This is a genomic window from Pseudomonas sp. H1_A03, assembly GCF_054685145.1.
This window is the reverse complement of the sequence record NZ_CP162829.1, coordinates 3,781,363-3,893,330: the sequence shown is the minus strand read 5'-3', so window position 1 is coordinate 3,893,330 and position 111,968 is coordinate 3,781,363. Positions and strand designations below refer to the sequence as shown.

The window sequence follows — 111,968 nt, the reverse complement described above, 5'->3', positions numbered from 1 at the left end:
CGTCCACCGGCAAGCCGTTGGGCAGGCCCTTGTCGCCGCCACCGGCCATGGAGAACCAGGCATCGGTGAAGCGCCAGCCCAGGGACGGGTCCTTCTTGCCGTAGTCCATATGCCCATAAATGCGCTTGCCGTCGATTTCCTTGACGTCTTCGCTGAAGAATTTGGCGATGTCTTCATAGGCCGACCAGTTCACCGGCACACCGAGGTCGTAGCCGTATTTTTCCTTGAACTTGGCTTTCAGCTCGGGGCGCTCGAACCAGTCGGCGCGGAACCAGTAGAGGTTGGCAAACTGTTGGTCGGGCAATTGGTAGATCTTGCCGTCCGGCGCGGTGGTGAAGGAGATGCCGATGAAGTCCTTGATATCCAGGGTCGGCGAGGTGAAGTTCTTGCCTTCATTGGCCATCAGGTCGGTGATCGATTCGGTCTTGCCATAGCGAAAGTGCGTACCGATCAGGTCGGAGTCGTTGACCCAGCCGTCATAGATGTTTTTGTCGGACTGCATCTGGGTTTGCAGCTTCTCCACCACGTCGCCTTCCTGCAGCAGGTCGTGGGTCAGCTTGATCCCGGTGATCTCGGTGAAGGCCTTGGCCAGCACCTTGGACTCGTACTCGTGGGTGGTGAGGGTTTCCGACACCACGTTGATCTTCATCCCACGGAAGGGTTCGGCGGCTTTGATGAACCACTTCAACTCTTCGAGCTGTTGGGCTTCGGTGAGCGTCGACGGCTTGAACTCGCTGCCGATCCATTTTTTTGCGGCATCTTCATACGCATCGGCCCAGGCCGAGGCGCTCAAACCGCTGAGGGCCAGTACGGCGGCCAATGAAATGCTATGTCGCAGCTTATTGTTTTTATTCAACATAGAGACCTCCAGGTGGTTTATTCACAAGGGCATCAGCCCCAACGCATCACACTCAACAGCCATACCAGGGAGAGCGCGGACGCCACCCAGATGCTCCAGTCGGTAACGCCGATAACCAGCAAATGCAGGTAGGCGCTACCGAGAAGACCGATAAACAAGCGATCACCACGGGTGGTGCTGATCGGCAGAAAACCGCGCCGGGGGATACTCGGCGAGCGCAGTTCCCAAGTGGTCATGCCCGCCAGGATCAGGGCTATGCCGCCAAAAAACAGCGCCGTGGGGGTGGTCCAGGCCATCCATTCCATCATCGACTCCTCAGACCCGGCCCAGGGCAAAGCCCTTGGCCACGTGGTTGCGAACAAACCAGATCACCAGCATGCCGGGAAGGATAGTCAACACCCCCGCCGCCGCCAGTACGCCCCAATCGATACCCGACGCCGAGACCGTGCGCGTCATCACCGCCGCAATAGGCTTGGCGTTGACCGAGGTCAGGGTGCGCGCCAGCAGCAGTTCGACCCAGGAAAACATGAAGCAGAAAAACGCGGTCACACCAATGCCGGAGCCAATCAACGGGATAAAAATCTTCACGAAAAACTTAGGAAACGAGTAGCCGTCGATGTAGGCGGTTTCGTCGATTTCCTTAGGCACGCCGGACATGAAGCCTTCGAGGATCCACACCGCCAACGGCACGTTGAACAGGCAGTGCGCCAAGGCGACGGCGATGTGCGTGTCAAACAGACCGATCGACGAATACAGCTGGAAGAACGGCAGCAAAAACACCGCCGGCGGTGCCATACGGTTGGTCAGCAGCCAGAAGAACAGGTGCTTGTCACCGAGGAAACGGTAGCGCGAAAACGCATAGGCCGCCGGCAGCGCCACGCTCAAGGAGATCACCGTGTTCAGGCTCACGTAGTACAGCGAGTTGAGGTAGCCGGTGTACCAACTCGGGTCGGTGAAGATCACCTTGTAATTGGCCAGGGTGAAGTCCTGCGGAAACAACGTCAGCCCACCGAGGATTTCGGTGTTGCTCTTGAAGGACATGTTCAGCAGCCAGTAGATCGGCACCAGCAGGAACAGGATGTAGATCAGCAATGGAATCAGCTTGCGCTTGCTCATGTTGGCGGCCTCAGCGGTTGGCGTCGGAGTGGGTCATGGCGGTGTAGAACAGCCAGGACACCAACAGGATGATCAGGAAATACACCAGCGAGAATGCCGCCGCCGGGCCCAAGTCGAATTGGCCTACAGCCATCTGGGTCAGTGTCTGACTGAGGAAGGTGGTGGCGTTACCCGGTCCGCCGCCCGTGAGGACGAAGGGTTCGGTGTAGATCATGAAGCTGTCCATAAACCGCAGCATCACCGCGATCAGCAGCACGCTCTTCATCTTCGGCAACTGGATATGTCGGAAAACTGCCCAGGCGGATGCCCGATCAATCCGCGCAGCCTGGTAGTACACATCCGGAATGGCCCGCAGCCCGGAATAACAGAGCAGCGCTACCAGTGAAGTCCAGTGCCACACATCCATCACCAGCACGGTGACCCAGGCGTCCGCCGTGTTGGCCGCGTAGTTGTAGCTGATGCCCAGGGCATTGAGGCTGTAACCCAGCAGGCCGATGTCGGCGCGGCCGAAAATCTGCCAGATGGTGCCCACCACGTTCCATGGAATCAGCAGCGGAATAGCGAGGATGATCAACACCAGCGACGACCAGCGCCCCTTGGTCGGCATGGTCAGGGCGATGGCGATGCCCAGCGGGATTTCGATCAGCAGCACGCAGGCCGAGTAGATGAACTGGCGCAGCAATGAGTCATGCAGACGCGGATCGAGCAGCACCTGCTTGTACCAATCGGCACCGACGAAGTAGCGGCTGGACTGGTCAAAGATGTCCTGCACCGAATAGTTGACCACGGTCATCATCGGGATCACCGCACTGAACGCCACCAGCAGGAACACCGGCAACACCAGCCACCAGGCCTTGTTGTTCTGCACCTTGTTCATGGCAGCACCTCCAGCAGGTAATCGTCGGCATACACCATCAGCCATTGCGCCGGGAAACTGATGGAGGCCTTGCCTTCGGGTACCGGTTTGTCTTCGGCCAGGCGCACTTTGAGCGTGGCGCCTTCGAGGTTGAGGGTCACGATCTTGTAGGTACCGAGGTCTTCAAGGTGTGTGACATCAGCCTGCAAGGCGTCAGGATTGTGCTCGTCCCACACGTGGATAAATTCCGGGCGGATACCCACCTGCAATTTCTTGTAATCGGCGCTGGCAATACGTTGCTGCATGGCCTCGGACAATGGCAGGTGCATGCCGGCAAACCGTACTCCGCCCGCTTCGGCCTGCACCTCGATCAGATTCATCCCAGGGCTGCCGATGAAATAGCCGACAAAGGTGTGGCTCGGCCGTTCGAACAAGTCACGGGGCGTGCCGAACTGCACGATCTGGCCGCCGTACATCACCGCGATTTTGTCGGCGAAGGTCGAGGCCTCCAACTGGTCGTGGGTCACGTAGACCATGGTGATGTTGAATTGCTCGTGGATCTGCTTGAGCTTGCGCCGCAGTTTCCACTTGAGGTGCGGGTCGATCACCGTCAGCGGTTCGTCAAACAGGATCGCCGACACGTCGTCGCGCACCAGGCCACGGCCCATGGAGACTTTCTGCTTTTCGTCGGCGGTGAGGTTGCGGGCTTTTTTGCTCAGCAGGCTTTGCAGGTCAAGGACTTCAGCAATTTCCTGCACCTTGCTGTGAATTTTCGCTTCGGCCATGCCCTGGTTGCGCAGGGGAAATGCCAGGTTATCGAACACCGTCATGGTGTCGTACACCACCGGGAACTGGAACACCTGGGCGATGTTGCGTTTTTCCGGGGTGAGGTCGTTAACCACCTTGCTGTCGAACAGCACCTGGCCTTCAGACGGGCTGAGCAGGCCGGAGATGATATTGAGCAACGTCGACTTGCCGCAGCCCGACGGCCCGAGCAAGGCGTAGGCTCCCCCCTGCTCCCACACGTGGTTCATTTCCCTAATCGCGTAGTCCTCAGGACCACTCGGCGTAGGGCTGTAGCTATGCGCCAGGTTCTGCAAGTGGATCTCGGCCATCAGGCAACCCTCGCGACACGGCGTCCGGGGGCCTGGACCAAACGGCCCTGGCCATCGAACACAAACAGTTTATGGGTGGGGATGTACACACGAATCGGCGCGTCGACGTCGTATTCGTGCACCCCCGACAGGTGCAGCACCAACAGGAAATGCTCGCTGCGTACGTGCAGGAAGGTTTCCGAGCCGCTGATCTCCGCGACTTCCACGGTCACCGCCAGCTCCAGGTCGTCGTCGTTGCTCGGTACCAGGCTGATATGGCTGGGGCGTACGCCAAACCGGAACTCGCCTTCACCGATGGGGCGCAGGTCGACGTTCAGCGGGAAGTGCACGAAATTGGCGAAGCTCACTTCGTTGCCGCTGATACGCCCTGGCATCAGGTTGATCGGCGGTTCGGAAAACAGCTCAGCGGCCAGCACGGTCTGCGGCTGGTGATACACCTCGGCGGCTTTACCGCTCTGGACCACCCGGCCTTCGTGAAGAATGGTGGTGGTGCCACCGAGGGCCAACGCTTCATTGGGCTCGGTGGTGGCGTAGATGGCGATGGTGTGACGTGCCGCGAACAGTTCGCGCATTTCCTGACGCAGCTCTTCGCGCAGTTTGTAGTCCAGGTTCACCAAGGGCTCATCGAACAGGATCAATTCGGCGTCCTTGACCAACGCGCGGGCCATGGCCGTGCGTTGCTGCTGGCCACCGGAGAGTTCAAGCGGGTGGCGCTGGAGGAATTTCTCGATGCGCAGCATCTTCGCGGTTTCCAGCACCTTGCCCTGGATCACCTCGTCGGACACACCGGCCTGGCGCAACGGTGAGGCGATGTTCTCGAACACGGTCATGGTCGGGTAGTTGATGAACTGCTGATACACCATCGACACGTTGCGCAGGCGCACCGGCTTTTGCGTGACATCCACACCGTTCATCAGGATGCGGCCACTGCTGGGCTTGTCCAAGCCGGCCATCAGGCGCATCAGGCTGGTCTTGCCTGACAGGGTGCGACCGAGCAGGACGTTAAAGGAACCGGCTTCGAAACGCAGGTTGGCGTCGTCGATCCAGGTTTGGCCTTCGACAACACGGGAGACATTTTCCAGGGTCAATGACATGACACGACCTTTTTATTATTGGAATGAATCTGGCCAGATGTGACAGCGAGTTTCGTGCCAAAACGGCAAGTGCTTGATGCGCAAGGAAATGGCTTAAATGGGATGTTCAGGAGTGAACAGAAATGAACAACGCAGGCTGAACAACTGAACACTCAGGGCCTTGACAATGAACAGTTCTGAACAACACTCTCATCACCAACACAGGACAAATGTGGGAGCGGGCTTGCTCGTGAATGCGGTGTGTCAGTCAATACATAGGTCGACTGGTCCACCGCTTTCGCGAGCAAGCCCGCTCCCACATTTTGATCCGGTTTCTTCAGGTAGATTGTGCAAGCCCAATAACAATAAAAACGAAGGTCGCCCCCATGGCCGAACCCTTGGCTCACGACACCCTTATCCAGGAATCCTGGCGCCGTTGCCGCGCCTTCGGCCTGGACCACCAGAGCACGCCCAGCTTCGACCAACTGCCCGCCGAGGGCATCAGCCAATTGCTCGAAAGCCAGCACTCGCTGGTGCAAACCACCCATCAGGAAGTGCTGCCCTACTACGAGAACATCCTCAGCAACTCCAATTGCCTGATCATGTTGGCTGACAACCAGGGCCAGGTGCTGACCAGCTGGGGCACCCAGCGTTTTATCGAGCCCAAGCTGGCTCGGGGCTTCAACCCCGGCGCCAGTTGGATGGAGCGTTCCAGCGGCACCAACGCTATCGGCACCGCGCTGGCCTGTGCCCAGGCGGTGCATATCGAACACGATGAGCACTTTCTCAAGGCCAACCGCTTCATGACGGGCTCAGCGGCGCCGATCTTTGATGCCCAGCGCGAGATCATCGCGGTGCTGGATGTGTCCAGCGACAGCTACCTGCCGCCCTCCCACACCCTGGGCATGGTCAAGATGATGAGCCAGACCGTGGAGAACCGGCTCATCCTCAACCTGTTTCGCGGTGAACATTTCCAACTGACCTTTAACACTGGCTTGAGCAATCTGGATAGCCAGTGGGCCGGTCTGCTGATTTTTGATGAGAGCGGCCAAGTGCTGTCGGCCAACCGTCGCGCCGACAACCTGTTGGGCATCAGTTTGTCGCGGGTGATGATCGACAGTTTGTTCAAGGTGTCGTTGCTGGAGTTGTTGAACCAGCCGGAGGGGTTGCCCTTCTCGCTGCAAGCGGCGGGACGCAACCGGTTCCAGTGCGTGTTGAAGCGGCCTCAGCAGATGCCGGTGCAGGCCCGCGTATTCACGGAGCCGGTGCCGGCCAAACCCACGTCGATTGGCCTCAAGACCCTGCATTTTGGCGATGTGCGCGTGGAGAAAGCCGTGCGTCAGGCCGAGCGCTTACTGGAGAAGGACATCCCCCTGCTGATCCACGGTGAAACCGGCGTGGGCAAGGAAGTGTTCGTCAAAGCCCTGCACCAGGCGAGCTCACGCAGCCAGAAAGCGTTTATTGCGGTGAACTGTGCCGCGATTCCGGCAGAGCTGGTGGAGTCGGAACTGTTCGGCTACGAAAAAGGCGCGTTCACCGGCGCCAATCAAAAAGGCAGCATCGGCCTGATCCGCAAGGCCGACAAGGGCACGCTGTTCCTGGATGAAATCGGTGATATGCCGCTGCCGACACAGGCCCGCCTGCTGCGGGTATTGCAGGAGCGTTGCGTGCAGCCGGTGGGCAGCAGCGAGTTGTTCCCGGTGGATTTACGCATCATTTCGGCCACCAACCGCACGTTACGCGAGCTGGTGCAGGCCGGGCGGTTTCGTGAGGATTTGTACTACCGTATCGGCGGCCTGACGCTGGAGCTGCCGCCGTTGCGCGAGCGTACGGACAAGCAGGCGCTGTTCCAGCAACTGTGGCAGCAACACCGCGAGCCGACCCAATGGGCGGGCCTGAGCGCCGAAGTGCTGGCGCTGTTCGATCAGCACCCTTGGCCGGGGAACTTGCGCCAGGTCAGCAGCGTGTTGCAGGTGGCGCTAGCCATGGCCGAGGAGCAGCCGATCCGCCCGGAACACCTGCCGGATGATTTTTTTGTGGATTTGGACATGGCGGCGCCGCGGCCCGCCAGTGACGAGCTGGACGACAGCATCGACCTGAACCAGCGCTTGAAGGCTGCCGGCGGGAATATTTCCCACCTGGCGCGCGAGCTGGGCGTGAGCCGCAATACCTTGTACAAGCGCCTGCGCCAGAACGAAGGCTAGCGCGGCTTGACCACCACCAGCAGGTCGGTGAAGTACTCCACTTGGATCGGCAGGTTATCCGCCAGTGACGACAGCGCCGCCGCCGTGTCATCCAGCTTGAAGACCCCCGATACCCGCAGGTTCTGCAGGGCCTGAGGGTCGAAGCGCAGCATCCCGTGGCGATAGCTGGCGAGGGTTTGCAGCACCTCGCTCAGGGGTTGGTCGTTGACTTTGAGCAGGCCGCGGGTCCAAGCGTCCGGGTCGGCATCGGCGATGGCTTGCGGCGGCTGGGCGCGGCCGTGGTCAAGGACCGAACGCTGGCCGGCCGTGACCTTGACCCCCTCGCTGGCTTCACCTTTGACCGCTACGCTGGACTCGATCACCGTGACGACCGTGGTGCCGTCTGCCGCCCGCTTGACCAGATAACGTGTACCCAATGCGGTGGCCGTGCCTTGGTCGGTGCGCACCACAAAAGGCCGTTGCGCATCCTTGGCCACTTCGACCCAGAGTTCACCTTGCAACAGCTCTATCACGCGTTGATGCCCGTCGAATTTCACGTCGACTGCCGAGTTGCTGTTGAGCTGCAACTGGCTGCCGTCTTCGAGGGCAATCTGCCGGCGCTCGCCGACGGCGGTGCGCTGGTCGGCCATCCAGACCGGCACGTGTTGCAAGCCCAGCCAGCTGCACAAGACCACGCCGAGCAAGCCCGCCACCTGCGCACCACGCGGACGTTGCGGGGTAAACGCGCGGTTCAGGGCAACACGGGCGGGCTTGGCGGGCAAGGTGTCGAGGCTGCCCCACAAGGCGCGCATGCGTTCAATGGCCACGGCGTGACGCGGGTCGGCCTGGCACCAGGCATTAAACGCGTGACGGTCGGCGTCGCTGACGTCCTCGTCGTGCAGGCGGGTCAGCCACTGCGCCGCTTGCTGGATGATCTGCTCGGTGCTCATACCAGCGGGTCTGTCGGGTGCAGGCTGTGGTAGCAATGCACCAGGGCGCTGGAGATGTAGTTTTTGACGGTGCTGGAAGAGACGTCCAGGCGCGTGGCGATTTCGCTGTAGGTCAGCCCATCCAGGCGACTCAACAGGAAGGCTTCGCGGACTTTGGCAGGCAGGCCAGTGAGCATCTCGGCGATGCGTTCCAGGGCTTGCAGCGCCACATGAATCGCGGCTGGGTCGGGCATGCCGGCGTCTTCGCACTGGATCACCAACGCCTCCATGTAGGCTTTTTCGATACGGCGACGACGAGCGCCGTCGATCAACAACCGCCCTGCCGTGGTGGCCAGGAAGGCGCGGGGTTCCTTGATAGTTTGCGGTTCGGCCAGCATCAGTACGCGGATGAACGCGTCATGCGCCAGGTCGGCGGCATGCTGGGAGCACCCAAGTTTCTTGCGCAGCCAGCCGTGCAACCAGCCGTGGTGCTCGCTGTACATCGCCGTGAGAGTCTGCTGCCGGACGGAGTCGCCCAGCGCGGCGGGAATGTCATGCATGCGCAAAAAGATCTCAAATGGGAAGTGTTACCAATTGCGCAAACAATGCCAGTAAATCGGTGTAGGAGCAAGGGCCTGTCCCTCTCTGAAAGTAGCCCCGATCAAATGTGGGAGCTGGCTTGCCTGTCAGCGCCAGCTCCAGGAGACGCCGGTGTAGATGCCGCGGCCATCCGCTGGCGTCGAACGCGCTACATCCTGGCCCTTGTCGTCATAGCCCGGCGTGACCGTATTGGCGTAACGGCGGTTGGTGAGGTTGCGCAGGTCGACCCAGGCTTGCCAGTCTTGCTTTGGCGCGTCGTAGCCAAAGGTGGCGCCGAGGATGGTGTAGGACGCAGCGTAATAGGAGTTGGCGTAGTCGACCGCCACGCGCGAGGAATATTCGCTATTGAGGCTGGTAAAGAAACCCGTCGGGTGGCTGTAGCGCACTTGCGCCTGGTAGTAGTGCTTGGGGATGCCGGGCAAGGTGTTGTCGCCGAAACGGTCGTCGTCGCGGTAGTGGAAGTCGCTGAAGGTATAGGCCTGGCGCAGGGAGAGCTGGCCGTTGCGGCCGCCGTCCCACAAGGGGCTGAGCAGGCTCACTTCCAGGCCTTGGTGCACAGTGGGGCTGGCATTGGCTTCCGCGATAATGGCATTGCTGGTGGACGTTTGCGCCTGGGTTTCCACGGTGAGCAGTTCGTGGCGCACTTCAGAGCGGTACAGCGCCAGGTCCCATTGGCCGAGCCACGCTTCGCCACGCCCGCCGATTTCCAGGGTGGTGGCGGTCTGGTTTTCCAGGCTCACGCCTTCGCGCGCCAAACCTTTGGCCGGCCCACTCGTGAAGTATTTGTTGGAGCCCCAGATCATCGACCACGCGTGCGGCGGCTCGACCGAGCGGCTCAGGTTGCCGTACACCTGCAGTTGCGGATTGAAGTCATAACGCAGGCCGATGCGCGGCGCATAGTCCCAGTCGTGCTGGCTGAGCGGCGCCTGGCCTTCGGGGTAGGTGACCTGGGTTTCGCGCCGGGTGTAGATCGCGGCCAGGCCGGTCGTCAGCCACAGGTCAGGGACCAGCTCCAGGTCGTTGCCGATATGCAGCACGGTGTCGGAACCCAGATAGCTGTAGTCGCGGGTCTTGGTGCCCGGGGCGTAGCCAGCGGTATTGACGGCGGGCGTGCGCACATATTCCGCAGCGCCGTTGTTAGGCATCGCTTGGGTAGTGCGCAGGCCCAGCGTGGTTTTGCTGTCGTGGCCGAACAGCGTGTCCTGGCGGATGTAGTTGAGGGTGCCGCTGACATCGGTGTAGGCGACTTTAAGGCGGTTGGTGCCTTCGCGCAGGTCCATCGGGTAGTCGTGGTAGGCCAGCCCGACTTCGACCCGGGAATTGTCGTCCAACTGCAAGGTGGTCTTGTTGGCGATCCAGGTGGAGCCCGGTTGCAGGCGCTTGGAGTCGCGGGCGGCGTTGAGGCTGTTGGCCGCCCGCGGGTCATGGCTGATTTGCGCGCGCGTGAGCTTGCCGGGGGTGTCGTTGGTGGTTTCGCGGTAGCGGAAATAAAAGCGGGTTTCCAGGTCCGGGTTGAAGCGGTAGCCGAAGTTAGCGGCCACGCCCTTGCCGGTGGCGGCGCTCTGGTGCTGGTAGCCGTCAGACGCGGAGTCGGTGAGGCTGATGTAATAGTCGGCATCTCCCAAGACCTGGCCGGAACTGATCTCGCGCTGGGCGTAACCCTTGCTGCCCGCCTCGTATCGCACCTGCAACTTAGGCGCATCGTAGCCCGTGCGGGTCACGTAGTTGACCGCGCCACCGAGGGCCAGGGCGCCCTGGTCAAAACCATTGGCGCCGCGCAGCACTTCGACGCGGCTTTGCCACAAGGGGTCTTTCAGCTCATAGGGGGTGCCACCAGGCCCGGTCAGTGGCAGACCGTCGAACATTTCATACAAGCCGGAGGCATGGGAACCGGGGCTGCGGTTCAGGCCAGAACCGCGAATCGAGAGTTTCACCCCTTCATTGTTCGCTGCCTTGGCGTACACCCCGGCCTGGTACTTGAACACGTCTTCGTTGGTGCTCACCCGCCCCTGCTGCACGCTGTTCATGTCGATGTAGTTAGTGCCGCCGGGGACGTTTCTGAGCTGCGCCTGCGCCATTTCACCGGCGCTGGCTTCGCTGCCGGTGACTTCGACCGGGGCCAATTGCAGGTCTTCGGCGTGCACCAGTGAGCTTAACGTCAGGGCGGCAAACAGGAACGGAGGGTGGCGCAACAGCATCGGGCAAGTCCTTGGAATTCGGGGGCACGTGGTGGGAAGACTGAGACGCCCGCCAGGTCACTCCCTATTAACGCACCAGCCCCTTCACAAAACAGCATCAACTGTAGCTGGTTCGCAGATACTGTCATTTCGGACGCAAAGAACTCAGCCGCCAGGTTCGCCTAACGTCCGCATCAATTCCTCTGCTTCTGATCCTGGAGCAAACCTGAACCCAACCATTTCATCAGTGTCGAGAATTTCGCCCAACGTTCTCAATACCTGCGCCTCAGTGGGCGATTCACGCAGTAATTTGTGCGCTGGCAGCAACAACTCGGAGGAAACACCCTGAGCGCTTGCCGCGTCGATTACCGCGAAGAGGATAAAGCGCAGGCGTATTTCGCGTTCAGTCGGCCAAACCGTTTTTCTCTTACCCATCGTGAAGGCTTCACTTTCAGAAAAATCCGAGGCTATTGCCGGCAGACAGGTGTTTCAAGCCACGGGGTGCAAGATAGGCCGCCTCCTACATGCAAAAGTGAAACCCCCTACTGGCAGATAGGGCCGGCCATCCGGTTTTCTCTAAGGCCTTGCATAACCGGCAATCACTCCGTGGAAACCTCTGGGTCAGGCAGGAGGTCTACCGCCTGAATCCGCCCGCTAATTAAAGGAAGCAATCTCATGTCTCAAACTTATCAGGGCACTGCCAGTGTGTTGTTGGCTTCTCGCCACTTGGGCGTGGAGCCAGACGAGTGCTTGAACGAAAATGTGACCGTGCGCCTTTCGGAAAGCGGCACGCCGACCATCGCACGCCTGGAAGTCGATCAGCCCGTACAGTGGCCAGGACACGCTAACCACGTGGAAGTCAGGCTGCCTGATGGCAGCGTTGTGAAGGGTGTGATCGTGGAAATCAACCGTCAGGCTGAACACGCCGCATGGTTGACGTTCAGCCTGGACGATTGACGGGATGGCGTCGTCAAGGCGCCGCTTTCAAGCGCGTCGTAAGCCGCAAGATAATGCTGGGACGAGGTGCGCTATTGCTCCGAGCGGTGTCGACGAGGCAAGCGCCCGCTTCCACCGCCGGCACAAGGCTGCAACCCTGCACAATGATTTGCTATTGTCTTGATAGATAAATAGGTAATCCGGTAGGACACCGTAGCTGATAGGTTTCAGGCAAGTCTACGTATACGCAGGGGTCAACATGGACGAAGCAACTCCGACTTCAGACTATGAAGTACAACGCTTGCAGCGCGTCGCAGCCTTGTGCGCTCGCGATGCCGAACACGACGACGCCTTCGAAAAACTGGTCGCGATGACCTCGAACTATTTCGGTGCGCCCATCGCGCTGATTTCAATCATCGATGAGCATCAGCAGTGGTTCAAAGCACGCATCGGCATTGAAGAAGAGCAAACCGCGCGCGAAATTTCATTTTGCGCCTATTCGCTGTTCGACCGGGTACCGCTTGAGATTCTCGACTCGCACAACGACGAGCGCTTTATAAACAATCCGATGGTCACCGGCACGCCCTACATTCGGTATTACGCCAGTGCGCCACTGATGACGGCTGACGGCTTCTCGCTGGGCAGTCTGTGTATCATCGACACCGTGCCCCGCGAGCCAATGAGCGAGCGTGATTTTTCCATGCTGGTGTATTTCGCTGAGCTGGTGATGATGCACATCACTGGCGCGCGTGCTCGCATTTACATCGACCAGCCTACCGGGCTGTTCAACCGCCTGCGGTTTGAGGAAGACATCCGCCAGGCAGCGGCGACGTCCGAGCATTTTCACGTTTTTGCCGTTGATATTGTCTCCCCGGCCTTCTTGAACAACGTGGTCAAAGCGCTCGGCTACAACTTCGTCCAGGACCTGATCCTGGCGATCAAAGCACGTTTGCACGCGCTGCTGCCCAGCCAATGCCTGTTATATAAAATCAGCCCGACGCGCTTCGGCTTTTTGTCAAAAGGCAGCGTGCCTCTGGAGGATGTGTGCGCCGGGATTCTTGAAGATTTTCATACCCCCGTCGAGTGCCACGGGATCCCGATTCTCATGCATGCCGGTATTGGTGTCCTGGCAGTCACCAGTGGCGAGCCGCAGGATTGGATCAGGCTCGTCGTTGCCGCAGCGGACGACGCCAGGGACAGAAACCTGGGGTGGTCGCTTTATCAACCGCACATCGATGCGGCGCAGCAGCGTGCTTTTATGCTCTTGAGTTCGTTGCCGGACGCTATGCGTGCCCGTCATCAATTAAGCCTGGTATTCCAGCCGAAGATCCAACTGCCGCAGGGTGAATGCAGCAGTGTCGAGGCATTGCTGCGTTGGGAGCATCCGCTATTCGGCGCGATCTCCCCTTCGGAATTTATTCCCTTGGCGGAAACAACCGCGCTGATGCATTCGATCAGTTTTTGGGTACTCGACGCAGTCCTCCATCAGGCACTGTCCTGGAAACAGCAAGGGCTGGTGATTCGCATCGCCATGAACGTCACCGCGGGCGACCTGGAAACACCGCGATTTATCGACAAGATGATCGATGACATCCACAGGCTCCAACTCGACCCTGCCACGTTCGAGCTGGAGTTTACCGAAAGCGCGTTGATGACTGATGCAGACACGGTCAGCCGGCAACTTGAACGAGCCCGCGGATACGGCATAGGCGTTGCTATTGATGACTTCGGCACGGGCTATAGCAATTGGACGTACTTGCGCCAATTGCCCATTGATTCGGTCAAGCTGGACCAGTCATTGATCAGCAACATAAAAACCCATGAAAAAGATGCGCGTCTGGTCAAAACCCTGATCGAATTGGCAAGGGGGCTCAGCTACAAGGTAGTCGCAGAGGGCGTGGAAAACGCGGATACCCTCGAATTGATCACTCAATGGGGATGCTCGGAGGCCCAGGGTTTCTTGATCTCCAAGCCAATGGGGGCAGACGCCCTCGCCGATTGGTTTCAGGCAGGCGGCTACCGCACGATTACTGCACCGGCAGAAAATTCATCAGCAACAAGCTCTGCGCGTAGTTGACACCTATGCGCCGGTAGCGCTCATCGAGCATCTGGGTCAGCAGATCGAGGCGAGCGACAATCTTGCCGAACTCCACCGCGAAACTCAGGTTGCTGCCCTCCTCCGATATCTCGTTGGAAAACAGCAGCAACACCCCATTCGCATCCTGGCGCTTGCTCAGCAGCCAGGTGGCCTTCTCGATATTGCGCGCAGCATTGCTGACGAATTCAGGGTTGATCGCATCGGTGATGTAAAACTCCGTGCGCCCACCGTGAGCAGTCACGATCATGCTGCCGATGGCATAGATAAAAGCGCCGACGCGGTCGCCTTTGAATTCCGGGCTCAAGGAATAGCTCAGCGCCGCCAAGTCACGGCGCTCCCCCAGCGCTGGAAGGGATCGGCGTTGCTCGATGGCCTGGCGAATCTCCCGCGCAGCGGTCACCGCATCCGGGTAACCCGACTGACGCCACTGGCTGGGATTACGCAGATAGAGCTTGTTCATGAGCAAATACAGGCTTTGCAAATTGTCGCGCATGCCCAGTGTTGCCATGCGATCGACACTGGTCTGGAAGAATTCATCAGGTTTGCCATTGCTGAACTGCTTGGCGATATCCCGACCCTGTTGCTGGCTGCAACCGCTGGCGCAGAGCATCAGCACGGCAGCCAGCAGCATGGGCTGGCGTAGCCGTCGAATATTGAAACGAGGAAACGTGCGATCCATCGGCACCCGATCTGGCTCATCTGCCCACGCGGGAATCGGCGGGGCTGGGACAAGGATAGAGCTAAGAAATCAAAAAAAGTGCAATGGCCGTGGCTAGATAGTTGTAAGCAGATACCGTCCGGCCGGTGAACGGGCTCAAACGTGAAGAATTTTTTTAGGCTCTATACTGTTTGCAACAGCTGCGTGTGTTGTTGGCGATCCAGGGTGGCATTTCAACCTTTGAACGGCTTGGCGCGTTTTTCTATATCGCCCCGGCATACTCACCAGCAGCTGTACATGAGGGAGACGGCAATGAAACATCCAATTCGCGCTCAAATGGTTGTTCAGGTGATTTGCCTGCTTTCGGTGGCTCAGCTTTTTTGTTGAGCGGCGTGTGACTGCCTTCACATTCAGCTGCAGTTGCGGCAGTGAGAGGTATTGCCAGCTATAAGCCATCATCTGGCCCGACAGTCGATTGCCGGGCCAGAGCGTGCAGCTATAGCAAGATCGTGGACAACATACCTAAGGCGCCCAGGCAAAACCCGATCAATGCGCCTCGACCGGGGAACTCCTGAAACAGCGCCCAGATTACGATAGGCTCCAGCAGCAATAAGGAGGTAACGGACACAACCGTCACCACCCAAATGTCACCGACCGCAAGATACCCCAGCCAATAAGCCCCCAGCAGACAAAGCCCGGCAAAGCACATCAACACAACAGGCATGATGAAAGCGTGCCATGAGCCGTCGCCCGCTTGAGCCAACTTGGCGGTCACCACCTCACTGTAGATTGCACAAAACTCACCGATGATCATCAACCCTAGAGCAGAAACTCCGAGTAGTTCTTTGGACATATCAAAAACTCCTTCGTATTCAACGCAATATTCTTCAACTCCCAGTGGGCAATGCCGCTGCCCAGAGTTTCGTTGCAGTGAGACGAAGCAGCCTTGAACAGGCCTGAATTACCGAAGTGCTTTTCCATGCTCATGTCCTTTATAGAAGGTGAGGCTTTAGCGACCAGATGAGGCGCTCGGCCTGATCATACGTTTCGGCGGGCATCAGTAACAACCTTGGCCGTGGAACCGCCGCAACGGCCTGTTTATTTCTCGGTGTTTGTATAAGCTTGCCGTTCGTTTTTTCGGGACCAGGAAAGGTAAATGAGTGACGACAATGGAAAGCGCTTGCTGATTAACCAGAAGCACATTTGCATGGCTGCAATCTCGCTGGTTTTCTCCTGCACCTGTGTTGCCGCAGACACTTACTCGGAGCTGAGCACGCCTGATAAATCGGGATTCATGTGGGGGCAGGTCTACCAGCATACAAAAGCCGCATGTGGCACTCTCCCGCAAGACCTTGAAGACGATTACGCGAAGGCGATCCGATTCCTTTCAGAGGCCAGCCCAGAATTTGGACCGACCTTTAAGGACGGCCTGAAGCCCAGCCTTAAGAAGGCGCCTCCAAAATCAGCCGAGGAACTGGAGGACGTATGTGTCAAAGGTCAGACAGGCCTCAGAAACCAAGTGAAGCTCGCCAGATACTGGTTTACCGAAAAATGGTGAGTGTGGAATAGCGAGACGGCGAGAGTTGCTATCAGGCGCTACTTCCAGTGCCTTCCACCGTCTATGCTCGTGAGGTCGGCATCTGCGTTTCAATGTCAGATTTAATTTCGCGAGTCGGGGGCCAGCATGCTTGCCATATGCCGCCCGCGCAGAACTTCGAGCTTTTGTTTTAATCCCAGGCGTGCTTTAAAGATTAACGCCTGCTGACAGCCCATAGAGGTTCACAAAATGAAAATGACACTACCCGCCCTGGTGTTGGGTGTTCTGATATCGCAAGGAGCGATAGCCGCCGGTGATGGTACAGCCGCTCTTGGAGGTGGCGTTGGTGGTGCACTTGGCAATATCGTCGGCCAACAGCTTGGCGGCTCAACGGGTGCAGCGGTAGGCGCAGGCTTAGGGGGGGCCGCCGGTGGAGCAGTCGGTGCCCAGAAGGGTAAGAGGACAGAAGCTGCGATAGGCGGCGGAGTTGGCTCTGCGGGTGGGTCACTTATAGGCAATCGTCTGGGCGGCACAACTGGTTCGACTATCGGAGCGGGTCTCGGTGGCGCTGCAGGTGGCGCGCTCGGCAACAACCTGGCGGATGATGAGAGCAATCATCGATCTGACGGGAAAAAGCACAAAGGCAACAATAAGCACAAGCATAAGAACAAGCGCCATTGATGAGCCATGGCTCGTGCTTGCAGTAGGCGCCAATAAATGCAGACGCCGTTTGGCGGGTCAGCTTAGCGAACAAGTGAGGCGCTGGGCCTGATCATATGTGTGAGCACCTGTTTTGAATAACCGGGGTTCGACGAGTATGAACGGTATTAAAAACTCGCAGGACTCCCCGCCGCCGCCCGTCATGATCGGGCTATGATCAGGCCATCTGAACCGGACGCCCAATGCCCCATGCCCGTTGACCTACAAGCGCTCTATCCAAAACTGATCCACTTGATGCTGGATACGGTATTCGTCGTCGACAGCGACAACCAGATTGTCTTCGTGAGCGACGCCTGTGAGTCACTGCTCGGCTACCGCGCCGAAGAGCTGATCGGCACCCTGATCATCCACTACATGCACCCTGAAGACCTCGCGCGCACCCGCGCTTCAATAGTTCGGGTCATGAATGGCCAAGCCCACGTCGACTTCCGCAACCGTTATCTGCGCAAGGATGGCAGCGTCGTACACATTTTGTGGGCGGCCTTCTGGTCCAAAGAAGTCGGTGCGCGGATCGGTGTCGCGCGGGACGTAACGGCGCTCACCCAGGCCGAGGAAGAGTTACGCTTCCTCGCCCATCATGACCCGCTGACGGCCCTCACCAACCGATCGCTGTTCAACGATCGGCTCGACAGTGCGCTGCAAAGTGCACAGAGCCATGACCGGAGCTTGGCGTTGCTGTTTCTGGACATCAACGACTTCAAGTGCATCAACGATGTGCATGGTCATGCCATGGGCGATCGCGTGCTCTGTGTGATTGCACGACGGCTAGAGCGCTGTGCGCGCGAAGGAGATCTAGTGGCCCGGATGGGCGGTGATGAATTCACGGTACTGATCACGGATATCCAGTCGCCGGATGCGGTTGCCGGGAAGGTGGCGCAGATACTTGCGGTCATGGCTGAGCCACTGGGAGCCGAGTTTGGCGGAGTGAAAATGCCGTCTTGCAGCGTCGGCGTGGCGTTTTATCCGGAGGATGGAGAGGATGCGGATACGCTGTTGAGTCATGCGGATGGGGAGATGTATCGGGTGAAGAGGCTGCGGGTTGCGAGTGAGTGAAGATATGAAGTACACCGTAGCGTAGGGTCTCGCAACCCGCGTCGGTAAAGAGCCAATGCCCCGACGAGTCGGGGCATTGGCTTTTATGGTCTTGGATAAATCAAAGGGCTTTTCAGCCTTACGGGTGAAGAACCGCTTGCTGACCATCATGCACGAGGCTATTTGGCTTGGCGAAGCACAAGTTCCGATAGACGGGTCTTAACGCGGAAGCAGAACTCACGAATTTGAAATTGATAAGCGGGCATAACCATGTAGTTCAAGTCAGGACCTAATGAGTCTTTGATTTCCATATATTTAGCGGTCTTGGCAGCAATGGCTTGGTACTCCGCCTCGTATTTAACGTAAGACGCTTTGTTGTAAACCTTCAAAACGTCCAGTTCTTTACGGCATTGCTCTGCGCGATTTTGATTTAAGTCTGTTTCTGATTCTGACTGAGCAGCTTCCGCAGAGGCAGGGACGTGGGAGTCAGCACTGGCGCCCGCAGGTGCAGCCTCATATCGCACAGTCCAATTAGGTGGTGTCGAAGGCGCGACTTCAGGGGGGGCTTCCTGGACGACGGCAGGAGGTGGAGTCACGTTAGATTTTTCTGGCGTTTTCGTAGCGCATCCAGAGAGGGCAAGTCCTACCACTACAGCGATGCCACACAGTTTATACATCGGTTTCACCAAGACGTAATTATGGTTGGCTGAGTCGTTAGGTTCTGGGTAAAAGTAATAACTCACTCGATGATCGAGTATAAATTTTCTACCAGACTCAAGGCGCTCAGCCTCTCTTCCTTGAGTGCGCAGGTGAGTGATAATAGTAAAAAAACAAAGAGATGACGAGTAAAAGCTCGTCAGAAAAGCCACAGATTTAACGGGACAATTGCGGTGGGTCCAAGCTGAGCATGCACCCTCATTGTGCCGTGTTCGGATCGCAGGGCAAGATGAGGCGACTCATGCAATAGGTGCAATCGCCAAGCCTTTCAAATAGGCAACGTTTCGGAACGCCTACGAAAAACCGTGTTCCGCCACCAAACCCCAGAAACACAAAAGCCCCGCTTTCGCGAGGCTTTCGTTTGAATCTTGGCGGGAAACCAGGGATTCGAACCCTGGAGACGCTATTAACATCCGCCAGTTTTCAAGACCGATAGGCAAATTCAAGCGGGCCGACGCCCTGAAGGCCGTCGGCGTTCCATTACTCATGGCAACCGGTCAGTCTACAGACCGCATTCTGCAGGGGGGCGTTTTGAGTTTGGGAACCGTTTTTGCCCTCCCAAGCATCCTGTCGAATGAAGGCAAGCCACAGCATTGCCCAACGATTTACGAAATACATCGTGACTGTTTTGGGCCAGAAGCGGACCCGCACCGAACACCCCTCACGCTTGGCGCTTATACGTCAGGTAATCATGGGCACCGGTACCGGTGCATAAAAACCCCGCCTTCTCGTACATCCTCTTCGCGGGGTTATCAGGTCGCACACTCAACCGCAACTGCGTAAATCCGTGCCGTGCCGCGTCCAGTGCATAGGCTTCCAAGAGGGCAAGTCCCACCCCGCTACGCCGATGTTCTGGACTTACATGGATAGTGCAAAGTTCTGCGTAACTCTGCTCAGGTATTCCAGAGCGAGTAACCTGCGAAGGCATTACCCATGAACGCGACGTTCAGACGTTCAAAATTCTCTACCCAACGCGTCAGGTGCCGTTCCAGTTGGGCTCGCCACGATGCTTCATGCTCGGGCTCCCAACAGCGGATATAGCTCTCCTCGCCTCTGTAGATGGCCGGAAGATCGGTAACACGTGCTTGTCTGAGTTGTAGTGCCATTCCATTAGCCTTTGATGACGTGAAGGTATGGTATGGCTTGCCTGACATTTCGCAAAGCCGGACGATGGGTCGCGATCCGGGTGCAGCGCGAGGTTACAGGTGGCTAACAGCCGATCATGAAAGGCTGCTTCTGGCCGATTTCTGCCAGTTAGGGCCACCCAGTGTACTGGTCAAACCCGATGCAAATGACTGGTCAAGTCGAATGCAAATGTGTGGTCAGGTGGAGTGCAATTACCCACGTGCTTCGTTCATTTGTCCAGATTCAGTAGTTCATGCATCCGTTCGCCAATTATTCCTCGCAACCACGCCGAATGAAATTCGATTTCTTCCAGAGAAGTACCCTCAGCAAATCGGTATTCGAACACTTTGTCCTTCGGCCCCTTATACACAACGCTAAAATGGCCATCGCGATCAAACATGGCGAGCTGGTAGGGGCAGATATAAAGGATGTCGCTAAACGGCACGCGCAATTCGGAGGGTTTACGGCCGCGACGGGTGACCGTGAGGGTAAGCAGTTGCTGACCTTCGTCAAACGTGAAGGCTTGCACGCTAGGCGCAGAGAAAAACCACCCGAAGACCAGCCCCATGAGCACAACAAAACCAAGCAGGAACAGGATGAGCGACGACGTCGTAAAACTCGACTCATCGCTGGACGGCACATCCTGCATCGCGCCAAGTCCGAGAAGAAGCAATATCGCCAGGCCAAAAGCCGGCAACAACATAAGCAGCGCAAAGCAGAAACCCAAAATGCCCGAACCCGTGCTGCCAATGATCGGTAAATCCGGACCACTATGCCAAATAGGTGGGTGGACGACAGGGGCTTGAGTGCCTGGCGCGACTTGAGTCGTTGCGACATGGCGAGGTGGGCTTTGAGGATTCATCCAGCAGGCTCCAGGGGTGCAGCGTAGGTATTACCAATGACGCACACCCTCGATGCTGACTCAAGGAAGCGCCAGCCATCCACTCGCTATGATTACTGGGCGCTAACGCTTTGAACCCATAAAGTGCACGAAGTCGCAGCTTGGGCAATGAGCCAATCATGCTCACGCTTCGCGAAGGGCCGAGGCATCCCGTAAGAAATCCGGAGAGCAAAGTTGTAGGCACCCCTGACTTCATTTCCAGTGGGTGTAGCTTCTTTCAACGTTGTGTTGGTTTTGAGCCCTTCTACCGCTCCATGTAGCGCCAGCGCCTGCTTGGAGGTGTCCGCGCTTTCCTCCAGGATCTGTACCGCGATAAAGGCCGCATTCGAGCAGCGATCCATCTTTTCCCACTGCTTCATTTGGGCTTCATCGCCGAGCGCTACAGCAGAGGTGAGCAACATCAATGAGCCAATCAAAAAACGCATTGCTTTGATCCTTCAAATTAGTTTGCGTAGTAATACATCAACCTATACCCAATCGCTACCACGGTATTCGTCCGATAACAGCCAGCAAAATTCTGGGTTTGCACGGAGCCAGTCGCTTACTGCGGCATACCGACAGCCGACCACCGGGCTAGTGAGCAAAGCGAGTGCCGTTACTCTTCAATCCTTGGCCAATTGAACTTGTAATTCAGCGGAGGCAGCTCGTAATGTTCAGCCAGATACAACGCCAGCATTTCCCCTTCCTTCGCGTACGCAGCCGCTTTATCAGAAGTCGGATACCAACTCACCCAAAGCGTTTCTAGAGGGAAGACTTTCTCAAACGCCGCATAGTTGAAACGCCAGCCAGCCATATGCCCGGCTGCTCCAGGATTTTTTGCGCATCGAACAAATGCAGAGAGGCGGCGCCTAAGATTATCTGACTCTCCAATGGTCAATATTCCGTTCTCATCCACGCCTATCGCGCGATTGAGCGCCCTGTCTGCGCAAATAATATATGCCCCGGGGACAACAGGTGCGCTCTTATAGTGTTCCGTGAGCTTTAACCACTCAGGCTCCCATCCCTGCCAGTTTTTGACGTTCATCTGCTGCCTCCACCAATAGAGGCAAAACGATATCACGCCCCATAGCGACTCTAGTAGTTTGGGTTGTCAGGGACGCTCTCTAAAGCCTGAAAAAGTGGCACATTGCCGGTGTTGGTGAGCAAATTTTTACTCGCAAGGAAGCCCACCCTCATGTCCTTTGCTCTTGTTCGCGCTGCTGCAACCTGCCTACTGACTGCGGTAACTCTCTTCGGATGCGCGTGTCCCCCGACAGAGGGTGGTGAGCGCGAAAATCACCTGACGTTGTTCTGTTCTCGCGCATCGCTTGCTTCCTTATTAACTTGAGCCTGACGGCGCTGTTCTTCTTTCCGGGCCACATTGCCAGCCTCGATGATAGCAAGCGCTTGGGCCTCGCCAATGCCAGCCAGCTTTTCCCTATAACGCCAATCCTGTACGCGCCAAGTTCCACCAGCGCTGACCACCATCGCCAGCAGGATCGACGCCAGGCAATTCACGGGCGTCATGGCAGCACCTTCAGAGCTCTTTCGTACAGTGCTTGGCGATCCTGCGCACCGTTCGGCACACGCCCACGTCGACCTGTATTGATGAGTGTTGGCAACCAGCATTCGAAAGTTCCAGTTCCGCGACATCCGCCCCAAGGCCGCAAGCGAGATCCTCGACCTAGGAGATGCAAGCCGGCTCCTGGGACACACAGATAAGCGGATAACCGAGACCGTATATCGACGCGTTGGGGAGATCGTGAAGCCGACTCGCTGACCGCAATTTGCAACGAGTTGCGGAAACCGCCTGAAAGGATGCGGAAACTATCAGCCTGTACGCTGATAGCTTTACCAAACCCCAGAAACACAAAAGCCCCGCTTTCGCGAGGCTTTCGTGTGAATCTTGGCGGGAAACCAGGGATTCGAACCCTGGAGACGCTATTAACGTCCGCCGGTTTTCAAGACCGGTGCATTCAACCACTCTGCCAATTTCCCTTGTGCATCACAGGATTATAGTAGCCCATCCTGTCTCAGCGGGCGCCATAATACCCGAATGAAACACACTGTCAAACTCTCGGCATCGCTTGTTACAGAGCGTCTGTTATGATCTTTGCGACTGAACGTTTCAAAACCGAAGGAGTGTCGCCATGCGCGAACAGAATTACGCAGTGAATGGCAACGCGCAGGCTGAGCAGCTTGAAGTCAGCCGCGTGTTGCGCAACACCTATGGCTTGCTCGCCCTTACCCTCGCATTCAGCGGCGTAATGGCGTTTGTGGCTCAGCAGATGCGCGTCGGCTACCCGAACATCTTTGTCGTGCTGATCGGCTTCTACGGGCTGTTCTTCCTGACCAACAAGCTGCGCGACTCGGCCTGGGGCTTGGTGTCGGCGTTTGCCTTGACCGGTTTCATGGGCTTTATCCTCGGCCCGATCCTCAACCGTTACCTCGGCATGGCCGGCGGTGCGGAAGTGGTCAGCTCGGCGTTTGCCATGACGGCCCTGGTGTTTGGTGGTCTGTCGGCCTACGTGCTGATCACCCGCAAGGACATGAGCTTCCTGGGTGGCTTCATCACCGCAGGCTTCTTTGTGCTGCTGGCGGCTGTGGTTGCAGGTATGTTCTTCCAGATCAGTGGCCTGCAACTGGCGATCAGCGCGGGTTTTGTGCTGTTCTCCTCGGTGTGCATCCTGTTCCAGACCAGCGCCATCATCCACGGCGGTGAGCGTAACTACATCATGGCGACCGTGAGCCTGTATGTGTCGATCTACAACCTGTTTATCAGCCTGTTGCAGATCTTCGGCATCATGAGCCGCGACGATTGATTAGTTAACGCAATAAAAATGCCCCGTATCGAAAGATACGGGGCATTTTTGTTTTTAGGCTGTTAAGAGCCGGTTTCAGTATTTGTTGGGTTCCATCTCCAGATCAACCTTGAAACGCTGCGCAATATCCTGCTGGATCCGCTGAGCCAGGTTGGCAATATCGTGCCCCGAGGCACCGCCATAGTTGACCAACACCAGCGCCTGCAGTTTGTGCACACCTGCATCCCCCTCACGAAAGCCTTTCCAGCCAGCCTTGTCGATCAGCCAACCGGCCGCGAGCTTCATCTGCCCATCGGGCTGCGGATAAGCCACCAGGTCCGGGTACAGCGCCTGCAGCTCAGCTGCCAACACCTGGGACACCAATGGGTTCTTGAAGAAGCTTCCCGCATTGCCAAGCTCTGCCGGGTCCGGCAGTTTTTCGCGGCGGATGCTGCAGATCGCACGGCTGACGTCACTCGGCGTCGCTTCAGTGATCCCCTGCCCCGCCAGGCGCTGCTGCACCGGGCCGTAGTCAAGTTTCAGGTGGCTGGTGCGGCTCAGGGCGAAGCGCACCCGCAGGATCAGCCAGCGGCCGGTTTCGTGCTTGAACAGGCTGTCACGGTAGGCAAAGTTGCATTCTTCCAGGCTGAATTCGCGCAGTTCGCCGGTGTGGCGATCCAGGGCGGTCAGCCCGGCGAATACGTCCTTGATCTCCACGCCGTAGGCGCCGATGTTCTGCATCGGTGCTGCGCCAACAGTACCGGGGATGAGGCTGAGATTTTCCAGGCCGCAGAAACCCTGTTCCAGGGTCCATAGCACGAAGGGGTGCCAGGCTTCGCCCGCTTGCGCCTCGACCACCACCTGCGTGCCGTCATCGTGGACCACGCGGATGCCTTGGGTCGCCATGCGCAAGACCAGCGCAGGAATGTCCTGGGTCAGCAGCAAGTTGCTGCCACCACCGATCACCAGCAGTGGCACCGCATGTGCGGCTGAATAAGCCAGGGCCTCGCGGACGTCATCGTCGCCGTGAGCCTCGGCGAACAACTGGGCGCGTACGTCGATGCCAAAGCTATTGAAGGGCTTGAGCGATACCTGTGAGAGCACCTGCAAGGTCATAACCGCCCCTTCAATTCGATCACCAATAAATCACAGGCGCGTTCGATCAGGTCCAGGACCCGCTCGAAGCCTTGTTCACCTTCGTAATAAGGGTCTGGCACTTCGTCCACTTCGCCGTCGTAGCGGCGCAGGAACAGGTCCAGCTCCGCTGTGCCCTGGCCCGGCTGCATGGCCTTGAGGTTGCGCAGGTTGCTGTGGTCCATGGCCAGGATCAGGTCATAGCGCGCAAAGTCGGCGCGGGAGACCTGCTGGGCCCGCTGGGCCGACAAGTCATAGCCGCGCACCAGCGCCGCACGTTGGCTGCGCTTATCCGGTGGGTTGCCAATATGCCATTCACCCGTACCGGCGGACGCGACCTCGACCTGCCCTGCCAAACCCGCTTCGCGCAATTTATGGCGCAGCACGCCTTCTGCGGTGGGCGAGCGACAGATATTGCCCAGGCAGACAAACAAGACCTCCATCAGGCCCCCCAGCAGGCGACGGACGCGCTCAAGGTCTTCCGGAGTGTCGACACCCGCCGGCGGCGCTTCCAGCGCATCGCCCACATGAATGCGCACGCCGTGCCACAAGGCACGCAGCTGCTCCAGCGATTCGGTGTTTTCCAGCCAGCACGGGCCCCAACTGACGAAGTCATGCAGGAAACCGGCACGGTAGGCATAGATGCCGATATGACGGCGATACGGCACGCCTTCCGGCAATACGTCGGGGTGCTTGGCGAAAGCATCGCGCGCCCACGGCAAGGTCGAACGGCTGAACGTCAGCGCCAGGCCATTGATGTCGCTGACCACTTTCACCACGTTCGGATTGAACAAGGTGTCGATGTCTTCAATCGGTTCGGCCAGGGTCGCCATGCGCGCCTCGCCATGGGCGGCCAGGTTGGCGGCCACTTGGTCGATCACGCTCGGCGGAATCAACGGCTCGTCACCTTGCACGTTGACCACGATGGCATCAGGTGCCAGGCCGAGTTTAGTGGCCACTTCGGCCAGGCGGTCGGTGCCGGAGTTATGGTCTTCGCGAGTCAGCACGGCCTCAGCGCCGAAGCCTTTGCAGGCTTCGATGATGCGTGGATCATCGGTGGCCACCACCACGCGCTCAGCGCTGCTTTTGCAGGCCTGTTCCCACACCAACTGGATCATCGGCTTGTCGCCGATCAGTTGCAGCGGCTTGCCCGGCAAGCGGGTCGACGCGTAGCGGGAGGGAATGACAACGGTAAAGGCTGTGGTCATTTATCCAAGCGCTCATCGGTGGTCAGGGTGCGGGCTTCGCTTTCCAGCATTACCGGGATGCCATCACGGATCGGGTAAGCCAGGCCGGCGCCTTTGCTGATCAGCTCGGTTTTGTCGGCGCTGAGCTTGAGCGGGCCTTTGCAGATCGGGCAAGCGAGGATATCGAGCAGTTTGGTGTCCATGAGTGTTTCCTGGAAAGAAGCGATTTAAGGCAAGAGACGGGCAGGCAACAGGCGCATCAGCTGCGTGTCGAACCAGGCGACAAACGCCGGCGACGGCAGCGCATCCACCGCAAGGTACCACCAGTCGGGCTGGGCAAAGGCGCGGCACTTCACCGCGTCCTTTTCGGTCATGACCAGCGGCAATGACGGTGAAAAATTCAGGACTTCGGCGCTGTACGGCGCGTGGTCGGCAAACGCATGGGGTATCGGCTGCCAGTGTAGCGTTTCGAGGGTGTTGAAGAAACGCTGCGGGTTGCCGATACCGGCGACCGCATGCACCTGCTGGCCCGCCGCAAAGTGATCGACCGGCTGGCGCTCGCCGGTCTTCAGATTGACCAGTGCGGAAGGCTGTAAGCGAAAGGCAAAACCATCGTCTCGGTCGCTTGCGGCGCCGTTATACAACAGCGCATCGACACTCTGCAGCCGCTCCACGGGTTCGCGCAACGGCCCCGCCGGCAGGCAACGGCGGTTGCCCAGGCCACGGGCGGCGTCGATCAGCACCAATTCAAGGTCGCGGGCCAGGCGGTAATGCTGCAGGCCATCGTCGGAGAGGATCAGGTCCAGGGTTTCACTGGCCAGCAGCGCCTTGACCGCACGGCTGCGATCGGGGTCGATCACTAACGGTACGCCGCAGCGCTGCACGATCAATAAGGGTTCGTCACCCGCCACTTCGGCACTGTGGTTGGATTCAACCCGCCACGGCAACTGCGGCGGCTTGGCCCCATACCCCCGACTGACCACCCCCACGCGCAAGCCGCTGCGTCGGCAGTGCTCTATCAACCACAGGATCAACGGGGTCTTGCCGGTGCCACCCACGGTGATATTACCGACCACCACCACGGGCACCGGCGACTGATAGATCTCGCCCTCACCCGCGAGGAAACGTGCGCGCTTGCGCTGCACCACTCGGCGGTACAAGGATTCCAGCGGCCGCAGCAACGTGAGCGCCGGATGGCCCTCGTACCAGGCCTTAAGCAAACGATCGGACATGGCCATCAGGGTTGGCTCGCTGCCTCGACGGTGGTCATGCGCAGGTGGCTGAAACCGAGCTTGCCGGCGGCATCCATGGCAGTGATCACGGCCTGGTGCTGGGTCTTGCCATCGGCACTGATCGACAGCGGCAGCTTGGTATCGCCGCCGGACTCTTTCTGCAAGGCCTCCATCAGGCTGTTGAGATCGTTCTTTTCGAGCAACTGGTTATTCACTGAAAACACCCCGTCGGCGCTGATGGCGATGTCCAGTTGCTTGACCTCCTGGTCTTCGGCCGGCGAACCGCTCACGGCTTCCGGCAGGTCAACGCGCAGCTCGGTTTGCCGGGTAAAGGTGGTGGTGACGACAAAAAACAGCAGCAGGATAAACACCACGTCGATCAGCGACGCGAGGTTGATATCGACATTTTCCCGTTGCTTGCGGCGAAATTTCACGCTTTGTCCCCAACCAGATCAACGTCACGGTCACCCTGCACGACTTCCACCAGCTTGATGGCTTCCTGCTCCATGCCGACCACCAGCTCATCGATGCGCCGTTGCAGGAAACGGTGGAAGAATACCGAAGGAATACCGACCATCAGGCCCGCTGCCGTGGTGATCAGCGCCTTGGAGATACCACCGGCCAATACGGCCGCGTTGGTGGTCATGCCGGAGCCCATGAACGAGCTGAAAATATCGATCATGCCCAGCACCGTCCCCAGCAAACCGAGCAACGGCGCCATGGCAGCGATGGTGCCGAGGGCATTGATGTAGCGCTCCAGTTCATGAATGACACGGGCGGCAGCCTCCTCGATGCACTCTTTCATGATCTCGCGACCATGCTTGGAGTTGGCCAGGCCGGCGGCAAGGATTTCACCCAACGGGGAGTTGGCGCGCAGTTCCTTGAGTTTTTCCTTGTCCAGTTGCTTGTTCTTGATCCAGGCCCAGACCTGCCCCAATAGGTGCTCGGGGGTGACGCGACTGGCGCGCAGGGTCCACAGGCGTTCGGCGACGATGCCGAGTGCGGCGATAGAACTCATGATGATCGGCAACATCATCCAGCCGCCGGATTTGACCAATTCCCACACAGTGAATGTCCCCTCGAAAAAGTGCGCCACTTTACCATATAGGTTCGTCGACCACAGACCCCATCGGCTGCGGCCACAAGCGCCTAAGGTAACCGTTCACGCCAGAACCTGCGTTGACTGCGCGCAACAACCGGTGGTGCAAATGCCCCCAGTTGCAGGCGCACGGCGCCCTGCTCGGCGCTGTCATAGACCTGGCTGCCCAACCGCTGGTAGCGTGCCATCACCTGCGGATGCGGATGGCCGAACGCATTGCTGCGCCCTCGTGAAATGAGCACCGAACGAGGGGCAAGGTGTTCCACAAACGCCCAGGACGAAGAACTGCGACTGCCATGGTGTGGCGCCTGCAACCAATCGGTGGGCACTGCCAGAGGTGAGGCGAGCATTGCCTGTTCCGCCGCGCGGTCGATATCGCCGGTCAACAGTAAGCGCTCACCATTGGCCTGCACCTGCAACACGCAGGACTTCGGGTTGCCACTGATAGCGTCCGGCCACTGCCACAGCTCGAACGTCACACCGTCCCAGGTCCATCGCTCGCCACTGTTGCACGACTGCGTACCGAGAAACGCCGGCAGGCCCTCGGTTTCCCCGCCCACCACGCGTTTGATTGGCATCCCCTTGGCAATCGCCCCCGCGCCGCCGGCATGATCCGCATCGGCATGGCTGATCAACATCATGTCTAACGCCTTTACCCCGAGTTTTTGCAGCGACGGCAATACCACCCGCGCACCCAGGTCAAAGGTTCCGGAGCGCGGGCCGGCGTCGTAGAGCAAGGTGTGATGGCGAGTACGCAAGATCAGCGACTGCCCCTGGCCGACGTCCAACTGCACCACCTCCACTTGCCCATGGGGCACCAGTTCACGCGGGGGAAACACCGCCAGCAACAGCATCGGCAAGCCCAGCACACGAAATGGCACGCCCTTGGGTAATAGCAATAGCAGCGCACCGAGCAGGCTCAGCAGCCAATACCGCTGCGGTACCTCGGCCGGAATCCAGGCAGGCAGTTGTCCGGCAAGCCATGCCAAGCCCTTGAACAACCCATCCAACGCACCGCCCGCCAGCCATAGCACTCCCTCCCCTATAAACGGCAGCGGCAGCAACGCTGTCCCCAGCAACGCCAGCGGTAACACCACCAGGCTGATCCAGGGCACGGCAACCAGATTGGCCAGCGGCGCACTCAGGCTGATGGGCAACCCCAGCACCAGCAAGACAGGTAACAATCCAACGGCAATCAACCACTGGGGGCGGGTCCACGCCTGCCACACGCTCCACGCCCCCAGCCGCCCACCAAACGCCAGGATCAGCACTGCCACCGCCGCAAACGACAACCAGAACCCCGACTGTAAACTGGCCAACGGCTCCAGGACCAACACCCCATCGAGTGCCAACAGCAACGGCCACCACAGCCCCAGGTGCCGGAAGCGCAGCCGCCATAACAACACCAGCCCCACCATCACACAGGCGCGCTGCACCGGCACGCCAAACCCGGCCAGCAAGCCGTAACTCAGCGCGGCCGTGAACGCCAGGCCACACGCCCACGGCAGCCACGGCCAGGTTCGGGGCCAAAGCCCATAACGTGCCAACCCGGCGATCAACCCGTAGATCAAGCCCGCCAGCATGCCGATGTGCTGGCCGGATATAACCAGCAGATGCACAGTGCCGGTGTCCTGTAGCACCTGCCAATCAGCGGCGGCCAATCCAGAGCCGTCTCCCAGCACCAGGGCGATCAGGCCTGCTTCCCGACCAAAGGCATCCACCGCCATCAAGCGCTGGCGCACGCCATCCCGCCAGGCGCTGCGCGCCGCAGCCAGACGTTCGCCGTCCTTCACCGTGCCCGTGGCACCAATACGTTGGGCGAGCAGCCAGGCTTCCTGGTCAAATCCGTGAAAATTCAGCAGACCGGCCGGCCGCTTCAGGGTGATTGCCAGGCGCCAGCGCTCACCGCTGTGCACAGGCGGCCCGCCACGCCAGGACACTCGGATGCGTTTGGGCAACCGGGCATTTCGCGACCGGCTGTCGGCCAATTCGAAACGCACCCCTTCGCCCGTCTGCTGCGGCAGCCCAATGACTCGCCCCTCCACCCAACGTGTCTGGCCGTCCAGGGTCGGCTTGAGGCGATCATCCAGCGCCCACTGCGCACTGATGCATGCCCAGCTCAGCCCCAGCAGGAAAAACGCCAGTGGGTAAGTGCGAAACGGCAACAGCATCAACGCCAGCACCAGCAAGGCGATCAGCCATCCCGCAGGCGGCAATGCCGGTAAAAAACGCAGGGCCAGTAACCCCAGCGCCAACGCGAACATCCCTGTCCTCATGAATCATCCCTTTCAAGTGATCCACTCAGTCTTAGCCGGGCGTCCGACATTGCCTATGATGTTTTGTCACAAAGTCTGAATTTTCTGTTTATAGAATGCGGGCATACTTGCCCCTCGAACTGACCTGGACCCCTTATGCCACGGCGCTTATTCAAACGGTACATGCCTGACCCCAGCAGTATCAGGGAACACAAGTCATTACAGTTTCTCGGCACATTGCTGCATGACCCGAACCTCTGGCACCTCAACCGGCACTCGGTCGCGCGCGCGATGGCCGTAGGTTTGTTCGCGGCCTTTATCCCGATTCCCTTGCAGATGCTGCTGGCGGCCGTCCTGGCGATTACCGTGCGCGGCAACATGCCCATCGCGGTCAGCCTGGTGTGGCTGACCAACCCGATCACCATGCCGGTGGTGTTTATCTGCACCTACATGACCGGCGCCTGGCTGATGAACGTGCCACCCCGCAGCCTGCCCGATGACCTGACCTGGGAATGGATCAGCGGGCAACTGAGTACGTTGTGGCAGCCGTTCCTGCTCGGTTCAGTGGTATTGGGACTGGTGCTGGGCGCCCTCGCCTACTGCCTGACCATGGGCTATTGGCGCTGGTGGGTTGCCCATCAGTGGAAAAAGCGCAAACAACGCCGCGCTTAGCAAGCCCGCAAGCGCAAATGCACGCGCAGCCCTTGCCCGGTGTTTTCCGCCCACAGGCTGCCGTCCTGGCGTTGCACGGCGTTGCGGGCAATGCTCAAGCCCAGGCCGAAGCCACCATCGCCGGGGCGTGAACCGTCCAGGCGGGTAAAGGGCGCGAAGATCCGTTCCAGGTCCCCGTCATCGATCCCGCCGCCCTGATCCTCCAGCCACACATGCCAATAATCCCCTTCACGCCGGCTATCCAGGCTGACCACGCCGCCCACAGGCGAATGGCGAATAGCGTTGCGCAGGATGTTTTCCAGGGCCTGGGCCAACGCATTCAGGTTGCCCCGTACCGAGCACTCCGTGCCTAGCAGGCAAGGCAGGCGCGACGCCGGCCAATCGCTTTCAAAACACGCGTTTTCGCGCAACATGTCCCATAACGCCTGAAGCTGGATATCCTCCTGGGGCAGCGGCGCGCGCTCGGTGTCCAGCCAGGCCAGTTGCAGGCTGTCTTCGACTAGGCGCTGCATGGCGTCGATCTCACGCCCCAACCGCTCGCGCAGTTGCGCCAGGTCTTGCTCACTGTCCCGCGCCATCTGCAGGCCCTGCTGGCCGTTCTGGCACCAGGTCACCTGGAACCCACAGCGCCCCAGGTGCTCATGGACATAGGCGCCCAGCACGGGGGTCATCTTCGATGGTCAGGATACTGGGCAGGCCGATTGATGCGGGATTCATTAGTATCTGCAAGTCATTCTCAATGGCCGATTATTCAAGATTGCCTTGCCGCAGGCAATCGCCACCGGGCGCCAAATGACTTCAAGATTGCCGTATGTCATTAATTTGCAAGATTCCACGCCGCGCAAATGGCTACACTGCGCAGGTGGCGCGGGCCGGATGCCCGTGCCGATCATAGATATCAATGTGGTAGCAGGAGAGTAGCGTGCTGACAAGAATGGGGATAAAAGGCCGCGTACTGTTGCTGACCTTATTACCGACCAGCCTGATGGCCTCGTTGCTGGGGGGCTACTTCACCTGGATGCAGCTCTCGGAACTGCAGACCCAATTGCTGCAACGCGGCGAAATGATCGCCGAGCAATTGGCTCCGCTGGTGGCGCCGGCCCTGAGCGCCCGCAACACCGACCTGCTGGAGCGCATCGCCACTCAATCCCTGGAGCAGCCGGACGTGCGCACCGTGGCGTTCCTCAGTCCGGACCGCATCTCCCTGGCCCATGCGGGCCCGACCATGCTCAACCAGGCGCCCATCGGCAACAGTTCCCATTTGTTGCAGCGCACCGGCAATGACGCCACCCGCTACCTGCTGCCGGTGTTTGGTCGTCATCGCAACCTTGCGGGCGACCTGATCCCGGATGAAGCCGACCGCCTGCTGGGCTGGGTCGAGGTGGAACTCTCCCACAACGGCATGTTGCTGCGCGGCTACCGCAGCCTGTTCGCCAGCCTGCTGCTGATCGCCATCGGCTTGATCTGCACCGCGGCATTGGCTTTGCGCATCAGCCGCACGATCAACTCGCCAATCGGCCAGATCAAGCAGGCGGTGGCCCAACTCAAGGACGGCAACCTGCAAACCCGCTTGCCTGCGTTGGGCAGCCAGGAGCTGGACCAGCTCGCGTCGGGCATCAACCGCATGGCCGAGACCCTGCAGAACGCCCAGGAAGAACTGCAACACAGCATCGACCAGGCCACCGAAGACGTGCGCCAGAACCTGGAAACCATCGAGATCCAGAACATCGAGCTGGACCTGGCGCGCAAGGAAGCCCTGGAGGCCAGCCGCATCAAGTCGGAGTTCCTGGCCAACATGAGCCATGAGATCCGCACGCCGCTCAACGGTATCCTCGGCTTTACTCACCTGCTGCAAAAAAGCGAACTGACCCCACGCCAGCTCGATTACCTGGGCACCATCGAAAAGTCTGCCGACAACCTGCTGGGCATCATCAACGAGATCCTCGATTTTTCGAAAATCGAAGCCGGCAAGCTGGTGCTCGACAGCATCCCGTTCAACCTGCGCGACTTGCTGCAGGACACCCTGACCATCCTCGCTCCCGCCGCCCATGCCAAACAGCTGGAGCTGGTCAGCCTCGTCTACCGCGACACGCCGCTGGCGCTGGTCGGGGACCCGCTGCGCCTGAAGCAGATCCTGACCAACCTGATCAGCAACGCGATCAAGTTCACCCGTGAAGGCACCATCGTGGCCAGGGCGATGATCGAGGACGAGCAGGAAGACAGCGTGCAACTGCGCATCAGCGTGCAGGACACCGGCATCGGCCTGTCCAGCCAAGACGTGCGCGCGTTGTTCCAGGCGTTCAGCCAGGCCGATAACTCACTGTCGCGCCAGCCCGGCGGCACCGGGTTGGGCCTGGTGATTTCCAAGCGCCTGATCGAGCAGATGGGCGGTGAAATCGGCGTCGACAGTACGCCGGGCGAAGGTTCGGAGTTCTGGATCAGCCTGAACCTGCCCAAGACCCGTGACGATGTCGAGGATTTGCCTTGCGCGCCGCTGCTCGGCCGTCGCGTGGCGGTGCTGGAAAACCATGAACTGGCGCGCCAGGCGCTGCAACATCAGTTGGAAGACTGCGGCCTGGAAGTTACCCCGTTCAACAGTCTGGAAAGCCTGACCAACGGCATCACCAGTGCCCATCAGACCGATCAGGCGATTGACCTGGCGGTACTTGGCGTAACCGCCAATGACATCCCGCCCGAGCGCCTCAACCAGCATCTATGGGACCTTGAGCACCTGGGCTGCAAGGTGCTGGTGCTGTGCCCCACCACTGAACAGATGCTGTTCAACCAGTCCGTACCCAACCCCAATAGCCAATTGCAGGCCAAGCCGGCGTGTACGCGCAAGCTGCGCCGCGCGCTGTCCGACCTGATCAGCCCGCGACCATCGCGCAGCGAACCGGGCGAGCCGCTGTCCAGCCGGGCGCCGCGCGTATTGTGCGTGGATGACAACCCGGCGAACCTGCTGCTGGTCCAAACCCTGCTGGAAGACATGGGCGCGCGGGTGCGTGCAGTGGAAAGCGGGTATGCGGCCGTCGACGCCGTGAAACAGGACACTTTCGACCTGGTGCTGATGGACGTGCAAATGCCTGGCATGGACGGCCGCCAAAGCACCGAGGCGATCCGCCAGTGGGAAAGCGAGCGCAGCGGCACGCCATTGCCGGTGGTCGCCCTCACCGCCCACGCCATGGCCAACGAAAAGCGCGCCTTGCTGCAAAGCGGCATGGACGACTACCTGACCAAACCCATCAGCGAACGGCAACTGGCCCAAGTGGTGTTGAAATGGACCGGCCTGGCCCTGCGTAACCAAGGCCCGGAACGCCCAACGGACGGCCTCGGCCCTGGCGTGAAATTGCCGGTGCTCGACCATGAAGAGGGCCTGCGCCTGGCCGCCGGCAAGGCTGACCTGGCGGCGGACATGCTCGCCATGTTGCTGGCCTCCCTGGAAGCCGACCGCCTGGCCATCACCATCGCCCGCGAAGCCAATGACAACAACGCCCTGATCGAACGTGTGCACCGCCTGCACGGCGCAACCCGTTACTGCGGCGTACCGCAACTGCGTGCCGCCTGCCACCGCGCCGAGACCCTGCTCAAACAGGACGACGCCAAGGCCCTGCACGCGCTGGACGAACTGGACATGGCGATTGCCCGGCTGGCGAGTGAAGCAAGGGTCAATGCCTAATGCTCCGCTTTGGATCTGCTTTTGATCTTAATCTCAGGCGCCCCGTCAACCACGCTGGCCGCTTACTTTTGGGTCTTTCCAAACCCCCGTCGCCTGACAGGCCGTAATCGCAGGCAAGCCAGCTCCCACAGGGTTTATGTATTTATTCAGTCAGTCAGTTAGTGCAGGGAGCATTCCAATGCGCGTCATTCTTTTCAGTAGCCAGACCTACGACCGCGACAGTTTTCTCGGCGAACCGCTGCCACCCGGCCTGGAGCTGCAATTCCAGCCTGCACGGCTCAACCTCGACACCGTGGCCCTGGCCGAGCATCACGAAGTGGTGTGCGCCTTCATCAATGACGACCTCAGCGCCGCGGTGCTGGAGCACTTGGCCAAGGGCGGTACGCGGTTGATCGCCCTGCGCTCGGCGGGCTACAACCATGTGGACCTGGCCGCCGCCAAGCGCCTGGGCCTGACCATCGTGCGCGTGCCGGCCTACTCGCCCCACGCGGTGGCCGAACATGCGGTCGCACTGATCCTCGCCCTCAACCGCCGCCTGCATCGCGCCTACAATCGCACCCGCGACGGCGACTTCAGCCTGCATGGCCTCACCGGTTTCGACCTGGTGGGCAAGACCGTCGGCGTGGTCGGCACCGGGCAGATCGGCGCGACGTTCGCCAAGATAATGGCCGGTTTCGGTTGCCAACTGCTCGCCTACGACCCCTTCCCAAACCCGCAGGTCCTGGCCTTGGGGGCGCGCTACGTGAGCCTGCCTGAGTTGCTGGCCCAAGCGCAGATCATCAGCCTGCACTGCCCGCTGACCGCCGACAGTAAACACTTGATCAACGCCTGCTCGCTGGCACAGATGCAGCCGGGTGCGATGCTGATCAACACCGGTCGCGGGGGGTTGGTCGACACCCCGGCGCTGATCGAGGCACTCAAGGAGGGCCAACTCGGCTACCTCGGGCTGGATGTGTATGAGGAGGAAGCGCAGCTGTTTTTCGAGGACCGCTCCGACCTGCCCCTGCAAGACGACGTACTCGCGCGTCTGCTGACCTTTCCCAATGTGATCATCACCGCGCACCAGGCATTTCTTACCCGCGAAGCCCTGGCGGCCATCGCCGGCACCACCTTGGCCAACATTGCCGCATGGGCCGATGGCCGGGCGCAGAACCTTGTCGAAGGATGATCAGCGGTCACATACCAGGCTCATGATAGGCCAGCACCCGTGATAGGATGCCGCGCCTATTTGGAGGATCCATGGCCGAACACGATTTCCGCTTCAGCTTGCTGAGCCCGCAACACACCCTGATCGAATGCCGCGCCCTGGTGCCGGGCCGTTACCAGGTGACTGGCAACGGTGGTTCGATCAAGCATGGCGACGTGCTGATCGTCACCCTGCGTGGCAGTAAAACCCTGTCGATGCGCCTTACCGTCGAAGGTGACGCACGCTACTCCATCCGCCCGGCCGGCCAATGGGTCGCCATGGCCCAGGGGCCGAAATTCGGCGAGTTGGAGATTCACACCTGGAAGGTCAACTGCGACAGCTGCGATGCGGTGCTGGAGTTCGAGTTTGCGGTGGAAACCAAGCTGACCAAAGAACCCCTGCAACCGGCCGCCAACGCGCGCATTGCCGAGTTGGGCTGGGCCAGCGAAGGCGACAAGCACCGCTGCCCGAAATGCCAAAAGGCCGCGCAATGAGAGGCCTGCTCTTGCTCGCCGCCCTCGGGGCGGCCCTGACGGGTTGCGCCGGGGACGCGGTCAAGCTCAAGCGGGATCATAGCTACGTGGTGGAATGGATTGGTGAGCGGCCGTTGATGGATTACGCGCACCTGACCGTCACCCTCGGCACCGATGGCCGCGCCTACGGCAATGGCGGTTGCAACCACTGGTTTGCGCCGTACACCGTCGAAGGCGACAAGATCAGCTTCGGCAAGATCGGCAGCACCCGCAAGCTGTGCGCCGAAGCCTTGATGGAGCAGGAACACCGCTTCTTCCAGGCCCTGCAGGGGGTGCAGCGCTGGGATATCTCACCGATTGACCAAACGCGCTTCTGGCCGGCCGAGGGCAAGCCGATTCGCCTGTGGCTGGACGAAGGCTGATTTCACTGCGGATTGGCTTTTCTGTGGGAGCTGGCTTGCCTGCGATCACATCGACTCGGTACCACAGACACATTGAGTCGCCTGTATCGCAGGCAAGCCAGCGCCTACCAAATCAGCCGCGTAAAGCCTTGAGCTTAGCCAACACCCCTTCCGCCGTCTGCTCACCCATCAGCTGCTCGCGCACCTTGCCCTTGTCATCAATGATGTAGGTCACCGGCAACGCTTCGCTGCGCGGGATATCAAAAATCCCCTCCGGGTTCTGCGCCAGCACGGTGAACTTGATGCCCAGTTTGTCACTGGCGGCTTTCAGCTCTTCACCCTGCACGTTGTCGAAATTGACCCCGAACACCCCTACGTTCTGCGCCTTCAGCTGTTCGGCCAAGGCATTGAGCTCAGGAATTTCCGTGCGGCACGGGCCACACCATTCGGCCCAGTAATTGACCACCAGCCACTGTTTGTCCAAGCGTTCGGCCGCCACTTTCTGGCCATACTGGTCAACGCCGTAGTCATTACCGCAGCCGCTGAGCAGCAGGGTTGTGATGATCGCCAATGCACCGATCAGTCGCCTAGTCATGGGGTAATCCTTCGCAAAAATGAACGTTGACTGCGACCTATCGCCTCTTACGGTTTAAGGACGGGCCGCAGCGCGGGTAGAATACCCGCCACCTTACGCAAGATGCGACCCGCACATGACCGATCTGACGCTTTATCACAACCCGCGCTGCTCGAAATCCCGCGGTGCGCTGGAATTGCTCGAAGCCCGCGGCCTCACCCCGACCGTGGTGCGCTATCTGGAAACCCCGCTGAACGCCGCGCAGCTGAAAGCACTGCTCGGCAAGCTGGGCATCAGCGCGCGCCAACTGCTGCGCACCGGTGAAGACGAATACAAGACCCTCAACCTGGCCGACGCCAGCCTCAGCGAAGCGCAATTGATCGCCGCCATCGCCGAGCATCCAAAGTTGATGGAACGCCCGATCCTCGAAACCACCGATAAAGCCATCATTGGCCGTCCGCCAGAGAACGTGCTGGAGATCCTGCCGTGAGTGCCCCGTATGTGCTGGTCTTGTACTACAGCCGTAACGGCTCGGTCAGCGAAATGGCCCGGCACATTGCCCGGGGCATCGAACAAGGCGCAATGGAGGCCCGACTGCGCACCGTGCCGGCGATCTCCACCGAGTGCGAAGCCGTCGCGCCGAGCATTCCGGACGAAGGCGCACTGTATGCCAGCCTCGATGACCTGAAAAACTGCTCGGGCCTGGCCCTGGGCAGCCCAACCCGCTTCGGCAACATGGCCGCGCCGCTCAAGTACTTTATCGACGGCACCAGCAACCTGTGGCTCACCGGCGCCCTCGTCGGCAAGCCGGCCGGGGTGTTTACCTCCACCGCCAGCCTGCATGGCGGCCAGGAAACCACCCTGATGTCGATGCTGTTGCCGCTGTTGCACCACGGTATGTTGATCACCGGCCTGCCCTACAGCGAACAGGCATTGCTCGACACCCAAGGCGGCGGCACGCCTTATGGCGCCAGCCACCATGCCGGGCCTGACGGCAAGCGCATGCTCGATCAACACGAAATCACCCTGTGCCGCGCCTTGGGCCTGCGCCTGGCTAAAACCGCTAGGTTGCTGGAGAACGGCCGTGGCCAGGAAGCCTAAGGTCCTGCCCTCCGAGGCGTGGCTGGCGCCACGGGTCAAGGTGGCGCGCACGCTGAGCCTGCTAGCGTTTTTTGGCTTGGTGGGGCTGCTCTGCGTTTACTACCTGTTCGTCGCCGACCTGCACGGCGCGCGGCCGTGGGTGATCCTGCTGATCGAACTGGTGCCGCTGCTGGTGCTGGCGCCCGGCATGCTGCAAGGCAGCGCGCGCGGGCATTCGTGGATGTGTTTTGTGGTGAACCTGTATTTCATCAAAGGCGCGCTGGCGGCGTACGACCCGAACCGGCAGTGGTTCGGGGTGTTGGAGATGCTGGCGAGTCTGGCGGTGTTTTGTACGGCGTTGCTTTATGTGCGGTGGCGGCATCAGTTGAATCGCCGCCTGGCAGCAGGTCCTTTGCCAGCCTGACGTCCGCTATCGCAGGCAAGCCAGCTCCCACATTTGGAATGCATTCCCCTGTGGGAGCTGGCTTGCCTGCGATGGCCTCACCTCGGTCTCAATGATTCACCGTATAGGCCAACATCATCGACAACTGGCACATCGGACGCCCGCTCTCGGCATGCCACTGGTTGAACGCCCCCTGCACCGCCGCCAGGTCGCGCAGGCTGGTCGGCGCCTTGTCGACGATTTTCTGCGCGTTCAACGCCGCGACCACGTCATAACTCGGCACAAACGTGTCCTTGCCCACCATGCGCAAAAAGCGCGGCGCTGACAGCCCGCCCAGTTGGTGGCCGTGCTTGCTCAGGTACTTCCACAGCCCAACGATATCGGTCACCGGCCAATCGGCGACAAACGCACCAAAGCTGCCTTTCTCCTGCTCAATGTCGAGGATCATCTGCGCATTGCGCGGCACGCTCTTGAGCTTGCCCAGGTGGCGGATGATCCGCGTGTCCTGCATCAACCGCTCCAGGTGTTCGGCGCCCATCAGCACGACTTTTTCCGGATCGAAGCCGAAGAACACTTGCTCGAACGCCGGCCACTTGGCGTCTACCACGCTGTGCTTCAAACCCGCGCGAAATACCCGCAGCGCCAATGTCGACAGGTAGCGGTCATCACTGATCTTGCGTAACTGCGCCGGGGTCTTGGGTACAGGCAGGTGGGCTTCCAGCTCGGCCGCCGAACCGAAGCGGTTCAGACAATATTCGTGCAGCCACTTGTAATCGCGCATGCCCTCTCCTGGGATTCGAATTGAAAACGGCGCCCGCGAGCGCCGTGTGTCAGAGCATTGAACAGGCTCAGAGGTTCACAACATTAACGAAGCGCGAAGCGGCGCTCTCATCAATTTTCAGGCTGGTGAAGTCGAACAGGCTGCGGTCGGCCAACTGCGACGGCTGCACGTTCTGCAGGCTGCGGAAGATACTTTCGGTGCGACCGGGCGTCTTGCGCTCCCAGTCCAGCAGCATCTCCTTGACCACCTGGCGCTGCAGGTTTTCCTGGGAGCCACACAGGTTGCACGGGATGATCGGGAATTGCTTGAGGTCGGAGTAGGCCTGGATGTCCTTCTCGTTGCAATACGCCAGCGGGCGGATTACCACGTTGCGCCCGTCATCGGCGCGCAGCTTGGGTGGCATGGCTTTGAGCGAGCCATTGAAGAACATATTGAGGAAGAAGGTTTCGACGATGTCATCGCGATGATGACCCAGGGCCATCTTGGTCGCGCCGATCTCATCGGCGAAGGTGTACAGCGTGCCACGGCGCAGGCGCGAGCACAGCGAGCAGGTGGTCTTGCCTTCCGGGATCAGTTCCTTGACCACCGAATAGGTGTCTTTTTCGACGATGTGGTAATCGACGCCCAACGCCTTGAGGTAGGCCGGCAGCACATGCTCGGGGAAGCCCGGTTGTTTCTGGTCCATGTTGACGGCAACGATCTCAAACGTGATCGGCGCGACCTTTTGCAGGTGCAGCAGCACATCAAGCAAGGTGTAGCTGTCTTTGCCGCCGGAGAGGCAGACCATGACCTTGTCGCCGTCCTCGATCATGTTGAAATCGGCGACCGCTTCACCGGCCAGGCGACGCAGGCGTTTTTGCAGTTTGTTCTGGTTGACCGTAAGAGTGCCCATGGCGCTTGGATCCGCTGGAGGTGTGTGACGAAAAGCCGGGTATTTTACCGTTATGAGCGACCGAGTTCCAATGTGGGAGCTGGCTTGCCTGCGATAGCGGTGGGCCAGTTAACGTATCGGTTTCTGACAGGTCGCCATCGCAGGCAAGCCAGCTCCCACAGTCGACCGAGTGGCGCCTGACAGACCTCACCGCGATTAAGCCCAATGTTTACAGCGCAATTTGCTCTAAAGGCCCTACAGTTATTCCGGGCATCTCTTCCTATACTGCGACTAGAGGTCGCACAGCTATCCGGGACCTTTGAGGCCATTTGGCCCGTGGGCGCTCCGATGGGGGGGCGATGGCAATAACGACAGGAGTGACCGGCATGATCCATCACGTCGTGGGGCTTTTTACCCATCCCGACCAGGAATGGCGGGAAATTCGTGGCGATAAAGAAGAAAGCATCAGCCACATGTACCTCACTCACACACTGATTCTCGCGGCGATCCCCGCCGTATCAGCCTTTATCGGTACCACCCAGGTTGGCTGGGTCATCGGCAACCGCTCGCCAGTGATGCTGACCCAGGAAAGCGCCCTGTGGATGACGCTCATGTCCTACGCCGCCATGCTTGGCGGTGTGGCGGTGATGGGCGCGTTCATCCACTGGATGGCGCGTACCTACGACGCCAACCCCAGCATGGCGCGCTGCGTGGCGTTTGCCACCTACACCGCCACGCCGCTGTTTATCGGCGGGCTGGCGGCGCTCTACCCACATATGTGGCTGGGCATGGTCGTGGGCACGGCGGCGATTTGCTACACGGTGTACCTGCTGTACGTGGGGCTGCCGACCTTCATGAACATCGACCCGGATGAGGGTTTCCTGTTTTCCAGCTCGGTGCTGGCCGTAGGCCTAGTGGTACTGGTGGCGATCATGGCGTTTACCGTGATTGTCTGGGGCCTCGGCGTAGGGCCGATCTATACCAACTGATCCGATTAAACCGTAGGAAAGGCCACCGCAAGGTGGCTTTGTGCGTTATGCATGACCATTCGGCGCCTGACAGATTCGGAAACACTCAGCTTTGCGGCATACTGGGGGTCTCTGGAGATATGTACAGCATGCCCGAGCAACTCAATACCCGCGTCGAAGATTGTTTCCAACAAGCCGAATCCTTTTTCAAACGAAGCTTCAAACGCCCCCAGGTCAGCCTCAAGCTGCGGGGCCAGAAGGCCGGTGTCGCGCATTTGCACGAGAACCTGCTGCGCTTCAACCCACAGTTGTACCGTGAAAACAGCCAGCATTTCCTGAAACAGACCGTGGCCCACGAAGTGGCGCACCTGATCGCCCACCAATTGTTCGGCGAGCGCATTCAGCCCCATGGCGAGGAATGGCAATTGATCATGCGCGGGGTTTACGAACTGCCGCCTGACCGTTGCCACACGTATGAGGTGAAGCGTCGCCAGGTGACTCGCTATATTTACCGATGCCCGTGTGCCGATAGCGACTTTCCGTTTTCGTCGCAGCGACATGGTATGGTGGCGCAGGGGCGGCGGTATTTGTGTCGGCGGTGTCGGCAGACGTTGGTGTTTACCGGGGAAACTCGGGTGGAGTGAGGGCCTCATCGCAGGCAAGCCAGCTCCCACACTTTGACCGCGCCGCCTATCAAATGTGGGCGCTGGCTTGCCTGCGATAGCGTCAGCTCAGGCTACCCAACCACCTTAGCCCGTCGCAGCTCGCTTATCCGCTGAGCACTAAGCCCCAACTCCGCCAATACCTCATCACTGTGCGCCCCCACTGCAGCTCCGATATGCCGAGGCGCTGGCACCCCCTCGGAAAACTTCAACGGGCAGGCCAGTTGCGCCTGGGTCGAACCGTCACCCCGAGGCACCTGGCTGATCAGTTCGCGCGCTTTTAACTGCGGATGCTCCACTGCCTCGCTCAGGCTGAGCACCGGTTCGACACAGGCGTCGACCCCAGCAAACAACTCACACAACTCTTCGAAGCTACGCTTTTCAAACTCGACTTTCAGCGCCTGCTTAAGGGCTTTTTGCTGCTCCGGCCTGGGCGACAAGCCTTGTGCCGCCAACTCCGGCCGTCCCAGCGTTTCACAGAGTTGTTGCATGAACCCTGGCTCCAAACTGCCCACCGCCATCCAGCGCCCCTCCCGCGAGCGGTAATAGTCGTAGAAACTCCCGCCGTTAAGCACATGGCTCTCCCACTCCGGCTCCACCCCACACGCCAGGTAACCCGCGCCGGCCATGGCATTCAGGCTGAACGAGCAGTCGGTCATGCTCACATCCAGGTATTGGCCGACCCCGCTCTGCTGTCGGGCGATAACAGCCGCTAACAACCCCACCACCGCATGCAGCGACCCTCCTCCCACGTCCGCCAGTTGCACGCCCAACGGCAGCGGCCCGCTGTCGGCACGACCGGTGTAGCTGGCCACGCCGGCCAGTGCCAGGTAATTGATATCGTGCCCGGCGCGGTCCTTATAGGGCCCGGTCTGGCCGTAACCGGTGATAGACACGTAAATCAGCTTTGGGTTGATCGCCTTCAACGCCTCATACCCCAAGCCCAGGCGTTCCATCACCCCTGGCCGGAACTGTTCGAGCACGATGTCGTACGCCTTGACCAACGCCCGCACGATCTCCAGCGCTTCAGGCTGCTTGAGGTCAAGCGCCAGGCTGCGCTTATTGCGATTGAGGTAGGCATGGCTCGCCGAATCACCCTGATCATGGGGCGGTAATACCCGCAGCAGGTCCGGGCGCGTGGGCGATTCGATACGCAGCACCTCGGCGCCCATGTCCGCCAGCATCAACGATGCAAACGGGCCCGGCAGCAAGGTGGAAAAATCCAACACTTTGAGGGACGCCAAGGGACCTGACATGGGCACTCCATTTTTGTTTTGAATGCACACAGACTAGGCAGCCTTGCGCTTACCGGCAATCGCCGGAACGGTCACCAACAGTGACCGTTTTGATCACGGCGGGCTTTTTCGTGGCAGCGGCTTTATCATTGCCCCACGTTTGCTTGCAGAGTGTTCCATGAAGTTCGCGATTGCACTGTTTTCCGCCGCCCACGCGCCCTCTTCGCGCCGTGCCCTGCTGTTCGCCCAAGCGGCGTTGGCCGGCGGGCATGAGATTGTGCGGCTGTTTTTCTACCAGGACGGCGTGTATAGCGCGTCCAATAACATCGTTGCGCCCCAGGATGAGCAAGACATTGCCCGCCAATGGCGTGAGTTTGTCAGCCAGCACCAACTCGACGGTGTGGTGTGCATCGCTGCCGCCTTGCGCCGTGGCGTGCTTAACCAAGAGGAAGCCGCGCGCTATCAACGCAGCGCGGTGAATCTGGATGCGCCGTGGGCGCTGTCGGGCCTGGGTCAGTTGCATGACGCCGCCCAGGCCGCTGACCGCCTGATCTGCTTTGGAGGGCCGTGACATGTCCAAATCCTTGTTGGTGATCAGCCGTCAGGCGCCATGGTCCGGGCCGAGTGCCCGGGAAGCCTTGGATATCGTCCTGGCCGGTGGCGCCTTCGATCTACCGATTGGCCTGCTGTTCCTTGATGACGGCGTGTTCCAACTGGCGCCGCACCAGGATGCCAAGGCCGTGCAGCAAAAAGACCTCAGCGCCAACTTGCAGGCATTGGGCCTTTTTGGCATCGATGACGTATTTGCCTGCCGCCACAGCCTGGCCGAGCGCGGCCTCGCGCCGCCCGCCAGCGCCCAGCCGCTGGACAGCGAAGCGATCTCCCAGTTGATTGACCGTTACGACCAGGTGATGACCCTCTGATGTCGACTCTGCATGTGGTTTCCCACTCCCCGTTTACCGATAGCCGCCTCGACAGCTGCCTGCGCATCTGTGGCACCAAGGACGCCATCCTGCTCTGCGGCGATGGCGCCTACGCGCTGCACAACCCGGCGCTGCAAACCAAGGGCGTGAAGGTCTTTGTGCTGGCCGAAGACATGCAGGCGCGCCATTTGCCTCTGCCGGACTGGGCCGACAGCGTGGACTACCCAGGTTTCGTGCAGTTGTCGATCGACTACGACAAGGTCAACACCTGGCTATGAACACCCTGACCGTCGGCGCACGCACCCTGGAACTGGACAAGGACGGCTACCTCGTTGACCTGAACGAGTGGTCCGATGAGGTGGCAATCGCCCTGGCCGCCACTGAGACGCTGGAGCTTACCCCGGACCATTGGGAAATCCTCCAGCTGCTGCGCCAGTTCTACGCCGAATTCCAGCTGTCGCCCGCCACCCGCCCGCTGATCAAGTACACCGCCTTGAAGCTGGGCCCGGAAAAGGGCAACAGCCTGCACCTCAACAAACTGTTCAACGGCACTCCCGCCAAACTCGCCGCCAAGCTGGCGGGCCTGCCCAGGCCGACGAATTGCTTATGACCGACTTTGCCCCGCTGACCCTTGAAACCCCTGCCGAGCACCCGTTTGCGCCGTTCGTGCGCATCCTGGGCAAAGGCAAGCGCGGCGCGCGCAACCTCACCCGCGAGGAAGCCCGCGAAGCCATGGGCATGCTGCTCGACGAAAAAGTCGAAGACACCCAGCTCGGCGCCTTCTTGATGCTGTTGCGCCACAAGGAAGAAAGCCCGGAAGAACTCGCCGGCTTCACCGAAGCCGTGCGCGAACGCCTCAACGCCCCGGCGCTGAACGTGGATGTCGACTGGCCCACCTACGCCGGCAAGAAGCGTCACCTGCCGTGGTACCTGCTTGCCGCCAAGTGCCTGGCACAAAATGGCGTGCGCATCCTGATGCACGGCGGCGGCGCGCATACGGCGGGGCGGCTGTACACCGAGCAATTAGTGGAAGCGTTGCAGATTCCGCTGTGCCGTAACTGGCAGCAGGTGGAGACCGCCTATGAGCGAGGCAACCTGGCATTTATCCCACTGGGCGATTGGGCGCCGCAGTTGCAGCGCATGATCGACCTGCGCAACACCCTGGGCCTGCGCTCACCGATCCATTCCCTGGCGCGCCTGCTCAACCCGCTGAATGCGCGGCTTGGCCTGCAAAGCATTTTCCACCCCGGCTACCAGGGCGTGCACCGCGATGCCAGCGGCCTGCTCGGCGACAATGTGATTGTCGTGAAGGGCGATGGCGGCGAAATCGAGATCAACCCCGACTCGGCCAGCCATTTGTACGGCACCGCCGGTGGCGAAAGCTGGGACGAGGAATGGCCCGCCCTCTCCGCCCAACGCCACGTCAAACCTGCCACGTTGGAACCCGAACACCTGAAGGCCGTGTGGCGCGGGGGTGTCGAAGACAGCTACCCACAACTGGCCCTGATCGCCACCATGGCCCTGGCCTTGCGCGGCTTGGGTCACTCACGTGAACAGGCGTTCGTGGTGGCCCAGCAATACTGGGACGCGCGGGATAAATCGATTTAATCGATCATTCACCTGCAGTCTTTGCGCTTTTAAATCGAACTCAGCCCTTTAGACTGGCCTCCAACGCTTAATAGCAGAGGAGCCAGTCATGGGTTTGCTGATTGAAGGACGCTGGAAAGACCAGTGGTACGAAAGTAGCGCAGACGGCGCATTCCAACGGGAACAGGCGCAACGCCGCAACTGGGTGACCGCCGACGGTTCGCCAGGCCCGAGCGGCGAAGGCGGCTTCAAAGCCGAGGCCGGTCGCTACCACCTCTACGTGTCCCTCGCCTGCCCGTGGGCCCATCGCACCCTGATCCTGCGCAAGCTCAAGGGCCTCGAACGCTTGATCGACGTGTCCGTGGTCAGTTGGTTGATGCTGGAAAACGGCTGGACGTTCGACAAGGCCCACGGCTCGACCGGCGACGCGCTCGACGATTTCGCCTTCATGCACCAACGCTACACGGCCGACACCGCCGACTACAGCGGGCGCGTCACCGTGCCGGTGCTGTGGGACAAAAAGCTGAAGCGCATCGTGAGCAATGAATCGGCGGAAATCATCCGCATGTTCAACAGCGCGTTCAACGGGCTGACCGGCAACACCCTGGATTTTTACCCCGAAGCGCTGCTCCCTACCATTGACGCGCTGAACGAGCGCATTTATCCCACCGTGAACAACGGCGTGTACCGCGCAGGCTTTGCCACTTCGCAGCAGGCGTATGAAAGTGCGTTTGATGATGTGTTTGCCGAACTGGATCACCTGGAACAGCATCTAGGCGATCATCGCTACCTGGCCGGTGAGCCCCTGACCGAAGCCGATGTGCGCCTGTTCACCACGCTGATTCGCTTTGATGCGGTGTATTACAGCCACTTCAAATGCAATTTGCGGCGGATTGCGGACTACCCGAATCTGTCGAATTGGCTGAGGGAGATGTATCAGTGGCCAGGTGTGGCTGAGACGGTGGATTTTGAGCATATCAAGGGGCATTACTACGCCAGCCATCGCACGATCAATCCGACGGGGATTGTGCCGAAGGGGCCGTTGCAGGTGTTTGATGCGCAGCATGATCGGCTGCGTTTGAGCGGCAAAGGTGTCCGGAACTGATCCGAATTATGAGCTGGCTTTGAAGCACCATCGCGGGCAAGCCCGCTCCCACATTGGAATGCAATCCCCTGTGGGAGCGGGCTTGCCCGTGATGCTTTTAAGGCTTAAACCTGTGCCTGGGCGCCTTCAAACCACTTCAGCTTCTCACGCAACATCACCACTTCACCGACGATCACCAGTGTCGGCGCATGCACTTCATGCTCCGCCACCATGCGCGGCAAGTCGGCCAGCGTGCCAGTAAACACACGCTGGTTAGATGTGGTGCCCTGCTGGATCAATGCTGCCGGGGTATCCGCTGCCCGCCCATGCTTGATCAGCTGTTCGCAGATGATCGGCAAACCAATCAAGCCCATGTAGAACACCAGGGTTTGCGATGGCCCGACCAGATCCTGCCAAGGCAGGTCAGACGTCCCGTTCTTCAAATGCCCGGTGATAAATCGCACTGACTGCGCATAGTCGCGGTGGGTCAGCGGAATGCCCGCATACGCTGCGCAACCGCTGGCCGCCGTGATTCCCGGCACCACTTGGAACGGGATGCCGTGGGCTGCCAGTTCCTCAATCTCTTCACCACCTCGCCCAAAGATGAATGGATCGCCACCTTTGAGGCGCAGCACGCGTTTGCCTTGCTTGGCCAGGTCAACCAGTTGCTGGTTGATCTGATCTTGCGGCACAGCATGGTCGGCGCGACGCTTGCCGACGTACACGCGCTCGGCATCACGGCGGCACAGCTCGAGAATTGCCGGCGCTACCAGGCGGTCGTACAGCACCACGTCGGCTTGCTGCATCAGGCGCAGGGCGCGGAAGGTCAGCAGGTCAGGATCACCCGGTCCTGCGCCCACCAGGTAAACCTCACCCGGCGCATAAGGCGGCGCTCCGTTGACCTTTTCGATCAGTAAACGCTCGGCTTCAGCCCCCTGCCCGGCCAGCTGGCGATCGGCAATCGGGCCTTGAAACACCTCTTCCCAGAACGCGCGACGTTGCTGCACATCCGGGTACAAACCTTTGACCTGGGCACGAAAACGCGCCGCCAACCCGGCCAACTGACCGTAGGTGGAAGGAATCCAGGTTTCCAGCTTGGCGCGGATCAGGCGCGCCAGCACCGGCGCATCGCCGCCGCTGGACACCGCGATCACCAAAGGCGAACGGTCGACAATCGCCGGGAATATCACGCTGCACAAGGCCGGCGCATCCACCACATTGACCGGCACGCAACGACGCTTGGCATCGCTGGACACTTGCGCGTTCAGCGGCTCGTCGTCCGTTGCCGCGATGATCAGGGTGCAACCGTCGAGGTCGGCCTCCTGATAACCGCGCAACATCAGTTCCCCGCCACTGCCCTGCACCAGCTCACGCAACTGGTCTTCGATCTGGGGAGCAACCACCCGCAACACCGCACCGGCGTCGGCCAGCAGCCGGGATTTGCGCAAGGCAATCTCCCCACCACCGACGACCAACACACGACTGCCGCGCAGGTTATGAAACAGCGGCAGAAATTCCATTTAGCGGATGACCTCGACGCCAGCCATGTAAGGCTTGAGCACTTCAGGCACGCGGATCGAACCGTCAGCCTGTTGGTAGTTTTCCAGCACCGCCACCAGCGTACGGCCTACGGCCAGGCCCGAACCGTTGAGGGTGTGGACCAGCTCCGGCTTGCCGGTTTCCGGGTTACGGAAACGCGCTTGCATACGACGCGCCTGGAAATCACCGCAGTTGGAGCACGACGAAATCTCGCGGTATTTATCCTGGCTCGGCACCCACACTTCGAGGTCGTAGGTCTTCACGGCGCTGAAACCCATGTCGCCCGTGCACAGCGCCAGCACGCGATACGGCAGCTCCAGCAGTTGCAGGACGCGTTCGGCGTTGGCGGTCAGGCCTTCCAGGGCTTCCATGGACGTCGACGGCTCGACGACCTGCACCATCTCGACCTTGTCGAACTGGTGCTGGCGGATCATGCCGCGAGTGTCACGACCCGATGCACCGGCTTCGCTGCGGAAGCACGGGCTGTGAGCCACGAACTTCAACGGCAGTTGCTTGGCGTCGAGGATCTCGCCCGCCACGATGTTGGTCAGCGACACTTCGGCGGTCGGGATCAGGTACAGATCGGCGTCACCGTCGCGGCTGATCTTGAACAGCTCTTCCTCGAACTTCGGCAGCTGGCTGGTGCCCATCAGCGCCGGCGCCTGCACCAGGTAAGGGGTGTAGGCTTCTTCGTAACCATGCTCGGCGGTGTGCAGGTTGATCATGAACTGCGCCAGGGCACGGTGCATGCGCGCGATCGGGCCGCGCAGCAAGGCAAAGCGTGCGCCGGACATCTTGGCGGCAGTTTCAAAATCCAGGCCGCCGGTCAACTCGCCCAGGGCAACGTGGTCCTTGATCTCGAAATCAAAGGCTTTTGGCGTGCCCCAACGGCGCACTTCGACGTTGCCGTCTTCGTCTTCGCCAATCGGCACAGACTCATGCGGCACGTTAGGGATGCCCAGCAGGATCGAATCCAGCTCGGCCTGAATCTTGTCCAGCTCGACTTTGCCGTCGGACAGCTCGGTGCCCATGCGCTCGACATCCGCCATCAGCGGCGCGATCTCTTCGCCGCGCTGCTTGGCCTGACCGATGGATTTGGAACGCGCATTACGCTCAGCCTGCAGTGCTTCGGTGCGGGTCTGGACGGTCTTGCGCTGTTCTTCCAGCGCTTCGATGCGCGCGACATCCAAGGCAAAGCCACGGGATGCCAGGCGGTCCGCTACGTCCTGAAGGTTGCTACGTAACAGTTTGGAATCGAGCATGTCGGTCTCTCGTTTATCAAAGTTTGGTCAAGGACAGGCCAGCCCAGGTGGCGAGCAGCCCGCCGAACACGCTGATGCCCAGGTACCCGAAGGCGACCAGGGCCTGCCCGCTTTCCAGCAGGCGCAGCGTATCCAGTGAAAAGGATGAAAAGGTCGTCAGACCGCCTACAAAGCCGACAATCAAGCCAGCCCGAATTTCAATCGGTACTTCCGGGCGCAGCAGGAACCAGCCGTACAACAGCCCGATGATCAAACAGCCCACCAGGTTGACCGCCAGGGTCGCCGCATAAAAATGCTTCGGCCAGTTGGCGCTGACCCAGGTGCTAGTGGCGAAACGCAATAATGTACCAGCGATGCCGGCTGCGGACACGGCAAGAATCGTCTTGAGCACTACTTTCTCCGCTGTTTTGGGCTGAGTCGATCGAGTTGGGCGAGGTGATTGAGCTTTTCACCGATCTTCAGCTCCAGGCCACGGGGCACCGGCTGGTAGAACGGTTGTGGCTCAAGGTCGTCGGGGAAGTAATCTTCACCGGCAGCATAGGCGTCCGGTTCATCGTGGGCATAACGGTATTCATCGCCGTAACCCAGTTGTTTCATCAGCTTGGTCGGCGCGTTGCGCAGGTGCAGCGGCACTTCCAGGGAGCCGTGTTCAGCAGCGGCGCGCAGCGCGGACTTGAAGCCCATGTACACCGCGTTGCTTTTAGGTGCGCAGGCCAAATAGGTAATGGCCTGGGCCACTGCCAATTCGCCTTCCGGGCTGCCCAGGCGCTCCTGAACTTCCCACGCCGCCAGGCACAGGCTCAGCGCACGCGGGTCGGCGTTGCCGATGTCTTCGCTGGCCATGCGCACCACGCGGCGGGCAAGGTAAAGCGGGTCGCAGCCGCCGTCGATCATGCGCGCGAACCAGTACAGCGCGCCGTCCGGGTTGGAACCGCGTACGGATTTGTGCAGCGCCGATATCTGGTCGTAGAAGGCTTCGCCGCCCTTGTCGAAGCGCCGACGCGTATCGCCGAGCAGGCTTTGCAGGAGGTCGACGCCAATTTCATTGCCGTCTTCGGCGAGGTCCGAGGCGTTTTCCAGCAGGTTGAGAAAGCGGCGCCCGTCACCGTCGGCGGCGCTCATCAGTATCTTGAAGCCTTCATCGCTGAGACTCAGCTGGCGCTTGCCCAGGCCCTTGTCTTCGCTTAACGCACGCTGCAACAGCTTTCGCATCGCCGCCTCGTCCAGGCTTTTCAGCACATAGACGCGCGCCCGCGAGAGCAAGGCGTTGTTCAATTCAAAAGAAGGGTTCTCGGTGGTGGCACCGATAAAGATCAGCGTGCCGTCTTCCACATAGGGCAGGAACGCATCCTGCTGCGATTTGTTGAAGCGATGCACTTCATCGACAAACAGGATGGTGCGCTTGCCGTATTGCCCGGCCTGCTGCTTGGCGACTTCCACCGCCTGGCGGATCTCCTTGACCCCGGCGAGCACCGCCGAGACCGTTTCGAAGTGTGCATCCGAGACCTTCGCCAGCAGCCGCGCCAGGGTGGTTTTACCCACGCCCGGCGGCCCCCAGAAGATCATCGAATGCAGTGCGCCCTGCTCCAAGGCTTCGCGCAGGGGCTTGCCGCGCGCGAGCAGGTGTTCCTGACCGACGTACTCATCCAGATTGGTCGAGCGCAAGCGCGCGGCCAGGGGCTGGGCAATCGGGTCACTTCGAAACAGGTCCATGGGCAGCGTTTGAAACCTCTGGGGGATTTATTCCTGGATCACATCGGCACCCTTGGGGATGTCGAACTTGAACTTGGACGCCGGCACCGGCTGGTTGGCCTTGACCCCGGAGAACAGGATATCGGTGCGTTGGCCGACGCTGTCGACCAGGCGCATGTTATTGATCACGCCGTTGCCAAACGACAGGGACAGTGTGTCAAACAGGGTGTCCTTGGATTTCGGCTTGAGGGTGAACTCAATGACGTTGCTGGTTTGCTTGGACGTGATGTCGAAGCTGTCGTTGATTTTCGACACATCGCCCGACAGCAACAGCGCCGGGGTCTGGTTCAGGCGCGGGTCGAGCTTCTTGATGGTCGCCTGTTCCAGGTCCGGGTCCCACAGGGTGACCTTCTGGCCATCGGACACGATGGTCTGCTCAGCCTTGCCTTCCGTATGCCAGTAGAACAGGCCCGGGCGCTGCACAGCCATTTCGCCTGCAGTTTCCTGCAACTGGGTGCCGCCGGCATCCAGGGTCAGCTGGGAAAAGCGCGCAGTCAGCGTTTGGGATTTGTCCAACAGGTTCTTCAGGCTGGCGACGGAAGCCGGGTCAGCGTGAGCCGAAACAGCGGTCAGGGCCAGTGCCGGCAACAACAGCATGCGGATAAGACGCATGGGAGTCCTCATTGAGTAGTCAGGGCGCGCCGCGTGCTGCCACGCGGCACGGGGTCAGTCGCGCATCTGCCCGGGGGCAATGACTTCGCGCGAGCCGTTGGTGTTCATTGCGGTGACGACGCCGGCATTTTCCATGGATTCGATCATGCGGGCGGCGCGGTTGTAGCCAATCTTGAGTTTGCGTTGCACGGCAGAAATCGACGCGCGACGGCTTTCCAGCACGAAGGCCACGGCTTCGTCGTACAGCGCGTCGGTCTCGGCATCATCGTCGCCACTGCTGCCGCCGTCGAAGCCACTGCCGGCTTCTTCAACGCCTGCGAGGATGTCGTCGTTGTATTCCGGCGCGCCGCGCAGTTTCCAGGCTTCCACCACGCGGTGTACTTCATCGTCGGAAACAAACGCGCCGTGCACCCGGATCGGCAGGCTGGTGCCTGGCGGCATGTAGAGCATGTCACCGTGGCCCAGCAGTTGCTCGGCACCGCCCTGGTCGATGATGGTCCGCGAGTCGATCTTGCTCGACACCTGGAACGCCATGCGCGTCGGGATGTTGGCCTTGATCAGGCCGGTGATCACGTCCACCGACGGACGCTGGGTCGCGAGGATCAAGTGGATACCGGCCGCCCGAGCTTTCTGGGCGATACGTGCGATGAGTTCTTCGACCTTCTTGCCGACGATCATCATCATGTCGGCAAATTCGTCGACCACCACCACGATGGTCGGCAGCTTGGTCAGCAGCGGCGCTTCGTCGTGGATGCTTTCGCGCTTGTACAGCGGGTCGGCCAGCGGTGTGCCGGCGTCCTGGGCTTCCTTGACCTTGGCGTTGAAGCCCGACAGGTTACGTACGCCCATCTTCGCCATCAACTTGTAGCGGCGCTCCATCTCGGCAACGCTCCAACGCAGGGCGTTGGCGGCGTCCTTCATGTCGGTGACGACTGGACACAGCAGGTGCGGGATGCCTTCGTAGATCGACAATTCCAACATCTTCGGGTCGATCATGATCAGCTTGGCGTCATCCGGGCCGGACTTGAACAGGATCGACAGGATCATCGCGTTCACACCCACCGACTTACCGGAACCGGTGGTACCCGCGACCAGCAGGTGAGGCATTTTCGCCAGGTCAGTGATCACCGGCTTGCCGCCGATGTCGTGACCCAGGGCCAGGGTGACCGGCGATTTGAAGTTATCGTATTCCGGCGTCGACAGGACTTCGGAGAAGCGCACGATCTGGCGGTCTTCGTTGGGGATTTCGATACCCACGGTGGTTTTGCCGGGGATCACTTCCACCACGCGCACGCTGGTTACGGCCAGGGAACGCGCCAAGTCTTTCGCCAGGTTGGAAATACGGCTGACCTTGACGCCCGCAGCCGGCTGGATCTCGTAACGGGTAATCACCGGGCCGGGGTGGATCGAGTCCACCGTCACTTCGACGCCGAACTCCTTGAGCTTGATTTCCAGCAGGTGGCCGACGGCCGCCAGCGACTCTGGGGAATAATTGAGTTGTTTCTTTTCGGCCGGGTCGAGAATCGAGATCGGCGGCAAGGTACCTTCGACGGCGCTGTCGACGAACAACGGCGCCTGTTTCTCTTTTTGCACGCGAGCGCTGGGCTCGGGGGCCTTGGGCGGTGCCGGGGCAATCACTGGCGGCACCTGCTTCTCGCGGTCCGACATGTGCTTGCTCAGGGCTTGCTCGCGTTCGATCAGGCGTTCCTTGACCTTGGCCTGTTCGCGTCGGTCCGGCGTGCTTGGGGCCACCACCTCGTTGACGCGGGTGTCCACCTCACGCAGTTGGGTCACCATGCGTTTGCGGTCCACACGGGCCGACCACCAGCGATTGGCCGCGCCCTGGAACAGCTCCAGCAGGTCGAGGGTGATCTTGCCTGTCACGTCCATCACCTTGAACCACGACAGGTCGGTGAACACGGTGAGGCCGAACAGGAACAGCGCAATAAACATCAGGGTGCTGCCCTGGATATTCAGGCTCTTGCGCGCCAGGTCGCCGAGGCTTTCGCCCAGCGCGCCGCCCGCACCCGCTGGCAGGCCGGTGGGTGCATGAAAATGGATATGGGCCAGGGCCGCGCCGGACAGCACCAGGAACACCAGGCCGATCAGGCGCCACGAAAACAGCCAACCGCTCCACTGCCAGGGTTCGTGACGCTGGCGGAAGATCTGCCAGGTCTTTATCGCCAGCAGCAACGGGAAGATATACGCGAAGTAACCCAGCACCATAAACAGGATATCGGCGCTGTAGGAACCGGCGGGGCCGCCGAAGTTCTGCACGTCTTCGATCTTGCTGTTATGGCTCCAGCCAGGATCGTCCTTGCCATACGTGAGCAAGGCCATCATCAGGAACAGGCACAGCGCGCCGATAGCGATCAGCGCACCTTCCTTGAGGCGATAATGCAGGTGCTGGCGCCAGGCCGGCACGACTGCTGCTTTAGGTGTTGCGGCGGATTTCTTCAAAACGGGTCTTTTCCTGCGCCTTTAGCGCGTCCATCTGTTGAATGACTGCAAATACTGCCCAATCCGAGCAGCTGAAAAATGAACGAGTGTCGTTGAATCTACTTTTTACCATTGGGCGATTGCTGGATGAAATGAGGAAAGCGCCACAATGCCCGCATTGTACGGGTTTGTGACTGCGATGCCACGCCCTGGCCCTTCACCCGGCAGCCTAGCCAATCGCGTCTCACAACATGTTCAATTTGAGCATGCATTGTCTTTGCTGACAAAGGCTTATGAGCTGTTTTTATCAATCCAGGCCAGCTTGGCAAATGGCCTGCATCGAACCGACCCGATTACGACCGCGTCCCCGACACAGAGTTGCAGAAACACCTGCTCACGCTAATACGCCTGAAAGGCCGATTCGGGCTGGCCCGATGGCGCCAGGTCGACAATAATCAGCACTGCGCAAGCAGGTGTCACACCTGTCACTCCCCTCCCCTTCCGTAAGCCTGGATGCCATGCTGACCTGGTTACAACGCGATTCACTGACCTTCCCCCCGCTGGCCAAGGCCATGCGCGAGCCCAATGGCCTGCTCGCGGCCGGTGGCGACCTCTCGGCCGAACGGCTGGTGCAAGCCTACCGTCATGGCTGCTTCCCTTGGTTCTCGGAGGGCCAGCCGATCCTCTGGTGGTCGCCTGACCCACGCACCGTCATATTCCCCGACGAACTGCATGTGTCTCGCAGCCTGGGCAAACTGTTGCGCCAGCAGCGCTACAGTGTCACCTTCGACCAGGACTTCGCTGCGGTCATCCAGGCCTGCGCCGCACCGCGCGTCTATGCCGATGGCACCTGGATCACTGAAAGCATACAGAGCGCCTACCTGGAACTGCACCAGCGCGGCTACGCCCATTCGGTAGAGGTCTGGGACGACGGGGAACTGGTGGGCGGCCTGTATGGCCTGGCAATGGGCCAATTGTTTTTCGGCGAATCGATGTTCAGCCGCGCCGACAACGCTTCGAAATTCGGCTTCGCCACGTTGACCCGCCAATTGCAGGCCTGGGGTTTCGTGCTGATCGACTGCCAGATGCCCAACGACCACCTGCACAGCCTGGGTGCCCGCGCCCTATCCCGCAGCGACTTCGCAGGTTTCCTGCGCGACCATCTGGACCAGCCCAACGCCGGACCGTGGGTTTCTTAAGCGACTTGCGCACTCCTGGCTTACACTTATTTCAAAGCTTATCCGAGGGTTGATCATGACCGAGTTGGCGCGTTTGAAGTTTTATGCCACTCAACCCCACTCTTGCAGCTACCTGCCCGACGAGCAGGCCACCACACTGTTCCTCGACCCCAGCCAGCCGATGGACGTGCATGTGTATGCCGATCTCTCGGAAATGGGCTTTCGGCGCAGTGGCGATCATTTGTACCGGCCGCATTGCCAGAACTGTAATGCCTGCGTGCCGGCACGTATCCCTGTGGCGCAGTTTCTGCCGGACCGTAACCAGAAACGCATCCTCAAGCGCAACGCCGACCTGACGGTGATGCCTGCCAAGCCGCGCTTTACCGAAGAATACTTCGACCTGTACCAGCGTTATATCGAGCAACGCCACGCCGACGGCGATATGTTCCCGCCCAGTCGCGACCAGTTTTCCACGTTCCTGGTGCGCGACCTGCCCTTCTCACGCTTCTACGAGTTTCGTGCGGACGGCCGCCTGGTGGCCGTCGCCGTGACCGATTTGCTGCCAAACGGGCTTTCAGCGGTCTATACCTTTTATGAGCCTGCGGAAGAACGCCGTAGCCTGGGACGCTTCGCGATCCTCTGGCAAATTGGCGAAGCGCTGCGCCAGGAACTGGAGGCGGTGTACCTCGGCTACTGGATCAAGAACTGCAAAAAGATGAATTACAAGACCCAATATCGACCGATTGAACTGCTGATTAATCAAAGATGGGTCACACTTAACTAGAACCCCTTGGCTTAAACACCCTTTTTCGGGCACAATGCACGCCGCTTTTGCCTGGCGCAGTTGCACCGGGCCATTCACTGGATACCGAGGGCTTTACTGCATGTCGAAAGAAGACAGCTTCGAAATGGAAGGCACTGTCGTCGACACCCTGCCCAACACCATGTTTCGTGTGGAGTTGGAAAATGGGCACGTCGTAACCGCGCATATCTCCGGCAAGATGCGCAAGAACTACATTCGTATTCTTACCGGCGACAAAGTGCGCGTCGAGCTGACGCCCTATGACTTGAGCAAAGGGCGCATCACTTACCGCGCTCGCTAAGCAAGTCAATACAAAACGCCCGGTTATGCCGGGCGTTTTTGTGTGTGTGCGATTTAACAGATACTGGTTAAGCCAGCTCCCACATTTGGTCTTTATTGACCTGAAGACTGCATTGCACAATCAGAGACAGCAAAAAGGCGCCTTTCGGCGCCTTTTGCTTTGTTGCAGTCAGCTATCAGGCCATTTCAGCCGTGGTTTCGAAGTCAAAGGTCAGCTCGCCGTCCTTCAGATCGATGTGCACCACGCCACCATGGTCGGAAAGCTCGCCAAACAGGATCTCTTCGGCCAGCGGCCGCTTGATCTTGTCCTGGATCAGACGCGCCATCGGGCGTGCGCCCATTGCCGCATCGTAGCCGCCTTCGGCGATCCAGCTGCGCGCCGCTTCCGAAACCTCCAGTTGCACGCGCTTGTCTTCCAACTGCGCCTGGAGCTCGGTGAGGAACTTGTCCACCACACTTTTGATGACCTCATGGCTGAGGCGACCAAATTGGATAATGGTATCCAGGCGGTTGCGGAACTCAGGCGTAAAGCTCTTCTTGATCACTTCCATGGCATCAGAAGAGTGATCTTGATGACTGAAGCCAATCGAAGCGCGCGCGGCCGTTTCGGCACCGGCGTTGGTGGTCATGATCACGATCACGTTGCGGAAGTCCGCTTTGCGCCCGTTGTTGTCGGTCAGGGTCCCGTGGTCCATCACCTGCAACAGCAGGTTGAAGACTTCCGGGTGGGCCTTCTCGATTTCATCGAGCAGCAACACGCAATGCGGCTGCTTGGTGATCGCCTCGGTCAACAGGCCGCCCTGGTCGAAACCGACATAGCCAGGAGGCGCACCGATCAGGCGCGACACGGTGTGCCGCTCCATGTATTCGGACATGTCGAAGCGCACCAGCTCGATCCCCATGGCCTTGGCCAACTGCCGCGCCGCTTCGGTCTTGCCGACGCCGGTCGGGCCTGCGAACAGGAACGAACCGACAGGCTTGTCCGGCGACTTGAGGCCCGCACGCGACAGCTTGATCGCAGTGGACAGCGCGTCGATGGCCGCGTCCTGGCCAAATACGGTGAGCTTGAGGTCGCGCTCCAGGTTACGCAGCAGTTCCTTATCAGAACTGTTGACGTGTTTAGGTGGAATCCGCGCAATCTTCGCCACGATATCCTCGACTTGAGGCACGTCAATGCGTTTTACGCGTTTCTCGACCGGCTGCAGGCGCTGGTAAGCACCCGCCTCGTCAATCACATCGATGGCCTTGTCAGGCATGTGCCGGTCATTGATGTAGCGCGACGCCAGCTCAGCCGCCGCACGTAAGGCTTCATCGGTGTACTCGATACCGTGGTGCGCTTCGAAGCGCCCCTTGAGCCCGCGCAGGATGCCGATGGTGTCTTCCACTGAAGGCTCGGACACATCGACTTTCTGGAAGCGACGCGCCAAGGCACGGTCTTTCTCGAAGATGCCGCGAAATTCCTGGAACGTGGTCGAGCCGATGCAACGGATATCACCCGAGGACAACAACGGCTTGAGCAGGTTGGAGGCGTCCATCACCCCACCGGAGGCCGCACCGGCACCAATGATCGTGTGGATCTCGTCGATGAACAGGATGGCCTGCGGGCGTTTTTTCAGCTCGCCGAGCAACGCCTTGAAGCGCTTCTCGAAATCGCCCCGGTACTTGGTCCCGGCGAGCAAAGCGCCGAGATCAAGGGAGTAGACGACGCTGTTGGCCAGCAGGTCCGGCACCTGGTTATCCACGATGCGCTTGGCCAGGCCTTCGGCGATCGCGGTTTTACCCACGCCCGCCTCCCCTACCAGCAACGGGTTGTTCTTGCGACGACGCGCAAGGATCTGCGCGACGCGCTCAACTTCAAGCTCACGCCCCACCAGCGGATCGATCCGCCCCTGGCGCGCCAGTTCATTGAGGTTGCTGGCATAGGCATCCAGTGGATTGCCCGAAGAAGAAGACTCACCCCCCTCGTCGTCCTGCATCTCCTGCTCACCCTCGGAATGATCGCCGTGCCCAGGCACCTTGGAGATACCGTGGGCGATGTAGTTGACGACATCGATACGGGCAACGCTCTGCTGTTTCAGCAGGAACACTGCCTGGCTTTCCTGCTCGCTGAAAATGGCCACAAGCACATTGGCGCCCGTGACTTCACGCTTACCGGAGCTCTGCACGTGGAAAACAGCACGCTGAAGCACCCGCTGGAAGCCCAGGGTTGGCTGGGTTTCACGGTCTTCATCGTGGACGGGAATAAGTGGCGTCGTGGAGTCGATAAACTCCTGCAGGTCATGCTTGAGTTTGTCGAGGTTAGCGCCGCACGCACGCAGAACGGTGGCGGCAGCTTCGTTATCCAAAAGTGCCAGCAGCAGGTGCTCGACGGTCATGAATTCATGACGCTTCGAACGGGCCTCCTTGAAGGCAAGATTGAGGGTGACTTCGAGCTCGCGGTTTAACATAGCTTCACCTCATACCCAAGTGGTCGGCGTTAACCGTCCTTCTCGATTTCACAGAGTAGCGGATGCTGGCTTTCCCTGGCGTACTGGTTGACCTGCATGGCCTTTGTCTCGGCGATGTCGCGGGTAAACACTCCACATACTGCCCGTCCTTCTGTGTGAACGGCCAGCATTACCTTGGTCGCCAACTCGCGGTTCAGGTTAAAAAACACCTCGAGCACTTCGACGACGAAATCCATCGGTGTGTAGTCATCATTGAACAAAACCACCTTGTACATCGGCGGCGCCTGTAAAGCAGGCTTGGCCTCTTGAACAGCAATGCCTGCAGAACCGTCGTCATCATGTTCCTGATCCGGTCGATCCTGATTGAATGTTAGTCGAATCTGGCTGTTTGCATGCATGGAAAGAAAGGTTCGTCAGTGGTTCAAATACAGTGGTGGGGGCGACCTGTCAGAATTTCAACTCTGACCAACGGGTCGCCTTGACTATCGGCAAATCGGTGTTACAACCAATAGAACCCACAGTGGGTAAAAAAGGTCCGCGCAGTCAACCTTATTTATTCGGGTTAGGACGGATAAACTGGATGATACTCCAGTGATGGAGTCTGGTGCAGAGGGATATGGGTATGGCAACTGGTAAGGTCAAGTGGTTCAACAATGCCAAGGGGTTCGGCTTCATCATTGAAGAAGGCAAGGATGAAGACCTTTTTGCGCATTACTCAGCGATCGACATGGAAGGATACAAAACCCTGAAAGCGGGCCAGGGCGTCGATTTTGAGATTATTCAAGGCCCCAAAGGCAAGCACGCTGTGAAAATCAAAGCATCAATCTGCATCGGCACCGTTAAAACAGAACCAGCTCAAAAACCAAAAACGCAACTGGCCTGATCAGCCACTGAGCAAACTTCCATAAAAAAGCCAGCCACTCCGATTCACGAGGGTGGCTGGCTTTTTGTGTTTCTGTCTTACATATGCGAAATCAACGCATCGCCGAAGGCCGACGAAGACAGCAACTTGGCGCCCTCCATCAAGCGATGGAAGTCATAAGTCACGGTCTTGGCCGAAATCGCACCGTTGGTGCCCTTGATGATCAAATCCGCCGCCTCGGTCCAGCCCATGTGGCGCAACATCATCTCTGCCGACAGAATCAACGAACCTGGGTTGACCTGGTCCTTGCCTGCATATTTAGGCGCAGTACCATGGGTTGCCTCGAACATCGCCACAGTGTCGGACAAGTTGGCCCCCGGCGCGATACCGATACCGCCCACTTCCGCGGCCAGGGCATCAGACAGGTAGTCACCGTTCAGGTTGAGGGTGGCGATCACGTCATACTCAGCCGGACGAAGCAGGATTTGCTGGAGCATCGCGTCGGCAATCGCATCCTTGACCACTACATTCTTGCCGGTCTTCGGGCTCTTGAACTGCATCCACGGCCCACCATCGAGCAGCGTCGCGCCGAACTCTTCCGCCGCCACTTCGTAGGCCCACTCCTTGAAGGCCCCTTCGGTGAACTTCATGATGTTGCCTTTGTGCACGATAGTCAGCGAATCGCGGTCATTATCCACCACATATTGCAGGGCCTTGCGCGCCAGGCGCTTGGTGCCCTCCAGCGACACCGGCTTGATGCCAATCCCGCAATCCTGGTCGAAACGGATCTTGGTCACACCCATTTCTTCCTTCAGGAACTTGATCACCTTGATCGCTTCGGGCGAACCGGCCTTCCATTCGATCCCGGCGTAAATGTCTTCGGAGTTTTCACGGAAGATGGTCATGTCCACATCGCCTGGCTTCTTGACCGGGCTGGGCACGCCTTCGAACCAGCGCACCGGGCGCAGGCACACGTAAAGGTCGAGCTGCTGACGCAGGGCCACGTTCAGCGAACGGATGCCGCCACCCACCGGCGTGGTCAGCGGCCCCTTGATGGACACCACGTAATCCTTGACCGCATCCAGGGTTTCCTGGGGTAGCCAGGTATCCTGATCGTAGACCTGGGTCGCCTTCTCACCGGCGTAAACCTCCATCCACGAGATCTTGCGCTTGCCGCCGTAAGCCTTTTCAACAGCTGCGTCGACCACCTTGATCATCACCGGGCTGATGTCGACGCCGATACCGTCACCCTCGATGTAAGGGATGATCGGTTGGTCAGGAACATTGAGAGAATGGTCTGCATTGACGGTGATTTTGTCGCCGACTGCCGGAACCTGAATCTTCTTGTATCCCATGCTGAACTCCATCTATGGATTGAACATCTGGCTGCGTTCGAGCCTACTCCAGATAAATGGCGACTGAAACCTCGCGCCATGCTCATTTGTCCCGAAAACAGCATAAATTGTCGCCTACAAGCCTGAAAGCAAAGGGAAAAGCGCCAATCTTGAGCACATCGTGCGACTTTAGGCGTAACCCGACACCTGCGACCTTTAGACCAATGGACGACACACCTTTTGTATGAAGGCTCGGCGTAAGCATAGCGACCTATGTATAATGCCGCCGCTGACCAAAGAGTCACGATAGCCGACCGCTCTAGAACAGATGCCCTCGGCTCGCAAAGCAGGACTATTACAATAGTCCACCCGCTTGACGCTCGACTGATGCAACCCAACATCACCGCGAAGAAACCTCGACATTTCGCTCATGGATGACTTTGAACGAACGCGCTCCACCCGGCGCATCTCGAAGTTTCTGCGCACGCTTTCAGCAAAGAAGAGAGTTAATCCGAATATGCCCACCCGCTCGAAGATCATCTATACCTTCACCGACGAAGCCCCGGCACTCGCCACCTATTCACTGCTGCCTATCGTAGAGGCCTTCACCGCTTCCGCTGATATTGCCGTGGAAACCCGCGACATCTCCCTCGCCGCGCGTATCCTCGCAAGCTTCCCCGAGCAACTGGGCGCAAAGGCTATCCCGGACCACCTCGCCGAACTGGGCGACCTGGCCGTTACGCCTGAAGCCAACATCATCAAGCTGCCTAACATCAGCGCCTCGACCCCGCAGCTGCAAGCCGCGATCAAGGAACTGCAAGCCCAGGGCTACGCCCTGCCGGACTACCCGGAAACCGTAACTACCGACGCGGAAAAAGAAACCCGCGCACGTTACGACAAGGTCAAGGGCAGCGCCGTGAACCCGGTACTGCGCGAAGGCAACTCCGACCGCCGCGCACCGCTGTCGGTCAAGAACTATGCACGCAAGCACCCGCACAAAATGGGCGCCTGGGCTGCCGACTCCAAGTCGCACATTGCGCACATGAACAGTGGCGACTTCTACGGCAGCGAAAAAGCCGTACAGATCGAAGGCGCTGATGCCGTCAAGATCGAGCTGATCGCTCAAGACGGCACTGCGACCGTCCTGAAGGAAAAAACCTCGGTACAGGCTGGCGAAATCATCGACACCGCCGTACTGAGCAAAAAAGCCCTGCGTTCGTTCATCGCCGCTGAAATCGAGGACGCCAAGAAACAAGGCGTGCTGCTGTCGGTTCACCTGAAAGCCACCATGATGAAGGTCTCCGACCCGATCATGTTCGGCCAGATCGTTGCCGAGTTCTATAAAGACGCCCTGGCCAAGCACGCGACCGTGCTGGAGCAGATCGGCTTCAACCTGAACAACGGCATCGGCGACCTGTACGCACGCATCAAGGCCCTGCCGGCTGACCAGCAAGCGCAGATCGAAGCTGACATCCAGACGGTCTACGCCGCTCGCCCTGCCCTGGCGATGGTCAACTCCGACAAAGGCATCACCAACCTGCACGTGCCGAGCGACGTCATCGTCGACGCCTCGATGCCTGCCATGATCCGTGACTCCGGCAAAATGTGGGGCACCGACGGCCAGCTGCACGACACCAAGGCTGTGATTCCGGATCGCTGCTACGCCACCATTTACCAAGCCGTCATCGAAGACTGCAAGGCCAATGGCGCGTTCGACCCAACCACCATGGGCAGCGTGCCAAACGTTGGCCTGATGGCCAAGAAAGCCGAAGAGTACGGCTCCCACGACAAGACGTTCCAGATCAAGGCTGACGGCGTAGTCCGCGTCACCGACAGCAAGGGCAGCCTGCTGATGGAACAGAAAGTCGAAGCCGGCGACATCTTCCGCATGTGCCAGACCAAAGACGCGCCGATCCAGGACTGGGTCAAACTGGCCGTCAACCGTGCCCGCGCCAGCAACACCCCGGCCATTTTCTGGCTGGACCCACAGCGTGCACACGATGGTGTCGTGGTCGAGAAAGTTCAGGCTTACCTGAAAGACCACAACACCGAAGGCCTGGACATCCGCATCATGTCGCCCGTCGACGCGATGAAGTTCACCCTGGAGCGCACCCGCAAGGGCCTGGACACCATCTCGGTGACGGGTAACGTGCTGCGTGACTACCTGACCGACCTGTTCCCGATCATGGAACTGGGCACCAGCGCCAAGATGCTGTCCATCGTGCCGCTGATGAACGGCGGTGGCCTGTTCGAAACCGGCGCTGGCGGTTCGGCTCCGAAACACGTGCAGCAACTGGTCGAAGAGAACTTCCTGCGTTGGGACTCCCTGGGCGAGTTCCTGGCCCTGGCCGCCTCCCTTGAGCATTTGGGTGTGACGTACAACAACCCGAAAGCCCTGGTACTGTCCAAGACCCTGGACCAGGCCACCGGCCAGTTCCTCGACAACAACAAGTCGCCATCGCGCAAAGTCGGCAACATCGACAACCGCGGCAGCCACTTCTACCTGGCGCTGTACTGGGCTCAAGCCCTGGCCGCTCAGACCGAAGACACTGCACTGCAAGCGCAGTTTGGCGAATTGGCAAAAACCCTGACCGCGAACGAAGCAACCATCGTTGCCGAACTCAACGCCGTACAGGGCAAGCCAGTGGACATCGGCGGCTACTACGCGCCGAGCCCAGAGCTGACCAGCAAGGCCATGCGTCCGAGCAACACGCTCAATGCGGCGATTGCTGCGCTGGTGTGATGCTTCACGGTGTCGCTGATGTGACGATTGCGGGCTGATCTTCACACAGCAGGAAAATCCGGAACCCGAAAGGGTCCCGGATTTTTTTTGCGTTTTTTTTGGAGAATGGGCGCAGGACTTGCTTTGGGTTTTGGCTCAAGCCATTCAGAAAACCATACATAGGGAAGTTTCCATGCAAAGAGCTCACTTCCAAGCGCTGGCCTGGGCTTCAGCGATCGCACTGCTGACCGCCTGCGCAACCCATTCGCCGCCCTATCCCCACGCACAGGAGCCGATTGGCGACGTGCAGACGATGTACGACGGCAAACTAAGCCCCGACGCAGCTGTCAGCACCTTTCGCAACATCGACCGCTTATTCCCGGTGCGCACCATTCCAGCCGGCGGCCACCCGCTTCCACTGCCGCGCAGCAGCCAACCACTGGGCCCGGTCACATTCGACTACGAAGGCAAACGCTACAGCCTCGATGACTATGTCACCCTGAACCGGGTAACAGGCCTGCTAGTGATCAAGGACGGTCAAGTCGTTACTGAACGCTACGAAAAAGGCAACACACCGGCTACCCGCTGGATGTCGATGTCAGTGGCCAAATCGATTACCTCGACCCTCGTCGGCGCTGCACTGCAGGATGGCTCGATCAAAAGCCTTGATGACAAAGTGACCCGCTACCTGCCCGCACTGGCTGGCAGCGGTTATGACCAGGCCACGGTACGTCAGGTCCTGGCGATGCGCTCCGGGGTCAAATGGAGCGAAAAGTATGCTGACCCCACATCAGACCGCCGCATGATGCTCAAGCTGCAAACCGAGCAAGTACCCGGCTCCGCGCTCAAATTCATGGCCAGCCTGCCCAGCGCCGCGCCTCCTGGGACCCGAACCAACTACAGCACCGGCGAAACCCAAGTCTTGGGACAACTGGTCAGCGCCGCAGTGGGCAAGCCGCTGGCGCAGTACCTGAGTGAGAAGATCTGGGCGCCGTACGGCATGCAAACCGACGCCAACTGGTGGCTCGATGGCCCTAACGGCAATGAAGTGGGCGGTAGCGGCATCAGCGCAACGCTGGAAGATTACGGGCGGTTCGGACAATTCGTACTCAGCGGCGGCAAGGCCGGCGACAAGCAAGTGTTGCCCAAGGACTGGATGAGCTTTGCCAGCGCCACCACCGGCACCGACCCCGCGTACGGTGATTTTGCCTCCATGTGGTGGCCCGCATGGACCGACGCCTCCAAGGCCGACAAAGCCTTCACGGCTGCAGGCATTTTCGGCCAGTTCATCTACATCAACCCTAGCAAAAAAGTGGTGATCGTCGTGTGGCAAGCGCAAACCAAAGCCACCGGCGGTGAAGTCATTGACGACATGGTCGCCTTCGACGCCATCACCAAGGCCGCGAAGTAAACGACAGGGGCGCTCGGCGGGCGCCCCTGTATGATGCGCGTTTGCCCCTCTGATTCATCGAGAACTCCCATGACCTGGCAACCCCACATCACCGTCGCTACCCTCGTCGAAGACAACGGCCGCTTCCTGATGGTCGAAGAACTCAAGGGCGGCCGCGCCGTACTCAACCAACCCGCCGGCCACCTCGACCCGCATGAAACCCTGATCGAGGCCGCCGTACGCGAAACCCTTGAAGAAACCGGCTGGGACGTCGAAGCCACCAGCCTCGTCGGCATCTACCTGTACACCGCCCCCAGCAATGGCGTGACCTACCAGCGAGTCTGCTTTACCGCCAAAGCCCTGAAACACCACCCGGACTATCAACTCGACGAAGGCATCATCCGCGCCCGCTGGCTGACCCGTGACGAGCTGATGGCCCTGCGCGACAGCTGGCGCAGCGAGCTGATCATCCGCTGTATCGACGATTATCTGGCCGGCCAGCGCCACAGTCTCGAATTGATCCGCCCTTCTCTTTAGCCTTGAAGGCTCGGGCCTGATAGAATCGCGTCCTTTTTCAAGACACCCGTTGAAACCTATGCGTGATCCAGCCCCTTCTGACACCCAAAAGAAGCGCGTCATCGTCGGCATGTCCGGCGGCGTGGATTCTTCCGTTTCCGCCGTTCTGCTCATGGAGCAGGGTTATGAGGTGGAAGGCCTGTTCATGAAGAACTGGGAAGAAGACGATGGAACGGAATATTGCACCGCCATGGACGACCTGGCGGACGCCCAGGCCGTGTGCGACAAGATCGGTATCAAGCTGCACACCGCCAACTTTGCCGCCGAATACTGGGACAACGTGTTCGAGCACTTCCTGGCCGAATACAAGGCCGGCCGCACGCCGAACCCAGACATCCTGTGTAACCGTGAAATCAAGTTCAAGGCGTTCCTCGACTACGCGATGACGCTCGACGCCGATCTGATCGCCACTGGCCACTACGTGCGCCGCCGCGACATCGAGGGCCGCACCGAACTGCTCAAGGGCCTGGACCCGAACAAGGACCAGAGCTACTTCCTGCACGCCGTTGGCGGTGAACAGATCGCCAAGACCCTGTTCCCGGTGGGTGAGCTGGAAAAGCCCGAAGTACGCAGGATCGCCGAGAAACACGGCCTGGCCACCGCCAAAAAGAAGGATTCGACCGGGATCTGCTTTATCGGCGAGCGCCGCTTCAGCGACTTCCTCAAGCAATACCTGCCGGCGCAACCGGGTGAAATCAAAACCACCGAAGGCGACGTCATCGGCCGTCACCATGGCCTGATGTACCACACCATCGGCCAGCGCCAGGGCTTGGGCATTGGCGGCTTGAAAGACGCCGGTGAAGAGCCGTGGTACGTGCTGGTCAAGGACCTGGAACACAACGTGCTGATTGTTGGCCAGGGCAACGAACATCCATTGCTGTTCTCCGGCGCCCTGCTGGCTTCCGAGATCTATTGGGTCAACCCGATCGACCTGAGCAGCCCGCGTCGCCTGACCGCCAAAGTGCGCTATCGCCAGGGCGATCAGCCCTGCACCCTGGAAAAAACCGCCACCGGCTATCGTGCGACGTTCGATGACCCGCAGCGCGCAGTCACCCCTGGCCAGTCCGTGGTGTTCTATGACGGCGAAATCTGCCTGGGCGGCGGCGTGATTGAAGTGGCCGAAGCCTGGAGCAACCCCGCATGAGCCCGACCCAGGAGCAATTGACCGCGCTGGGCGGGGTTTTCCTTGCTGCGGTGTTGGTGGACAAGATCGCCAAGACCGGCCAGGTCACCGAAGCCGGACTGACCTGCATGCTTGGCAGCCTGCTGATCCGCGACCCCAAGGACACCCTGGAAGTCTACGGGGGTGACGATATCGCGCTGCGTGAAGGTTACCGCGCGCTGATCGGCGCCCTTGAGCGCGACCCCAGCACCTTGCAGCGCGAGCCGTTGCGCTACGCGCTGTCGATGCTCGGCCTTGAGCGTCAACTGGCCAAGCGCGAGGACATGCTCGAGGTCATCGGCAAGCGCCTGCCGCAAATCCAATCCCAAGTGGAACACTTCGGCCCGGCCCACGAAAACGTGGTTGCCGCCTGCGGTGCGCTGTACCAGGACACCTTGAGCACCTTGCGCCAACGAATCCAGGTACACGGCGACATGCGCAACCTGCAACAGCCAAACAACGCCTCGAAAATCCGCGCCCTGCTTCTGGCCGGTATTCGCTCGGCGCGCTTGTGGCGCCAGTTGGGCGGACATCGTTGGCAGTTGGTCATCAGCCGTCGCAAATTGCTCAAAGAACTTTACCCGTTGATGCGCAACGAATAAGTCGCACCAGCCGCTCATTTTCAAGCCGTTACGCGTAATACGCCGGTCAGTTGGCAACGGACCGGCGGATTTTTTCATGTATGATACGCGCCCCATTTCGTTGCCCGACTGTCCGAGAACACCCCATGCAGCTTTCTTCGCTCACTGCGGTTTCCCCTGTTGACGGCCGCTACGCCGGCAAAACCCAGGCCCTGCGCCCTATTTTCAGCGAATACGGCCTGATCCGTGCTCGCGTACTGGTTGAAGTGCGCTGGCTCCAGCGCCTGGCCGCTCACCCCGCCATCAGCGAAGTGCCGGCGTTTTCCGCGCAAGCCAACGCTGTGCTCAACACCTTGGCGGAAAACTTCTCCCTGGAGCACGCCGAGCGTGTGAAAGAGATCGAGCGCACCACCAACCACGACGTCAAAGCCATCGAATACTTGCTGAAAGAGCAAGCGGCCAAGCTGCCGGAATTGGCCCAGGTCAGCGAGTTCATCCACTTTGCCTGCACCAGCGAGGACATCAACAACCTGTCCCACGCCCTGATGCTGCGCGAAGGCCGTGATGACGTCATGCTGCCGCTGATGCGCCAGACCGCTGAAGCCATCCGCGAACTGGCTATCCGTTTCGCCGATGTGCCGATGCTGTCGCGCACCCACGGCCAGCCGGCATCGCCAACGACCTTGGGCAAAGAACTGGCCAACGTGGTGTACCGCCTGGAGCGCCAGATCGCTCAGGTCGCAGCCGTGCCACTGCTGGGCAAGATCAATGGCGCCGTAGGCAACTACAACGCCCACTTGTCCGCCTACCCTGAGATCGACTGGGAAGCCAACGCCCGCGCCTTCATCGAAGACGAGCTGGGCCTGGGCTTCAACCCGTACACCACGCAGATCGAACCGCACGACTACATTGCCGAGCTGTTCGACGCCATTGCGCGCTTCAACACCATCCTGATCGACTTCGATCGCGATATCTGGGGCTACATCTCCCTGGGCTACTTCAAGCAGCGCACCATTGCCGGTGAAATCGGTTCGTCGACCATGCCGCACAAGGTCAACCCGATCGACTTCGAAAACTCCGAAGGCAACCTCGGCATCGCCAACGCCCTGTTCCAGCACCTGGCCAGCAAGTTGCCGATCTCCCGCTGGCAGCGCGACCTGACCGACTCCACCGTACTGCGCAACCTCGGTGTGGGCTTCGCTCACAGCGTGATCGCCTACGAAGCCAGCCTCAAAGGCATCAGCAAGCTTGAGCTCAACGCGCAGAAGATCGCCGCTGACCTGGACGCGTGCTGGGAAGTCCTGGCCGAGCCAATCCAGACCGTGATGCGCCGCTACAACATCGAAAACCCTTACGAGAAGCTGAAAGAGTTGACGCGCGGCAAGGGCATCAGCCCCGAAGCACTGCAAACTTTCATCGACGGCCTGGACATGCCAGCCGCCGCCAAGGCCGAGCTGAAGCTGCTGACCCCGGCCAACTACATCGGCAACGCTGTAGAGCAAGCCAAGCGCATCTGATTACCGCAAGACCCTTGAGACGCCCGGCCGCGCCGGGCGTTTTTATTTCAGTCTGAAAAGTGCATTTTTTCAATAGGTTACACATGAATCCTGATATCCCTCTTCAACTTCTGGGCGGCATCACGGCACGGGAATTCCTGCGCGACTATTGGCAGAAAAAACCGCTGCTGATTCGTCAGGCCATTCCTGATTTCGAAAGCCCGATCGACGCCGACGAACTGGCCGGCCTGGCCCTAGAAGAAGAAGTCGAATCGCGCCTGGTGATCGAACACGGCGAGCGTCCGTGGGAACTGCGTCGCGGCCCGTTCGCTGAAGACGCCTTCAGCACCCTGCCCGAGCGTGAGTGGACCCTGCTGGTGCAGGCCGTCGACCAGTTCGTACCGGAAGTGGCCGAGCTGCTGGAGCAGTTCCGCTTTCTGCCGAGCTGGCGCATCGACGATGTGATGATCAGCTTTGCGGCCCCGGGTGGCAGCGTGGGTCCGCACTTCGACAACTACGATGTGTTCCTGCTGCAAGCCCAGGGCAAGCGCAACTGGAAGATCGGCCAGATGTGCAGCTCCGAAAGCCCGCTGCTGCAACACGCTGACCTGCGTATCCTCGCCGAATTTGAAGAAAGCGCCGAATGGGTCCTGGAACCGGGCGACATGCTCTACCTGCCGCCGCGCCTGGCGCACTTCGGCATTGCCGAAGATGACTGCATGACCTACTCGGTCGGCTTCCGCGCGCCAAGCGCTGCTGAAGTGCTGACCCACTTCACCGACTTCCTGGCCCAGTACCTGACCGACGAAGAGCGTTACACCGACGCCGACGCCCAACCCGTCAGCGACCCGCACCAGATCCAGAGCGACGCCCTCGACCGCCTCAAGAGCCTGCTGGCCGAGCACATGAGCGACGAGCGCATGCTGCTGACCTGGTTCGGCCAGTTCATGACCGAGCCACGTTACCCGGAACTGGTGGCCGGTGAAGAAGTGGGCGAAGAAGACTTCATCAGCAGCCTGCAAGACGGCGCGATCCTCGTGCGCAACCCGAGCGCGCGAATGGCCTGGTCGGAAGTGGACGACGACGTGCTGCTGTTCGCCAGCGGCCAGAGCCGTTACTTGCCAGGCAAATTGCGCGAGCTGTTGAAGCTGATCTGCGCCGCCGACGCCTTGCATGCTGAAAACCTCGGCCCATGGCTGGCGGATGAAGACGGTCGCGACCTGCTGTGCGAATTGGTCAAGCAAGGCAGCCTGGGATTTGCCGATGAATAAGATTCACGTACGTGTCGCGGACTGGCGAAAGGATATCGACGAGATTCGGCGCATTCGTGAAGCGGTGTTTATCGCTGAACAATCGGTTCCACCGGAGCTGGAGTGGGACGCGGACGACGCTGGCGCCATGCACTTTCTTGCATTTGAAGGCGACTTTCCTATCGGCACTGCTCGCCTGCTGCCCAGCGGCGAGATTGGTCGCGTGTCGGTGCTCAAGGACTGGCGCGGGCTGAAGGTCGGCGACAAGCTGATGGAAGCGGTGATTGGCGAGGCCGAGAAACGCGGCCAGACCCGGCAGTTTCTGAGTGCGCAGGTTTATGCGGCGCCGTTCTATGAGCGGTTGGGTTTCAAGATTGTCAGTGATGAGTTTCTTGAAGTCGGGATTCCGCATGTGGATATGGTGCGCGGGGACTGATCCGGGGCACTGGTTTGTAGTGAGCGGGCTTGCCCCGCGCTGGGCTGCGCAGCAGCCCTAAAACCAGACGCCGAGTTCTTCCAGAAAGAACTCGGCGTTTTTATTGGGGCTGCTGCGCAGCCCAGCGCGGGGCAAGCCCGCTCACTACACGCCAGGCCGACAAACTGGCAAACTCAAGCCCAAATGACTCGCAGAGATCACGGACATGTCCCTACGCACCCTGCTCACCGCCCTTCTCCTGACCGCCAGCGTCTCGGCCATGGCCGACACTGAAGTCGTCAACCTGAGCAACCGCACCAGCGCCGACCTACTGCCTGTGGCACAGAACTTCATTGGCAAGGACGGCACCGTCAGTGCCTACGGCAACCAACTGATCGTTAAGGCCGACCCCGCCAAGATCCAGGACTTGCGCGCCCTGCTCTCGCAACTGGACACCCCGGCCAAGCGCTTGCTGATCACCGTCGACACCAACGAAAGCAATCAGCAGAACAGCGGCGACAGCCAGACCCGCATCATCAGCTACGGCACCACCAGCCGCGACGGCGGTATCCAGCAGATCCAGGCCAGTGAAGGCGTACCCGCCTTGATCCAGGTGGGTCAAAGCGTACCGCTCACTACCACCCAGCAAGACAGCTATGGCCGTCTGCAAAACCAGACCCAGTACCGCAACGTCACCCAGGGCTTCTACGTCACAGCCAGCGTCACCGGTGAAACCGTGCACCTGGCAATCAGTACCAACCGTGACCGCATGAGCCAGGAACGTCCCGATGTAGTGAACGTGCAAAGCACCGACACAACCGTCAGCGGGCAGTTGGGCGAGTGGATTACCCTGGCTGGCATCAATCGCGAAACCCAGGCCGACAAATCCTCTACAACCCGCAGCTACTCTACTCAGGGCCGCGACGACCTAACGGTGCGGGTCAAGGTCGACACCCTGAACTGAAGCACCAAAAACTGACTGATGAGTCGTATTAGACTAAAGATGTAGTGCTCAAAAAAAAGCACTACAAACCATTTGACGATCCAAAAAAGCATGGGCATGATGGCCTCGCTCCCGCTAATCAGGGGCCCTGGCAAGGGCCTTCGGATCGCCGCTCTAAGCTACCCACCTGAGCCGATTCGTGTCTGTACCGCCCACAAGGTGTGTTTGACGAGGTTGCGACTGGAACGAAGTTGTCCCGAGGGACGGAAGCTAACCAGGTAACCCGGCTACACGCTGCTGAACACCTAAGGGCCCACGACGCCTGAAGACTGTTCCTGGTCTGCCTTTACCTGCTCCCCCCTCTCGCCAATCGTTCATCCCGTCGCATTCCCCGCCAGACCCGACATGACCGCCTAAGCTTCTGGTCAGCGAGCAGCCCTGCCCACGCATTGAATGCAGGGCTGGCAAATGGATTTTTCCACCACACGAAGACGCGACGAGGTTTACTTCCATGGCACTGACACGCGAACAGCAAATTGCAGCCCTTGAGAAAGACTGGGCTGAAAACCCACGCTGGAAAGGCGTGACCCGCGCTTATTCCGCTGCTGACGTCGTCCGCCTGCGTGGCTCGGTTCAACCTGAGCACACCTTTGCAAAACTCGGCGCCGAGAAGCTGTGGAACCTGGTCACCCAAGGTGCCAAGCCTTCCTTCCGTCCCGACAAAGATTTCGTCAACTGCATGGGCGCCCTTACCGGTGGCCAGGCAGTCCAACAGGTCAAAGCCGGTATCCAGGCAATCTACCTGTCCGGCTGGCAAGTGGCGGCGGACAACAACTCCGCTGAATCCATGTACCCCGACCAATCGCTGTACCCGGTGGATTCGGTTCCAACCGTGGTCAAGCGCATCAACAACTCGTTCCGTCGTGCCGACCAGATCCAATGGAAAGCCGGCAAAGGTCCGGGCGACGAAGGCTACATCGACTACTTCGCCCCCATCGTGGCTGACGCTGAAGCCGGTTTCGGCGGCGTACTCAACGCCTACGAGCTGATGAAGAGCATGATCGAGGCAGGCGCTGCCGGCGTGCACTTCGAAGACCAACTGGCTTCGGTGAAGAAGTGCGGCCACATGGGCGGCAAGGTACTGGTGCCAACCCAGGAAGCCGTACAGAAGCTGACCGCTGCCCGCCTGGCCGCTGACGTTGCCGGCACACCGACCATCATCCTGGCGCGTACCGATGCCAACGCCGCTGACTTGCTGACCTCCGACTGCGACCCGTACGACCAGCCATTCGTGACCGGCGAACGCACCCAGGAAGGTTTCTACAAAGTGCGCGCCGGTCTCGACCAGGCGATCGCCCGTGGCCTGGCCTACGCGCCGTACGCCGATCTGATCTGGTGCGAAACCGCCAAGCCGGACCTGGACGAAGCCCGTCGTTTCGCCGAAGCGATCAAGAAGGAATACCCGGACCAACTGCTGTCGTACAACTGCTCGCCTTCCTTCAACTGGAAGAAAAACCTGGACGACGCGACCATCGCCAAGTTCCAGCGCGAACTGTCCGCCATGGGCTACAAGCACCAGTTCATCACCCTGGCCGGCATTCACAACATGTGGCACAGCATGTTCAACCTGGCGCACGACTACGCCCGCAACGACATGACCGCCTACGTGAAGCTGCAGGAGCAAGAGTTCGCTGACGCCGCCAAGGGCTACACCTTCGTGGCGCACCAGCAGGAAGTGGGCACCGGCTACTTCGACGACATGACCACCGTGATCCAGGGCGGCTCCTCGTCCGTGACCGCGCTGACCGGTTCGACCGAAGAAGAGCAGTTCCACTAAGTATCGAGTACACGGCCACTGCGTAACCGTTCAAAAGCTAACCGCAGTGCCGCACAACAATCACGCCCCGACTGGTTCGGGGCGTTTTTTTGCGTGAAAAAATCTGACTGACGCAATGCAGAGCAGATGTTGGAGCTGGCTTGCCTACGATGGCGGCGTGCCAGTCACCACATTCTTTTGCTGACACACCGCCATCGCGGGCAAGCCCGGCTCCCACAGAGACCGAGCCGGGTACTTTTTGTGCAAAACATTGATCCAGAGCGGTATTTGCCAGAGCCCAATCGGTTAAAAGATCCCCATCGGCAACTAAGCCGCAATCAACCAAGTAACGGCAACTTCCCGCGCCACACGAGAAACATTCGCTTAAACCCCACGCAAACAATATTCATTATCATTTGACTCATAAAAACTTCGTTACCGGTTAAACAAAACACATTTGATTAAATGCCCGCTAATGCCCGCCCCATAAGGGCTACAGCCCCAAGAAGGTGCACTATGTGCTTATTCCATCGAATAATTTCGCCCTAGGAATTTTACTTGCCCGGTGTTTAGCCATAAAATCACCGCGATTGATTGCAGTGCGACATATCGTCACTGCATCGTTACTTTTTCGAGCTCAGAGACCTTTGCTCTCTGTTAAGGATTTCCAGCATGACCGAAGCGACAGGACTCATGGCCCACAACTGGGGCTTTGCCATTTTCCTCCTCGGTGTTGTCGGCCTTTGCGCCTTCATGCTCGGTGTCTCCAGCCTCCTCGGGTCAAAAGCCTGGGGCCGCAGCAAGAATGAACCGTTCGAGTCCGGCATGCTGCCTACAGGTGGCGCCCGCTTGCGGCTCTCAGCCAAATTCTATCTGGTCGCGATGCTGTTCGTGATCTTCGATATCGAAGCCCTTTTTCTCTTTGCCTGGTCTGTGTCCGTCCGCGAAAGCGGCTGGACCGGATTCGTCGAAGCCCTCGTTTTCATAGCAATTCTGTTGGCAGGCCTTGTCTACTTGTTCCGAGTGGGCGCCCTTGATTGGGCTCCGGAAGCTCGTCGTAAGCGGCAAGCGAAGCTGAAACAATGAGGCTTTGGCGATGCAATACAATCTCACCAGGATCGACCCGGATGCTCCTAACGATCAGTACCCTATCGGCGAACGGGAAACCGTTTCCGATCCGTTAGAAGATCAAGTCCACAAAAACATCTACATGGGCAAGCTGGAAGACGTGCTGAGTGGCGCGGTCAACTGGGGGCGTAAAAACTCCCTGTGGCCGTACAACTTCGGTCTGTCCTGCTGCTACGTGGAAATGACCACCGCCTTTACGGCGCCCCACGATATCGCGCGCTTTGGCGCCGAAGTTATCCGGGCATCGCCGCGTCAGGCGGATTTCATGGTTATCGCCGGTACCTGCTTTATCAAGATGGCGCCGATCATTCAGCGTCTCTACGAGCAAATGCTCGAACCAAAGTGGGTTATCTCCATGGGTTCGTGCGCCAACTCCGGTGGCATGTACGACATCTACTCCGTGGTTCAAGGGGTGGACAAGTTCCTGCCCGTGGACGTCTACGTGCCTGGCTGCCCGCCCCGCCCTGAAGCGTTCTTGCAAGGCTTGATGCTGTTGCAGGAATCGATTGGCAAGGAGCGTCGCCCGCTTTCCTGGGTCGTCGGCGATCAAGGCGTGTATCGCGCCGAGATGCCGTCGCAAAAGGAACAGCGCCGCGAACAGCGTATCGCAGTCACCAACCTGCGCAGCCCCGACGAAGTCTGATCCAGCACCGCTTCTTTTATAGAACGAAAACCTGGCTTCATTCTTTACGTTGACCGAAAGCGATAAAAAACCATGACTACAGGCAGCGCTCTGTACATCCCGCCTTATAAGGCAGACGACCAGGATGTGGTCGTCGAACTCAATAACCGTTTTGGCCCTGACGCCTTCACCGCCCAGGCCACACGCACCGGTATGCCGGTGCTGTGGGTGGCGCGTGCCAAGCTTGTCGAAGTCCTGACCTTCCTGCGCAACCTGCCCAAGCCGTACGTCATGCTCTATGACCTGCATGGCGTGGACGAGCGTCTGCGCACCAAGCGTCAAGGCCTGCCGAGCGGCGCCGATTTCACCGTGTTCTATCACCTGCTGTCGATCGAACGTAACAGCGACGTGATGATCAAGGTCGCGCTGTCCGAAAGCGACCTGAGCGTACCGACCGTGACCGGCATCTGGCCGAACGCCAGCTGGTACGAGCGTGAAGTCTGGGACATGTTCGGTATCGACTTCCCGGGCCACCCGCACCTGACGCGCATCATGATGCCGCCCACTTGGGAAGGTCACCCGCTGCGCAAGGACTTCCCTGCCCGCGCCACCGAATTCGACCCGTACAGCCTCAACCTCGCCAAGCAACAGCTTGAAGAAGAGGCCGCGCGCTTCCGTCCGGAAGACTGGGGCATGAAACGCTCCGGCACCAACGAGGACTACATGTTCCTCAACCTGGGCCCGAACCACCCTTCGGCTCACGGTGCCTTCCGTATCATCCTGCAACTGGACGGCGAAGAAATCGTCGACTGCGTGCCGGACATCGGCTACCACCACCGTGGTGCCGAGAAGATGGCCGAACGTCAGTCGTGGCACAGCTTCATCCCGTACACCGACCGTATCGACTACCTCGGCGGCGTGATGAACAACCTGCCGTACGTGCTCTCGGTCGAGAAGCTGGCCGGCATCAAGGTACCGGACCGCGTCGACACCATCCGCATCATGATGGCCGAGTTCTTCCGGATCACCAGCCACCTGCTGTTCCTGGGCACCTATATCCAGGACGTTGGCGCCATGACCCCGGTGTTCTTCACCTTCACCGACCGTCAGCGTGCCTACAAGGTCATCGAAGCCATCACTGGCTTCCGCCTGCACCCGGCTTGGTACCGCATCGGCGGTGTGGCCCACGACCTGCCGAATGGCTGGGAGCGCCTGGTCAAGGAATTCATCGACTGGATGCCCAAGCGTCTGGACGAGTACCAAAAGGCAGCGCTGGACAACAGCATCCTCAAAGGCCGTACCATCGGCGTCGCCCAGTACAACACCAAAGAAGCCCTGGAATGGGGCGTCACCGGTGCTGGCCTGCGTTCGACCGGCTGCGATTTCGACCTGCGTAAAGCGCGCCCGTACTCCGGCTACGAGAACTTCGAATTCGAAGTCCCGCTGGCGGCCAACGGCGATGCCTACGACCGTTGCATCGTGCGCGTCGAAGAAATGCGCCAGAGCCTGAAGATCATCGAGCAGTGCATGCGCAACATGCCGGCCGGCCCGTACAAGGCGGATCACCCGCTGACCACGCCGCCGCCGAAAGAGCGCACGCTGCAGCACATCGAAACCCTGATCACGCACTTCCTGCAGGTTTCGTGGGGCCCGGTAATGCCGGCCAACGAATCCTTCCAGATGATTGAAGCGACCAAGGGTATCAACAGTTATTACCTGACGAGCGATGGCGGCACCATGAGCTACCGCACCCGGATTCGTACCCCAAGCTTCCCGCACTTGCAGCAGATCCCTTCGGTGATCAAAGGCGAGATGGTCGCGGACTTGATTGCGTACCTGGGTAGTATCGATTTCGTTATGGCCGACGTGGACCGCTAAGCATGAATAGCACGCTTATCCAGACAGACCGTTTCACCCTGAGTGAAACCGAGCGCTCGGCCATCGAGCACGAGCTGCATCACTACGAAGACCCGCGCGCGGCGTCGATCGAAGCCTTGAAGATCGTCCAGAAGGAACGTGGCTGGGTGCCTGACGGTGCCCTCTACGCCATCGGCGAGATCCTTGGCATCCCCGCGAGCGACGTTGAAGGCGTGGCGACGTTCTACAGCCAGATCTTCCGCCAGCCGGTGGGTCGCCACATCATTCGCGTGTGCGACAGCATGGTTTGCTACATCGGTGGCCACGAGTCGGTGGTCAGCGAGATCCAGAACAAACTGGGCATCGGCCTCGGCCAGACCACCCCGGACGGCCGCTTCACGCTGCTGCCGGTGTGCTGCCTGGGCAACTGCGACAAGGCGCCGGCGTTGATGATCGACGACGACACATTCGGTGACGTACAGCCTGCTGGCGTGACCCAATTGCTCGAGGGCTACCCATGACCCTGACCTCTTTCGGCCCGGCCAACCTGATCAAGCGTTCGGCCGAGACTCACCCGCTGACCTGGCGCCTGCGTGACGACGGCGAGCCGGTATGGCTCGACGAGTACCAGGCCAAGAACGGTTACGCCGCTGCGCGCAAAGCCTTCGCCGACATGGCCCAGGACGATATCGTCCAGACCGTGAAAGACGCCGGCCTTAAAGGCCGCGGCGGTGCAGGTTTCCCCACGGGTGTTAAGTGGGGCCTGATGCCCAAGGACGAATCCATCAACATCCGCTACCTGCTGTGCAACGCGGATGAAATGGAACCGAACACCTGGAAAGACCGCATGCTGATGGAGCAACTGCCCCATCTGCTGATCGAAGGCATGCTGATCAGCGCCCGCGCATTGAAAACCTACCGTGGCTACATCTTCCTGCGTGGCGAATACACCACCGCCGCCAAGCACCTCAACCGTGCGGTGCAGGAAGCCAAGGCAGCGGGCCTGCTGGGCAAGAACATCCTTGGTTCGGGTTTCGACTTCGAACTGTTCGTGCACACCGGCGCCGGGCGTTATATCTGCGGTGAAGAAACCGCACTGATCAACTCTCTCGAAGGCCGCCGCGCCAACCCGCGCTCCAAGCCGCCCTTCCCTGCCGCCGTGGGCGTGTGGGGCAAGCCAACCTGCGTGAACAACGTGGAAACCCTGTGCAACGTGCCGGCGATCATCGCCGACGGCGTCGACTGGTACAAATCGTTGGCTCGCGAAGGCAGCGAAGACATGGGCACCAAGCTCATGGGCTTCTCCGGCAAGGTCAAGAACCCTGGCCTGTGGGAGCTGCCATTCGGCGTGACCGCGCGCGAGCTGTTCGAGGACTACGCCGGCGGCATGCGCGACGGCTACACCTTGAAAGCCTGGCAGCCAGGCGGCGCCGGTACCGGTTTCCTGCTGCCTGAGCACCTCGACGCGCAAATGTATGCCGGCGGCATCGGCAAGGTGGGCACCCGGATGGGTACCGGCCTGGCGATGGCGGTCGACAACACGGTGAACATGGTTTCGTTGCTGCGCAACATGGAGCAGTTCTTCGCACGTGAATCGTGCGGTTTCTGCACCCCCTGCCGCGACGGCCTGCCATGGAGCGTGAAGCTGCTGATGGCCCTGGAAAATGGCGAAGGCCGCGAGGGTGATATCGAAACCCTGCTCGGCCTGGTCGGCTTCCTTGGCCCAGGCAAGACCTTCTGTGCTCACGCACCGGGCGCCGTGGAGCCATTGGGCAGCGCAATCAAATACTTCCGCTCGGAGTTCGAAGCCGGCATCGCGCCTACCAGCGCCGCCGTCCCGCCTCTGGCGAGGCCGATCGTAGTCGGCGCGTAACGCTTTAAAAGGCGAAGGGTTCGTGCCTTTCGCCTTCTCATGTGCTGACGCCTTTAGGGCTGTGTAGATGCACATGAATAACAAGATTCCATTAGCCACGCCCGCTGACAACGGGCCAACGAAGAACTTTGAACCATGGCCACTATCCACGTAGACGGCAAAGCGCTCGAAGTCGATGGGGCAGACAACCTGTTACAGGCATGTCTCTCACTAGGCCTCGACATCCCGTATTTCTGCTGGCACCCCGCGCTTGGTAGCGTCGGTGCCTGTCGCCAGTGTGCGGTCAAGCAATACACCGACGAGAACGACACCCGTGGTCGTATCGTCATGTCGTGCATGACGCCAGCCACCGACAACACCTGGATCTCCATCGACGATGAAGAATCCAAGGCGTTCCGCGCCAGTGTCGTCGAATGGCTGATGACCAACCATCCCCACGACTGCCCGGTCTGTGAGGAAGGCGGTCACTGCCACCTGCAAGACATGACGGTGATGACCGGCCACAACGAGCGCCGTTATCGCTTCACCAAGCGCACCCACCAGAACCAGCAACTGGGCCCGTTCATTTCCCACGAGATGAACCGCTGCATCGCTTGCTATCGCTGCGTGCGTTTCTATAAAGACTACGCCGGCGGCACCGACCTCGGCGTGTTCGGCGCCCACGACAACGTGTACTTCGGTCGCGTTGAAGACGGCGTGCTTGAAAGCGAGTTCTCCGGCAACCTCACCGAGGTCTGCCCGACCGGTGTGTTCACCGACAAGACCCACTCCGAGCGCTACAACCGTAAGTGGGACATGCAGTTCTCGCCGAGCATCTGCCATGGCTGCTCCAGCGGTTGCAACATCTCGCCGGGCGAACGCTACGGCGAACTGCGTCGCATCGAAAACCGCTTCAACGGTTCGGTCAACCAGTACTTCCTGTGCGACCGTGGCCGTTTTGGCTACGGCTACGTCAACCGCGAAGACCGCCCACGCCAGCCGCTGCTGGCCGATGGCGCCAAGCTGAGCCTCGACGCGGCGCTGGATAAAGCCGCCGACCTGCTGCGCGGCCGCAACATCGTCGGTATCGGTTCGCCACGCGCCAGCCTCGAAAGCAACTTCGCGTTGCGTGAACTGGTCGGCGCTGAGCACTTCTACAGCGGTATCGAAGCCGGTGAACTGGAGCGCATCCGCCTGGTCCTGCAAGTGCTGAACGACAGCCCGCTGCCCGTTCCGAACATGCGCGACATCGAAGACCACGACGCGATCTTCGTGCTCGGTGAAGACCTGACCCAGACCGCTGCGCGTATCGCGCTGTCGCTGCGCCAGTCGGTGAAAGGCAAGGCTGAAGACATGGCCGACGCCATGCGCGTACAGCCTTGGCTCGACGCCGCGGTGAAAAACATCGGCCAGCACGCGCTGAACCCGCTGTTTATTGCAAGCCTTGCTGAAACCAAGCTCGACGATATCGCTGAAGAGTGCGTACACGCAGCACCGGACGACCTGGCGCGCATCGGTTTTGCCGTGGCCCACGCCCTCGACGCCAGCGCACCGGCGGTCGAAGGCCTGGACACTGAAGCCGTTGAACTGGCCCAGCGTATCGCCGACGCCCTGCTGGCCGCCAAGCGCCCATTGATCATTGCCGGCACCTCCTTGGGTTCCAAGGCGCTGATCGAAGCCGCCGCCAACATCGCCAAGGCCTTGAAGCTGCGCGACAAAAACGGCTCCATCAGCCTGGTCGTACCGGAAGCCAACAGCCTCGGCCTGGCCATGCTCGGTGGCGAGTCCCTGGACGCGGCCCTGCAAGCCGTGATCGACGGCAACGCCGACGCCATCGTCGTGCTGGAAAACGACCTGTACACCCGCACGGATTCGGCCAAGGTCGACGCCGCGCTGGACGCGGCCAAAGTACTGATCGTTGCCGACCACCAGAAGACCGCCACCAGCGAGCGTGCCAACCTGGTGCTGCCAGCCGCTACCTTCGCCGAAGGCGACGGTACCCTGGTCAGCCAGGAAGGCCGCGCCCAGCGCTTCTTCCAAGTGTTCGACCCGAAATACATGGACGCCAGCATCCTGGTCCATGAAGGCTGGCGCTGGCTGCATGCCTTGCGCGCGACCCTGCTGAACCAGCCAATCGACTGGACCCAGCTCGACCACGTCACCGCTGCCACCGCCGCAAGCGCGCCGCAGCTGGCACGTATCGTCGACGCCGCACCATCCGCCGCGTTCCGCATCAAGGGCATGAAACTCGCCCGTGAGCCGCTGCGTTACTCCGGTCGTACCGCCATGCGCGCCAACATCAGCGTGCACGAACCGCGTACGCCGCAAGACCCGGACACCGCGTTCAACTTCTCGATGGAAGGTTACTCGGGTTCGGTCGAGCCACGTCAGCAGGTGCCATTTGCCTGGTCGCCGGGCTGGAACTCGCCGCAGGCCTGGAACAAGTTCCAGGACGAAGTCGGTGGTCACATCCGCGCTGGCGACCCGGGCACCCGCCTGATCGAAAGCACCGGTGACTCGCTGAACTGGTTCGCCGCCGTACCGCGTCCGTTCAACCCGGCCCCGGGCACCTGGCAGGTTGTGCCGTTCTTCCACCTGTTTGGCAGCGAAGAGACCTCTTCCAAGGCCGCGCCGGTACAAGAGCGCATTCCAGAAGCCTACGTGGCCCTGGCCAAGTCCGAAGCCGATCGCCTGGGCGTCAACGACGGTGCCCTGCTCAGCCTGAACGTGGCTGGCCAGACCCTGCGCCTGCCGCTGCGCATCAACGAAGAGCTGGGTGCTGGCATGGTTGCCCTGCCGAAAGGCATCGCCGGTATTCCAGCGGCGATCTTTGGCAAAACCGTTGACGGTCTGCAGGAGGCAGCGCAATGACTTGGTTCACGCCTGAAGTGATTGACGTGATCATCTCGGTGGTCAAGGCCATCGTGATCCTGTTGGCCGTGGTTGTCGCGGGCGCTCTGCTCAGCTTCGTCGAACGTCGCCTCTTGGGCTGGTGGCAGGACCGTTACGGTCCGAACCGCGTTGGCCCATTCGGCATGTTCCAGATCGCTGCCGACATGCTGAAAATGTTCTTCAAGGAAGACTGGACCCCGCCGTTTGCCGACAAGGTGATCTTCACCCTGGCACCGGTCGTGGCCATGAGCGCCTTGCTGATCGCCTTCGCGGTCATCCCGATCACCCCGACCTGGGGCGTGGCGGACCTGAACATCGGCTTGCTGTTCTTCTTCGCCATGGCCGGCTTGTCGGTCTACGCGGTGCTGTTCGCGGGTTGGTCGAGTAACAACAAGTTTGCCCTGCTGGGCAGCTTGCGGGCTTCGGCCCAGACCGTGTCCTACGAAGTGTTCATGGGCCTGGCGCTGATGGGCATCGTGGTGCAGGTCGGCTCGTTCAACATGCGCGACATCGTCGAGTACCAGGCGCAGAACCTGTGGTTCATCATTCCGCAGTTCTTTGGCTTCTGTACCTTCTTCATCGCTGGCGTCGCCGTGACTCACCGTCACCCGTTCGACCAGCCGGAAGCAGAGCAGGAACTGGCTGACGGTTACCACATTGAATACGCCGGCATGAAATGGGGCATGTTCTTCGTTGGCGAGTACATCGGCATCATCTTGATCTCGGCACTGCTGGTCACGCTGTTCTTCGGCGGCTGGCACGGACCGTTTGGCATCCTGCCGCAGTTGGCGTTCTTCTGGTTCTTCCTGAAGACCGCGTTCTTCATCATGTTGTTTATCCTGCTGCGCGCTTCCATTCCGCGTCCACGATACGACCAGGTGATGGATTTCAGCTGGCGCTTCTGCCTGCCACTGACCCTGATCAATTTGCTGGTGACTGCTGCCGTTGTGTTGTTGAACACGCCAGCGGCCGCGGTTCAGTGAGGATTTGACCCATGTTCAAATATATTGGCGACATCGTTAAGGGTACCGGTACCCAGTTGCGAAGCCTGGTGATGGTGTTCGGTCACGGCTTCCGCAAACGCGACACCCTGCAATACCCGGAAGAAGCGGTGTACCTGCCGCCGCGTTATCGCGGCCGCATCGTGCTGACCCGCGACCCCGACGGCGAAGAGCGTTGCGTAGCCTGCAACCTGTGCGCCGTGGCGTGCCCGGTGGGTTGCATCTCCCTGCAGAAAGCTGAAACCGAAGACGGTCGCTGGTACCCGGACTTCTTCCGCATCAACTTCTCGCGCTGCATTTTCTGCGGCCTCTGCGAGGAAGCTTGCCCGACCACCGCAATCCAGCTGACACCGGATTTCGAGATGGCCGAGTTCAAACGTCAGGACCTGGTGTACGAGAAAGAAGATCTGCTGATCTCTGGTCCCGGTAAAAACCCTGATTACAACTTCTATCGTGTTGCAGGTATGGCCGTTGCTGGTAAGCCGAAAGGCGCCGCACAAAACGAAGCCGAGCCGATCAACGTGAAGAGCTTGCTGCCTTAAGGAAGAAAGATGGAATTCGCTTTCTATTTCGCGTCCGGTATTGCAGTGGTGTCCACGCTTCGCGTGATCACCAACACCAATCCTGTGCACGCCCTGCTCTACCTGATCATTTCGCTGATCGCCGTGGCCATGACCTTTTTTGCACTCGGCGCGCCGTTCGCCGGTGTGCTGGAAGTGATCGCCTACGCCGGCGCCATCATGGTGCTGTTCGTGTTTGTGGTGATGATGCTCAACCTCGGTCCGGCTTCGGTCGCCCAAGAACGCGTCTGGCTCAAGCCCGGCATCTGGCTCGGCCCAGTCATCCTCGCAGCGCTGCTGCTGGCTGAACTGCTGTATGTGCTGTTCGCTCACCAGAGCGGCCAGGCCATCGGCCACACCACCGTAGACGCCAAGGCCGTGGGCATCAGTCTGTTCGGCCCGTACCTGCTGGTGGTCGAACTGGCTTCGATGCTGCTGCTCGCCGCAGCCATCACTGCCTTCCACTTGGGCCGCAACGAAGCCAAGGAGCAATGACGATGCCTGCTATCCCTTTGGAGCATGGTCTGGCGGTCGCCGGCATCCTGTTCTGCCTTGGCCTGGTCGGCCTGATGGTTCGCCGTAACATTTTGTTCGTGTTGATGAGCCTGGAAATCATGATGAACGCCGCAGCACTGGCGTTCATCGTGGCAGGCGCGCGTTGGGGCCAGCCGGATGGACAAGTCATGTTCATCCTGGTGATCAGCCTGGCAGCCGCCGAGGCCAGTATCGGCCTGGCGATCCTGCTGCAACTGTATCGTCGCTTCCACACGCTTGATATCGACGCTGCCAGTGAGATGCGCGGATGAACATGATCTTTCTGACTTTCGTATTCCCCCTGATCGGTTTCCTACTGCTGTCGTTCTCTCGCGGACGCTGGTCGGAAAACCTTTCTGCCCTGATCGGTGTGGGTTCCATTGGCCTGTCGGCCATCGTGGCCGCCTACGTCATCTGGCAATTCAACGTGGCGCCGCCGGAAGGCGGTCACTACACCCTGGTGCTGTGGCAGTGGATGTCGGTGGAGGGCTTCAAGCCCAACTTCGCCCTCTATGTCGACGGCCTGTCGATCACCATGCTTGGCGTGGTCGTCGGTGTGGGCTTCCTGATCCACCTGTTCGCGTCCTGGTACATGCGCGGTGAAGCGGGCTATTCGCGCTTCTTCTCGTACACCAACCTGTTTATCGCCAGCATGCTGTTCCTGGTGCTCGGCGATAACCTGTTGTTCCTGTACTTCGGCTGGGAAGGCGTGGGCCTGTGCTCGTACCTGTTGATCGGTTTCTACTACAGCAACCGCAACAACGGTAACGCGGCACTCAAGGCGTTTATCGTCACGCGTATCGGCGACGTGTTCATGGCCATCGGCCTGTTCATCCTGTTCCAACAGGTGGGCACGCTGAACATCCAGGAACTGCTGGTGCTGGCACCGCAGAAATTCCAGGTCGGCGACTTCTGGATCACCCTGGCCACCCTGATGCTGCTGGGCGGCGCTGTCGGTAAATCCGCGCAACTGCCGCTGCAAACCTGGCTGGCGGACGCGATGGCCGGCCCTACCCCGGTTTCCGCACTGATTCACGCGGCAACCATGGTGACTGCGGGTGTCTACCTGATCGCGCGTACCCACGGCCTGTTCACCCTGGCGCCGGATATCCTGCACCTGGTGGGCGTAGTGGGCGGCGTGACCCTGGTACTGGCCGGCTTTGCCGCGCTGGTCCAAACCGACATCAAGCGTATCCTCGCCTACTCGACCATGAGCCAGATCGGCTACATGTTCCTGGCCCTGGGCGTGGGTGCCTGGGACGCGGCGATCTTCCACCTGATGACCCACGCCTTCTTCAAGGCCCTGCTGTTCCTTGCGTCCGGTGCGGTGATTGTTGCCTGCCACCACGAGCAGAACATCTTCAAGATGGGCGGCCTGTGGAAGAAACTGCCACTGGCCTACGCCAGCTTCATCGTCGGTGGTGCCGCCCTCGCAGCCCTGCCGCTCGTGACCGCCGGTTTCTACTCGAAAGACGAAATCCTCTGGGAAGCCTTTGCCAGCGGTAACCAGAACCTGCTGTACGCAGGCCTGGTGGGTGCGTTCATGACCTCGCTGTACACCTTCCGCCTGATCTTCATCACCTTCCACGGTGAAGCCAAGACCGAAGCACACGCAGGCCACGGCATTTCGCATTGGTTGCCTTTGTCGGTACTGATCATCCTGTCGACCTTCATCGGCGCACTGATCACCCCACCCCTGGCCGGTGTACTGCCGGAAAGCGCTGGCCATGCTGGCGGCGCGGCCAAGCACAGCTTGGAAATCGCCTCGGGCGCCATCGCCATCGCGGGTATCCTGCTGGCGGCCCTGCTGTTCCTCGGCAAACGTCGCTTCGTGACGGCCGTTGCCAACAGTGGCATTGGTCGTTTCCTGTCGGCCTGGTGGTTTGCTGCCTGGGGCTTCGATTGGCTCTACGACAAACTGTTCGTCAAGCCTTACCTCGCCATCAGCCATGTACTGCGTAAAGACCCGCTCGACCAGACCATCGGTTTGATCCCGCGTGCCGCCAAGGCCGGTCACACCGCCCTGAGTCGCAGCGAGACGGGCCAATTGCGTTGGTATGCAGCTTCCATGGCGGCAGGTGCCGTGCTGGTGATCGGCGCCATCGTTGTGGTAGCGGTTTGACTATGAACATTGCGATCTTTGCGAACTTGCGAAAGGAAACGAGCCTGTCATGATTCTGCCCTGGCTAATCCTGATCCCCTTTATCGGCGGCCTGCTCTGCTGGATGGGTGAACGCTTCGGCGCCACCCTGCCCCGCTGGATTGCGTTGCTGACCATGTCCCTGGAACTCGCACTCGGCCTCTGGCTGTGGGCCCATGGCGACTATTCATTTGCTCCGGCACCGGGTGCCGATCCAACCTTCGCGCTTGAGTTCAAGCACGTGTGGATCCAGCGCTTCGGCATCAACGTGCACCTGGCCCTCGACGGCCTGTCGCTGTTGATGATTCTGCTGACCGGCCTGCTGGGTATCCTCTCGGTACTCTGCTCCTGGAAAGAGATCCAGCGTCACGTGGGCTTCTTCCACCTGAACCTGATGTGGATCCTGGGCGGCGTTGTCGGCGTGTTCCTCGCCCTCGACCTGTTCATGTTCTTCTTCTTCTGGGAAATGATGCTGGTGCCGATGTACTTCCTCATCGCGCTCTGGGGTCACAGTTCTTCGGACGGCAAGAAAACCCGGATCTACGCGGCGACCAAGTTCTTCATCTTCACCCAGGCTTCCGGCCTGATCATGTTGGTGGCGATCCTGGGTCTGGTACTGGTCAACTTCAACAGCACGGGCGTGATTACGTTCAACTACGCCGACCTGTTGAAAACCAAGATGTCCCTGACCACCGAGTACATCCTGATGCTGGGCTTCTTCATCGCGTTCGCGGTGGAGCTGCCGGTGGTGCCGTTCCACTCCTGGCTGCCGGATGCCCACGCACAGGCACCGACCGCCGGTTCCGTGGACTTGGCCGGTATCCTCTTGAAGACCGCCGCCTACGGCCTGTTGCGTTTCGCCCTGCCGCTGTTCCCGAATGCCTCGGCCGAGTTCGCGCCGATCGCCATGACCCTGGGTCTGATCGGGATCTTCTACGGCGCGTTCCTGGCCTTCGCACAAACCGACATCAAGCGTCTGATTGCCTTCTCGTCCGTTTCCCACATGGGCTTCGTACTGATCGGCATCTACTCCGGCAGCCAGTTGGCATTGCAAGGCGCCGTGATCCAGATGTTGGCCCACGGTGTCTCGGCCGCTGCACTGTTTATCCTGAGTGGCCAGCTGTACGAACGCCTGCACACCCGTGACATGCGGGAAATGGGTGGCGTGTGGTCGCGCATCGCTTACCTGCCGGCGATCAGCCTGTTCTTTGCCGCCGCGTCGCTGGGCTTGCCGGGTACCGGTAACTTCATCGGCGAGTTCCTGATCCTGATGGGTGCCTTCGTGCAAACACCGTGGATCAGTGCGATTGCTACCTCCGGCCTGGTGTTTGGTTCGGTCTACTCGCTGATCATGATCCACCGCGCCTACTTCGGCCCGGCCAAGTCCGACACCGTCCTGCAAGGGATGGATGCGCGCGAACTGATCATGGTGCTCGGCCTTGCGGTACTGCTGATCTACATCGGCGTGTACCCGCAACCGTTCCTGGACACTTCTGCCGCGACGATGCATGGCGTGCAGCAGTGGTTCGGCACCGCCTTCTCTCAACTCGCTTCGGCCCGGTAAGAGCGCTATGGAATTCACGATCCAACACTTTATCGCGCTTGCGCCGCTGCTGATTACCAGCCTCACCATCGTGGTGGTGATGCTGGCAATCGCCTGGCGCCGCAATCACTCGCAAACGTTCCTGCTGTCGTGTGCCGGTCTCAACCTGGCCCTGCTGTCGATCATTCCGGCCCTCAAGGTCGCACCACTGGCGGTCACGCCACTGATGATGGTCGATGACTTCGCGCTGTTGTACATCGCGTTGATCCTGGTCGCGACCCTGGCCTGCGTCACCCTCGCCCACGCCTACCTTGGCGAAGGCGGCACCGGCTACCCGGGCAACAAGGAAGAGCTGTACCTGCTGATCCTGCTGGCTGCGGCCGGCGGTATCGTGCTGGTCAGCGCTCAGCACCTGGCCGGCTTGTTCATCGGCCTGGAACTGCTGTCGATCCCGACCTACGGCCTGGTGGCCTACGCCTTCTTCAACAAGCGCTCCCTGGAAGCCGGCATCAAGTACATGGTGCTGTCGGCCGCCGGTTCCGCGTTCCTGTTGTTCGGTATGGCCCTGCTCTACGCAGAAGCCGGCAGCCTGAGCTTCACCGGCATCGGCCACGCATTGGCGGCGACCAGCATGCCTGCGCCGATTGCCCAACTGGGCCTGGCCATGATGCTGATCGGCCTGGCGTTCAAGCTGTCCCTGGTGCCGTTCCACTTGTGGACCCCGGACGTGTACGAAGGCGCCCCGGCGCCAGTGGCTGCGTTCCTGGCGACCGCGTCGAAAGTGGCCGTGTTTGCGGTGATGGTGCGTCTGTTCCAGATCTCGCCTGCGGCCAACACCGGCGTGCTGAGCGACGTGCTGACCGTGATCGCCATTGCGTCGATCCTGTTCGGTAACCTGCTGGCGCTGACCCAGAACAACCTCAAGCGTCTGCTGGGTTATTCGTCCATCGCCCACTTCGGCTACCTGCTGATCGCCCTGGTGGCGAGCAAAGGCCTGGCCGTGGAAGCCATGGGCGTGTACCTGGTCACCTACGTGATCACCAGCCTCGGCGCATTCGGCGTGATCACGCTGATGTCCTCGCCATTCAAAGGCCGTGACGCCGACGCCCTGTACGAATACCGCGGCCTGTTCTGGCGCCGTCCGTACCTGACCGCCGTACTCACCGTGATGATGCTGTCGCTGGCCGGTATCCCGCTGACCGCAGGCTTTATCGGCAAGTTCTACATCGTGGCGACCGGTGTTCAAGCGCATGAATGGTGGCTGGTTGCGTCGCTGGTATTGGGCTCCGCCATCGGCGTGTTCTACTACCTGCGCGTGATGGTCACCCTGTACCTGATCGAGCCAAACCTGCGCCGTGTGGACGCCGAGCTGCATTGGGAACAGAAGGCAGGCGGCGTAATGCTGCTGGCCATCGCCCTGCTCGCGTTCTTCCTGGGCGTGTACCCACAACCGTTGCTCACCCTGGTGCAGCACGCGGTACTGGGCGTTTGATCGCTTAGCGGGATGCAGTAAACAAAACGGCGCCTTCGGGCGCCGTTTTGCGTTTCTGGGGCCGGTGCTTTTACCCTCCCCTACTCAGGGAAGTTTCCTCCTGCACCTGCCTCCTTATCTGGCATCTACCCAATGAAGGCCGCCGTATGGTGTTTGCGTTTTAGGAAAGTTCCCACAGCAGGGTCACTTGACCCAAAGCGAGTGGGCCACCAAACTATACGCAGGCTACGTACAGAACATGGATGCTCTATTTATCGAACTGCCGGCCTTCGAGCGGCATCGCAAGGACTATCTGAGTGACGAGCTTTTCCACGGTTTTCAACAGGCGTTGATGAAGAACCCGGAAGCGGGAGACGTGATCGAGGGAACAGGCGGGTTACGCAAGGTTCGCTTTGTCGACGAACGACGCAACAAAGGCAAGCGCGGTGGCCTGCGGGTCATTTACTACTGGTGGTCGGGCGGCACGCAATTCTGGTTATTCACCCTGTACGGCAAACACGAACAGGACGACCTGACGCCACAGCACAAAAAAGCCCTTAAACACATGCTGGACAGGGAAATCAAAGCGAGAACACACCATGAAACGTGAAATCTTTTCCGAACTGGTCGAAGGCTTCGACGCCCTGGCAAACGAACGCCAAGGCAAAGTCACCCTGCGGACCCACAAGGTTCATCTCAACAACCTGGAGCCGCTCACCGCAGAGGAAGTGGTCGCCGTGCGCCAACAGCTCAACCTCTCCCGTGCGGTCTTCGCCATGTACCTGCGCACCAACACGCGTACGCTGGAGAACTGGGAGCAAGGCCGGGCCAAACCCAACGCTCAGGCCGCCACCCTGATTCGCCTGGTGGCACGTTTTCCTGAGACCGTGGCGCAACTTGCTGCCTTGGGTTGACCTGCAATTACCCCAAAAAAAACGCCCCGAACATTCGGGGCGTTTTCCATTGCAACGGCGTTAGAACGCGATACCGACCTTGAAACCGTACTCATCACGCTTGAGCTTGGTGTTGTCGGCTACGTCGGAATCACCGTCGAGCTTGTACTCGGTGCGGGTGTAGTACAGGCCCGCCATCACCGGCAGGTCGCCTTTCTGATTCATCAGCAGGCTGACTTCGGCGTACGGGTTGGTGCGGTCCTTTAGGTCCACGGTGTCGCTGCCAACGTCATCTACCTTGAGCCTGGTGCGTCCATCGATAGTACGACGGGCGCCCGCTTCGACGCGCAGGGTCATGTCGTCGAACTGGTGGTTGTAGCCCAGGGCCGCCTTGGCGAACGGCGATTTGTTGGTGAGTTTCACATCGAGGTCGTTGATTTCCGGCTCGTAGCGGGTCCAGCTGTAGCCACCACCCACGATCACGTCGACAAAGTTGCGCGCATCCAGCGCAGCACGCCAGCCGAGGTCCAGGTCAGCCTGGCCTTCCTTGAGTTTGTTGTCGCTTTTTTCGCCGTACTTGGCTTCGATACCGGCCTGGTAGATAAAGCCGGATTCGGCAGTGAGCTTGTTACCGAAGTTGTAGAACAGGCCTGCTTCGGGCATGTGGCTCTTGTCGCTTTGGCTACCGCCTTCAAATTTGAAGTCGTTGTAGCTGCCCATGATCCCGAAGGTGGAAATCGGGTCGGTGGACGGTGCGGCGAACACCACGGCAGGCGCAGCGACCAGCGCCAGCAGCGATGAACCCTTGAAGAATTTTCCGAATAGCTTGGACATCGTTTTACATCTCCTTGTCTGGTGAGCAAATTATTCAGGAACCGCTTCGAACCCTGGCTTACGCGAAAGGTTCGAAATAATTTGCACCGATCTGAAGATAAAACGGGCCAACCAAGGCTCTAGCTCAACGGCCTCCAGATTCAGACGCTGCCAAGCCCGCAAGGATTTGGCGAAGCTGGGGCGAGACTGGCACGCGAATCCCAAAAATGTCGGCGAGCATCCCCACCATTTCATCGGCACTCTGGAGCGTACGTTTTTCACTCGGCCGGTCCAGGGAGTGCACTGCATAGCTGGCATTGTTCAGGGTATGGCGTTTACCCGCCGCCAACCGCGCGACTTTCAGTTGGCCCACGAACGGCGAATCCGGGTGGGTGGAGACGTACCAGTTGCCGATTTCATAGTCGATGGCCCCCTGCACTTGCAGGTCGAATACATACAAGCCCCGCCATTCCCCGGCGACTTGCGCCCACAGGGTGTAACTGCCCTGGCCGTCGAAGCTCAGCCGATAAGGTTCGTGCGCCGTGGCCTGCACCGCATCGGTGTCCAGTTGCAATGGGCTGCTGGGCACCATGCCGCCAAAACCCACGTCGGTGATATAGCGCACGCCTTCCAGCGTCACCAGGCTCAAGCGATGAGTGCGCGAGGTGCGCGCGTCCGGCGGGCCGCCCATCACCACCCGACCGGTGATACCTCTTGCATCGAAACCGAGTTCCTGCAACAGGGCCAGGAACATCTGGTTCAACTCATAGCAGTATCCGCCCCGCCCCTCCAACAGCACTTTTTGCTCGACGCTGGGCAGGTCAATGGGCACCGGCAGGCGCATCAAAGTCGACAGGCTTTCGAAGGCAAAGGTGCACACATGGCGCAGCTGCAAATCCTGCAGGGTGTGCAAGGTTGGCGCGGGCGGCGTGTCATAGCCCAGGCGTTGCAGGTAGAGGCGGCTATGGGTCAACAGTGACATGGCGCAATCCTTGGGCGCGGGATAGAGGCGACACTATGCCGCGCCAGCACGCAGGTTGTCATTTTGAATGAACCTTTTTGAACGCTCCCGTATCCATCTATAACAACACAGGGAGGCAACATGAGTACCGCAAAAATCTACACCATCAACTACCAACTGCACGGTCAACCGAAGTCCTTTGTGGTGCGCGCCGAAGTGATGAACAACGCCGAGGCATGGCACTGGGCGGCCGTTGATGCCGACATTGCGCATGTCAGCCGTGTGGGTCGCGTGGGCCACGAACAGGTGAAGAAAACCACCCGACCTTGGGCGGAGAAATTCGGCATTACCGACGTCATCTGGATCGCGCCCAAATAAACAAAAGCCCCGCACAAAGGCGGGGCTCGATTCAAGGCTTCAAGTCGCCCAACGGATCGTAGGGCGGCTTTTTTTCTGCCGGGTCTTTCTTGTCCTTGTCCAGCGGTGCAATGGCAGGGCCGATGGGGTCGACCTGTGGGTCTGCCACATCCGGCGAATCCGGGTCGAAGCCCAATTCATCCTTACCGCTGGCATGCTCGTCTGAAGACGGACCTTTCGGTGGATTACTCACGGCGATCTCCTTGTTTAAAGCGGGCGGGCTTTGTCGTGAAGGTTTTCCAGGTCTTCCTCGACGCGTTCCACGTCGTCGTTCTGACGTTCCGCCGGGTCATTGGGGCGCAACGCATCGTTGTCACGCTCCTCTTCACCGGGTGTGCGATCAGGATTCGGGGTGCCGGGCGGCGGCTGCTTGTAGTCGGACATGATGGTTCACCTCAAAGGGTCTACACAGCTTTAGAGAAACCGCTGTGCGCCATCGTTCAACTTGTTTGCCCAAGCGTGAGATGATGCCAGCCCCTTCTGGAGAAACGACCCGGATGTTCGAGCTCAAACCCTGCGACCCTGTCACCTTTCGCCAACAGACCCGGCGCAGTACGCTGATTGTGGCGGTGCTCTTCCTGGCCCTGGGTATGTTGCTGTCGAGCCTGGCAGTGATGCTGTTCGGCGAGCCCGGCGGTGATAACTTCCGCTTCAATGTCGGCGGCGTCTTCGCCGGGGTGCTGATCACCTTGGCCCTGGTGCGCGGGCCGTTCTGGACCCAGCCTTGGCTGGCGCCGGCGGTGTACGGCTGGCAACTCAAGCGCAGCCTGATGAGCGTGACCAATGTGATGCACAAGGTCACCGAGCGGGTCCAGGCCAATGACCCGACGGCGATCAAGGTGCTGCGTTTTTATCACCTGGGCCTGACGCAAATGCATGAGTTGGACGCCAACTCCAGCGCCCAGGCGCAATTGGTCGGTGAGGTCGAGGCCCATAAGGCCAAGATGCAGGCATTGGGCATGGATACCGAACAAACCCGCTTCGATCCGGCCTGGCTGCAAAGCTTCAAAACCCCTTGAATCATTGCGTTGCCGTGTTGGCCCTCCAGCAGAACACCGCGCTCAGCGCAATCGCCGCGCCCGCCAGGCCAAACACCCAGGGCGCCGAGGCAATCGGCAGTAGCAGGCCTGCGAGCAATGGCCCGAGGCCGGCGCCGACATCACGCCACACGGCATTCGAGGCCAGGGCCGATACGCGCATCGAACCGGGGTTACGCTCCGCCACCAGGGTCGTCACCAGCGGCAGTTGCAGCGCGCGCAGTACCAACACCGCCGCCGCGCCGACAATCACCCAGTAACTGCCAAACGCCGTCAGGGCCAGGGCACTCAGGAACGAAAACAACAGCAACATCGAGGTGGCGCCAAAATGCTGCGCGGCGCGGCCGCCCAACGGGCTCAGGAGCATTTCCGACACATACCGCAGGGCCATCAGGCCACCGGCGATCAGCACCGCATCACCGCCAAGCAGCTTCTGCGCCTGGATCGACAGGCCAAAGATAAACAGACCATCCAGCGCCACGCCCTCGATAAACGACCATACCGCCACGCTGTCCGGCCACTTGAAGCGACGCCCCGGCGTGCTGTGTAAATCATGCCCAGCGGTAGGCAAGCCGCGCGCCATCCACAAGCCCACCAGGCAACACCCGGCCAAAATCAAAAAGATCGGACGCGGCCCGGCCCACAACGTCAGCCAGCCGCCGAGCGGCAGCGCCAGCATCGGCCCCAGCGCAATCATCGCCCGGGAACGCCCGGCCCGGCGTGCGGCACCGGCCGGCTCCGAGGTGGCCAGTACTTGGGTCGACAGGTTCAACGCGGCAAAACACAGCCCCCACACCAGCCGCAACCCCAACAGGGCCGCGAAGCCCGACAACATCGAGTTGCCCAACGCGCACAGGGTCGCCGCGCCGGCGGCAATCATGCAGGTCAGGCGGTCGCCGTTGCGCGCGTAGAAATTGAGCACATGCCGGTAGCCGAAAATCCGCACCAGGCGGTTGGCCGCCAGCAGCACCCCGGCTTGGGCCAGGGTGATACCGAACGCCTGGGATTCCATCGGCAGCAGCAGGTAGAGCAACACGTCGCTGGGCAAGCATAAAGCCAGGGTCAGCGCGGCGCGGCGGGAATGGGTATCAGCAGTGCGGAGGGCCAGGCTGGACATAAATCTGGAAATATCCCGAAATATTCAGGCGCCACGGTAGCCTTCCGCAACCGTGCTTTACAACGGCTTTTTCCCGTAGGGCAACAAACGCAAGCCACTGGCCACGGCGCCCACCAGTGCGAACCCGCAACCCAGCCACAGCGCATAATGCGGGCCGTTGCCCAGCGACAGGTGGAAACACAACGCCACCAACGACGCGCCCAGCGTCTGCCCCAGCAATCGCGAAATCGCCACGATGCCGCTGGCTCCACCACTGCGAGCCAGCGGTGCGCTGGTCATCAACGCCTTGAGGTTAGGTGACTGGAAGAAGCCAAAACCGACTCCACACAGCGCCATGCGCCAGCCGATATCAAACGCCGAGGCGCCGCTGCCCAATGTTGCCAGCGCGGCCATTCCCACGCTGAGCATCAATAGGCCGATGCCGCACAGCGCGCCCAGGGATACACGGTCCGCCAGGCGCCCCGCTACCAGCGCCATCACCGCCACCACAGCCGGCCACGGCGTCATTAGAAAGCCGGTTTCGACCTGGCTATGGCCAAGCGCCGCTTGCAACAGAAACGGCAACGACACAAACGCCAGGCCCTGGGCGCTGAAGGCGCAAATAGCGGTAAGGGAAGACAAAGCAAACACCGGGCGCTTGAACAGATCCAGCGCCAGCATCGGCGCCGGGTGCCCGGCTTGGCGCCGCAGCAGCAAGGCGCCGCACGCCAGCGCCACGGCGACCAGGCCTAGGGTCAGAGTGCCTTGTGCACCGTGCACTGCCGTGCCCAGCCCCAAGACCAGCAAGGCAAACAACCCGGCACACAACACGGCGGCGACTCGATCAAAGGCGTGCCCAGTCATCGGCAAGGTCGGCAACGAGCGCAAGCCCAGCGCCAGTGCGAGCAAGCCCAAGGGTACGTTGATCAGATACAACCAGTGCCAGGTCGCCACAGACAGTATCGCCGACGCCGCCGTCGGCCCAAGCGTAAACGCCAGCCCCACCACCAACGAGTTATAGCCCAACCCCCGTCCAAGCATTTTTGAAGGATAGATATGCCGCAACAACGCCGTATTCACGCTCATGATCGCCGCCGCCCCCAGCCCCTGCACCACCCGCGCGGCGGTCAGGGTGACGAGCGAACCGGCGAGGCCGCAAAACAGCGACGACACGATAAAGACGAGCAACCCGCCGAGGTAAACGCGGCGATGTCCCAATACGTCACTGAGCGAAGCAAACGGCAGCACCGTCGCGATGATCGCCAACTGGTAGGCATTGACCACCCAGATCACCGACGCAGAGTCAGTGCCAATCCCCTCGGCCAAGGTCGGCAACGCGGTGTTGACGATGGCCGTGTCCAGCGTCGCCATGCCGATCCCCAAGGAGATCGCAATGACGGCCGGCAGGCGTTTATTGAGGGGCAACCCATCGGCAACAGAAGACATGAACGGTCCGGGCAGGTGACAAAGGCGTTTAGATTAAGGGCGGCGGCGAATTTTTTCAGTGGCTGATTGCGTGGCTGTCCGTATCTTCATGTTCACCGATGCTCCGTTTTAGCCAAGCCCCACAATAATTCACTGCCAAGCCAGGTGGCCAGGTATTCACCCGCCGAGCCGGTAGGTAGCTGCCCCCCCTCGCACATTTTCAGTGGCTTGCAGTGACGAACAGTGCACTCAGGTCCAGACGCCCCTCCTTGATCGGCGGGCACCAGTAGTAGCCGCCGGTCAGCGGCGTGCTGATGCGATACAACCCGTCGACAATCCCATCTTCCAGGCCGCTCATGCGGCGCAGTTGCGCTTCAAACGCATCAAAGGAATGACCAAACGCAAGAAACATCAACCCGGCCTGGCCATTCTCGGCCCATGGCATGGAACGGCGTACCACGAAGGCTTCCGGGGTAAAGCTTTCCTGGGCGGTGCGTTTGGTGTGGGCGGACTCGGGGGCGTCGTCGAGTTCTTCGTTGTCGCCGTGGCGACGGCCGATGATGTGGTCGCGCTCTTGCGCAGGCAAGGCGGCGAAGCCGTCGAGGTCGTGCTGCCACTGCTGGATCGCGGCAAAACTGGCGCCGCTGTCGGTCAGGGCCGCTTCAACCGCTGCGTCGTCATGGGGGTTTTCAGTGCCGTCTTCGTAGTCGGTCAGGTCGAAGCCGGTCTTGTAGCGGAAACCTTCGGTCGCCTGCACCAGGCGAAACGCCGGGGCCAGCGCCTTTTCAAACGCGCGGCTGCGCAACAGCAGTTCACCACGATCCACGCCATGCAACCACACCCACAGTGCTTGCTGGGTCGACGGGTTATGCGCGCCCGGCCCACTGACGGTGGGGAATGTGCGCAAGCCTTCAATCCCTGCGCCCAGAGCGCTTACCAGCGGCTCGCCAAAACCGACCACTGCCGCCGAATCGGCCAACTGCACCAACGCGTCCAGCGCTGCGGGAACGGCAGCCAGGGAATCCACGGCAAAAAACAGATGGCGTGCCTGCAACGGCACCGGTGCGGCAAGAATGCCCGGCTGGTACTGACTCATGTGAACTCCTTCAAGAAAGCCGCCAAGTTTACCCGGCCAGCGCGGGCTTGTGCTCAAGGTTTTCCAGGTCACGCGGGGCCAGCCCCAGTTGCGCCTTGAACTGCGCCCACCCTTTGGGCGTGACCAGCACCGCACGGGAGTTTTTGGAACGGCGCAACCAACCGGCTTCGCACAAGGCGCTCAGCAGTTGCACGCCCAGCGGGCCGGCCACGTGATGAGTGCGCTCGGTCCAGTCCAGGCATTGGCGGGCGGGCTTCACGGTAGGAGAGTCGATGCCCAAGGTGCGCAACCATATTTCGCCTGCAGGCAGCACCTCGAAGTGTTTATCGTCGATGGCGCGCAGGTAGCCGTTTTTCTCCAACGCCTGGGTCACGGCGACGCCCAATTGCCCGGCCAGATGGTTGTAGCAGCAACGCGCAAAACGCAGCCCTTGGGCTTCGCGGCTCTGGGGTTTGAGCACTATCGCCGACATCGGGGCAATTGCGCTGAGGTATTCAATGGCCTGTGCCACATGCGCACCGGCCAAGCGGTAATAACGATGCCGGCCCTGGGTTTCGCAGGCGAGCAACCCACCGGCGACCAGCTTGGCCAGGTGGGTACTGGCCGTCTGCGGGGTGATGCTGGCGGCAAAGGCCAGTTCGCCGGCCGGCAGCGCACGCCCGTCGAATAACGCCAGCAGGATCGCGGCGCGGGCAGGCTCGGCAATCAGGGCGGCAACTTCAGTGAAGGTGGACGGGTTTGACATGGCAGCTCTCCATCAGGACCGACGCAGTATAGGCGCGCCGACCGCGTGCATGCTTCGGCCGCCGTCGAAGCATCCACGTCAACCGTTCGGCTAGATTCGCCGCCTGCCCCTTTCAAGGATGACCCGCGATGCAACAACGACAGGCAGTGGCCGCAACCAGCCTCAGCTACGTACTGGTGATCCTCGACACGTCCATCGTCAACGTCGCGCTGGAGCCCATCGCCCTCGCCTTGCACAGCAACAATACAGCGCTGCAGTGGGTGGTCAGCGCCTACACGTTGAGCTTTGGCTGCCTGCTGCTCGGCGGCGGAGCACTGGCGGACCGGTTTGGCGCGCGCCGTCTCTATCTGCATGGATTGCTGCTGTTTACCCTGGCGTCGTTGCTGTGTGGCTTGGCCGGGAATGGCATGACACTGGTTGCCGCTCGGGTACTGCAAGGCATGGGTGCAGCGATGCTGGTGCCTGCGTCACTGGCGTTGATCAACCAGGCGTATCTCGACGACCCGGTCGGGCGCGCGAAAGCAATCGGCATTTGGGCCGGTTGTGGCGGTATCGCCATGGCTGCCGGGCCTCTGGTAGGCGGCGTGCTGATCGAGACCCTGGGCTGGCGCAGCATTTTCCTCGCCAACCTGCCACTGGGCCTGATCGCCATCGGCTTGAGCGCGCGCCTTGCCGCCAGTGCACCACAGCCTCGAGCGTCGGTGTGGCGCGCGGTGCAACTGTTTGGCAACCGCGTGTTCAGCGCCTGCGTGGCAGTGTCCCTGGTGTCGGCGCTGCTGTTGTATGGCCTGATGTTTTTACTCAGCCTGTATTTCCAGCGGACGTTGGGTTTCTCACCGCTGAGGACCGGCGCCGCCTTCCTGCCACTGACGGTCATGGTCAGCCTTGGCAGCCTAATGGCCGGCGAACTGGTTCGCGCCTTTGGCAGCCGCTGGCTGATCGGTGGCGCCTTGTTTTCATACGCCGTGGGTTTCACCCTGCTGCTGATGAGCGTCTCAACACCCGATTACGCGTTGATCGTCGTGCCCATGCCGCTGATCGGCCTCGCCGCGGGGCTGATCACCCCCGCCGCCACTGCCGCGCTGATGAATGGGGTGCAAAAGGAACAGGCTGGGGTGGCCGCCGGCATCCTCAACACCGCCCGGCAAATCGGCGCGGCGCTAGGCGTAGCGCTGGCCGGCGGGCTGCTCTGATGCGCCTGGCGCTTGCCACGCAGCCCTTGGATGAGTGACTCTCTAGTCATGTTTTGCAACTATTCCAGGGGTAGCGACATGACCACCAGCAACCTGCTCGCCCAGCTGTTTCCCGCCTCCGCCGCCGACATTCCCGAAGAATTCCGCCTGGCAGCGCCCATCGAACAGCGCGATTACCTGGTCGACGGCCAGTTGCAAGTATGGAACGGCCCGTTAGCCAAGGTGCAAAGCCCGGTGCAACTGGGCGACGAGCGTGTGCATATCGGCAGCACGCCGCTGCTGGATGCCGACACCGCACTGACCGCCCTCGACGCCGCCGTGCGCGCCTATGACCGGGGCCAGGGCGAATGGCCGACGATGCGTGTGGCCGACCGCATCCAGCATGTCGAAGCGTTCTTGCGACGCATGCGTGAACAACGCGACGCGGTGGTGAAGTTGCTGATGTGGGAAATCGGCAAGAACCTCAAGGACTCGCAGAAAGAATTCGACCGTACCTGCGACTACATCACCGACACCATTAATGCCCTCAAGGAACTCGACCGTCGCTCCAGCCGTTTCGAGCTGGAACAGGACACCCTCGGCCAAATCCACCGCGTCCCGCTGGGCGTGGCCTTGTGCATGGGCCCTTATAACTACCCACTGAACGAAACGTTCACCACGCTGATCCCGGCGCTGATCATGGGCAACACCGTGGTGTTCAAGCCAGCCAAGCTCGGCGTGCTGCTGATCCGCCCATTGCTGGAGGCGTTTCGCGACAGCTTCCCAGCCGGGGTGATCAACGTGATCTACGGCAGTGGCCGCGAAACCGTCAGCGCGCTGATGGCCAGCGGGAGGATCGATATCTTCGCGTTTATCGGCACCAACAAGGCCGCCAGTGACTTGAAGAAACTGCACCCCAAGCCGCACCGCCTGCGTGCGGCGCTGGGCCTGGATGCGAAGAATCCCGGCATCGTGCTGCCTGAGGTAGACCTGGACAATGCCGTCAGTGAAGCCGTCACCGGCTCGTTGTCGTTCAATGGCCAGCGCTGCACCGCGTTGAAAATCCTGTTCGTGCATGAAGATGTCGTCGGCAGCTTTATCGACAAATTCAATAAGAGGCTGGCCACGCTCAAACCCGGCATGCCGTGGGAAAACGGTGTGACGCTGACGCCATTGCCCGAAGTGGGCAAGGTGGATTACCTCAACAGCCTGGTGGCCGATGCCGCGCAACACGGTGCCAAGGTGGTGAATGAGCATGGCGGTGAGAGTCGCGGGTCGTTCTTCTACCCGGCCGTGCTGTACCCGGTGAACCCGCAGATGCGCGTGTACCACGAGGAACAGTTCGGCCCAGTGGTGCCGATCGTGCCTTACCGTGATGTAGAGAAGGTGATCGACTACGTGCTGGACTCGGATTTCGGTCAACAACTGAGCATCTTCGGTACGAATGCCGTGGAAGTCGGGCGCCTGGTGGATACCTTCGCTAACCAGGTCGGCCGTATCAACATCAACGCCCAGTGCCAGCGCGGGCCGGACACTTTCCCTTTCAACGGGCGCAAGAACTCGGCCGAGGGCACGCTGTCGGTACATGACGCATTGCGCGTGTTCTCGATCCGCACCTTGGTGGCGACCAAATTCCAGGAGAGCAACAAGGCGCTGGTCAGCGATATTTTGCGTAACCGTGATTCGAGTTTCTTGACCACTGATTACATTTTTTAAGCGTGCCACCGCTCACAATGTGGGAGCTGGCTTGCCTGCGATAGCATCGACCGGGTGTACCTGAAACACCGAGGTGCCTGCATCGCAGGCAAGCCAGCTCCCACATGTGATCGAGTTTGCCCTGATCACCGAGGCCACTTTAATACCGATGAACCTGCCCCTCTTCGCCCGGCGCCTGTTGCGCCCACTGCTCGACCCCTACCGCCGCTATCGCCACGCCAAGCTGATCCACGCCGTGCGCGTGTCCATCGGCTTGCTGGCGACGATTATGCTGACCACTGGCCTCAACCTGCCCCACGGTGAATGGGCCTCGGTGACCATGCTGGTGGTGATCGGCGGCTTGCAGCACCACGGCAATATCGGCAAGAAAGCCGTGGAGCGTGCCTATGGCACCTTGATCGGCGCCAGTGTCGGCTTGTTGCTGGTGGTGCAGGAGGCGTACGTCGGCCAGCCGCTGTTGACCTACCTGCTGATGTCGGTGGTGTGCGGCTTCTTTTCCTACCACGCCATCGGCAAGGGCGGTTACACCGCGCTGCTCTCGGCGATCACTGTGTTTATCGTCGCGGGTCACGGCGACAACCCGCTGTCGGACGGGTTATGGCGCACCGTGGATATCCTGATCGGTATCGCCCTCGCCCTGGCCTTTTCCTTCGCCCTGCCGCTGTATGCCGTGTACTCCTGGCGCTACAACCTGGCCAGCGCGTTGCGCGATTGCGCCGAGATCTACAGCCGGATTATCAATGGCGAGTCGGTCACGGATGATCAGCACCTGAAGCTGCTCAATCGGCTGAATGCGGCGATGTTGCAGTTGCGCTCGTTAATGCCGTCGGTGTCCAAGGAGGTACGCATCTCCATGACTGAGCTGGACGCGATCCAGCGGCATTTACGGATGTGCATCAGCACCCTGGAAATTCTCGGCAATACCCGGCCCGACCCTCGCGATAAACCGGCGATGGCGCGGATGCAGGTGATGTTGAAGGCCGAGCATCGGCAAATTCGCGTGCAACTGGTGGGCATGGCACGGGCGTTGAAATCTGGAGTAACGGAGCGGTTGGAGCGGCCGAGCCACGCCAGCGTTGAGCCTGGGTTGGACGTGCCGGTCTATAGCGCGTTGGATGGCTACCGGCTGCTGACCTTGCAACTAGCGCAGAACATCGATGCGATGCGCCAGCGGCTGGCCAAGAGTGCCGGGCGCTGGAAAATCTGAATTCGCCGGGAGGAAAAGAAATTCCCCATGCGATTACAGATTTCAAGGTTTTCACACTTTACCTTACAAAGTTTTCACGTTTTATTCACATCCCGGAACGTAGTGTGAAGCCTCATCCGTTACAAACGTTGCATATCAAGCCCGCCGCCCCAGCGGGCTTTTTTTTGCCTGGAATTTGAGCTAGCGCGCCGCCTTGTTCGCGGGCGCGACCGCCTGCTCACGAATGGCCCGCTGGGTATCCAGCACCTTGGCCAAAGCATGCTCCGCTTCCGGGCTTTGCTGTGGCACGCGGATCGCCGCCGACACCAGGGTGATCAACTTGGCCATCACCTCGGCATCCGTCGCCGGACGGCCCAGGCTCATGGAGTTCATCAGCAGGCGCAGCTCAGTCCCGGCCATCACGCCGGAAATCGCCTTGAGGGCAAACTGCAGGCGCACCCCAAGTTCATTGCGCGGCAGATCCGGCAAGGCCAGGGCGAAGGCTTCGAAGAAACGCTGGAACACCGGCTGGTAATGCACCTTGAGGTATTCCTGGATAAACGGCGACGTGTCGCTGTAGACCCGACCCAGGAACCGGATAAACGAACGCCCTTCCCCACTCGCGCTGGCTGGATCGCTGCGTTCCAGGCCCATGGCCGGGGCAAACAGCACGCCAAGCAAGGTGTCGCAATCGAGTGGGCCGTCGGACTCGGCTTCGCAGCGTGCCAACAGCTCCAGGCGCTGCTCGTTGAGCGGTTCCAGGCGCTGCATCAGCAGGGTTTTCATCAGGGAGTCCTTGTCCCCGAAGTGGTAGTTCACCGCGGCCAGGTTCACCTGGGCGCGCTCGGTAATCTGCCGCAACAAAACGGCGTCGTATCCATACTTGATGAAGAGAGCCTCTGTCGCATCCAGCAATCGAGTCTTGGTAATGTTTGGAGCGCTGACTTTCTTCGCGACCATAGAAGTTCCACGTGGGAAATATTGTTTTAAAAAATTATTTGATTTTTTTATACCGGGGACGTCGCTCGAAAGCAAGTAGTGACACACCGCCATATGATCGAAAGCCTCGAACGACGGGCTCGCCATGGATGATTCATCAAAGTGTTGAGCCACCTTTCTCCACCGGGAGTAAGCATTTTCCCAAGGTAATACCGCTCTACATCGATGGCTGGCGAAGCGACGGGAAGCCGGTTAGTATTCAAACAATATTTTAAAAACAAGAAACAAAACCAGTCCATGGCGTGTACTCCTTCAGTCTCCCCAACTTGTTACAAAGCTTTACCGGAGCAGATGAGGGCGGCGCCCAGACTGAAGGCATATTCATGACAGCTACCCCCGCGCACCCAGGCTTGATCTCGCTGCAAGGCATCGGCAAAAGCTATCAGCTGGCCGGGCAACACCTGTCCATTCTCAATGATGTATGCCTGACCATCGCCAGCGGCGACAGCTGCGGCATCCTCGGCGCATCCGGCTCCGGCAAAAGTACCCTGCTCAATATCCTCGGCCTGCTGGACCTGCCCAACTGCGGTCAGTACCACTTTGCCGGCCACGATATCTTCAACGCCACCCCCGATCAGCTGGCGGCCATCCGCAACCAGCAGATCGGGTTCGTGTTCCAGAGTTTCAACCTGCTGCCGCGCCTCAGCGCCCTGGACAATGTCGCCCTGCCCTTAAGTTATCGCGGCCTATCGCGCCACGAGTCGGTGGAGCAAGCCCTGCGCATGCTCGAGCAAGTGGGCCTGGCCGACCGTGCCCACCATCGCCCCGCCGACCTTTCCGGCGGCCAGCGCCAACGGGTTGCGATTGCCCGGGCCCTGGTGGGCAAACCCTCGGTGATACTGGCCGACGAACCCACCGGCAACCTCGACAGCACCACCGCCCAGGACATCATGGACCTGCTGCTGGCCTTGAACCGCGAGCAACAGGTCACGCTGATCATCGTCACTCACGACCCGCACATCGCCGAGCGCCTGGACCGCAAGATCCTGGTGCGCAATGGCGTGGTGCAAGAGGCCGGCTGCCTATGACCCCGCAGGGAGAGAGCCGCCTGCGGGTCGAACAAAGCCTCAGCCAACTGCTGCATGAAGCGTTTGTCAGCCTGCGCACCCTGGGCAAGCGTTCGATCCTGGCCCTGCTGGGTATCGTGATCGGCAGCTCGTCGGTGGTGGCATTGATCAATATCGGCCATAACGCGGCGGTGGATGCCGCGATGATCTTCAAGGACATGGGCACCGACACCCTGATCGCCCAGTTCCCACCTAAAGGCGGCAGCAGTTCACCGATGCCCGCCCGCCTGGACCTGGACTCTGTGCGCCAAGCGGTGCCCGGCGTTGCGCACATCGGCGCCCTCTCGTTATTCAGCGGGCCCATCGTATTCCATGGCCGCACCGTCAACACCAACTTCGTCGGCAGTACACCGGGTATCAAGGACGCGATGCGCCTGGCACTGCAACAGGGGCGTTTCCTGTCGAGCTTTGATGCCAACGAAACCTACGGCGTGATCGGCGCGCAGGTGGCAGAGGCCCTGGGCGCGCCGGGTGACCCACTGCAACTGGGCGACCGTGTGCGCATCAACGATTACCTGTTCCTGATTGTGGGCATTTTGCAGGGCCAGCCGCGGGCGATGCTGATGCCGGTGCAGGCCAACGAATCACTGTTCATCCCCGCCGAAGGCATGCGCCGCATCTATGCAGCGCCGCAGATCGGCAACGTGATCATCCGCGCCACGCAGGGCCAGGACATGGAGCGCGTTGCCAAGGACGTAGCCGCCGCTCTCAAACCGCAACTTCCCGACCACGATGTGGACATCCAGGTGCCCCAGCAAATGATCGACGGCATGACCCGGCAAAGCCGTACCTTCGCCTACCTGCTGCTGGCCCTGGGTGCGATCTCCCTGGTGGGCGGTGGCGTGGGGGTAATGAATGTGATGCTGATGAACGTTTCGGAGCGCCGCCGCGAGATCGGCATTCGCATGGCCCTCGGCGCGCGCCAGCGGGACATCCGCAACCTGTTCCTGCTCGAAGCCATCACGCTCACGGCGGTGGGGGCCTTGTGCGGTGCAGTGTTGGGCATGACCGCCGCGTGGCTGTATGCCTGGCTGTCGAGCTGGGAATTCGCCCTCGCCGTCGCGGCCTTGCCGCTGGGGGTGGGCAGCACGTTGCTGGTGGGGTTGTTCTTCGGCCTCTACCCGGCGGTCTCGGCCTCACGGTTGCAGCCGGTGGAAGCCCTGCGCGATGAGTAAATGGCTCTGGCTGCTCGCATTGGTCAGCCTGCCGGGCGTGGCCGCCGACGTGGTGATCAAACCGTCGGCGCCGAGCACCACGCGCAGCGGCTATGACCGCGGCGTCTCGTTGAATGCCCAGGCCACCACCATGACTTTGGGCGATGCGGTCTACCTGGGCCTGCGCAACAACCCGGCGATTCGCAGCGCCTACCTGCAACGGGTCGCGCAGAAGTTCGACCTGCGCGTCGCCGAAGATGTGTTCAACCCCAAGCTCACCCTCAACAGTTACTACCGTAATACCCGCGGCTCCGCCGACAACGCGCGCAATGCCAACGTGGCGCCGGCCACCAGCCTGCTCGGCGAATACGGCACGCGCCTGAGCATGGCCTGGACCCAGCAACTGAACAACGCTGACCGCGCCGGCCGCTACCGCAGCGACGGCCTCGACCTGGCGATCATCCAGCCGCTGCTGCGTGGCGCCGGCTGGGACGCCACCACCGCACCGCTGCGCCTGTCGCGCCTGTCGGAACAGGCCAACCGCCTGAACCTCAAGGCCACCGTGGCGCAGACCATCAGCCAGATCATCGCGACCTACCGCGAGCTGCTGCGCGCACAGGAGCAACTGAGCATCGTGCAGGACGCCCTCAAGCGCTCCGGCACCTTGCTGGAAGTCAACAAGGCGCTGATCAGTGCCGGGCGCATGGCCGAGTTTGAAATCGTGCAGACCGAAGCCGACATCGCCACCCAGCAACTGGGCGTGGAAGAGGCGCAGAATCAACTGGACACCAGCCGTCTCTCCCTACTGCGCCTGCTGGCCCTGGACCTGTCCACGCCGGTCCGCGCCACCGAAGCCCTGGAGGCCCGGCCGATGCAGATCGACAAGCGCCAGGCCTTCAACCTGGCGCAGACCCAGCAGCCTGAATACCTTGCCGCCTTGCTCGGCAGCCAGCAGGCTGACCTCAACCTGGTGATCGCCAAGGACTCCGGGCGCTGGCAGGTGGACTTGGTGGCCGGCGCGAATCAGGTGCGCGACGCCTACAATAACGATGCCGGCAGCAGCAACAATCGCACGTGGGACAGCTACGCCGGGGTGCAGGTGCAAATCCCCATCGGCGATATCAGCACGCGCCAGGCCGAAGTCCGCGCACGGGTAAACGTGGAGGACCAGGAGATCCGCATCACCGACGCGCGCCAGGAACTGGAGCGCAGCGTCAACGATGTGGTGCGCGACCTCGGCACCCGCTGGCGCCAATATGAAATCTCCCAGCGCGCCGTGGAATTGTCGCGGCGCAAGATCGAGATCGAGCGGGAAAAACTCAGCGCCGGGCGCTCCACCAACTTCCAGGTGCTGAGTTTCGAGACCGACCTGCGCAACGCCGAAAACGCGCAGCTCAATGCGCTGATCGCTTATTTGAACGCCCAGACCCAGCTCGACTTGACGCTGGGCATGACGCTGGAAAGTTGGGAAATCGCCCTCAATGACTACTAATCAAAAACGCCTGCTGGGCGCCGTATTGATCGTACTGCTGGGGGGCGCGGGCCTGGCCTTGCGCAGCCCTGCGTCCGCGCCGGCCAGCACCAGCGAGCAGTGGCTGGCCGTCAAGCCCGACGCGCTGGTGCACGAGATCGGCCTGGTGGGCAAAATCGAGCCCGACACCACCATCACCCTTACCGCGCCTTTCGATGGCAATGTGCAAGCCAATCTGGTGGAGCAAGGCCAGCGGGTCGAGGCCGGCCAAGTGCTGTTGCGCATGGACCCGGCGACCCTGGAGGTGCAACTGCGCGACGCCCTCTCCGCCCAACTCAAGGCCCGGCGCACCGTGCAAGAGATGCAGGACTGGGACAACGGCCCCACCGTCAGTCGTGCACGCCGCAGCCTGCGCACCACCGAAATGACCGCCAGTAACACCCAGCGCAAACTCACCGAAAGTGAAAACCTATTCCAGCGCGGTATCATCCCGCGCAATGAGCTGGACGACCTCAGGCAACAGACCCAGCAGCAACAACTGGACCTCGCCTCCGCCCGCAGCGAATTGCAACAGGCGATCGACCAGGGCAAGGGCGAATACCGCCAGATCGCCGACATGGAACTGACCAACGCCACGGTGAAATACGACGCCCTGCACCAACTGCTCGAAGGCAAAGAGGTCAAGGCACCCTTCTCCGGCATCGTGGTGCCACCGCCGGGCAATAGCTCCTCCTCCCAAGGCGGCGGCAACAACAATGCCCCGGTGCAGGCCGGCAGTAAGGTCAGCCAGGGTCAGGTGTTGTTTGGCCTGGCAAATATCGAGCGGCTGAAAATCGTTGCCAAGGTGTCGGAGCTGGACATCAACCAGTTGCACCAGGGCCAGGCGGTGGAAGTGCTGGGGGATGGTTTTGAGGGTGAGCGGCTGACAGGGTCGGTAAGCGTGGTGAGTGGTTTGGCGATTGCCACCGACAGCCAGGGCAGTGCGCAATTCCCGGTGACCTTGTCGATTCCCAAGCTCACGCCGCAACAGTTGCAGCGTGTGCGGCTGGGGATGAGCGCGCGGCTGACCATCGTGACCTACAACAATGCGCAGGCGATTGTGATTCCGAGCCAGGCGATCCAGCCGGACATGACGGTTGAATACCGGGAGGCGATGGATAAGCCGGTGGAGCGAGTGAAGGTGACGACTGGGCAATCGACGGCGCAGGGGGTTGAGGTGTTTGGGCTTAGGCCTGGACTTGTGAAAGTCTCAAGATAAATGAAGATCCATTTAGATTTTTGTCAGCTTTGCGGCCAAGGCTTTAGCTTGAATCGCCACATCCGTTACCGCCGTACTTTCCCACCACATCCCCCGCAACGGCGGCCCCATGGCAAACAACCGCGAGCTGACCTGCCCCTGGGCATCCACCACAGCCCCCGAAGCATCCGCCGCAATCCCCAACGCCAATGGCCCTGGCTGAATCAACCCACGCTTGAGCAACTGCTGCGGCAACGGCCGGGCCACGCGGCGCCAGTCGTATTCGATGCCGCTGGAGTTGATCAACGCCGCCCCTGAAACCTGCGTGACCGCTTGCTCGCCGCGGTGACGCAAACGGATGGTCACCCCTTCAACCGAAGGTTCCAGGCCTCTGTAAGACGCCGCCCGAATCCGCAACCGCCCCTCTTCCTGCAACCGTGCCACCAGCTGCGCGCTCAACGGCGGCGAGCGGTGATGATGGCTTTCCCACCACGGCCTGACATGACGCACGAACTGACGTTTTTCACGCTCGCTGGCCTGGCTCCACAGGCGAGCGATATGCGCGCGCACCGTGTCCAGTGGCGCTTGCCAATCGATACCCTGCGCTTGCGCAATCCGGCATTGGCGACGCACCTCACGCAGCAATTGCCGAGGAGTGCGCAGGCTGTAGTCTTCGCCGAGAAAATCCACCCAGCTCGGCGGTTGTCGGCGCACGTGAGGTAGCAGGCCGTGACGCGAGAAAACTTCGATCGGCCCACAATGCCCGGCCTGTTCCAGGGACACCACGGCATCGACCATGGTCAGCCCGGAACCGATGATCAGCACCGGCGCTTGCGGGTCAATCAAGGTCATCGCCTGCACGTCCCAAGGGTCGACCGCCGCCGCGTTCAAGCCGCTGGACTCGGTCTGCGGTGTACGCGCCGCCGGGAACATGCCGGTGGCCAACACCGCAACGGCGCCGCGCAGTTGCTGCCCGTTATCAAGGGTGAGCAGCGTCGAGGCGTCATCCACTTGCAGGTCGACCCCTTCACCGCGCACATGCTCAACGCTGGAAGCGGACTGCGCCTTGGCTTCGGCCAAGCGTTGCTGGGCATACAGACCAAAAATGCCGCGCGGCGGAAACAGCTCGCTGATCGGCACAGCCTGCTGGCCTGACTCGGGCCAACCACCCGCGCTGATGTAGTCGGTGAGCCATTGGGTCAGGTCGTCGGCATTGTCCGGGTCGACGCTCATGCGCGCCGCGTTGCCGTTCAGGGTGTGGCCCAGCTCGACGGCGCTGTAGGCTTCGCCCCGGCCGAGTTCAGCGCGCGGCTCGATCACCAGAATCTGCCGCTTGCCCGGCAAGCGCAGCAGTTGCACGGCCAGCATCGTGCCGCTCAGGCCGCCGCCGATGATCAGCACATCAGCGTTGCGGATGGATTCAGTCATGCGAAATCGCCCTTACTGTTTGCCCAGATAAATATCATGCAGGTCGCCCCGCGCCAGCAGTTCAGCGGCGCTGCCACTCAGGGCCACGCGCCCAGTATCCAGCACGTAGCCGTGGGACGCATAGTTCAGCGCAACGTTGATGTTCTGCTCGGCGATCAAAAAGCTCACCTGCTGCTCACGGTTGAGTTGCGCGATGATCTCGAAAATCTCCTGCACGATCATAGGCGCCAAACCCATGGACGGCTCGTCGAGCAGTACCAAAGTAGGACGCGTCATCAGCGCCCGGCCAATGGCGACCATCTGTTGCTCGCCGCCCGACGTCAGCCCGGCGCGGGTGTTGCGCTTGGTCTTGAGCCTTGGAAACCAGGCGTAGATACGTTCCAGGTCGTGCGCCATCTCCTTGCGGCTCAAGCGCCGCACAAAGCCGCCGCTGCGCAGGTTGTCCTCCACGGTGAGCTGACCGAACACGTGGCGACCTTCCAGCACATGCACCATGCCCTGGCGCACGCGTTGGCTGGGATCGACACCGGCCAGGTCGCCGCCGGCGTACTCGATAACGCCGCGGCTGACCTCAGCTCGCTCGGCGCGCACCAGCCCGGAAATAGCCTTGAGCGTGGTGCTCTTGCCCGCGCCGTTGGCACCGAGCAACGCGACGATGGCGCCTTTGGGCACGTCTAGCGACACGCCGGCCACCGCCAGGATCGCACCGTCGTAGATCACTTCGATATCGTTGACCGTCAGCAGCGACGGGCGCGCAGAGTCGGTGGCAGGCTGGCTCATGGTTTATTCATCCCCGGTGCAGGTACGCGGCGTCAGGCCTTTTTCTTTGGCGAACGCAGCGGATTTTTCATCGATCAACGGGCGCAGCAATGCGCGGTCGGCGGCGATCCAGTCACTGATCAGTGTCCAATTGGCGCCGTCCCACTGTTGCACCCGCGCCGAGCCGCCGCCTTCATGGTCGCGGCAGGACAGCTTGAGGTTCTGCATCAGGCCCAGGTAGCCCATGTCCTTCAAACGCGCATCGTCGATATTCAGGTGTTCCAGGCCCCAACGGCCTTCTTCGCCATTGAGCGGGCGCTTGCCAAACTTGGCCTGGCCGGTGCGGATCGCTTCCACCGCGACGGCGGCGTTCACCAGGCCGGAGTTGTAGTAGACGCTGCCGAAGTTTTTCAGGTCTTTGAGATCACTGTGGCCCTTGTCGAGGATGTATTGCTTGAGCCGTTTGTGGATCTCGAAGTCCGCACCCGCCGGGTACGGTGTGAGGGCCAGGTAGCCTTTGGCGGCAGCGCCTGCGGGCAAGACGTCTTCGCTGGAGCTGGCCCAGATATCGCCGATGATATGGTCCACCGGAAAGCCGAAGCGCGCAGCGGTCTTCACCGCCACCGGGGTGGACACGCCCCAGGTGCGCAGGAACACCCAGTCCGGGTTGGCCTGGCGCACCTGGCGCCATTGCGCCGATTGCTCGTTGCCAGGATCGGCCACCGGAATCTGGATATTTTCAAAGCCGTATTTCTCCGCCAGCAACTTCAGCGGGCCGAGGGTTTCGCGACCGTAGGCCGAATCGTGGTAGACCGTGGCAATCTTCTTGCCCTTGAGCTTGTCGAAACCACCCTCGCGCTCGGCGATGTAGTTCACCAGCGTCGATGCCTCGCTGTAGAAGGTCAGCATCACCGGGAAGTTGTACGGGAACACCGTGCCGTCGGTGGCTTCGGTGCGACCGTAGCCCAGGGTGATCAGCGGGATCTTGTCCACCTCGGCACGCTCGCTCAGCGCATAGGCTGCCGGCGCACCGTTAGGCTGGTACACCGCGACCGGCGCGCCATCCAGGCCATTCTTGAAGCGCTCGTAGCACTCGATGCCCTTCTCCGCCGTCCATTCGGTCTCGCATTCCTGCCACACCAGTTTCACGCCGTTGATACCGCCTTCGACCTCGTTGATGTAACGCAGGTAGTCAATCATCCCGGCCCACACCTGCACGCCGCTGGAGGCATAGGCGCCGACACGGTAGGTCGCCAGGGGAATGAATTGCTGGTCCGGCGAGGCCATTGCCTGGGGTACAGCGCCGGCCAGTGAGGCCAGCGCGAAAGCGGCGCCGATCAGGGAACGTTTCAAGGATGCACGCATAGGAGTTCTCTTCGAGGAATGTCAGAAACGCAGCGGCCACTGCCGCACACGGTCACGCAGGTTGTGCAACAGGCGAATCAAGCCGTCGGGTTCCTTGATCAGGAACACGATGATCAACACGCCAAAGATGATTTTCTGCAGGTTCTGCAACTGCCCTGCATCCACCGAACCGCCGAACAGCGCCTGCCCGGCATGGCTGAGAAAGATCGGCAGCAAACTGATGAAGGCCGCGCCGACGAAGTTGCCGGCGATGCTGCCCATGCCACCGATAATGATGATGAACAGGATCTGGAATGAGCGGTTGATATCGAAACTGCTGGCGCTGGCCGTGCCCAGATAGGCAAAGGCCCACAGCGCGCCGGCTATCCCTAAGTAGAACGAGCTGACCGCAAACGCCAGGCGCTTGTAGCGCACCACGGGAATGCCGACCACGGCGGCGGCGGTGTCCATGTCGCGTATCGCCATCCAGTTGCGCCCGACCTGGCTGCGCACCAGATTGATCGCGGTCCAGGTCAACAGCAGCACCGTGACCAGGGTCAGCAGGTAACGACCCAGCGG

The 111,968-nt window shown here is 60.3% G+C and carries 112 protein-coding genes, 1 tRNA gene and 4 pseudogenes (2 of these 117 only partly in view); 63 read left to right on the top strand and 54 right to left on the bottom strand.

The genetic code is table 11. The features are described 5' to 3' along the window. The 6 genes in view from AB4O35_RS18080 to AB4O35_RS18055 are tightly spaced (at most 32 nt apart) and all read right to left on the bottom strand, a layout consistent with a single transcriptional unit that may run on beyond the window. On the bottom strand, positions 1-859 hold the 5' end (the start) of the coding sequence (locus AB4O35_RS18080; protein ID WP_065872119.1) for an ABC transporter substrate-binding protein. It extends 884 nt beyond the left edge of the window; 859 of the gene's 1,743 nt are visible here — the first part of the coding sequence; the start codon lies at positions 857-859; its stop codon lies beyond the left edge, outside the window. Positions 860-891: 32 nt separating this feature from the next. Further along, positions 892-1,164: a DUF2160 domain-containing protein gene (locus AB4O35_RS18075; RefSeq protein ID WP_003232363.1), complete on the bottom strand. Its 273-nt coding sequence runs from the start codon at positions 1,162-1,164 to the stop codon at positions 892-894. A 10-nt stretch (positions 1,165-1,174) separates the two neighbouring features. After that, complete coding sequence (locus AB4O35_RS18070) at positions 1,175-1,975, bottom strand: carbohydrate ABC transporter permease (protein ID WP_003232361.1); 801 nt, start codon at positions 1,973-1,975, stop codon at positions 1,175-1,177. A 10-nt stretch (positions 1,976-1,985) separates the two neighbouring features. Beyond that, complete coding sequence (locus tag AB4O35_RS18065) at positions 1,986-2,852, bottom strand: carbohydrate ABC transporter permease (protein ID WP_017735078.1); 867 nt, start codon at positions 2,850-2,852, stop codon at positions 1,986-1,988. After that, entirely contained in the window at positions 2,849-3,946 is a 1,098-nt protein-coding gene (locus AB4O35_RS18060; protein WP_065946310.1) for an ABC transporter ATP-binding protein, read from the bottom strand. The genes AB4O35_RS18065 and AB4O35_RS18060 overlap by 4 nt, the downstream gene beginning before the upstream one ends. Next, a complete protein-coding gene (locus AB4O35_RS18055; protein ID WP_065881935.1) occupies positions 3,946-5,040 on the bottom strand; it encodes an ABC transporter ATP-binding protein in 1,095 nt (364 codons plus the stop codon). Before AB4O35_RS18055 ends, AB4O35_RS18060 begins: the two co-directional genes overlap by 1 nt. A 365-nt stretch (positions 5,041-5,405) precedes the next feature. On the opposite strand from AB4O35_RS18055, the gene AB4O35_RS18050 reads away from it, so the two are divergent. Beyond that, a complete protein-coding gene (locus tag AB4O35_RS18050; protein ID WP_065872116.1) occupies positions 5,406-7,223 on the top strand; it encodes a sigma-54-dependent Fis family transcriptional regulator in 1,818 nt (605 codons plus the stop codon). On the opposite strand, the gene AB4O35_RS18045 is transcribed toward AB4O35_RS18050, so the two are convergent. The 4 genes from AB4O35_RS18045 to AB4O35_RS18030 form a co-directional block, all read right to left on the bottom strand. Further along, a complete protein-coding gene (locus AB4O35_RS18045; RefSeq protein ID WP_065872115.1) occupies positions 7,220-8,152 on the bottom strand; it encodes a FecR family protein in 933 nt (310 codons plus the stop codon). The two genes, AB4O35_RS18050 and AB4O35_RS18045, sit on opposite strands and share 4 nt — an antisense overlap. Continuing rightward, the gene (locus AB4O35_RS18040) at positions 8,149-8,691 is read right to left on the bottom strand and encodes a sigma-70 family RNA polymerase sigma factor (protein WP_065872114.1); all 543 of its coding nucleotides are present in this window, start codon (positions 8,689-8,691) and stop codon (positions 8,149-8,151) included. The genes AB4O35_RS18045 and AB4O35_RS18040 overlap by 4 nt, the downstream gene beginning before the upstream one ends. A 126-nt stretch (positions 8,692-8,817) precedes the next feature. Then, positions 8,818-10,929 carry a TonB-dependent receptor family protein gene (locus AB4O35_RS18035; protein ID WP_065890788.1) on the bottom strand — a complete coding sequence of 704 codons (2,112 nt, stop codon included), beginning with the start codon at positions 10,927-10,929 and terminating at the stop codon, positions 8,818-8,820. 144 nt (positions 10,930-11,073) lie between these two features. Next, complete coding sequence (locus tag AB4O35_RS18030) at positions 11,074-11,343, bottom strand: hypothetical protein (protein WP_065872112.1); 270 nt, start codon at positions 11,341-11,343, stop codon at positions 11,074-11,076. Positions 11,344-11,583: 240 nt separating this feature from the next. Here AB4O35_RS18030 and AB4O35_RS18025 point away from each other — a divergent pair, with 240 nt between their 5' ends. The 3 genes and pseudogenes from AB4O35_RS18025 (at position 11,584) to AB4O35_RS18015 (ending at position 13,921) form a co-directional block, all read left to right on the top strand. Further along, entirely contained in the window at positions 11,584-11,865 is a 282-nt protein-coding gene (locus AB4O35_RS18025) for a hypothetical protein (RefSeq protein ID WP_065872111.1), read from the top strand. Positions 11,866-11,919: 54 nt separating this feature from the next. After that, a pseudogene (locus tag AB4O35_RS18020) lies at positions 11,920-12,012 on the top strand (DUF2256 domain-containing protein); the annotation flags it as partial. 91 nt (positions 12,013-12,103) lie between these two features. Further along, positions 12,104-13,921 (top strand): sensor domain-containing phosphodiesterase, encoded by a 1,818-nt coding sequence (locus tag AB4O35_RS18015; RefSeq protein WP_065872110.1) that lies wholly within the window; start codon positions 12,104-12,106, stop codon positions 13,919-13,921. On the opposite strand, the gene AB4O35_RS18010 is transcribed toward AB4O35_RS18015, so the two are convergent. Both AB4O35_RS18010 and AB4O35_RS18005 read right to left on the bottom strand, forming a co-directional pair. Further along, on the bottom strand, positions 13,872-14,621 hold the full coding sequence (locus AB4O35_RS18010) for a hypothetical protein (protein ID WP_065872109.1): 750 nt from the start codon (positions 14,619-14,621) through the stop codon (positions 13,872-13,874). The genes AB4O35_RS18015 and AB4O35_RS18010 overlap by 50 nt on opposite strands. A 475-nt stretch (positions 14,622-15,096) precedes the next feature. After that, complete coding sequence (locus AB4O35_RS18005) at positions 15,097-15,414, bottom strand: hypothetical protein (RefSeq protein ID WP_065882052.1); 318 nt, start codon at positions 15,412-15,414, stop codon at positions 15,097-15,099. 342 nt (positions 15,415-15,756) lie between these two features. Between AB4O35_RS18005 and AB4O35_RS18000 the strand changes: the two genes are divergently transcribed. The 3 genes from AB4O35_RS18000 (at position 15,757) to AB4O35_RS17990 (ending at position 17,910) form a co-directional block, all read left to right on the top strand. Further along, on the top strand, positions 15,757-16,158 hold the full coding sequence (locus AB4O35_RS18000; protein ID WP_065946311.1) for a hypothetical protein: 402 nt from the start codon (positions 15,757-15,759) through the stop codon (positions 16,156-16,158). A gap of 228 nt (positions 16,159-16,386) precedes the next feature. Then, complete coding sequence (locus AB4O35_RS17995) at positions 16,387-16,818, top strand: glycine zipper domain-containing protein (protein ID WP_065872107.1); 432 nt, start codon at positions 16,387-16,389, stop codon at positions 16,816-16,818. Positions 16,819-17,046: 228 nt separating this feature from the next. Beyond that, positions 17,047-17,910, top strand: coding sequence for a sensor domain-containing diguanylate cyclase (locus tag AB4O35_RS17990; RefSeq protein ID WP_065872228.1), 864 nt, complete (start codon positions 17,047-17,049; stop codon positions 17,908-17,910). A gap of 158 nt (positions 17,911-18,068) precedes the next feature. Here the strand turns inward: AB4O35_RS17990 and AB4O35_RS17985 are convergent, their stop codons facing one another. The 6 genes from AB4O35_RS17985 to AB4O35_RS17960 form a co-directional block, all read right to left on the bottom strand. After that, positions 18,069-18,566 carry a hypothetical protein gene (locus tag AB4O35_RS17985; RefSeq protein WP_256532868.1) on the bottom strand — a complete coding sequence of 166 codons (498 nt, stop codon included), beginning with the start codon at positions 18,564-18,566 and terminating at the stop codon, positions 18,069-18,071. A gap of 701 nt (positions 18,567-19,267) precedes the next feature. Next, on the bottom strand, positions 19,268-19,534 hold the full coding sequence (locus AB4O35_RS17980; protein ID WP_256532870.1) for a GNAT family N-acetyltransferase: 267 nt from the start codon (positions 19,532-19,534) through the stop codon (positions 19,268-19,270). Between the two features lie 426 nt (positions 19,535-19,960). Beyond that, a complete protein-coding gene (locus tag AB4O35_RS17975) occupies positions 19,961-20,593 on the bottom strand; it encodes a hypothetical protein (protein WP_065881928.1) in 633 nt (210 codons plus the stop codon). Positions 20,594-20,685: 92 nt separating this feature from the next. Next, positions 20,686-21,057: a hypothetical protein gene (locus AB4O35_RS17970; RefSeq protein ID WP_256532873.1), complete on the bottom strand. Its 372-nt coding sequence runs from the start codon at positions 21,055-21,057 to the stop codon at positions 20,686-20,688. Between the two features lie 170 nt (positions 21,058-21,227). Continuing rightward, entirely contained in the window at positions 21,228-21,656 is a 429-nt protein-coding gene (locus AB4O35_RS17965) for a hypothetical protein (protein WP_065881926.1), read from the bottom strand. A gap of 251 nt (positions 21,657-21,907) precedes the next feature. After that, complete coding sequence (locus AB4O35_RS17960) at positions 21,908-22,138, bottom strand: hypothetical protein (RefSeq protein ID WP_460149160.1); 231 nt, start codon at positions 22,136-22,138, stop codon at positions 21,908-21,910. 88 nt (positions 22,139-22,226) lie between these two features. Here AB4O35_RS17960 and AB4O35_RS17955 point away from each other — a divergent pair. Continuing rightward, positions 22,227-22,391, top strand: a pseudogene (locus AB4O35_RS17955) (integrase); the annotation flags it as partial. Positions 22,392-22,518: 127 nt separating this feature from the next. On the opposite strand, the gene AB4O35_RS17950 reads toward AB4O35_RS17955, so the two are convergent. After that, positions 22,519-22,609, bottom strand: a tRNA-Ser gene (locus AB4O35_RS17950). A gap of 152 nt (positions 22,610-22,761) precedes the next feature. Here AB4O35_RS17950 and AB4O35_RS17945 point away from each other — a divergent pair. Beyond that, a complete protein-coding gene (locus tag AB4O35_RS17945; protein ID WP_003174664.1) occupies positions 22,762-23,433 on the top strand; it encodes a Bax inhibitor-1/YccA family protein in 672 nt (223 codons plus the stop codon). A gap of 75 nt (positions 23,434-23,508) precedes the next feature. Here AB4O35_RS17945 and murB read toward each other — a convergent pair whose 3' ends face one another. From murB to AB4O35_RS17905, 8 genes and pseudogenes are all read right to left on the bottom strand, one after another. Continuing rightward, entirely contained in the window at positions 23,509-24,528 is a 1,020-nt protein-coding gene (gene murB, locus AB4O35_RS17940) for a UDP-N-acetylmuramate dehydrogenase (protein WP_065872102.1), read from the bottom strand. Next, positions 24,525-24,989: a low molecular weight protein-tyrosine-phosphatase gene (locus AB4O35_RS17935; RefSeq protein ID WP_065872101.1), complete on the bottom strand. Its 465-nt coding sequence runs from the start codon at positions 24,987-24,989 to the stop codon at positions 24,525-24,527. The genes murB and AB4O35_RS17935 overlap by 4 nt, the downstream gene beginning before the upstream one ends. 3 nt (positions 24,990-24,992) lie before the next feature. Continuing rightward, positions 24,993-25,754: pseudogene (gene kdsB / locus AB4O35_RS17930) on the bottom strand (3-deoxy-manno-octulosonate cytidylyltransferase); the annotation flags it as partial. Further along, on the bottom strand, positions 25,751-25,936 hold the full coding sequence (locus AB4O35_RS17925) for a Trm112 family protein (RefSeq protein ID WP_003174668.1): 186 nt from the start codon (positions 25,934-25,936) through the stop codon (positions 25,751-25,753). The pseudogene kdsB and the gene AB4O35_RS17925, both read right to left, overlap by 4 nt. 24 nt (positions 25,937-25,960) lie before the next feature. Continuing rightward, positions 25,961-26,971 carry a tetraacyldisaccharide 4'-kinase gene (gene lpxK / locus AB4O35_RS17920; RefSeq protein WP_065881920.1) on the bottom strand — a complete coding sequence of 337 codons (1,011 nt, stop codon included), beginning with the start codon at positions 26,969-26,971 and terminating at the stop codon, positions 25,961-25,963. Then, positions 26,971-27,399, bottom strand: coding sequence for an ExbD/TolR family protein (locus AB4O35_RS17915; RefSeq protein WP_065872098.1), 429 nt, complete (start codon positions 27,397-27,399; stop codon positions 26,971-26,973). The genes lpxK and AB4O35_RS17915 overlap by 1 nt, the downstream gene beginning before the upstream one ends. Continuing rightward, positions 27,396-28,031 carry a MotA/TolQ/ExbB proton channel family protein gene (locus AB4O35_RS17910; RefSeq protein WP_065872097.1) on the bottom strand — a complete coding sequence of 212 codons (636 nt, stop codon included), beginning with the start codon at positions 28,029-28,031 and terminating at the stop codon, positions 27,396-27,398. Before AB4O35_RS17910 ends, AB4O35_RS17915 begins: the two co-directional genes overlap by 4 nt. Positions 28,032-28,114: 83 nt before the next feature. Next, the gene (locus AB4O35_RS17905; RefSeq protein ID WP_065872096.1) at positions 28,115-30,328 is read right to left on the bottom strand and encodes a DNA internalization-related competence protein ComEC/Rec2; all 2,214 of its coding nucleotides are present in this window, start codon (positions 30,326-30,328) and stop codon (positions 28,115-28,117) included. 147 nt (positions 30,329-30,475) lie between these two features. On the opposite strand from AB4O35_RS17905, the gene AB4O35_RS17900 reads away from it, so the two are divergent. Next, positions 30,476-30,991, top strand: a complete 516-nt coding sequence (locus AB4O35_RS17900; protein WP_012724913.1) for a DUF2062 domain-containing protein — start codon at positions 30,476-30,478, stop codon at positions 30,989-30,991. On the opposite strand, the pseudogene AB4O35_RS17895 reads toward AB4O35_RS17900, so the two are convergent. Beyond that, positions 30,988-31,575 (bottom strand): annotated as a pseudogene (locus tag AB4O35_RS17895) (sensor histidine kinase); the annotation flags it as partial. The gene AB4O35_RS17900 and the pseudogene AB4O35_RS17895 sit on opposite strands and share 4 nt — an antisense overlap. A gap of 338 nt (positions 31,576-31,913) precedes the next feature. Between AB4O35_RS17895 and AB4O35_RS17890 the strand changes: the two are divergent. The 4 genes from AB4O35_RS17890 to AB4O35_RS17875 all read left to right on the top strand — a co-directional run bounded on the left by AB4O35_RS17890 (position 31,914) and on the right by AB4O35_RS17875 (position 36,748). Beyond that, entirely contained in the window at positions 31,914-34,667 is a 2,754-nt protein-coding gene (locus AB4O35_RS17890) for a response regulator (protein ID WP_065881915.1), read from the top strand. Positions 34,668-34,845: 178 nt separating this feature from the next. Next, on the top strand, positions 34,846-35,835 hold the full coding sequence (locus AB4O35_RS17885) for a 2-hydroxyacid dehydrogenase (RefSeq protein ID WP_065881913.1): 990 nt from the start codon (positions 34,846-34,848) through the stop codon (positions 35,833-35,835). Positions 35,836-35,906: 71 nt separating this feature from the next. After that, positions 35,907-36,347 (top strand): hypothetical protein, encoded by a 441-nt coding sequence (locus tag AB4O35_RS17880; protein WP_065872093.1) that lies wholly within the window; start codon positions 35,907-35,909, stop codon positions 36,345-36,347. Next, positions 36,344-36,748 carry an META domain-containing protein gene (locus tag AB4O35_RS17875; protein WP_065872092.1) on the top strand — a complete coding sequence of 135 codons (405 nt, stop codon included), beginning with the start codon at positions 36,344-36,346 and terminating at the stop codon, positions 36,746-36,748. The genes AB4O35_RS17880 and AB4O35_RS17875 overlap by 4 nt, the downstream gene beginning before the upstream one ends. A gap of 112 nt (positions 36,749-36,860) precedes the next feature. Here AB4O35_RS17875 and AB4O35_RS17870 read toward each other — a convergent pair whose 3' ends face one another. Next, the gene (locus AB4O35_RS17870) at positions 36,861-37,322 is read right to left on the bottom strand and encodes a TlpA disulfide reductase family protein (protein WP_049712698.1); all 462 of its coding nucleotides are present in this window, start codon (positions 37,320-37,322) and stop codon (positions 36,861-36,863) included. Positions 37,323-37,437: 115 nt separating this feature from the next. On the opposite strand from AB4O35_RS17870, the gene arsC reads away from it, so the two are divergent. Genes arsC through AB4O35_RS17855 form a run of 3 tightly spaced genes read left to right on the top strand, consistent with a single transcriptional unit; the run spans position 37,438 to position 38,805 of the window. Then, entirely contained in the window at positions 37,438-37,791 is a 354-nt protein-coding gene (gene arsC, locus AB4O35_RS17865) for an arsenate reductase (glutaredoxin) (RefSeq protein ID WP_065872091.1), read from the top strand. Further along, positions 37,788-38,402 carry an NAD(P)H:quinone oxidoreductase gene (gene wrbA / locus AB4O35_RS17860; RefSeq protein ID WP_065872090.1) on the top strand — a complete coding sequence of 205 codons (615 nt, stop codon included), beginning with the start codon at positions 37,788-37,790 and terminating at the stop codon, positions 38,400-38,402. Before arsC ends, wrbA begins: the two co-directional genes overlap by 4 nt. After that, complete coding sequence (locus tag AB4O35_RS17855; RefSeq protein WP_065872089.1) at positions 38,386-38,805, top strand: DUF2069 domain-containing protein; 420 nt, start codon at positions 38,386-38,388, stop codon at positions 38,803-38,805. Before wrbA ends, AB4O35_RS17855 begins: the two co-directional genes overlap by 17 nt. Positions 38,806-38,893: 88 nt before the next feature. Here the strand turns inward: AB4O35_RS17855 and AB4O35_RS17850 are convergent, their stop codons facing one another. Continuing rightward, on the bottom strand, positions 38,894-39,565 hold the full coding sequence (locus AB4O35_RS17850) for a DNA-3-methyladenine glycosylase I (RefSeq protein WP_065872088.1): 672 nt from the start codon (positions 39,563-39,565) through the stop codon (positions 38,894-38,896). A 67-nt stretch (positions 39,566-39,632) separates the two neighbouring features. Continuing rightward, positions 39,633-40,457, bottom strand: coding sequence for a tRNA 2-thiocytidine(32) synthetase TtcA (gene ttcA, locus AB4O35_RS17845; protein WP_065890778.1), 825 nt, complete (start codon positions 40,455-40,457; stop codon positions 39,633-39,635). A gap of 365 nt (positions 40,458-40,822) precedes the next feature. Here ttcA and AB4O35_RS17840 point away from each other — a divergent pair, with 365 nt between their 5' ends. Both AB4O35_RS17840 and AB4O35_RS17835 read left to right on the top strand, forming a co-directional pair. After that, positions 40,823-41,425: a Yip1 family protein gene (locus AB4O35_RS17840; protein WP_065872086.1), complete on the top strand. Its 603-nt coding sequence runs from the start codon at positions 40,823-40,825 to the stop codon at positions 41,423-41,425. Between the two features lie 128 nt (positions 41,426-41,553). Then, on the top strand, positions 41,554-42,048 hold the full coding sequence (locus tag AB4O35_RS17835) for a SprT family zinc-dependent metalloprotease (protein WP_065872224.1): 495 nt from the start codon (positions 41,554-41,556) through the stop codon (positions 42,046-42,048). Between the two features lie 92 nt (positions 42,049-42,140). Here AB4O35_RS17835 and AB4O35_RS17830 read toward each other — a convergent pair whose 3' ends face one another. Then, on the bottom strand, positions 42,141-43,322 hold the full coding sequence (locus AB4O35_RS17830) for a CaiB/BaiF CoA transferase family protein (RefSeq protein WP_065946312.1): 1,182 nt from the start codon (positions 43,320-43,322) through the stop codon (positions 42,141-42,143). Positions 43,323-43,479: 157 nt separating this feature from the next. Between AB4O35_RS17830 and tusD the strand changes: the two genes are divergently transcribed. From tusD to AB4O35_RS17800, 6 genes are all read left to right on the top strand, one after another. Next, on the top strand, positions 43,480-43,872 hold the full coding sequence (tusD, locus tag AB4O35_RS17825; protein ID WP_065911001.1) for a sulfurtransferase complex subunit TusD: 393 nt from the start codon (positions 43,480-43,482) through the stop codon (positions 43,870-43,872). Position 43,873: 1 nt separating this feature from the next. Then, positions 43,874-44,224: a sulfurtransferase complex subunit TusC gene (tusC, locus tag AB4O35_RS17820; protein ID WP_065872083.1), complete on the top strand. Its 351-nt coding sequence runs from the start codon at positions 43,874-43,876 to the stop codon at positions 44,222-44,224. Continuing rightward, positions 44,224-44,502, top strand: coding sequence for a sulfurtransferase complex subunit TusB (gene tusB, locus AB4O35_RS17815; protein WP_065872082.1), 279 nt, complete (start codon positions 44,224-44,226; stop codon positions 44,500-44,502). Before tusC ends, tusB begins: the two co-directional genes overlap by 1 nt. After that, positions 44,499-44,834, top strand: coding sequence for a TusE/DsrC/DsvC family sulfur relay protein (locus tag AB4O35_RS17810; protein ID WP_065872081.1), 336 nt, complete (start codon positions 44,499-44,501; stop codon positions 44,832-44,834). The genes tusB and AB4O35_RS17810 overlap by 4 nt, the downstream gene beginning before the upstream one ends. A gap of 14 nt (positions 44,835-44,848) precedes the next feature. After that, a complete protein-coding gene (locus tag AB4O35_RS17805; RefSeq protein ID WP_371915026.1) occupies positions 44,849-45,832 on the top strand; it encodes a glycosyl transferase family protein in 984 nt (327 codons plus the stop codon). Positions 45,833-45,920: 88 nt separating this feature from the next. Further along, positions 45,921-46,916: a glutathione S-transferase family protein gene (locus tag AB4O35_RS17800; RefSeq protein WP_065946314.1), complete on the top strand. Its 996-nt coding sequence runs from the start codon at positions 45,921-45,923 to the stop codon at positions 46,914-46,916. A gap of 104 nt (positions 46,917-47,020) precedes the next feature. Here AB4O35_RS17800 and cysG read toward each other — a convergent pair whose 3' ends face one another. From cysG to AB4O35_RS17770, 6 genes are read right to left on the bottom strand one after another with little or no spacing between them, the layout of a single operon-like run. Further along, positions 47,021-48,415 carry a siroheme synthase CysG gene (cysG, locus tag AB4O35_RS17795; protein ID WP_065881894.1) on the bottom strand — a complete coding sequence of 465 codons (1,395 nt, stop codon included), beginning with the start codon at positions 48,413-48,415 and terminating at the stop codon, positions 47,021-47,023. Further along, complete coding sequence (gene serS / locus AB4O35_RS17790; protein ID WP_460149157.1) at positions 48,416-49,696, bottom strand: serine--tRNA ligase; 1,281 nt, start codon at positions 49,694-49,696, stop codon at positions 48,416-48,418. 16 nt (positions 49,697-49,712) lie between these two features. Next, positions 49,713-50,087 (bottom strand): fluoride efflux transporter CrcB, encoded by a 375-nt coding sequence (gene crcB, locus AB4O35_RS17785; protein WP_065872076.1) that lies wholly within the window; start codon positions 50,085-50,087, stop codon positions 49,713-49,715. Next, the gene (locus AB4O35_RS17780; RefSeq protein ID WP_049712683.1) at positions 50,087-51,409 is read right to left on the bottom strand and encodes a replication-associated recombination protein A; all 1,323 of its coding nucleotides are present in this window, start codon (positions 51,407-51,409) and stop codon (positions 50,087-50,089) included. The genes crcB and AB4O35_RS17780 overlap by 1 nt, the downstream gene beginning before the upstream one ends. Before the next feature lie 27 nt (positions 51,410-51,436). Further along, positions 51,437-52,060 (bottom strand): outer membrane lipoprotein chaperone LolA, encoded by a 624-nt coding sequence (gene lolA, locus AB4O35_RS17775; RefSeq protein ID WP_016975527.1) that lies wholly within the window; start codon positions 52,058-52,060, stop codon positions 51,437-51,439. A 54-nt stretch (positions 52,061-52,114) separates the two neighbouring features. Continuing rightward, the gene (locus AB4O35_RS17770) at positions 52,115-54,520 is read right to left on the bottom strand and encodes a DNA translocase FtsK (RefSeq protein WP_065946316.1); all 2,406 of its coding nucleotides are present in this window, start codon (positions 54,518-54,520) and stop codon (positions 52,115-52,117) included. Between the two features lie 497 nt (positions 54,521-55,017). Between AB4O35_RS17770 and aat the strand changes: the two genes are divergently transcribed. From aat to infA, 3 genes are all read left to right on the top strand, one after another. Then, complete coding sequence (gene aat, locus AB4O35_RS17765; protein WP_065946317.1) at positions 55,018-55,698, top strand: leucyl/phenylalanyl-tRNA--protein transferase; 681 nt, start codon at positions 55,018-55,020, stop codon at positions 55,696-55,698. A 55-nt stretch (positions 55,699-55,753) separates the two neighbouring features. Then, entirely contained in the window at positions 55,754-56,461 is a 708-nt protein-coding gene (locus tag AB4O35_RS17760; RefSeq protein WP_065881890.1) for an arginyltransferase, read from the top strand. 100 nt (positions 56,462-56,561) lie between these two features. Next, entirely contained in the window at positions 56,562-56,780 is a 219-nt protein-coding gene (gene infA, locus AB4O35_RS17755; RefSeq protein ID WP_002553999.1) for a translation initiation factor IF-1, read from the top strand. Positions 56,781-56,955: 175 nt separating this feature from the next. Here infA and clpA read toward each other — a convergent pair whose 3' ends face one another. Together clpA and clpS are read right to left on the bottom strand one after the other, a co-directional pair. Beyond that, entirely contained in the window at positions 56,956-59,226 is a 2,271-nt protein-coding gene (clpA, locus tag AB4O35_RS17750) for an ATP-dependent Clp protease ATP-binding subunit ClpA (protein ID WP_049712679.1), read from the bottom strand. A 29-nt stretch (positions 59,227-59,255) separates the two neighbouring features. Next, the gene (gene clpS / locus AB4O35_RS17745; RefSeq protein WP_005789091.1) at positions 59,256-59,624 is read right to left on the bottom strand and encodes an ATP-dependent Clp protease adapter ClpS; all 369 of its coding nucleotides are present in this window, start codon (positions 59,622-59,624) and stop codon (positions 59,256-59,258) included. Between the two features lie 218 nt (positions 59,625-59,842). Between clpS and cspD the strand changes: the two genes are divergently transcribed. Beyond that, the gene (gene cspD / locus AB4O35_RS17740) at positions 59,843-60,109 is read left to right on the top strand and encodes a cold shock domain-containing protein CspD (protein ID WP_065872072.1); all 267 of its coding nucleotides are present in this window, start codon (positions 59,843-59,845) and stop codon (positions 60,107-60,109) included. A gap of 77 nt (positions 60,110-60,186) precedes the next feature. Here the strand turns inward: cspD and icd are convergent, their stop codons facing one another. Next, positions 60,187-61,443, bottom strand: a complete 1,257-nt coding sequence (gene icd, locus AB4O35_RS17735) for an NADP-dependent isocitrate dehydrogenase (RefSeq protein WP_065890769.1) — start codon at positions 61,441-61,443, stop codon at positions 60,187-60,189. A gap of 496 nt (positions 61,444-61,939) precedes the next feature. Here icd and AB4O35_RS17730 point away from each other — a divergent pair, with 496 nt between their 5' ends. From AB4O35_RS17730 to AB4O35_RS17610, 25 genes are all read left to right on the top strand, one after another. Then, positions 61,940-64,165 (top strand): NADP-dependent isocitrate dehydrogenase, encoded by a 2,226-nt coding sequence (locus tag AB4O35_RS17730; RefSeq protein ID WP_065910998.1) that lies wholly within the window; start codon positions 61,940-61,942, stop codon positions 64,163-64,165. 172 nt (positions 64,166-64,337) lie between these two features. Beyond that, positions 64,338-65,555 (top strand): serine hydrolase domain-containing protein, encoded by a 1,218-nt coding sequence (locus AB4O35_RS17725; protein ID WP_065881888.1) that lies wholly within the window; start codon positions 64,338-64,340, stop codon positions 65,553-65,555. A gap of 69 nt (positions 65,556-65,624) precedes the next feature. Further along, entirely contained in the window at positions 65,625-66,071 is a 447-nt protein-coding gene (locus tag AB4O35_RS17720; protein ID WP_065890767.1) for an NUDIX hydrolase, read from the top strand. 58 nt (positions 66,072-66,129) lie between these two features. After that, a complete protein-coding gene (mnmA, locus tag AB4O35_RS17715) occupies positions 66,130-67,254 on the top strand; it encodes a tRNA 2-thiouridine(34) synthase MnmA (RefSeq protein WP_065946318.1) in 1,125 nt (374 codons plus the stop codon). Beyond that, positions 67,251-67,874, top strand: coding sequence for a high frequency lysogenization protein HflD (gene hflD, locus AB4O35_RS17710; RefSeq protein ID WP_065872067.1), 624 nt, complete (start codon positions 67,251-67,253; stop codon positions 67,872-67,874). The genes mnmA and hflD overlap by 4 nt, the downstream gene beginning before the upstream one ends. Before the next feature lie 125 nt (positions 67,875-67,999). Then, positions 68,000-69,370, top strand: coding sequence for an adenylosuccinate lyase (purB, locus tag AB4O35_RS17705; RefSeq protein WP_065872066.1), 1,371 nt, complete (start codon positions 68,000-68,002; stop codon positions 69,368-69,370). An 83-nt stretch (positions 69,371-69,453) separates the two neighbouring features. Beyond that, positions 69,454-70,620, top strand: coding sequence for a ribosomal protein uL16 3-hydroxylase (locus tag AB4O35_RS17700; protein ID WP_049712673.1), 1,167 nt, complete (start codon positions 69,454-69,456; stop codon positions 70,618-70,620). Next, positions 70,613-71,035 (top strand): GNAT family N-acetyltransferase, encoded by a 423-nt coding sequence (locus AB4O35_RS17695; protein ID WP_049712672.1) that lies wholly within the window; start codon positions 70,613-70,615, stop codon positions 71,033-71,035. Before AB4O35_RS17700 ends, AB4O35_RS17695 begins: the two co-directional genes overlap by 8 nt. Positions 71,036-71,240: 205 nt before the next feature. Next, on the top strand, positions 71,241-71,978 hold the full coding sequence (locus tag AB4O35_RS17690; RefSeq protein WP_065881881.1) for a secretin N-terminal domain-containing protein: 738 nt from the start codon (positions 71,241-71,243) through the stop codon (positions 71,976-71,978). 490 nt (positions 71,979-72,468) lie between these two features. Then, the gene (aceA, locus tag AB4O35_RS17685; RefSeq protein ID WP_065872064.1) at positions 72,469-73,794 is read left to right on the top strand and encodes an isocitrate lyase; all 1,326 of its coding nucleotides are present in this window, start codon (positions 72,469-72,471) and stop codon (positions 73,792-73,794) included. A gap of 651 nt (positions 73,795-74,445) precedes the next feature. Further along, positions 74,446-74,859, top strand: coding sequence for an NADH-quinone oxidoreductase subunit A (locus AB4O35_RS17680; protein WP_003219575.1), 414 nt, complete (start codon positions 74,446-74,448; stop codon positions 74,857-74,859). Between the two features lie 10 nt (positions 74,860-74,869). Then, entirely contained in the window at positions 74,870-75,544 is a 675-nt protein-coding gene (locus AB4O35_RS17675; RefSeq protein WP_012724951.1) for a NuoB/complex I 20 kDa subunit family protein, read from the top strand. A gap of 72 nt (positions 75,545-75,616) precedes the next feature. After that, positions 75,617-77,401 (top strand): NADH-quinone oxidoreductase subunit C/D, encoded by a 1,785-nt coding sequence (gene nuoC / locus AB4O35_RS17670; RefSeq protein WP_065872063.1) that lies wholly within the window; start codon positions 75,617-75,619, stop codon positions 77,399-77,401. A gap of 2 nt (positions 77,402-77,403) precedes the next feature. Continuing rightward, a complete protein-coding gene (nuoE, locus tag AB4O35_RS17665) occupies positions 77,404-77,901 on the top strand; it encodes an NADH-quinone oxidoreductase subunit NuoE (RefSeq protein WP_003174721.1) in 498 nt (165 codons plus the stop codon). Beyond that, on the top strand, positions 77,898-79,253 hold the full coding sequence (gene nuoF / locus AB4O35_RS17660; RefSeq protein ID WP_065872061.1) for an NADH-quinone oxidoreductase subunit NuoF: 1,356 nt from the start codon (positions 77,898-77,900) through the stop codon (positions 79,251-79,253). The genes nuoE and nuoF overlap by 4 nt, the downstream gene beginning before the upstream one ends. Positions 79,254-79,388: 135 nt before the next feature. Then, positions 79,389-82,103: an NADH-quinone oxidoreductase subunit NuoG gene (gene nuoG, locus AB4O35_RS17655; RefSeq protein WP_065910995.1), complete on the top strand. Its 2,715-nt coding sequence runs from the start codon at positions 79,389-79,391 to the stop codon at positions 82,101-82,103. Next, positions 82,100-83,107, top strand: coding sequence for an NADH-quinone oxidoreductase subunit NuoH (nuoH, locus tag AB4O35_RS17650; protein WP_012724954.1), 1,008 nt, complete (start codon positions 82,100-82,102; stop codon positions 83,105-83,107). Before nuoG ends, nuoH begins: the two co-directional genes overlap by 4 nt. A gap of 11 nt (positions 83,108-83,118) precedes the next feature. Further along, complete coding sequence (nuoI, locus tag AB4O35_RS17645) at positions 83,119-83,667, top strand: NADH-quinone oxidoreductase subunit NuoI (RefSeq protein WP_003174725.1); 549 nt, start codon at positions 83,119-83,121, stop codon at positions 83,665-83,667. A gap of 9 nt (positions 83,668-83,676) precedes the next feature. After that, positions 83,677-84,180: an NADH-quinone oxidoreductase subunit J gene (gene nuoJ / locus AB4O35_RS17640; protein WP_049712667.1), complete on the top strand. Its 504-nt coding sequence runs from the start codon at positions 83,677-83,679 to the stop codon at positions 84,178-84,180. Positions 84,181-84,182: 2 nt separating this feature from the next. Next, complete coding sequence (nuoK, locus tag AB4O35_RS17635) at positions 84,183-84,491, top strand: NADH-quinone oxidoreductase subunit NuoK (RefSeq protein ID WP_003174727.1); 309 nt, start codon at positions 84,183-84,185, stop codon at positions 84,489-84,491. After that, positions 84,488-86,341, top strand: a complete 1,854-nt coding sequence (gene nuoL / locus AB4O35_RS17630; protein ID WP_065872059.1) for an NADH-quinone oxidoreductase subunit L — start codon at positions 84,488-84,490, stop codon at positions 86,339-86,341. Before nuoK ends, nuoL begins: the two co-directional genes overlap by 4 nt. Before the next feature lie 49 nt (positions 86,342-86,390). Then, positions 86,391-87,923: an NADH-quinone oxidoreductase subunit M gene (gene nuoM / locus AB4O35_RS17625; RefSeq protein ID WP_460149154.1), complete on the top strand. Its 1,533-nt coding sequence runs from the start codon at positions 86,391-86,393 to the stop codon at positions 87,921-87,923. A gap of 7 nt (positions 87,924-87,930) precedes the next feature. Further along, complete coding sequence (gene nuoN / locus AB4O35_RS17620) at positions 87,931-89,394, top strand: NADH-quinone oxidoreductase subunit NuoN (protein ID WP_049712664.1); 1,464 nt, start codon at positions 87,931-87,933, stop codon at positions 89,392-89,394. A 238-nt stretch (positions 89,395-89,632) separates the two neighbouring features. Continuing rightward, positions 89,633-89,983, top strand: a complete 351-nt coding sequence (locus AB4O35_RS17615) for a type II toxin-antitoxin system RelE/ParE family toxin (RefSeq protein ID WP_065872221.1) — start codon at positions 89,633-89,635, stop codon at positions 89,981-89,983. Continuing rightward, positions 89,973-90,287, top strand: a complete 315-nt coding sequence (locus tag AB4O35_RS17610; RefSeq protein ID WP_010209571.1) for a helix-turn-helix domain-containing protein — start codon at positions 89,973-89,975, stop codon at positions 90,285-90,287. Before AB4O35_RS17615 ends, AB4O35_RS17610 begins: the two co-directional genes overlap by 11 nt. 60 nt (positions 90,288-90,347) lie before the next feature. On the opposite strand, the gene AB4O35_RS17605 is transcribed toward AB4O35_RS17610, so the two are convergent. Further along, positions 90,348-91,100: an outer membrane beta-barrel protein gene (locus AB4O35_RS17605; RefSeq protein ID WP_065872058.1), complete on the bottom strand. Its 753-nt coding sequence runs from the start codon at positions 91,098-91,100 to the stop codon at positions 90,348-90,350. Positions 91,101-91,224: 124 nt separating this feature from the next. Beyond that, positions 91,225-92,061 carry an arylamine N-acetyltransferase family protein gene (locus AB4O35_RS17600; protein WP_065872057.1) on the bottom strand — a complete coding sequence of 279 codons (837 nt, stop codon included), beginning with the start codon at positions 92,059-92,061 and terminating at the stop codon, positions 91,225-91,227. Positions 92,062-92,181: 120 nt separating this feature from the next. On the opposite strand from AB4O35_RS17600, the gene AB4O35_RS17595 reads away from it, so the two are divergent. Further along, on the top strand, positions 92,182-92,418 hold the full coding sequence (locus tag AB4O35_RS17595; RefSeq protein ID WP_065872056.1) for a DUF6555 family protein: 237 nt from the start codon (positions 92,182-92,184) through the stop codon (positions 92,416-92,418). Positions 92,419-92,449: 31 nt separating this feature from the next. On the opposite strand, the gene AB4O35_RS17590 is transcribed toward AB4O35_RS17595, so the two are convergent. Then, entirely contained in the window at positions 92,450-92,650 is a 201-nt protein-coding gene (locus AB4O35_RS17590) for a DUF6021 family protein (protein WP_065872055.1), read from the bottom strand. 14 nt (positions 92,651-92,664) lie between these two features. Next, positions 92,665-92,841, bottom strand: coding sequence for a hypothetical protein (locus tag AB4O35_RS17585; RefSeq protein WP_175403064.1), 177 nt, complete (start codon positions 92,839-92,841; stop codon positions 92,665-92,667). A gap of 113 nt (positions 92,842-92,954) precedes the next feature. Between AB4O35_RS17585 and AB4O35_RS17580 the strand changes: the two genes are divergently transcribed. After that, positions 92,955-93,476, top strand: a complete 522-nt coding sequence (locus AB4O35_RS17580) for a DUF3087 domain-containing protein (protein WP_065881869.1) — start codon at positions 92,955-92,957, stop codon at positions 93,474-93,476. Between the two features lies 1 nt (position 93,477). Here AB4O35_RS17580 and AB4O35_RS17575 read toward each other — a convergent pair whose 3' ends face one another. From AB4O35_RS17575 to AB4O35_RS17560, 4 genes are all read right to left on the bottom strand, one after another. Beyond that, a complete protein-coding gene (locus AB4O35_RS17575; protein WP_065881867.1) occupies positions 93,478-94,611 on the bottom strand; it encodes an MFS transporter in 1,134 nt (377 codons plus the stop codon). Between the two features lie 57 nt (positions 94,612-94,668). Beyond that, positions 94,669-96,036 carry an MFS transporter gene (locus AB4O35_RS17570; RefSeq protein ID WP_065946320.1) on the bottom strand — a complete coding sequence of 456 codons (1,368 nt, stop codon included), beginning with the start codon at positions 96,034-96,036 and terminating at the stop codon, positions 94,669-94,671. Positions 96,037-96,235: 199 nt separating this feature from the next. Further along, positions 96,236-97,111, bottom strand: a complete 876-nt coding sequence (locus AB4O35_RS17565) for a Dyp-type peroxidase (protein ID WP_065946321.1) — start codon at positions 97,109-97,111, stop codon at positions 96,236-96,238. A gap of 28 nt (positions 97,112-97,139) precedes the next feature. Continuing rightward, positions 97,140-97,856, bottom strand: coding sequence for an ArsR/SmtB family transcription factor (locus AB4O35_RS17560; protein ID WP_065873425.1), 717 nt, complete (start codon positions 97,854-97,856; stop codon positions 97,140-97,142). A 128-nt stretch (positions 97,857-97,984) separates the two neighbouring features. Between AB4O35_RS17560 and AB4O35_RS17555 the strand changes: the two genes are divergently transcribed. From AB4O35_RS17555 to AB4O35_RS17545, 3 genes are all read left to right on the top strand, one after another. Next, complete coding sequence (locus AB4O35_RS17555) at positions 97,985-99,049, top strand: MFS transporter (RefSeq protein ID WP_065946322.1); 1,065 nt, start codon at positions 97,985-97,987, stop codon at positions 99,047-99,049. A gap of 78 nt (positions 99,050-99,127) precedes the next feature. Beyond that, positions 99,128-100,744, top strand: a complete 1,617-nt coding sequence (locus tag AB4O35_RS17550) for an NADP-dependent glyceraldehyde-3-phosphate dehydrogenase (protein ID WP_065946323.1) — start codon at positions 99,128-99,130, stop codon at positions 100,742-100,744. Between the two features lie 148 nt (positions 100,745-100,892). After that, entirely contained in the window at positions 100,893-101,951 is a 1,059-nt protein-coding gene (locus tag AB4O35_RS17545) for an FUSC family protein (protein WP_065873534.1), read from the top strand. 180 nt (positions 101,952-102,131) lie between these two features. Here AB4O35_RS17545 and AB4O35_RS17540 read toward each other — a convergent pair whose 3' ends face one another. Then, positions 102,132-102,890: a TetR/AcrR family transcriptional regulator gene (locus AB4O35_RS17540; RefSeq protein ID WP_065873428.1), complete on the bottom strand. Its 759-nt coding sequence runs from the start codon at positions 102,888-102,890 to the stop codon at positions 102,132-102,134. A gap of 362 nt (positions 102,891-103,252) precedes the next feature. Between AB4O35_RS17540 and AB4O35_RS17535 the strand changes: the two genes are divergently transcribed. From AB4O35_RS17535 to AB4O35_RS17520, 4 genes are read left to right on the top strand one after another with little or no spacing between them, the layout of a single operon-like run. Next, on the top strand, positions 103,253-103,957 hold the full coding sequence (locus AB4O35_RS17535; protein ID WP_065881857.1) for an ABC transporter ATP-binding protein: 705 nt from the start codon (positions 103,253-103,255) through the stop codon (positions 103,955-103,957). Continuing rightward, positions 103,954-105,171 carry an ABC transporter permease gene (locus tag AB4O35_RS17530; RefSeq protein WP_065873430.1) on the top strand — a complete coding sequence of 406 codons (1,218 nt, stop codon included), beginning with the start codon at positions 103,954-103,956 and terminating at the stop codon, positions 105,169-105,171. Before AB4O35_RS17535 ends, AB4O35_RS17530 begins: the two co-directional genes overlap by 4 nt. Further along, positions 105,164-106,642 (top strand): TolC family protein, encoded by a 1,479-nt coding sequence (locus AB4O35_RS17525; RefSeq protein WP_049712645.1) that lies wholly within the window; start codon positions 105,164-105,166, stop codon positions 106,640-106,642. Before AB4O35_RS17530 ends, AB4O35_RS17525 begins: the two co-directional genes overlap by 8 nt. Beyond that, a complete protein-coding gene (locus tag AB4O35_RS17520; RefSeq protein ID WP_065873431.1) occupies positions 106,632-107,879 on the top strand; it encodes an efflux RND transporter periplasmic adaptor subunit in 1,248 nt (415 codons plus the stop codon). Before AB4O35_RS17525 ends, AB4O35_RS17520 begins: the two co-directional genes overlap by 11 nt. A 12-nt stretch (positions 107,880-107,891) precedes the next feature. Here AB4O35_RS17520 and AB4O35_RS17515 read toward each other — a convergent pair whose 3' ends face one another. The 4 genes in view from AB4O35_RS17515 to AB4O35_RS17500 are tightly spaced (at most 21 nt apart) and all read right to left on the bottom strand, a layout consistent with a single transcriptional unit that may run on beyond the window. Continuing rightward, a complete protein-coding gene (locus tag AB4O35_RS17515) occupies positions 107,892-109,286 on the bottom strand; it encodes an FAD/NAD(P)-binding protein (protein WP_065873432.1) in 1,395 nt (464 codons plus the stop codon). Positions 109,287-109,298: 12 nt separating this feature from the next. Further along, the gene (locus tag AB4O35_RS17510; protein ID WP_065946324.1) at positions 109,299-110,066 is read right to left on the bottom strand and encodes an ABC transporter ATP-binding protein; all 768 of its coding nucleotides are present in this window, start codon (positions 110,064-110,066) and stop codon (positions 109,299-109,301) included. 3 nt (positions 110,067-110,069) lie between these two features. Further along, a complete protein-coding gene (locus AB4O35_RS17505; RefSeq protein WP_065873434.1) occupies positions 110,070-111,410 on the bottom strand; it encodes an ABC transporter substrate-binding protein in 1,341 nt (446 codons plus the stop codon). Between the two features lie 21 nt (positions 111,411-111,431). Next, positions 111,432-111,968, bottom strand: partial view of a branched-chain amino acid ABC transporter permease gene (locus tag AB4O35_RS17500; protein ID WP_065873435.1) — the 3' portion only. 513 nt of this gene lie beyond the right edge of the window; 537 of the gene's 1,050 nt are visible here — the last part of the coding sequence; the start codon falls outside the window, past its right edge; the stop codon is at positions 111,432-111,434.

Excerpts from the sequence above, each read along its gene's own strand:
- AB4O35_RS18075 (WP_003232363.1), bottom strand. The coding sequence starts at position 1,164 with ATGGAATGGATGGCCTGGACCACCCCCACGGCGCTGTTTTTTGGCGGC.
- AB4O35_RS18070 (WP_003232361.1), bottom strand. The coding sequence starts at position 1,975 with ATGAGCAAGCGCAAGCTGATTCCATTGCTGATCTACATCCTGTTCCTG.
- AB4O35_RS18065 (WP_017735078.1), bottom strand. The coding sequence starts at position 2,852 with ATGAACAAGGTGCAGAACAACAAGGCCTGGTGGCTGGTGTTGCCGGTG.
- AB4O35_RS18060 (WP_065946310.1), bottom strand. The coding sequence starts at position 3,946 with ATGGCCGAGATCCACTTGCAGAACCTGGCGCATAGCTACAGCCCTACG.
- AB4O35_RS18055 (WP_065881935.1), bottom strand. The coding sequence starts at position 5,040 with ATGTCATTGACCCTGGAAAATGTCTCCCGTGTTGTCGAAGGCCAAACC.
- AB4O35_RS18050 (WP_065872116.1), top strand. The coding sequence starts at position 5,406 with ATGGCCGAACCCTTGGCTCACGACACCCTTATCCAGGAATCCTGGCGC.
- AB4O35_RS18045 (WP_065872115.1), bottom strand. The coding sequence starts at position 8,152 with ATGAGCACCGAGCAGATCATCCAGCAAGCGGCGCAGTGGCTGACCCGC.
- AB4O35_RS18040 (WP_065872114.1), bottom strand. The coding sequence starts at position 8,691 with ATGCATGACATTCCCGCCGCGCTGGGCGACTCCGTCCGGCAGCAGACT.
- AB4O35_RS18035 (WP_065890788.1), bottom strand. The coding sequence starts at position 10,929 with ATGCTGTTGCGCCACCCTCCGTTCCTGTTTGCCGCCCTGACGTTAAGC.
- AB4O35_RS18030 (WP_065872112.1), bottom strand. The coding sequence starts at position 11,343 with ATGGGTAAGAGAAAAACGGTTTGGCCGACTGAACGCGAAATACGCCTG.
- AB4O35_RS18025 (WP_065872111.1), top strand. The coding sequence starts at position 11,584 with ATGTCTCAAACTTATCAGGGCACTGCCAGTGTGTTGTTGGCTTCTCGC.
- AB4O35_RS18015 (WP_065872110.1), top strand. The coding sequence starts at position 12,104 with ATGGACGAAGCAACTCCGACTTCAGACTATGAAGTACAACGCTTGCAG.
- AB4O35_RS18010 (WP_065872109.1), bottom strand. The coding sequence starts at position 14,621 with ATGGATCGCACGTTTCCTCGTTTCAATATTCGACGGCTACGCCAGCCC.
- AB4O35_RS18005 (WP_065882052.1), bottom strand. The coding sequence starts at position 15,414 with ATGATCATCGGTGAGTTTTGTGCAATCTACAGTGAGGTGGTGACCGCC.
- AB4O35_RS18000 (WP_065946311.1), top strand. The coding sequence starts at position 15,757 with ATGAGTGACGACAATGGAAAGCGCTTGCTGATTAACCAGAAGCACATT.
- AB4O35_RS17995 (WP_065872107.1), top strand. The coding sequence starts at position 16,387 with ATGAAAATGACACTACCCGCCCTGGTGTTGGGTGTTCTGATATCGCAA.
- AB4O35_RS17990 (WP_065872228.1), top strand. The coding sequence starts at position 17,047 with ATGCCCGTTGACCTACAAGCGCTCTATCCAAAACTGATCCACTTGATG.
- AB4O35_RS17985 (WP_256532868.1), bottom strand. The coding sequence starts at position 18,566 with ATGTATAAACTGTGTGGCATCGCTGTAGTGGTAGGACTTGCCCTCTCT.
- AB4O35_RS17980 (WP_256532870.1), bottom strand. The coding sequence starts at position 19,534 with ATGCCTTCGCAGGTTACTCGCTCTGGAATACCTGAGCAGAGTTACGCA.
- AB4O35_RS17975 (WP_065881928.1), bottom strand. The coding sequence starts at position 20,593 with ATGAATCCTCAAAGCCCACCTCGCCATGTCGCAACGACTCAAGTCGCG.
- AB4O35_RS17970 (WP_256532873.1), bottom strand. The coding sequence starts at position 21,057 with ATGCGTTTTTTGATTGGCTCATTGATGTTGCTCACCTCTGCTGTAGCG.
- AB4O35_RS17965 (WP_065881926.1), bottom strand. The coding sequence starts at position 21,656 with ATGAACGTCAAAAACTGGCAGGGATGGGAGCCTGAGTGGTTAAAGCTC.
- AB4O35_RS17960 (WP_460149160.1), bottom strand. The coding sequence starts at position 22,138 with ATGACGCCCGTGAATTGCCTGGCGTCGATCCTGCTGGCGATGGTGGTC.
- AB4O35_RS17945 (WP_003174664.1), top strand. The coding sequence starts at position 22,762 with ATGCGCGAACAGAATTACGCAGTGAATGGCAACGCGCAGGCTGAGCAG.
- murB (WP_065872102.1), bottom strand. The coding sequence starts at position 24,528 with ATGACCTTGCAGGTGCTCTCACAGGTATCGCTCAAGCCCTTCAATAGC.
- AB4O35_RS17935 (WP_065872101.1), bottom strand. The coding sequence starts at position 24,989 with ATGGAGGTCTTGTTTGTCTGCCTGGGCAATATCTGTCGCTCGCCCACC.
- AB4O35_RS17925 (WP_003174668.1), bottom strand. The coding sequence starts at position 25,936 with ATGGACACCAAACTGCTCGATATCCTCGCTTGCCCGATCTGCAAAGGC.
- lpxK (WP_065881920.1), bottom strand. The coding sequence starts at position 26,971 with ATGGCCATGTCCGATCGTTTGCTTAAGGCCTGGTACGAGGGCCATCCG.
- AB4O35_RS17905 (WP_065872096.1), bottom strand. The coding sequence starts at position 30,328 with ATGTTCGCGTTGGCGCTGGGGTTACTGGCCCTGCGTTTTTTACCGGCA.
- AB4O35_RS17900 (WP_012724913.1), top strand. The coding sequence starts at position 30,476 with ATGCCACGGCGCTTATTCAAACGGTACATGCCTGACCCCAGCAGTATC.
- AB4O35_RS17885 (WP_065881913.1), top strand. The coding sequence starts at position 34,846 with ATGCGCGTCATTCTTTTCAGTAGCCAGACCTACGACCGCGACAGTTTT.
- AB4O35_RS17880 (WP_065872093.1), top strand. The coding sequence starts at position 35,907 with ATGGCCGAACACGATTTCCGCTTCAGCTTGCTGAGCCCGCAACACACC.
- AB4O35_RS17875 (WP_065872092.1), top strand. The coding sequence starts at position 36,344 with ATGAGAGGCCTGCTCTTGCTCGCCGCCCTCGGGGCGGCCCTGACGGGT.
- AB4O35_RS17870 (WP_049712698.1), bottom strand. The coding sequence starts at position 37,322 with ATGACTAGGCGACTGATCGGTGCATTGGCGATCATCACAACCCTGCTG.
- arsC (WP_065872091.1), top strand. The coding sequence starts at position 37,438 with ATGACCGATCTGACGCTTTATCACAACCCGCGCTGCTCGAAATCCCGC.
- AB4O35_RS17850 (WP_065872088.1), bottom strand. The coding sequence starts at position 39,565 with ATGCGCGATTACAAGTGGCTGCACGAATATTGTCTGAACCGCTTCGGT.
- ttcA (WP_065890778.1), bottom strand. The coding sequence starts at position 40,457 with ATGGGCACTCTTACGGTCAACCAGAACAAACTGCAAAAACGCCTGCGT.
- AB4O35_RS17840 (WP_065872086.1), top strand. The coding sequence starts at position 40,823 with ATGATCCATCACGTCGTGGGGCTTTTTACCCATCCCGACCAGGAATGG.
- AB4O35_RS17835 (WP_065872224.1), top strand. The coding sequence starts at position 41,554 with ATGCCCGAGCAACTCAATACCCGCGTCGAAGATTGTTTCCAACAAGCC.
- AB4O35_RS17830 (WP_065946312.1), bottom strand. The coding sequence starts at position 43,322 with ATGTCAGGTCCCTTGGCGTCCCTCAAAGTGTTGGATTTTTCCACCTTG.
- tusD (WP_065911001.1), top strand. The coding sequence starts at position 43,480 with ATGAAGTTCGCGATTGCACTGTTTTCCGCCGCCCACGCGCCCTCTTCG.
- tusC (WP_065872083.1), top strand. The coding sequence starts at position 43,874 with ATGTCCAAATCCTTGTTGGTGATCAGCCGTCAGGCGCCATGGTCCGGG.
- tusB (WP_065872082.1), top strand. The coding sequence starts at position 44,224 with ATGTCGACTCTGCATGTGGTTTCCCACTCCCCGTTTACCGATAGCCGC.
- AB4O35_RS17810 (WP_065872081.1), top strand. The coding sequence starts at position 44,499 with ATGAACACCCTGACCGTCGGCGCACGCACCCTGGAACTGGACAAGGAC.
- AB4O35_RS17800 (WP_065946314.1), top strand. The coding sequence starts at position 45,921 with ATGGGTTTGCTGATTGAAGGACGCTGGAAAGACCAGTGGTACGAAAGT.
- cysG (WP_065881894.1), bottom strand. The coding sequence starts at position 48,415 with ATGGAATTTCTGCCGCTGTTTCATAACCTGCGCGGCAGTCGTGTGTTG.
- serS (WP_460149157.1), bottom strand. The coding sequence starts at position 49,696 with ATGCTCGATTCCAAACTGTTACGTAGCAACCTTCAGGACGTAGCGGAC.
- AB4O35_RS17780 (WP_049712683.1), bottom strand. The coding sequence starts at position 51,409 with ATGGACCTGTTTCGAAGTGACCCGATTGCCCAGCCCCTGGCCGCGCGC.
- lolA (WP_016975527.1), bottom strand. The coding sequence starts at position 52,060 with ATGCGTCTTATCCGCATGCTGTTGTTGCCGGCACTGGCCCTGACCGCT.
- aat (WP_065946317.1), top strand. The coding sequence starts at position 55,018 with ATGCTGACCTGGTTACAACGCGATTCACTGACCTTCCCCCCGCTGGCC.
- AB4O35_RS17760 (WP_065881890.1), top strand. The coding sequence starts at position 55,754 with ATGACCGAGTTGGCGCGTTTGAAGTTTTATGCCACTCAACCCCACTCT.
- infA (WP_002553999.1), top strand. The coding sequence starts at position 56,562 with ATGTCGAAAGAAGACAGCTTCGAAATGGAAGGCACTGTCGTCGACACC.
- clpA (WP_049712679.1), bottom strand. The coding sequence starts at position 59,226 with ATGTTAAACCGCGAGCTCGAAGTCACCCTCAATCTTGCCTTCAAGGAG.
- clpS (WP_005789091.1), bottom strand. The coding sequence starts at position 59,624 with ATGCATGCAAACAGCCAGATTCGACTAACATTCAATCAGGATCGACCG.
- cspD (WP_065872072.1), top strand. The coding sequence starts at position 59,843 with ATGGGTATGGCAACTGGTAAGGTCAAGTGGTTCAACAATGCCAAGGGG.
- icd (WP_065890769.1), bottom strand. The coding sequence starts at position 61,443 with ATGGGATACAAGAAGATTCAGGTTCCGGCAGTCGGCGACAAAATCACC.
- AB4O35_RS17730 (WP_065910998.1), top strand. The coding sequence starts at position 61,940 with ATGCCCACCCGCTCGAAGATCATCTATACCTTCACCGACGAAGCCCCG.
- AB4O35_RS17725 (WP_065881888.1), top strand. The coding sequence starts at position 64,338 with ATGCAAAGAGCTCACTTCCAAGCGCTGGCCTGGGCTTCAGCGATCGCA.
- AB4O35_RS17720 (WP_065890767.1), top strand. The coding sequence starts at position 65,625 with ATGACCTGGCAACCCCACATCACCGTCGCTACCCTCGTCGAAGACAAC.
- mnmA (WP_065946318.1), top strand. The coding sequence starts at position 66,130 with ATGCGTGATCCAGCCCCTTCTGACACCCAAAAGAAGCGCGTCATCGTC.
- hflD (WP_065872067.1), top strand. The coding sequence starts at position 67,251 with ATGAGCCCGACCCAGGAGCAATTGACCGCGCTGGGCGGGGTTTTCCTT.
- purB (WP_065872066.1), top strand. The coding sequence starts at position 68,000 with ATGCAGCTTTCTTCGCTCACTGCGGTTTCCCCTGTTGACGGCCGCTAC.
- AB4O35_RS17700 (WP_049712673.1), top strand. The coding sequence starts at position 69,454 with ATGAATCCTGATATCCCTCTTCAACTTCTGGGCGGCATCACGGCACGG.
- AB4O35_RS17695 (WP_049712672.1), top strand. The coding sequence starts at position 70,613 with ATGAATAAGATTCACGTACGTGTCGCGGACTGGCGAAAGGATATCGAC.
- AB4O35_RS17690 (WP_065881881.1), top strand. The coding sequence starts at position 71,241 with ATGTCCCTACGCACCCTGCTCACCGCCCTTCTCCTGACCGCCAGCGTC.
- aceA (WP_065872064.1), top strand. The coding sequence starts at position 72,469 with ATGGCACTGACACGCGAACAGCAAATTGCAGCCCTTGAGAAAGACTGG.
- AB4O35_RS17680 (WP_003219575.1), top strand. The coding sequence starts at position 74,446 with ATGACCGAAGCGACAGGACTCATGGCCCACAACTGGGGCTTTGCCATT.
- AB4O35_RS17675 (WP_012724951.1), top strand. The coding sequence starts at position 74,870 with ATGCAATACAATCTCACCAGGATCGACCCGGATGCTCCTAACGATCAG.
- nuoC (WP_065872063.1), top strand. The coding sequence starts at position 75,617 with ATGACTACAGGCAGCGCTCTGTACATCCCGCCTTATAAGGCAGACGAC.
- nuoE (WP_003174721.1), top strand. The coding sequence starts at position 77,404 with ATGAATAGCACGCTTATCCAGACAGACCGTTTCACCCTGAGTGAAACC.
- nuoF (WP_065872061.1), top strand. The coding sequence starts at position 77,898 with ATGACCCTGACCTCTTTCGGCCCGGCCAACCTGATCAAGCGTTCGGCC.
- nuoG (WP_065910995.1), top strand. The coding sequence starts at position 79,389 with ATGGCCACTATCCACGTAGACGGCAAAGCGCTCGAAGTCGATGGGGCA.
- nuoH (WP_012724954.1), top strand. The coding sequence starts at position 82,100 with ATGACTTGGTTCACGCCTGAAGTGATTGACGTGATCATCTCGGTGGTC.
- nuoI (WP_003174725.1), top strand. The coding sequence starts at position 83,119 with ATGTTCAAATATATTGGCGACATCGTTAAGGGTACCGGTACCCAGTTG.
- nuoJ (WP_049712667.1), top strand. The coding sequence starts at position 83,677 with ATGGAATTCGCTTTCTATTTCGCGTCCGGTATTGCAGTGGTGTCCACG.
- nuoK (WP_003174727.1), top strand. The coding sequence starts at position 84,183 with ATGCCTGCTATCCCTTTGGAGCATGGTCTGGCGGTCGCCGGCATCCTG.
- nuoL (WP_065872059.1), top strand. The coding sequence starts at position 84,488 with ATGAACATGATCTTTCTGACTTTCGTATTCCCCCTGATCGGTTTCCTA.
- nuoM (WP_460149154.1), top strand. The coding sequence starts at position 86,391 with ATGATTCTGCCCTGGCTAATCCTGATCCCCTTTATCGGCGGCCTGCTC.
- nuoN (WP_049712664.1), top strand. The coding sequence starts at position 87,931 with ATGGAATTCACGATCCAACACTTTATCGCGCTTGCGCCGCTGCTGATT.
- AB4O35_RS17615 (WP_065872221.1), top strand. The coding sequence starts at position 89,633 with ATGGATGCTCTATTTATCGAACTGCCGGCCTTCGAGCGGCATCGCAAG.
- AB4O35_RS17610 (WP_010209571.1), top strand. The coding sequence starts at position 89,973 with ATGAAACGTGAAATCTTTTCCGAACTGGTCGAAGGCTTCGACGCCCTG.
- AB4O35_RS17605 (WP_065872058.1), bottom strand. The coding sequence starts at position 91,100 with ATGTCCAAGCTATTCGGAAAATTCTTCAAGGGTTCATCGCTGCTGGCG.
- AB4O35_RS17600 (WP_065872057.1), bottom strand. The coding sequence starts at position 92,061 with ATGTCACTGTTGACCCATAGCCGCCTCTACCTGCAACGCCTGGGCTAT.
- AB4O35_RS17595 (WP_065872056.1), top strand. The coding sequence starts at position 92,182 with ATGAGTACCGCAAAAATCTACACCATCAACTACCAACTGCACGGTCAA.
- AB4O35_RS17585 (WP_175403064.1), bottom strand. The coding sequence starts at position 92,841 with ATGTCCGACTACAAGCAGCCGCCGCCCGGCACCCCGAATCCTGATCGC.
- AB4O35_RS17580 (WP_065881869.1), top strand. The coding sequence starts at position 92,955 with ATGTTCGAGCTCAAACCCTGCGACCCTGTCACCTTTCGCCAACAGACC.
- AB4O35_RS17575 (WP_065881867.1), bottom strand. The coding sequence starts at position 94,611 with ATGTCCAGCCTGGCCCTCCGCACTGCTGATACCCATTCCCGCCGCGCC.
- AB4O35_RS17570 (WP_065946320.1), bottom strand. The coding sequence starts at position 96,036 with ATGTCTTCTGTTGCCGATGGGTTGCCCCTCAATAAACGCCTGCCGGCC.
- AB4O35_RS17565 (WP_065946321.1), bottom strand. The coding sequence starts at position 97,111 with ATGAGTCAGTACCAGCCGGGCATTCTTGCCGCACCGGTGCCGTTGCAG.
- AB4O35_RS17560 (WP_065873425.1), bottom strand. The coding sequence starts at position 97,856 with ATGTCAAACCCGTCCACCTTCACTGAAGTTGCCGCCCTGATTGCCGAG.
- AB4O35_RS17555 (WP_065946322.1), top strand. The coding sequence starts at position 97,985 with ATGCAACAACGACAGGCAGTGGCCGCAACCAGCCTCAGCTACGTACTG.
- AB4O35_RS17550 (WP_065946323.1), top strand. The coding sequence starts at position 99,128 with ATGACCACCAGCAACCTGCTCGCCCAGCTGTTTCCCGCCTCCGCCGCC.
- AB4O35_RS17545 (WP_065873534.1), top strand. The coding sequence starts at position 100,893 with ATGAACCTGCCCCTCTTCGCCCGGCGCCTGTTGCGCCCACTGCTCGAC.
- AB4O35_RS17540 (WP_065873428.1), bottom strand. The coding sequence starts at position 102,890 with ATGGTCGCGAAGAAAGTCAGCGCTCCAAACATTACCAAGACTCGATTG.
- AB4O35_RS17535 (WP_065881857.1), top strand. The coding sequence starts at position 103,253 with ATGACAGCTACCCCCGCGCACCCAGGCTTGATCTCGCTGCAAGGCATC.
- AB4O35_RS17530 (WP_065873430.1), top strand. The coding sequence starts at position 103,954 with ATGACCCCGCAGGGAGAGAGCCGCCTGCGGGTCGAACAAAGCCTCAGC.
- AB4O35_RS17525 (WP_049712645.1), top strand. The coding sequence starts at position 105,164 with ATGAGTAAATGGCTCTGGCTGCTCGCATTGGTCAGCCTGCCGGGCGTG.
- AB4O35_RS17520 (WP_065873431.1), top strand. The coding sequence starts at position 106,632 with ATGACTACTAATCAAAAACGCCTGCTGGGCGCCGTATTGATCGTACTG.
- AB4O35_RS17515 (WP_065873432.1), bottom strand. The coding sequence starts at position 109,286 with ATGACTGAATCCATCCGCAACGCTGATGTGCTGATCATCGGCGGCGGC.
- AB4O35_RS17510 (WP_065946324.1), bottom strand. The coding sequence starts at position 110,066 with ATGAGCCAGCCTGCCACCGACTCTGCGCGCCCGTCGCTGCTGACGGTC.
- AB4O35_RS17505 (WP_065873434.1), bottom strand. The coding sequence starts at position 111,410 with ATGCGTGCATCCTTGAAACGTTCCCTGATCGGCGCCGCTTTCGCGCTG.